Below are 86,466 nucleotides of genomic sequence, written 5' to 3'. Positions count from 1 at the left end.
TGCGCTTCTCAGCGCTCCCTTGCTGGTGCCTTCTCAAAGATTGACTGCGGTTTCCGCAATCCTTCTCTTCTTCTTGGGCTTGCTATTTGGTTTTCAAAGACCGAGCCGCTTGTTTCATCCGCGACTTCCTGCTACCTTGCTGCCGCCTTCTACTTCTTTCCGGCGTCAGCGGGGCGCCTCTTCTATTTCATCTTCGCGCTCCCTGTCAACCACCCAGTTTCGCTTTTCTTCTCTGCTGCTTCCCGAAGTCCTCAGCGCCGCCCAGTGGCTTCCGCTGCTTCTTTCGGGAGGGCGCGGCTTCTATCACCACCGCGCCCCGGATCAACCTATTTGGTTGGCTCCGTCTTTTTTCCTGCGTCCGCCCCGGTGGGTTACCGCGATCACCGTTTCGGCCAGGGGGCGCGGCTTTTATCACCGCCGCGTCCCAGGTCAACAACCTTCGTCGACCATTTACTTCCCCCGTCCGTTCGCCGTCAGGTGCCGGGGCACCAAGGCGTCGAGCAGGGGTCCAGTTAGTACCTCGTCACCTGTCGTCCGTCAAATACCGGATGATCGGTCCGCAGGATTTATCCACCGAACCGCATTTCGTGAACCCCCGACGCCCCAGGAAGGCTTCCTCGGCATCAGGGGTCGGCCCTCCGCCCGTCCTCCGACGTTGGGGGCGAGGCCAGCGTCCCGAACAACCAGTCCGAGAGCGGAACGGTGATGTTGAAGTTCCAGCGACCCATCTTCGAGGGGTCGTGGTGCGCCTGGTGGTGCCTGCGAAGCCAGCCCAGCGGCCGGAGTCGGGCCAGTCGGTGCTCGGGCGGCAGGTGGTGGCAGAAGTGGAGCCACTCGTAAGAGAGGTAGTAGCCCACCGTCGACGCCACGAAGAGCCAGCCCACGTTCCGCGTCGACACCAGGAAGGTGAGCACTCCCAGCGGCGCGGCGACAGCTCCCAGGAAGAAGAGGAGCAGCACCGGCGGGAAGAGCACCATCTTCACATCCCGGGAGGACTCGTAGGCCAGGGCGTCGTGGGTGAAGAAGCGGTGGTGTTGCTCGGTATGCCGCTGGAAGAGCAGCCCCAACCCCCTCCTCTTGTGGTGCATGGGACCCCGGTGCCCCAGGAACTCCACCACGTTCCCCAGCAGGAAGACCCCGGGAACCGTCAGCCACTCCCAGGGACGCACCGCCTCTACTCGAGAGAGCGCCAGGAGGATGACGCCCAGCGAGCCCAGACTCGTGAAGGCGAAGTGCGCCCGGCCAGAGTAGCGGGGACCGACATGCTCACCGCGGTACTTCTCGCGGAAGGCCGTCACCCGCTCGGGAATGGTGCCAGGCGCCACGTTCCCTCCCGAGCCGCTCAGCTGTCCTTCTGCCGAGCCTTCGTCTTCTGAAGCTTCTTCATCTTGTCCAGGATGAGCGTGCGCTTCAGCCCGGAGAGGTGGTCCACGAAGACGTGGCCATCCAGGTGGTCGATTTCGTGCTGGAGGACGTGCGCCAGGCGCCCTTCCGCCTCCACCTCGTGCCACTCCCCCGTCCTGTCCTGGTAGCGGACCTTGACCCGGTGGAACCGCGGGCACTTCTCCCACTCACGCGGGACGGAGAGGCAGCCCTCCTCCAACGTGACGTTCTCCTTCCGCTCCAGGATTTGTGGGTTGACGATTTCGAAGGACGTCCCGTCCTCACGCCCCACCAGGGCCACGCGCAGCGACACGCCCACCTGATTGGCGGCGATGCCGATGCCTTCGGCTTCCTTCATGGATTCGGCCATCTCCTCCAGGAGCGTCTGGAGCGAGGGACCGAAGTCCGTCACGGGCTTCGTGGGCGAGGTGAGGACCTTGTGCGGCCAGATGACGATGTCGCGAGCCATGGGGCGCAATTTGCCATGTGCCCCCCACCCGGTGCCACGCCGGAAGGCTCCAGAGGAGGTCTTCGCCACCTCGGCCGTCCCCTCCCGAAAACTCCCGGGACGCCCCAGCATGGGCGAGCACAGGTCTGGTAGACCTTCCCGCATGAATCCGCACTCCCAGCTCATCGTCGACTTCTACTCGGCGTTCCAGCGCCGTGACTCGAAGGCCATGAACGCCTGCTACCACCCGGACGTGGAGTTCTCCGACTCCGTCTTCATTGGCCTGCGCCACGGGAGCACCACCGCCATGTGGACCATGCTCTGCGAGCGCGGCAAGGACCTGCAGGTCACCTACCGCGACGTCCAGGCCGATGACCGCACCGGTCGCGCCCACTGGGATGCCCTCTACACCTTCGCCACCACCGGCCGGAAAGTCCTCAACCGCATCGACGCGGAGTTCGAGTTCCGCGACGGGAAGATTGTCCGCCACCAAGACCGCTTCGACTTCTGGACCTGGTCTCGTCAGGCACTCGGGCCCACGGGGCTCGTCCTCGGCTGGACGCCCTTCCTCCGGAACAAGGTCCGCACCCAGGCCCGACGCACCCTGGACAAGTACATGCGCGACCACAACCTCACGGGCCCCTGACCCTCTACCGGAGCGCGCTCCCTCCCATTCCTCGAACGGCGGCTCCTGCTCGCAGCGGTTTCACGTCAGGTGCCACCCAGGAAGCTCGTGCCTCGGCCGAGTCCAGCGTCTCCTTCTGGTAGTGCCTCGCCAACAGCTTCGCGTCGGCCAGCTCCGGGGTCGTCTCCAACAGTGCCTCCAGGGACGCGCTCCCGGGTGACGCCTCCATCGCCCCCTGGACGAGCTCCGCCCAGCCCCGGGTCAGCGTCTCGTGATACTTGCCCGCCGCCCCGAGCGTTGTGGCGTAGCGGCGGATGAGGTCGCGCAGCCGCGCCAGTCCCGCCTCGAAGCCTTCCGCGCGCAGGCACAGCCAGGCCAGCCGCAGGTGCTCCCGGTGACGGAACCGCTCTCCCGGATAGGTGGCCGCCTCCACCGCCGCGAGAAAGTCCGCGTCCCCCAGGTCACCTCCTTCCACGCTCACGGTTTCACCTTCGGCTTCGACTTGCGCTCCGGGCGGGCCACATGGTCCACCTCGGCGAGCGCCTCAAGCCCCGTCGTCAGGCCCTCCACATCCTCGTCGCCCAGCCGCTCCAGCACCGCGGCCTCCAGGACTTCCAGCCGGCGGTGGACCCGCGTGGCCAACGCCCGGCCCGCTCCCGTCAGCAATACCTGGAACGAGCGACGGTCCTCGGGCCTCGCCTCCCGCTTCACCAGACGCTTCGCTTCCAACCGGTCCATGTAGCTGGTCAGTGTGGATCGCTTGTGCGCGAAGGCCGCGTGCAGCTCGCTCAGCGAGGTGTCCCCCGCTTCCAACAAGTACGCCAAGAGGTGGGCCTCCCCCTGCGAGAGCCCCAAGGGAGGCTCGACCGCCTCCAGGAACAGGCCGATGCGGTGGGTGGCCCGGTGCACTTCCAGGACGAATCGGAGCCTCTTCATGGCGCTTCTCTAACAACCGCTCCGTTTTCGGAATCTCCGAAAACGAAATGAATCGTCCGACAGCCAACCCGTGCCCAGCCCCCCACCCGATGCTCTATCCTCCAGGAATGCTCCCCGAGAACGCGCCCGTGGACCTCCTGGACCTCTGGCTCCTGGAGGCAGCCCTGGAGCTGCCGACGCCCCTTCAGCTGCTCGTGTCGCCGGACCCCGCGGGCTCACTCAACATGCGCGATGACCCTCGCTTCTCCCACGAGGAGCTGTGCGAGCGCCTGGCCGGACTCGCCGAGCGGGACCTCATCCGCATCCACGAACACCCGGACGGCATGGAGGAGCTCTTCACCCCCGAGGCGATTTCCCAGGCCATCCTCCAGCCCCGTCCCCGCTCCATCCAGGTCTATGAACTCACGCCCTCGGGAGGTGCGCTCTGGGAGACCCAGGCCCGGCCCGACTGGAGCCGCTACGTCAACGCCGGCGAGGAGCCCAGCGCCAACGACGCCCCGGAGTCGTGGGTCATCGAAGCCGTGAGTCTCGACATCGCCGAGGCGGAGTTTCGCTTCCACGAGGAGCTCGGCGATGGAAACCGCCCCGTTCCCGAGTCGAAGCGCGGCGAGGCGCTCACTCCCTGGAACGTGACGTACTGGAAGACGCTGCCGCGCGGCTATCGCCTCCACTACACCAGCGTCCCCCAGCCACCCGACCCGGTCCGCACCGCCGCCTCGCGCCGCCGAGAGCCCTGGTACACCCCCGTCCGACTGTGACGAAGGGTGGACCCTTGCCTCTCATGGGGCTCAACCCGGCACTCTCGACGCACGCGAGGGCGCGGGCGGCTCAGGGCGCGGGGGCCTTAGCGCCAGCTTCCTTCGACGGCTCGGCCCGGTACACGTAGAGCGTGTAGTTCGAGCCCGTCGCATAGCCAGGCAGCTTCCCGGGGTTGAACACACTGGTGCTCGACACCGTGCCGCCCGCGTAGCCGCTCGGCATCTCCACCAGCTTCAGCGCACACCCCGCCAGCACGAGCCCCGCCACCGGCACGTCGTTGCTCACCAGCGTGCACGTCCCAGAGGCCGTGAAGCTCCCTTCCGGCAGATTGAAACGCATGTGCGCCGGTATCTGCTGCCCCGCCGGAAAGCGCGTGTCGGTGATTCGCAGGCACGCCGTCGCCGACCCCACGCTCTTCTCGCCCCGGCTCACCCACTTGCCGTCGCGCTCGCGGCTCTTCGGCACGTAGATGCTCGCGCCCAGCTTCACCGTCGTCTCGAACGGCGCCGCCGCGCACACCGCCGCGTCCGGGGGCTTCGTCGGGTCCTCCTGCGTGCGGAACTGGTAGACCTCCTCCGCCGCTCGCGCCTCGGGGACTCCCGCCAGCATCACCCACGCACCCAGCACCACCGCACCACCGTGCCACCGCGACATAGGTTCCTCCTCTTGAGAGTCCTGGAGCCCGCACGCATCCGGGGCCCTGCCCGCCGACAGCTTCTGCCCGTTGGCCCATGAGCCCCTGGCGCGCACGGCCCCTCCGTACCGCGCGCGCCTGGAGGCCGCTGCTACTGCCAGGACAGCGTGTACTCGGCGTCGAGCGGCCCCGTCTTCTTGCCGCTCACGTGCACCTGCGTTCCGCCCATCGCCTCGATGACCGCCTGGAGCACACCCTCGTGATAGGCCGGCGTCATGAAGTCGCGCTTCATCGTGAAGACGCCACTCGTATCGCTCGTCCACGTCACGCCGCGCTCACCGTAGCTCACCGCCGCTCGATAGCCCGAGTGCAGGTTGCCCAGCATCCGCTTCGGGCTGTTCCCGGCCAATAACAGCAGCGTCTTGCCCGCCGCCGAGGACAGGAAGTCCGACGTCGCCTGCACGCCCATCCTCCGCAACGCCGGGTCGAACCCACCCAGCTGTGGCCCCATCACCTGCGCCGCCGTGAAAGACAGCCGCAGGAACGCCGCCACCGGGTAGTTGAAGAAATCGACGTACTTCTTTTCTCCCGCGACGGCGAGGCACTGCTGTACCGCGCTTTCGCCACCAAGCACCTTCACCGCGCCAAGCACGCCATTGAAAAACAATCCGCGCGCGGTGTCTTCGCGCGTCGCCAACGAGACTCGCTCCTCCAGCTCGCGCGCGAGGTGGGGCTCGAGCACGTCCGACTTCTGCTTCATGTCTGTCATCAAACGGTGTCTCCACGGGGGGAAGGAGGCACTCGAAGTTTACAGCCGAATCAACTGCGCGCCGTAGTGGATATTCGCTCCAACGGCCGCCACCAACACAATGTCCCCCGCACCCAGTCGAACGCGACCCGCCTCCAGGTCCTCCGCCAGCAGGATGAGCATCCCCGCCGCCGACGTATTTCCATACAAGTCAACATTGCAAGCGACAGTCTCGGGCGAAAGCCCCGCGCGCGTCACGAAGGCATCCATCACCCGCTTGTTGGGTTGGTGAAAGTAGTACCGCTTCACCTCACCCTTCAGCTCGGGTCTGGGATTCAACACCGTGTCCAGGCACTTCTGCATGTACTCCGGATAGCTGCGCGCCACGCGAAACCCATCCACCACGAAGGCCATGTCCGCCGGACGCGACCGCCCTGGCTGGTAGGGAAGCTTCAACACCCCGCCCCCCTTGCGGATGACCAGGTCCCCATGCGCGTTGCCCGAGAAGGAGGCGAGGATGCCCGCCCCCGCCGGCGCGTCCTGCTTCGTCTGGAGCACCACCGCGCCCGCCCCGTCCCCGAACACGTACATGGAGAGGTAGCCCTGGAGCGTCTTGGCCCGACCCGGCCCCGGAGGCAGCTCGTCCAGGTACACCTCCCGGTTCACCAGCGGCGACGTGAAGGCCGAGGCCACCACCGCCACCGTGCGGAAGCGGCCCCCGTCCATCATCTTCTTCACCAGGTCCAACACGTACGTCGTGCCACCACACCCGTCATCCACCACCAACGCGAAGGCGTCCTCACGCAGCCCCAGCCGGTGGTGCAGCTGCATGGCGTCATGGTTGAAGTGCGGCGCGTCCGGCGTACACGTGACGACGAAGAGCGCGTCCAGCTCCCCCGCCTCCACGCCCGCGCCCGTCAGCGCCTTGCGCAGCGCCACCTCGCACATGTCCGTGTTCGTCGCGGGGTAGATGTGGCCGTCATCCTCCGGAGGAGGCACCGCGCGTCCCGTCGCCTCGTCGATGTCCCAGAGGAAGCGCCGCTCACGAATGCCCAGCTTCTCCTCGATGCGCTCCGCGGGCCACCCAGGGATGGCCCGGGCGATGCGCGCATTGCTCACCCGACGCGATGGAACGAAAGCCCCGGCTCCGACGACACAGACATTGGGTGTCATTTCATGGCCTCGTCTTTTCACCGCCACGCCGGATGGGAGGGATTCCCTGGCCTGTTCTGTCGAGCAGGATTCACGCCAGAAACGAAGCCCTTGAAATGACGGTGCACCGCGTCGGAAGCAGCTTCAGTCTTGAAGCTTCTTGCGCACATCCGACTCAGCAATCCCACGGATTTACTGAGAGGAGGCCCGTGCTTCAAAAATGAAGCGTTTCGCACCAAATCCGAAGCAAGCCCGGCGATACATTTACTTTCCGTGCGCGGATGCTCCACTCAAAGCGAGCGGTGACCTCAGGGAAACCCCTGTATTGCAAGTGATTGCGTACTCTGAGTGCCGAGACATCCTGGACCCACCCCACTGCTACGCGCGTGGAGGTCTCCTGATTTCCAGACCGAGCCGGAAGCCGTCCGCATCCAGGAGGTCGGGTGCTTCCCGGCGCAGGCAGGCCCATGCCAGTCTCCGTCGACCGAAAGGCGTCGGAACCCACCGCCTCGTCGCGACGCATGTCCCGAGCGAGGCCCGACGAATGGGACGTGCCCTCGTTCAAGTCCTATCCCCGTCGCTGGCAGCCCCTCCTCCGGCTCGTGCTCTTCACCGCGACCTATGCGCTCGGCGTGCGGCTGGGCGCGGTGCTGGCCTTCCCTCCCGAGTTGGTCTCCGCCATGTGGCCCCCCAGCGGCGTGGCGCTCGTGGGGCTCCTGCTCACGCGACACCGGGAGTGGCCGCTGCTCGCCCTCGCCGCCATCCTCGTGGAGCCGCTCGTCGTCGGCGACTCCCACGGACCCATCACCTCCACCAGCTTCGTCATCGCCGCCGGCAACCTGCTCGAGGCCATGGTCGGCGCCGTGCTCCTGCGGCGACTGGTGCGACTCCACCCGGCGATGGACCGCGTGCGGGACGTGCTGGGACTGGTGGGACTGGCCGCCCTCGGTAGCACGCTCATCAGCGCGACCCTGGGCATGGGGATGATGCTGTCGGATCTGCGCCTGGCCCCCAGTGACTTCTGGCCCTCGTGGCGGGTGTTCTGGGTGGGCAACGCCATGGGCGTGCTGCTGGTGGCGCCCCTGCTGCTCACCTGGCTCTCACGGGGACTCGACGGGTGGAACCGGCAACGACGGCTGGAGCTGGCGGCCCTGCTGCTGCTGCTCGGCGTGACCACCCAGTGGGTGTTCAGCATGCCGCCCACCGCCGCGCCTCCCGCCACCTTCCACCCCGTCACCTACCTGTCCTTCCCCTTCCTGCTCTGGGCCGCCCTGCGCTTCGAGGCCCGGGGCACCACCATGGCCACCGCGGTGATGTCCTCGCTCGCCCTCTGGCACACTGCCCACGGCAACGGCCCCTTCGCCCAGTTCGCCTGGCACAACGACAGCCTCACCTTCCTCCAGTCCTTCCTCGCCGTGGCCAGCGTGTCCGGACTGCTCCTCGCCAGCGCCCTCAGCGAGCGCCGTCGCGCCCAGGAAGAAGTGAGCCACCTCAACCAGGAGCTGCGCCAGTCCCTGCAGACGCTCGCCGCCACCCAGGCCACCCTCGTGCGACGCGAGCGCATGGCCGCCCTCGGAGAGCTGAGCGCCACCGTGGCCCACGAGGTTCGCAATCCCCTGGGCGCCATCTCCAACGCGCTCGCCGCCATCCGCCGACTCGCGCCCCAGACGGCCCATGGGCCCGCGGGCACCTTGCTGGTCATCATGGATGAGGAAGTCCAGCGCCTGGACCTCATCGTCAACGACCTGCTCGACTTCACCCGCCCCATGGAGCCACGACTGAGGACCCAGGCGCTCGGCCCCGTGGTGGAGGGCGCCTTGAGTGCCTCACTGCGCTCGGGGCCCTCGGGCATCAACGTCTCACGGACCCTGGACGAGCCGCTGCCGCCCATCGACCTGGATGCCCACCTGCTCCACGTCGCCCTCACCAACCTGTTCACCAATGCCGTGCAGGCCATGCCCTCGGGCGGCAGCCTCGTCACTCGCATCGAGCCGGAGACGCGCTCCGGGACTCTTCACGCCCGGCTCACCATCTCCGACACCGGGCACGGGATTGCTCCCGAGGTCCAACAGCGCATCTTCGAGCCCTTCTTCACCACTCGAGCCAGTGGCACCGGACTGGGGCTCGCCATCGTCCGCCGCATCGTCGATGGACACCATGGAGAGGTCACCGTCGACAGCGCCGTCGGACAGGGCACCACCTTCACCGTGTGGCTCCCGTGCGCCAGTGCGACCCAGGCCGCGGCCTGAGTGAGTGGCGGTCCACGTTGTCGTCGTGAGACCAGGCCACCGGGGCGCACCGCGCCTGCTCGACGGCCCTGCGCACGGCGCGGACGTCCTCACGCCTCCGTACCCCTGCTTGCGGGCCGGTCCGGACACCGTGTTTCGCACGGTGTCCGTGTCCCGCCTCACGAGCGCCCGTGACAGGGCGCCCGTCATGCCACTTCAGAACGGGATGTTGTCGTCATCGCTCGGCGGCGGAACGTCATCCTGGTAGCCGCCACCTCCACGGCTGCCGTAGCCGTCCCCGCCCCCACGATTGCCGTAGCCCTCATTGCCACCACCACCGCCACCACCCTGCTGCCGGGCCATCTCCGCCTCGATGGCGCTCAGCAACTGGCGCTCCTTGTCGTGCCAGCGCGACTTGCTCGGGTCGTTCAGCGAGCGGCGCGCGCCGTTCGCATAGAACTCGAGGTCCTGCATGCTCGCGCCCGCGACCGGCGCGCCCTTGCTGCGGCCGTAGTTCGGGAAGACCATTCCGTCCCCGCCGCCGCCACCGCCGCCACTGGGCGCCGCCGCGCGACGAGGCGCCGCCGACGCCGCATCCGGCGTTCCGCCGATGGACAACTCGCCCATCCTCAGCGTGAAGCCTTCTTCATTCTTGAACGCCGTGCCGACTCGCACCTGTTCCACTCGCCCATCAGGGCGCCGCACCGCCACGGTGACTGGATAGCCTTGCTCACTCATGGCGCCCGAATCCCATCACGGGACCCTTACTGTCAACGGGAGCCCGCGCCCCGCTGTCCGCCATCCACACGCCCGCCTGGACGACGCTCTCCCGCCCCGAAGAACCAGGGGCTTCCCGGGGTGTTCGGCACACGCCGGCTCGCAGGGCAGGAGCGCGACACACCCATTCGCGTCCTCTCCCTTGCACCCGAGCACATCGCCTCACAGGGCGGCTCGCGGCTCAGGACGTCGGTGGGCCTGTCGGGCGTCGTGCTTGCGAGCACGCCTCCGCTCAGGCAGGGGGTGGACCGCCTCAGAACACGGCCGCGTCCCATGGACGGACGCGACCCGCGCGGCCTCGGCTCCGCTTGAGCCTGGGTGGACGCCTCAGGGCACGGCCGCGTCCCATGGACGGACGCGACCCGCACGGCCTCGGCTCCGCTTGAGCCTGGGTGGACGCCTCAGGGCACGGCCGCGTCACATGGACGGACGCGACCCGCGCGGCCTCGCCTCCGTCATTGTGGAACAGGCCCCACGGACCGGAAAAACTCACGGCCTGGATACACGCCTCGCGCAGCGGCCCTCCTCAGGGACACTCGAACGGGGCGGCGGGCTCCCTCACTTCAGGAGCCCACCTCGAATGGACAGCGAGTGGAGCGCGAGCCTTCCGCGACTCCCCTCAGCTACGCCATCCTGCCCTTCTTGCCACGCGCCGCCGTCTTCGACCGGGACGCGCCACGCTTCGCGGCCACCGGCTGGGCCTCCTGCAGCGCCTTGCTCGCCGCACGACCGCGCGGCAGCTTCACGTCCTGCACCGACTGCGGCCGGGCGTCATCCACCCACGCCGTCGGACGACGGTCCGTGCGCATCAGCAACCGCAACTTCTGGTAGTGCGCCGAGCAATACCCCTTCGAACGGCTGGGGCGCTTGCACCCGATGATGGCGCACGAACGCGAGCCATCCGCCGTCTTCGCTCCACGCGCCACCGCAACCGGCGCCTTCGCCGCCGCAGCTCGCGTCGCCACCAGCGGCAACTCCACCTGCGCCGTGGGACGACGTCCCGGCTTGCCACGCTTCACCGCCGGCGCCGGCAACACCGCCGCCTGCCGCGTCGTCGCCGCGGGACGCACTCCCGCCAGCGCACCCAACCGGCTGGTCAGCGGCGCCAGGCGGAACGTCACTGAACGCAGCATGTCCAGGGCCTCAAGGCCCTCCTCCAACCGATTCACCGCCTGCTGCAAAGGCACTAGCTGGGACTGCAGCTCGCGCCGGAACATCTCTCCAAGCTCGTTCGCAATGGACATGTGACGGGAGGATATACGCCGTCCTGGGTTATCGGCGGGAAATCCGCTGCACGACGCGCGCCAACGGTCATCCCCCGAGCGATTTTCAGCCCCAACCCCCTCCCCAGGGTCCTGCTCCGAGCAGAAGTCTCAGACCCGGGGGCCATCCTGAAACAGACGTATCAGCCTGGAACATGAGGCGACGGCACCGTCTCCACCACCGGCTTGGGCATCACCGAGGCCTGGGTCTCCACCGTCACGGGGCGCTCGGACAGCAGGGCGGTCGCCGTCGGGCACGAGCGCACCATCGAGGAGAGCGCCCACACAAACAACAACGTGACGACGAACGGGTGACCCACGACGGATGCCTCCAAGCACTCGGATTCCCACCAAGAACGCGACCCACCGCATTCCTTGGCCTTGCTGGGATACGAACGAGACCAGGTAAAGGGTCTGACGTGCCCCGGAGGGAGGGACAGCGGCCCGCCGAGCAGCCCCCTCCCAGGGATGGACCCGAGCCCCCGCGGCGACGTCGTGGATGTTAAAGGAGCCGGGACATGACTCCGGCCCCTCCTTCCGTCCGCTTCCGAGGCACCGATTCCTACCTGACCCACGAGGGCCTCCAGGCCGCCGTCAACTGTGCCCTCACCCTCCAGCGCCCCCTGCTGGTGAAGGGCGAGCCGGGCACCGGCAAGACGCTGCTGGCGGAGGCCATCGCCCAGGCCCTGGGCCACAAGCTGCTCACCTGGCACGTGAAGAGCACCACCCGCGCGCAGGACGGCCTGTACGTCTACGACACCGTGCAGCGCCTGTATGACTCGCGCTTCGGCGACGGCGACGTGCGAGACATCCGCCGATACATCCGCATGGGCCCCCTGGGCGAGGCGTTCTCCGCCCCCGAGCGCGTCGTGTTGCTCATCGACGAGGTCGACAAGGCGGACCTCGAGTTCCCCAACGACCTGCTCCACGAGTTGGACCGGATGCGCTTCCGCGTCACCGAGACGAACGACGAGGTGGCCGCGAAACACCGCCCCATCGTCGTGATTACGTCCAACAACGAGAAGGAGCTGCCGGACGCGTTCCTGCGCCGCTGCGTGTTCCACTTCATCGACTTCCCCGACGCGGAGCTGATGCGCCGCATCGTCGACGTGCACCACCCGGGGCTCGACGCCGCGCTCACCGACCAGGTCCTCAAGGTCTTCTACGAGCTGCGCGGCTTCACCCGCCTGCGCAAGCGCCCCTCCACCAGCGAGCTCATCGACTGGATTGCCGTGCTCAAGGCCCAGGGCATCAACGACTTGAAGCTGGACGAGAACCTGCCGTTCCTCGGCGCCCTGCTGAAGAAGGAGCAGGACCTGGTCTCCGTGGCCGAGGCCTTCGGACGCGGTCGGCGCTCACGGGCCTGAAAGCCATGTTCCTGCCATTCTTCTACGAGCTGCGGCGACGGGGCGTGAAGGTGGGCGCGCAGGAGGCGCTCGCCCTGGCGGGAGCCCTGAAGGCGGGCCTCCATGACAGCAGCCTCGACGGCTTCTACCACGTGGCGCGCGCGCTCCTGGTCCACTCGGAGACGCAGCTCGACTCGTTCGACCAGGCGTTCCTCTCCCACTTCCAGGGCGTGGAGACCGCGGGCCTGGAGCTGACGCAGGAGCTGATGTCCTGGCTGGAAGAGGCGCGCGAGCGGCCCCAGCTGACGCCCGAGGAGATGGCGCTCCTGGAGGCGCTGGACCCCGAGGAGATTCGTCGCCTGTTCGAGGAGCGCCTTCGCGAACAGAAGGAACGCCACGACGGCGGCAACCGGTGGATTGGCACCGGCGGCACGTCACCGTTCGGCAACAACGGCTTCTCGCGCGGCGGCATGCGCGTGGGGGGCAAGGCCGGCGGCAAGCAGGGCATGGCGATGATGCAGGCGGGGGCACGCAAGTACGCGGGGTATCGCGACGACCTGGTGCTCGACACGCGGCAGATGGCCGTGGCGCTGCGCAAGCTGCGCGCGTTCGCTCGAGACGGAGCGCCGGACGAGCTGGACATCGACGAGAGCATCTCCGCCACCGCTCGCAACGCGGGCGAGCTGGAGGTGGTGACGCGGCCTCCGCGCAGGCCCAACACCCGCGTGGTGCTGGCCATGGACGTGGGCGGCTCCATGGACCCTTACGCCGCGGTGATGAGCCGGCTGTTCTCCGTCGCGAGCCAGGCCACGCACTTCAAGGAATTGCGAACGTATTACTTTCACAACTGCGTCTACGGAAAGCTCTACGCCACGCCCCAGCTCACCGGCGGCATGACGGTGCCGGAGCTGGTGGCGCAGGTGGGACGGCACCACAAGCTCGTCCTGGTGGGCGATGCGTCCATGGCGCCGTACGAGTTGGCCATCCGCACGGACGCCGAGGGGCGCTACAAGGCGGACGGACAGGAAGGGCTGACGTGGCTGATGCAGTTGGCCCAGCACTTCGAGCGCAACGTGTGGCTCAACCCGGAGCCGATGGGCTCGTGGCGCTCGGGCTCCATCGCGATGATTGCCCAGGTGTTCCCCATGTTCTCCCTCACCGTGGAGGGGCTGGGTGAGGCGGTGGCCCACCTGACTCGCGGACGCACCGTGAAGGGCGCGGCGGCGCGGCGCTGAAGTCGCTCGCCTCCCCCCTCCGGGGCGGGGAATTCCAGGGGCCCGTGGACTGAAGGACTGCGGGCAGCCAGGGGCGCTCGTTTCGTGCGGCGCCCCGGCGTCAGTTACGGCATGGTGCGCCGCGCGTGAGCCCGGAGCACGAGGACCTTATGACGACCGACAATCAGCAGGACGTGCTGAGCATCAACACCATCCGCACCCTGGCCATGGATGCGGTACAGCAAGCCCACTCGGGCCACCCGGGGGCTCCCATGTCCCTGGCCCCCGTCGCCTACCAGCTCTGGCAGCAAGAGCTCCGGTATGACCCGTCCCACCCCATCTGGCCGGACCGCGACAGGTTCATCCTCTCCAACGGCCACGCGTCCATGCTGCTGTACGCGCTGCTCCACCTGGCCGGCGTCAAGCGCGTCACCCGCGACTACAAGGTCGAGGAGGCCCTGAGCGTCTCGCTCGAGGACATCCAGAAGTTCCGCCAGCTGGACTCCGCCACCCCCGGCCACCCCGAGTACCGGTGGACCAGCGGCGTGGAGACCACCACGGGGCCCCTGGGCCAGGGCGTGGCCAACAGCGTGGGCATGGCCATCGCCAGCCGCTGGCTCGCCGGCCACTTCAACAAGCCCGGCTTCGAGATGTTCTCCCATGACGTCTACGCCATCTGCGGCGACGGCGACCTCATGGAAGGCGTCGCGTCCGAGGCCGCGTCCATCGCCGGCCACCTCCAGCTGCCCAACCTCTGCTGGCTCTACGACTCCAACCACATCTCCATCGACGGCAGCACCGACCTGGCCTTCACCGAGGACGTGGGCCGCCGCTTCGAGGGCTACGGCTGGCGCGTGCTGCGCGTGCCGGACGCCAACGATTTGACCGTCCTGGGCGAGGCCCTCCACGCCTTCAAGACGCTGCGGGGCAAGCCCACCCTCATCATCGTCACCACCCAGATTGCCTACGGCGCCCCCAAGCTCCAGGGGTCGTCCAAGGCCCACGGCGAGCCGCTCGGCGACGAGGAGATCAAGGGCACCAAGCGCAACTATGGCTGGCCCGAGGATGCCAAGTTCCTGGTCCCCGAGGGCGTGCGCGAGCGCTTCCAGGACCGCATGGGCGCCCGCGGCAAGAAGCTGCGCGAGGAGTGGGATGCGCGCTTCGTCGAGTACCAGAAGCAGTTCCCCGAGCTGGCCGACGAGCTGACGCGCATGCAGCGCCGTGAAGCGCCCAAGGGCTGGGACTCCGAGCTGCCGACGTTCCCCACCGACGCCAAGGGCATGGCCACCCGCGAGTCCAGCGGCAAGGTGCTCAACGCCGTCGCGAAGAACTACCCGTGGCTGGTGGGCGGCTCGGCCGACCTCAACCCGTCCACGAAGACGTACATCACCGGCTCCGAGTCCATGAAGCCCGGCGAGCACGCCGGCCGCAACATCCACTTCGGCGTGCGCGAGCACGCGATGGGCTCCATCGTCAACGGCCTGTGCCTGAGCAAGGTGCGCGGCTACGGCGCCACGTTCCTCATCTTCAGTGAGTACGAGCGCCCCGCCATCCGCCTGTCCTCGCTGATGGAGCTGCCCGCGCTGCACATCTTCACCCACGACTCCATCGGCCTGGGCGAGGACGGCCCCACGCACCAGCCCGTGGAGCAGCTCGCCAGCCTGCGCGCCATCCCCGGCCTCATCGTGCTGCGTCCCGCCGACGCCAACGAAGTCGTCGAGGCGTGGCGGGTCATCGGCCAGCAGAAGAGCCACCCCGTCGTCCTCGTCCTCACCCGCCAGGCCGTGCCCACCGTGGACCGCAGCAAGTACGGCGCGGCCTCCGGGGTCGCCAAGGGCGGCTACGTGCTGGCGGACGCGGAGGGCGGCAAGCCGGAGGTGGTGCTCATCGGCACCGGCAGCGAGGTGTCCCTGTGCCTGGACGCCCACGACAAGCTCACGGCCGAGGGCATCAAGTCCCGCGTCGTCAGCCTGCCCTCGTGGGAGCTGTTCGAGAGCCAGTCCCAGGAGTACCGGGACAGCGTGCTGCCTCCCACCGTGCGCGCGCGCGTCGCGGTGGAGAAGGGCGCGGCCTTCGGCTGGGAGCGCTGGGTCGGCTTCCAGGGTGGCATCGTCGCCATGCGCAGCTTCGGCGCGTCCGCCCCCATCAAGGCGCTCCAGCAGAAGTTCGGCTTCACCGTCGACAACGTGGTGAAGGTGGCCAAGGACACGCTGGCCAAGGCCAAGGCGTAGTCACCGTCACCCGCGCGCCCGACGCGCGACGCTGAAAAGACGAGGGCCCCGGACCATCCCCCAACGGTCCGGGGCCCTTCTTGCTTCAGTCCTCGCCACTGTCCTTCCAAAAGAAAGGGACTCGGGCCATCCCCCAACAGCCCGAGCACCCGATGCCCCTCTTAAAGAGAGGCTCCGCATCAAGAAAAGGCCCCCGACTCATCCCCCAACAAATCGGGGAGCCCGAACAGCCACTCCCGTTGCCGCACGAGAGCCGCGTTGCTCAAATCATCGTGGGTTCACGGGAGCCCCTTGCCCGACTCGAAGCCCCCCGGCTCCGGTCGCTCCCACGTCCCACCCAAAAGTCCGCACCCCTTCGCCCCCCGTCCCCGCCTCACCCTGGTGCGGTCGTCGTGCCACGGTGCCGCTGACTCCCTGACTTCATTGCATCGTGCATGCCGAGCCTCGCTACACGCACTCGCGCCGCGGCTCCCGGCGCCGACCCCTCCACCCCGGCCGTACACCCCGGGCCTCCCTCGGGCTGGTGCCTGGCTTGTGCCTCGACAGGTCCAGGTGGCGAGTCACTCCACCTGGACCCTTCAAGGTTTGAATCAGGCGGTGATGAAGCGCGGGGGCGGGCGCACCACGCTGAGCTGCTCCATCTCCTTCACCATCTTCTGGAAGTCGGAGTTCGCGATGCCCGTCTCGCCCTTGGCCAGCGACTGGGTGGCGTACTTCTCGTAGGTGTCCACCACCTTGCGCGCGTCCGGGCTGAGGCGGTCGTAGTTCTGGCGCGCCCACTTCTGGAGGTCCGCGTACTCCAGCCCTGCGGCCTGGCCGTCGAGGTCACCGGCGCCCTTGCTGATGGCGTTGGTCAGGTCCTTGGCGGAGATCTTCCCGTTCTTCCCATCCAGCGTCTCCAGCGCGGTGCGCATGGACGCGTCGTGGAAGGTCTTGTGCTGCGAGGCGTCCTTCACCATCGCGTCGAAGCCCTGCTTGTCCAGGCCCTTGGGGCCCGCCGTCTTCGAGTGCTTCTCGTACGTCTCCATCACCTTCTGCGCCTCGGGCGTCAGCCGGTCCTTGTTCTTCGCCGCCCACTTCTGGAACTCGGCCAGCTCCTTGGTGGAGTTGCCGTCCGCGTCGCCCGCGCCCTGCTTGATGGCGCCGAGCAGGTCCTCACCGGAGATGGGCCCGTTCTCCTTGTCCAGCTTCGCCAGCGAGTCGCGAGCGCTCACGTCGCCCACGCTCTTGAAGTCCTTCATCATCTTGGACCACTCGGTGGAGCTCAGGTCCTTGTCGCCCGTGGCCATCGCCTTGGTCGCGTGCTTCTCGAACTTGCCCATCACTTCCTTGGCCTCGGGAGACAGCTTGTCGCCGTTCTTCTTGGCCCAGTCCTGGAAGGCCTTCAGCTCGTCCGCGGTGTTGTTGTCCGCGTCCTTCGTGCCGCTGCGGATGGCCTTCGCCATGTCATCGCCGGAGATGGGCTTGGGCAGCTTGTCCAGGCCCGCGAGCGCCTTCTCCGCGCCCTTGTCGCCCACGCCCTTCATGTCATTGATCATCTTCCGCCAGTCGCCGTCCTGGTGGCCGTTGGCCTTCCTCTCCGCGGCGAACTTGGAGAAGCGGTCCATCACCTGCTTCGCCTCGGGCGTGAGGCGGTCCTGGTTCTTCTCCGCCCACTCCGCGAACGCGCGGTACTCGCCCTTCGCCGCCTGGCCGTCGTGGTCACCCGTGCCGCGCTGGATGGCCTTGGTGAGCTGGTCCGCGGTGATGGGGCCCTTCGTCTGGTCCAGCTTGTTCGTCTCGCTCAGCGCGCCCAGGTCCAGCGGGCTCCACTCGTTCGGCAGCGGCTTGGACGGGAAGCACCCACCCTTGTCGAAGCTGTCGCCACCCGGACGGCCCGCCTGCTGGTGCGGCGCGTGGTGCTTCATCATGTGGCGCAGGTCCTTCAACAGCTGGTGCTCCTTGACCAGCGCGCGCTCCAGCTTGCCCTCCAGCTTCTCGAGCTTCGACTCGGTGCGAGCCAGGGTCTTCTGAGCGGAGTTGAAGGAGGTGGCGACGGACATTTGGTTTCTCCGAAGTAAGTCGTTGTGAGCACCCCTATTGCTCGCGGCGTGCCACACATCTCCTCCGGTTGCCCACCTTCACTTCTGACCTATATTCAAGGAGTTAGGCGGCACCAACCCGTCCACAAGGGGTGGTGACAACTGTCACCACCGATGACAGTCGTCACCAGGGGGAAGGCCCCCCAGGTGGTGACCAGAGTCACCGGATCCCCCGAAGTGGTGACTGGAGTCACCGGATCCCCCGAAGTGGTGACTGGAGTCACCGGATCCGCTTGCTCGCGGCTCGACGCGGCGCGCGCGCCGGCGAGGCCAGGGCCTTGCGCACGCGCTGCTTGCCCTGAGGCCGCTCGGCCACGAGCTCGAACCCCTGTTTTTCAAAGAACGGCACCGTGCCCGTGTACGCGGACGCATTGGATGTACGCGCGGACCCCTTGGGAGGTTTCACGGGATATCCCTCCACGGTGCGCGCGCCCCGCTGACGCATCACGTCCAGCGCGGCCTTCAGCAGCACCGTGGCGACGCCCTGGCCCCGGAAGTCCTTGTGGATGAAGAAGCAGGGCACGGACCAGACGTCGTCCGCGTCGTCACACCGGAGGCTCGGTGCGCGGTCCAGGCGCGGGAAGCTCCGGCGCGGCCCCAGCGTGAGCCAGCCCACGGGGTGTCCGTCCACGAAGGCCAGCAGGCCCTGGGCCTTGCCCTCGTCCACCAGCGCCTTCATCCGCTGCTTCGCGGGCGCGCCCTTCACGTCAGCGAAGCGCTCGCCTTCTTCCAGCCGCCAGAACATGCACCAGCAGCCCGCGCACGCGCCGTTCTTCCCGAACAGCGTCTCGAGCGCCGGCCACAGCTTCGGCGTCAGCTCCTGAATCTCGATGTCGAGGGACATGCGCGAGAAGGTAGTGGGCGCGAAGGCTCGCGGCACCCCTTCGTTACAGGCCGCCTCTCAGCTCCGTGTCGCTCCACAGCGCGCCCTCACGCTCGCGCAGCAGGAACGTGAGCCGGCCCTGATGGAAGCCTCGCACCGGGGCCTCGGGGTCGGGGAAGCCCACCGGCAGGCGCCAGTCCGGAGGCAGCGTGCCGCTCAGGGGGATGGACCGCTCGCGACGCAGCTCGCCCACCTCCAGGTCCGTGAGGGGACGCACCCGCGCCCAGGGCAGCAGGGCCCGTCCCTGTGAGCCCACGCGTGTCCCGGGCGCCGGGTCGCTCCACGGGCCTATCGCCGTGCGCCGCAGCGTGGAGAGATGCGCGCCACAACCGAGCGCACGCCCCACGTCCCTCGCGAGCGAGCGGACGTAGTAGCCCCCTCGGCAGGTCAGCGTCAGGCGACTGGTGCGCGGCAGTTCGTGCGAGAGCCACCGGGCCGAGTGCAGGTACACGCGCGAGGGCGGCAGCTCCACCACCTCGCCCCGGTGGGCCTTGCGATACGCGGGCTCGCCTCCCACCTTCTTCGCGCTCGTGGCCGGTGGCACCTGCTCGTGCCAGCCCACGAAGGGCGCGAGCGCGGCGTCGAGCAACCCGGGCGTCAGGCGTGACACGTCCCCCTGGAGCACGGGCTTGCCGTGCAGGTCTCCCGTGTCCGTCTCCGTGCCCCAGACCACGTCCGCTTCGTACGTCTTGGGCACCGCGTGCAGCAGCTCGAACAGCCGCGTGGTCTGCCCCACCAGCACCAGGAGCAGCCCTTCCGCGAACGGGTCCAACGTCCCACCGTGGCATATCGGCAGGCGCTTGCCCGGCACGGCCCGCGCCTCCTCCAGGAAGGACTGCACCACCGAGAAGCTCGTGGGACCCACCGGCTTGTGCACACTGTAGAGGCCCGGCGTCATGCGTGCTCCCGAAGGAGAACTCGCGTCATGGACTCCGCGACGTGCTCAACCACCCCGGTCCTCTTCTTCCTCTTCTTCTTCCTCGATGAAGTCAGAGGAATCGCCATCCAGGGCTCCCTCCACCTGCGTGGCTCCGTCCCGCTTCACCAGATACACGGGCGAACAGCGTGAGGCCTGCGCCACCGTGCGCGCCAGGGGCTCCGCGTGCGTCGTCACCCAGACCTGGCTGTCCCTCGCCGCCCTCAGCACGAGCCGCCCCAGAGGCTCCAACAGGTCCGGATGCAGGCTCGTCTCCGGCTCGTTCAACGCGAGGAGCGGCGGAGGGCGCGGACTCAAGAGCGCCGCCAGCAAGCAGAGGTAGCGCAACGTTCCATCGGACAGCTCGGTCGCGGCCATGGGCCGGCTCAACCCCGGCATGTGCATGAACAGACTGAAGCGCCCTTCACTGGACTGGACCTCCAGCCGAGCCCCCGGGAACGCATCGTCGATGCCCTGCTCCAGACCTCGCGTGTCGCCAATCTGGAGGATGGTCAGCAGCGCCGCCGCCAGGTCCGCGCCGTCATGCGCCAGCACCGGCGTCCTCACGCCCACGCGCGGATGCCGCATGGCCGCGTCCGGGTCCGTGCGGAAGTGGTGATAGAAACGCCACGCGGCGAACGTGCGCTGCACCTCCGACAAGCGCGGGAACCGGTGCGGCTCGCCCAGTTGGTCCAGCACCGACTCCGAGTTCCAGAGCTGCGTGGGAAACGTCACCCGCTTCCCGTCGGCATCCCGCATGAAGGCCGTGCGGTCCTTGCGCTCCATCAGCACCACCTTCCGCCCCCCGGACCAGGCCCACAGGTGCTCCGACTTCACCTCCGGGTCCAGCTTGAAGGGGTCCATGGAGCGCGGAAGGTGGGGGACGATGCCGCAGCTCAGCTCATACGCCAGCTCGCCCAGCTCCACCTGCACCGTCAGCCGCACCGGCTTCTTCGGGCCCCGCGAACCCGCCCACAGCACGCTCGGTGTGCCGCCCTCTTCCGCCAGGGTGCGCGCGAGCCTCCCCTCCGACGCCGCCACCAACAGGTACAGCGCGCGGTACAGGTTCGTCTTGCCACTGCCGTTGGCCCCGACAATGACATTCACCGGGCCCAGCTCCAGCGAGAGCTGACGCACCGAGCGGTATCCGGAAATCCGCAAGCGCTGGATGGGCATCGAGCACCCCACCCTAGCGCGCCCACCTCACACCGCAACGGTGCTCTGGAGGTCCGTCCCATCCGCGACGGACCCGGGCACTCCACCCGAGGGAGCACGCCACGTGGACGCGTGCCCCTCGGGTCCTTCAGCCGGCGCGACGACTACCGACGACGCAGCAGCTTCTCGTAGCTCCGGCTCAGCTTGCCCGCGGTGACAGCGGGCACGTGCACCGGCGCATCCGCCCACTCGGCCAGCCGCTCGAAGTAGAAGGTGCGCTGCGGCTCGGGCAGCGCGGTCAGCGTCCCGTAGAAGCCGATGCCCGCCGGGTCCACGATGCGGTACGAGTCATTCCTGGAGCTCACGCCGAAGGCCGAGGCACTCCACGGGCTCAGCGCGCCGTCGACGATGAGCACGCGCCGGGCATGCAGCCGCGTCCACAGCTCCAGCTTGAGCAGCGGCACCGGGTTGTAGACCTTCACCACGCCCGCGGGCGGCAGCGCCGTGGGCACCTGCCCGCCCGGGTAGCGCAGCAGCGGACGCAGCTCCAACTCCGGGAACAGCGGCGCGCCCAGCTCCGTGGCGCATTGGTAGCTCTCCGGCTCAATCGCGCTGTACAGCGACTGGTCTGAGAAGGTGTACGCGGGGCCCGCCACCAGGTCCACGAAGGCGAACAGCTCCTCGGCCGACACCGTGGGCTCCGGAATCGTGTCGCAGTCGTACGGCGCCAGCCCCATGTACTCCCAGAAGTTGAACGGCAGCCGCACCACGCTGAACTCAAACGCCTTGTCCACGCCCAGCATCTCGAAGGTGAAGCCCCACTCCACCTGCGCCGCCAGCAGCGGCGTCAGCTCCTCGCGCCGCTCCAGCGCCGCCCGCTGCACCGCCTTCAACCTGTCGCGGCACGTCGCGTCACCCACGGTGGCCAGGAAGTGCGGCGTGCGGACATCCTGCAACCCCAGGCTGTGCCGCTCCGCGTAGGGAATCGTTGCCTCCACGTCGTTCGGAAAGAAGTAGCGGTGAAGGAGGGCCGCCGTGCCGCCCCGGAACACACCCGTGGACAGCCAGCGCGCGCCGTAAATCGTCTTGAAGACCTCCACCACGCGGTGCGCGTCCGCCGCGGACTGCCAGACATCCAGGAGCTTCCAGTCACGCGAGGCCGGCGTCGACGTGCCGTAGAAGCGGTGCTCCACCGTCACCTGGTTGCCCTTCAAGAGGTCCACCGGCTCCGCGGCGATGGGCTCCGCGAAGATTTCCGCGCCCTCCGTGTCGATGACCATCGGCGCCGTCACCGAGCGGTGGAACAGCGTCATGCGCTGAAGGAACTTCTCACCCTCCGGATGGCGGTGGTCCGCGGGTTGCTCGAAGTCGAGCGTGAAGAAGCGAAAGTCATCAATCTGCTCGTCCCCCAGAATCGTGACGCCCGGGAGCGCCTCCAGCCGCGCGCGGATGTCATCGTCGATGGCTCGCGCCTCCGACAGCGTCTCTCCCGAAGGCGCGCCGTCGCGTCCCGCCTCCGACGTGTCGCCACAGGCCGCCAGCAGCGATACCGCCAGCGCCCCCACCACGCCTCGAAACCGATACGTCACTCCCCACATGTCCCGCTCCTCTCGATGAACAACGTCACTCGGGTTCAGTCAGGAACCAGCCCGGACATTCTCACAATTCGAGAATTATAGGCTACCCATGAAAATACACTCCGGGTGTGGAGCACCGAAGGACCTCGGGAGAGGTCCTCCGGCGGGACGGCGTGGCTACGGGGTGGGTGGCGTCTCCGGACGGCCCAGGATGAGGCCGCACGAGGGGGGCACGGCGAAGCCATTCCTGGCGGAGTCGACGGCATTCGTCGCGTTGGAGCCCAGGCCGATGGCGGCGAACGCGTTCCACATCCGGCAGACATCTTCCCCACCATGCAGGGTGGTGGCGGCGCTGATGATGCCGTCGCGTGTCTGGAGGAAGGTGGGGTTGCAGGCGGTGCGCTTCAGGCCCTCGGTGAAGTACAGCAGCATGCGCTGGTTCCCCGCGTTGCCCGTGGCGTCGTAGAGGTCCGTGCTGAAGCCCCACTGCGTCACCAGCGCCCAGTACACCTCCCACAGCGCCTGGGCGAACACGGAGCCCACGCCGTGCGGGACGGTCATCGTGTTGATGCTCTCGAAGGTCCAGGTGTTGACGAGCGCGGACGTGCTGTAGCGCTGGGTGCGAAGGCCCGGGCCGGTGATGGCCTGGTTCAGCACGTACGTCCCGATGCCACGTCCCTGCGGGCCGGTGTCCGACGCGCGCGCGGTGTAGACGAGCGCCAGGAAGTCGCTGAGGCCCTCGCCCGGCTGCTGCCGGTTGGTCAGGCACGACACGTTGCTGGGGCCGCCGACGAGGCGGTTGGAGATGCCGTGGCCGTACTCGTGGACGATGACGCCGCTGTCCAGGTCGCCATCCTTGTCCGGCGTGGGCGCCGTCCAGAGGTACATCTGCATGCGCGGGCGGAAGCCATCCGGAGGCGTGAGGAAGTTGGCGTTGTCGACGCCACCACTGTCCTGCGCCTCGGCGCGCACGTCGTCATTGCCGAGCCCGCCTCGGGCATGGTTGTTGACCTGGAAGTTGCCGGCCAGCTCGTCGAAGCCGTACTGGTACTGCACGTCGTGGACGAGGTTGTTCCAGTAGAAGAGGTTGGCGACCGCGGCGGCGAAGGACGTGCTCGGCGCGCCCGTCAGGTTGATGGCGAAGTCGCACGCCAGCCCGGCGCCGCAGTTCGGGTCGCTCGCGGGCGGCTGACCATTGTTGTCCCGGTCCTCGTAGGCGTGGACGTTGTTGCCGCGGGGGGCGAGGAACTCGGCGCCCGTGACTCCGTTGGTGTCATGCCAGCCGAAGGGCGAGGCCAGCGAGTGGGCGGGGTTGGTGACGAGCGTGCGCCCATCCGCGGGAGGAACCGGCGTGACGTGGTGCGGGCTCTCGGCGGGCCTCGGGTACACGCGGTACGAATCCCCCGCCACCCAGTCGAAGCGCGTCCAGACCTCGCCCGTGCCCGCGTCCACCGTCAAGTCAAAGGCGTGCCGGGCATCCAGCGTGTGGACCTGGAAGCGCCAGACCAGACGCGACTCTCCACGACGCAGCGGCAGCACCGCCAGCGACGCGTCGATGGGCTCGCTCGACAGCCCCCGCGCCTCCACGCGAGTGCGCCGCGTGGGACCGGGCTCGGCCTTCAGCTCGCGGGGCGCCGCGAATCCCTGGAGGCCCAGGTGCCGCGCCGCGCTCGCCACCGCGTCGGCCGCGCCAATCCGAGGCTCCACGCTGGAGAGCGTGGACTCCAGCGCGGGCTGGAAGTCGCTATGCACCGCGAGCACGCGCCCTTCCCGGTCCACGTTGACCTGGAGCTGCGCGTTGTAGACGGGCAGGTCCCGGTATCGCTGTCGCAGATACAAATGCGTGGCACCACTGAGGCGTGAGTAGACGCGGTCGGTCACCTCCAGGTTGGCCAGGTCGGACAGCTCCAGGCCCAGGGCCTCGCGATGTCGTTGGACGAAGTCCAGGCCCACCGCCAGCGCGTCTCCGCTCGCGGGACCCGAGAGCGCGCCCACCAGGTTGATGAGCGAGCGCACCCGCCCGTTGGACGCATCCACCTCCACGCGCAGCTCCGGCACGGACTGGCGCAGCGCCGCTTCCGCCGCCTGCTGCGTCGGCGCGAAGGTGAAGCGCGTCCGGGCGTTGTAGGAGAGGCGCGCGTCGTGGTGCCGCTCTCCCTGGGGCTCCGGCACCACGGCCAGGGCGAGGGGGGACAGCAGCGCCCCCGTGAGAGCTACCGCGTGGAAGAGGCAGCGTCGGGCGTGTCTTGGGGACATGTCGTGCTCCTGCGTCACGGACCACCCCGGGATGGGGCGTCACGCGGAACAAGGACACGGCCCGTCGACCTGACTCAACAGGGGGACCGGGCGAGACCATCGACTTCCGAGCGCGCGCTACGGCTCAATCGCCGCTGAGGTCGCTCCATTGGTCATCACGCGTCTCGGGTTTGCCCTTGGGGCGGAGGTGCGCGAAGGACAGTGTCATCTCCACGGCGAACTCGCGCTTCTCCGGCGGCTTGCCCAGGTAGATGTACTTGGTGCGGTTCGTGATGCAGGCATCCAACATCTTCACGGAGGTCACGGGGGTCACCTTCCCCTTGACGCCCTCCCCGTTCGCGTCGAACCGCGCCCGCAGCCGGAAAATCCGGGGGATGCCGCCGTCGCGGAGGATGGCCTCCCTGCCGCAGTAGTCGTAGTCGCGCAGGTGCTTGCCCAGCATGACCGCGCCCCACGCCTCATTCGTCTTGGGCAGCGGCGGGCGCTTGATGGGCTTCTCCACCATGGGCGGCAGCGGGGGCTGCGTCACGATGGGCGGGGGCTCCGGGGGCCGCGGAATGGGGGGCGGGGTGACCGTGGGAGGCGGCGGCCTGGGCCGCTCCGTCACGCGCGCGGGAATGGGCTCCGTCGCATACACCAGGAACGCCACGCCCACCCCGCCGAGCAACATGAAGACCGAGAAGATGCCCGCCACGACCATCGCGGCGTGATTCCGTTTGGCCGCCTCCTGCCGCGCGGAGGGAACTTCCTTCCACCCTGGCTGAAGGGGGATGCCGGTGGGTTTGGTCCTCTCCGCGCCGCAATGGGTGCAGAGAGGCTCGCGCTCCACCGCCTTGAGGAAGGGGGCGCCACAGTTCAGACATTTCGGACGGGGTCTGGCCACGGTCCGAAGTCTAGTCGCTCCGCCGACACCTGGGGCGACGACCTGCGCTCAAGTGGGCAAAAGTAGGCCTCACCGGGGCGCGCCCAGGGTCCGGAGGAAGAACAGGCCCACGTCGTCCTGGTAGTAGCGACCGGCGGCCCCCTGCGGAGAATGCGGCTCGCCGGGCATGATGAGCAGCTCGAAGTGCTTGCCCGCCCGGATGAGCGCGTCCGCCATCCGCATCGTCACGGAGAGCGTGGCGTTCACATCGCTGGTGCCGTGCATCAGCCGCAGGTGGCCCTTCAGCTTGCCCGCGAGCGGGAGGTTGTCACCCACCGCGTAGCCCTGGGGATTGGCGCTCGGCAGGTTGAGGTAGGGCTCGTTGATGATGGCCTCTTCCGTCAGCGCCCCCGGTGCCGCGGCATACCCCGCCTTGAAGAAGTCCGGCGCCGTCAGCATGCCGCGCAGCGCGAAGTAGCCGCCCCAGGAGTGGCCGTAGAGGCCCACCCGCTCCAGGTCCATCCACGGACGCGTGGACGCGGCCTGCTTCAACGCCGTCACGTAGTCGGGAATCTCCGTCTGGCCCACGCGGCCATAGTTCGCGTCCTGGAAGGCCTTGCTCCGCCCAGGTCCTCCGCGAGGGTCCACCAGCACCGTGACGAAGCCGAGCTGCGCCAGGCCGCTGGCGGTCAACGACATCGAGTTTCCGATGTAGCTCCATGGCAACAGATTGAAGAATGGGCCGCCGTAGATATAGGCGAGCACCGGGTAGCGCTTCGCGGGGTCGAAGTCGCGCGGCTTGTAGAGCACGCCGTGCAGGGGCGTGACGCCGTCGGCGGCCTTGACGATGAACGGCTCCGGGCGCACGTCACCGAGGGCCTCGACTTCACTCGCGTCCGCCGTGGTGAGGCGCACGCGCTTGCCGCCCTCCATGGATACCAGCTCCCGCAGCCGGGGCTGCGCGCGGGAGGACCACGCGTCCACGTAGTGCTGGCCCGAAGGCGACAGCGTGATTCGGTGCATCCCCGAGCCCGAGGACAGCCGCTTCAATGCGCCACCCTTCATGCTGCCCCGGTAGAAGAGCTGCTCGTACGGCGCGCCGCTTTCGGCCGAGGCCAGCACGTAGAGGGCGTCCCCCTGTTGCGCCACGCCCACCACTTCATGCACGGGGAAAGCGCCGCGCGTGAGCTGCCGCAGGAGCTTCCCCGCGCGGTCATAGGCATACACATGTCGCCAGCCATCGCGCTCCGACATCCAGAGGTAGCCACGTCCCCCCGGCAGCGCCGTCACCTGCTTCGCCCAGCCGCCTACCGCGAAGTCCAGGCCGGCGACGAAGGTCTCCGGACGCTCCTCGCGCAGCACGTGCCGACGCTGTCCCGTCCCCGGGGTCACCGCGGTGAGGTCCAGGCGCTTGGCGTCACGAGAGAGGTGGAGGCACAGCGCCTCCGTGCCCTCGGGGTTCCAGCCCGCGAAAAAGTCATACGTCTCGCCCTCCACGGGAGGAATGCGCGTCACGCGGCCCGTGGCCACCTCCACGACGTACAGCTCCGAGCGCGGCAGCGGCGTCCCCGTCTTCGCGTACGGCACCGTCGTCACCTTCTCCAGCACATCCGAGTAGTCCACCACGGGCACCTGATGCACGGCGCGCAGGTCGTCGCGCCACACCACCAGGAAGCGTCCATCCGGCGACCAGGGGCGCTCCGGAATCCGCCAGTCCAGGCGCTCCTCTCCCGCGCGCTCCACCACGGTGGCACCGTCCGCGCCCAGCACCGCGAAGCCGCCCCTGCGCTGCACCGCGAGCGCTCCTCCGCGCGGCGCGAGGAAGTGGTCCGGAGACAGCGTCAGCGCGGCCCGGTCCTCCGGCGACAACAACGTGACGCGGCCTCCCGTCAGCCCCAGGCCGAAGGTCTTCCCCTCCAGCCGGAAGACAATGCCCTGCTCATCCGGAGCGAGCGCGACGTCGAAGAAGCGAGGCGCCGTGACGGGCTTGCCCAGCAACGCCGAGAGCTGCTCGCGCAGCTGCGCACCCGACAGGAGCGGCTTCAGCTCCCCCGTCTTCGCGTGCGCCAGCACCCACGTCCCACCGTCCTTCCCCTCGCGGGACCAGAAGACCAGGCGGTCTCCGTCTCGCATCCACCTGGGCGGGACGAGGCTGTCGCGCAGGAGCTCCACCCGACGGTTGAACTGGTTCGCCAGGTCCAGCTTCGCCTGGACCTTCGCATCCGGCGTGGGTCCGGAAGCGACGGCGGAAGGTGACTCACCGTCGAGCGCCAGGACGGGAGCCCCCGTCAACGCCGTGAGCAGCAGACCCAGGGGAACGCAGGGGAATCGCATGCACCGATGGTAGGAAACGGCATTCTTCACCACCAATATATCTTTCGAGGCGCATTGAGACGGTTAACGTCTCGATATGGAATTCCGTCAGCTCCAGCTCTTCGTCGCGGTGGCGGAGGAGCTGCACTTCGGACGCGCCGCCGCGCGCATCGGCATGGCCCAGCCGCCGTTCAGTCAGCAGATTCGCCGGCTGGAGACCGAGCTGGGGGTCGAGCTGCTCACGCGCACCAGCCGCCGCGTGGCCCTCACCGCCGCCGGAGCTCGACTGCTGGAGGAGGCACGAGCGCTGCTGGCCCGACGGGGGGATGTCATCCACTCCGTGCAGCAGGCGGCGAGCGGCGAGACGGGCACGCTGCGCGTCGGCTTCGCCGCGTCGTCGGCCTTCGGCGTCCTGCCGGACATCGTGCTGCGCTTCCGCACGCGCTTCCCGAAAGTGAAGTTGGAACTGGATGACAGCGCGACCCTGAACGTCGGCGCCGCGCTCACCTCCGGGGAGCTGGACATCGCCATCATCCGGGCGCCCTTCCGTCACGAGGGGCTCACCGTCGAGCGCCTGCTCCGGGAGCGCTTCGTGCTCGCGCTGCCGGCACGGCACCCTCGCGCCCGTCAGCAGGTCGTCGCGCTGTCCTCGCTGGCGAGCGAACCCTTCGTGCTGTTCCCCCGCCACTCCGCGCCCGGCATGCATGACCTGGTGACGAGCATGTGCCTGGCCGCGGGCTTCTCTCCGAACATCCTCCAGGAAGCCAGCTCGTGGCCCTCCGTCGTCGGCATGGTGGAGGCGGGGCTGGGACTGACCATCGCTCCCGCGTCCTCCCAGGCCCTGTGCCCCAAGGGCGTCGTGTTCCGCCCCCTGAGCGGCGCTCCCGGCCACGCGGAGCTGGTGGTGGCCTTCCCCGGGCCTCGGCCCTCACCCGCCGCGCAGCACTTCCGCGTCCTCGCGCATGAAGCAGTGTCCCGCTCGGGCAGGGGCGCCTCGGACTGAAGCGGGGTTTGGGCCCCGCGGCCGTGGCTCCCCGCTCAGGACGGTGTGGGCTTCTTGCTCCGTCGCGCCTTCGTGCTCGCGGGTGGCTCCGAGTCGTTCGCCGCCACCTGCGGCCCCAGGTTGAACCAGAAGGGACAGAGCAACGGTGGCGCTCCTCCTGCTTCCGGCGGTGTCGACACCTCGCGCGGCCCTCGCCAGAGCGGACGCACTTCGCCACCCCGTCTGCTTCGTCTCGCTCGCGTCGCCATCAGCGGCACCGTCCACTGCACCGCCACCACGAATCCCCCATCCCGTTGAAGCGTGGGCACGACAATGCGCCTCGGGGAGCGGGCCTGAAGCGGCTCGCTCCCGACGATTCCCTCATCGGCGTCGGCATGCGCACGAACTACCGAGATGACAGTTTCCTGTCAATTCAAACGGGCAACAAAATACAGAACACCCGTTCAGCGCACTCCTGCCTCCATTCGCCTCCTCCATGCGGCAGGTGTCACACCATGCACGCGGCGAAAGAGGCGGATGAAGTGTGTGACGTCCGCGTAGCCCACACGGTCCGCGACGATGTCCACCCGCTCGTCCGTGTGACGCAGGCGGCTGCGCGCCTCGGCCATCCTGCACTCGAGAATCCACTCCCCCACCGAGCGCCCCGTCTCCTGCCGCACCACGGCGGCGACGTGCGGCGCCGAGCGCCCCAGCTCCCGCGCCACCTTCGCAAGCGACAGCGGCTCCAGGCAGTGGGTCTCGATGTACGTCAGGGCCCGACGACTCAGGCCCATCGAGGAGGACTCCGGCACGACGTCGGGGAACGCCATCCGCTCCAGCTCCACCAGCACCAGCCGGAGCAGCGAGAGGCTTGCCTCGTCACTGCCCCGCTCCTGTCGCGTCTGCTCCTCCTCCATCAGCCGCATCCACCGCAACAGGCGCCGACGCTGCACGGGCGTGGGCCGCAGCACCGGGTGACAGCCGCCGCGCACGCGCAGCAGCGGCCCCAGCCGTGACGCGCGCTCCTCCGCGTCCGAGGACAGCGCCTCCGGATAGAAGCCGAGCCCCATGCACTCCGCATCCGAGTGCTCGCGGCCATGCGCGTCTCCAGGCGGAATGAGGTGCACGTCCCCGGCGCGCAGCACCAGGTCGCCCGCGTGCCGCACCTTCGTCTCCCCGCGCAGCACCAGCATCACCACGGCGTACGAGTGCACCGTGGAGTGGGCCCGCGAGTGCTGCGCGGTCAGGGGCCGCTGCGGGCCCACCCAGGTGAGACGCCGCTTCTCCTCGAAGTCCCGCTGGATTGCGGGCCACGCGTGGCTGTGTCCTTCGATGGGTGCGGAGGCCATGGGGCCTTCGTAGCGCGGGGCTCGACCCGGCGTCACTTCGCGTGGCCCGCGCCCAGCGCCTCCATGTTGAGCTGGTGGTTCATCACGTAGGCGGACTGCGCACCGGCCGCCGCCGCTATCAGCGCGCCCTGCAAGCGCGTGGTGAGGTCTCCCGCCGCGGAGATGCCGGGCACGGAGGTCTGCTGCATCGGGTCCACCTTCACGAAGCCCATTTCGTCCAGCGCGAGCCCCAGCCCCTCCACCAGCGCCACATGCCGCTGCGGCGGTCGGGTGAAGATGTACTCCTGCCGCACGCGCGTCCCGTCCTCCAGCTCCACCGCCTCCAGCGCGTTCCCATCCGCGGACGCGATGAGGCGCCGCACCGGGCCCTCCACCAGTCGCACCTCGGCCCGCTGAAGCTGCGCGCGCCGCTCGGCCGACACCTGGAAGCCACCCAGGGTGTACAGCGTGACGTCCGCCGACCAGCCCTTCAGGAAGAGGGCGAAGTCCAGGTACAGCTCCGCCTCCGGGCCCGCGAACACACCCCAGGCCTTGTCCTGGATTTCCCAGCCGTGGCAGTAGGGACACTGGAAGACGGCCTTGCCCCACAGCTCGCGGTAGCCCGGCAGGTCCGGCAGTACGTCCACCATGCCCGTGGCCAGCAGCACGCGGCGGGACTCCACGACGACTCCGCCCTCCAGCGTCACGCGGAAGCGCGCGTCACCCAGGCGCTCGATGCCGCTCACCCGCACGTCGCGAATGTCGACGTCGTAGGGACGCAACTGCTCCCGGCCGATGGCGCGGAACTCCCGGGGGGGCGTGCCGTCGCGGGTGACGAAGCCCTGGATGTGCTCGGCCGCCGCGTTGCGGGGCGACCCCGCGTCGCACAGCAGCACCTTCTTGCGGCCACGGCCCAGCACCAGCGCGGCGCTCAGGCCCGCGGGGCCGCCGCCCACAATCACCACGTCCTTCGCGAGAATGTCGTTCATGGTGAAGAACTAAACGCCGGCGATTCCTCGCGGGAGAGCGGGGCTTCGGGCGGAATCGGCGCATCGGCGGGTGGGGGCAGCGGACCCGGGCGAGCAGGCGGACGCTCGACGAGGACGACCGGCCAGGTATGGCGCCCTTTGAGCAGGTGGGAACAGTCGGCACATGCCACGGGACGTGCGCCGTTGACCAAAAGTGCGAAGGGTCGGCTTCCCGAAGGGGAAGCAGCGTTCCTACACTGCGAGTCAGGGGCCTCAAGGCCGGAGTGCGGCTCCCCACCCAGGAGGTATGCGATGCAGCCCGCGCGTCTCGCGTTGACGGTCCTGCTCGCCTGCGCTGCGTCCGGCTGTTCCTCTTTGGAGGACGCTCCGTGGGACGGACGCTACACACCGCTCGAGGAGCGGGGCGACTGGATGGACTCAGGCCCCTTGTCCGTCTGTCACGTGCTGGAGGGTGCCGACGCGGCCTGTGGCAGCCTGGAGTCGTTCGACTTGTCCGGCTGCAAACGTCGCTCGCTGGAGGCCCTGGAGCGCGAGGGGGTGTACCGCAGCGAACTGCGCTTCGACGCGCGGGGCACGCAGGCGGCTCGGGCCGCCCCTTTCGGCGGAGGCTTCAAGCTGAGCTCCACGGGCGTCCCCGAGCAGGTCCTCGGAGCCACCGCCGTGGCCGGAGTGTGGGACGCGCGGACGTTCCTCGTCTCCAGCCAGTCTCCGGACGGACTGTTCACCTTCGCGGGCTGCAACGCGGTGGGCCCGCGCGCGCTGACGGGCTGCTTCTCGCGGTGTCGCGATGGCGTGTTGGTGGAGTCGGGGACCTTCCGCGCCGAGCGCGTGGCGCGCTTCAAGGGAGAGCACGAGGTCTCCGGCGGACTGAAGCTGGTCTCCGAGCGCTGGGTGGACCTGGGCATGCCCGTGGACGTGCAGGTCATCGGTGAGCATGCCTATGTCGTCTCTCAGAAGCGGGAGGGACAGCGTGGGGGGCTCACCGTCTTCGACGTGAGCCAACCCGAGGCGCCGGTGCGCGTGGCGCGGATGAGCCTTCCGGAGGACTCGGACTGGCGGGGCGCGACGTTCAAGGGCGGGGTGCTCTATGTCGCGAGCGCGAGCTCGGGCGTGGTGGTGCTCGACATCTCCCAGCCCTCCGCGCCGGTGTTCGTGCGCAGGGTGCCGGAGAAGCCTGTCAGCGTCGGGCTGGTGAGCGTGGATGGGGACAGGTTGTACGCGGTGGGGACGGAGCCCTCCGCGGGCACGCTGATGTTCGACATCTCCACGCCCTCCGAGCCCCGGCTGCTCCAGCACATCGTCTCCGGCTCACGCATCGCGGAGAACCCCTCGTCGCGAGGCCCGGTGAGCTACGAGGGCCGACTCTATGTGAATCACCTGCGTGACGGGCTGCAGGTGGTCGACGCGCGCTCGGGCGGAGGGGTCCAGTTGTTGGGGCGGTACACGTACCCGTATGCGAACAGCCGCGCGAGCGCGGTGGGCACGTTCGGCGGGCGCATCGTGGCGTTCGAGAGCAGCCTGGGCGTGGGGGCGCGGCTGCGCGCGCTGGATGTCAGCGAGCCGCGCAACATCGTGAAGATTGGCGAGTATGGCTTGCGCGGAGTCGTGTCACCGCGGGCGCTGGAGCTGCGCGGCTCGCGGCTGTACGTGACGTATCACCAGGAGGGGCTGCGCGTGCTGGACGTGAGCAATCCCACACAGCCGCGCGAGGTGGCGTACTTCAACAGCTTCAGAGAGACAGACCCGGGACGCGGGGACGCGCTGGAAGAGGGGGCCACGGGGCTCCAGGTGCCCGGAGATGGCTATGTGTATGTCGTGGATACGTCCCGTGGATTGCTGGTGCTGACGGAGCCGCCACAGTGAGATGTAGCGTCCACGAACGCGGAGTCATGCGTTCTCGCCAGCGTTTCCCTTGGCGGCATCTTTAAAAAGCTGCGTGAGCGAGTAGTCCAGCAGCGACTGGCGGGACTGCATGTAGCGGCGGGCGCGGAGGAAGGGCAACCACACGCGATGGCCCACGCGTACCTGGGACTCTTCCCTCTTCTGGCGCGGCACCCACGTCCCACCCAATCGCCGCACCAGCAGCTCACCCAGGTAGGCCCCTAGCGCCGGTGCGGTGTGCCCGTCGACGAGTTCGCGTTTGTACCGCTCGGGGAAATTCTCCCTCCAGAAGTAGAAGTCCAGGTCCGTGAGAGACTCGGGCGTCTCGTCCATGATGGACGGCACCTGGGTGTGGAGCGCCGCCACGAGTCCTTCGGACAGGACTCCGTAGTCAGCGAGGACACGCTCCGGATTCTCCACGTCCGAGGGAAGGGCGGCTGGGAGCCACTCCTCCGGCGATGGAGGCCGGAAGGCGTTGAGTTCGGCGATCTTCCGTTGCCGCTCGCCTATGGAGAACTCATCTGGCAGCCGCGAGAGGAACGGCGCCACGTCAGGGTGGAAGCGAGGCTCGACGGGTACGAATGCGGCACTGCGCTCTCTCAGCGTGCTCAGCACCGTGTCGAAGTCGAGGTCCGGCCGCAGGTGGACATGGGCACGGGCCTGGACGACCCGCGCTTCCTCACTGGCGAAATCGGCGGCGGTGGGCCACAGCACCAGGAGGACGGAGCCGTTGGGTAGCTCCTCCACGAGGTGCGCGGGAGTCGAGAGCATCCGCTCGCGACCCACCATCTCCACCAGCTTCGGTCCAAAGACATTCAGCCAGAACACCTCATAAATCGTGTCGAACCCATCCTTGCGCGAGGTCCTTCCATCACGACCGAAGTAGGGAGCCCCCGAGAGCTGTCGATCCGCCATGCCATGGGCCATGGCGTATGTGACCAGGACGTGCCGAGCCCAGGCTCGGACCATCTCAATGAACTCCTGGCAGCGCGCCGCCCCCGAAAAGAAAGAAAGCGGCTGGAGCGCCACCGAGATTTCCAGTTCGGCGGGCGAGGTTGTTCCGCCGAGGCTCAACGTCATATCCAGCGCTGGAGCCCGGGTACGATAAAGCCCGATGGATGTACTTCCGACGTCGCGCTCTTCCTCAAGCGACTTCGAGATGGCGGCGCGTGAGTATTTCCGCCGCCGCTTTCCTTCGACAACGTCCGGCATCCATTCGCCTGCATGCGCCTCGAGTGCATTCAGGAGGGGCTCCAACCGTGGCTCGAGCGCGGCGCGTTCGTCGATGGCTCCGTCGACCAGCAGTCGCAGACCGTCTTCCGCCCGCAGCTCATGGAACTCCAGGACCTTCATTGGAACCGCACCTCCACACCGGCGACCTCGCTCTCAGCTTTCCTCACGGAGCGCTCAAGTGCATCAAGTTCTCGAGGTTTGAACCTCCCTCCCTCGTAGACGACTCGAACCCTCTGAACCCGCGTTTTCTGTATGAGCCCGGGTCGGCGGATGGACAACGTCTCCCCGTAGTACCGGAATGCCTCACCAGCATCCTCAATCAACTGGGACTGGAGGGGCCTTTCCTTCAGCAATGAGAGGTCCCGGCTCTTGAAGCTGAACGTCTCCACGCGGGCCGTCGGGCCACCAGCGGGCCCCTCTTCGATGACGAGGACATCCACGAAGCGCAGGTCCGCCTTCGCCACGCCCACGTGCGTTTCGATGCGAGGCTTCTCGAAGTCCTTGAGCCACCGCCGCTGCGCCCGTGGCAGGGCCGCATCCGCCTCCAGGATGACGACCATGTCCCTCTCGAAGGCCAGGCCCCGGGCATACCGCTCGCGCACGAGCTGATAGCTGGACCACGGCAGCGGCCCCCTGGACGCGATGCCCTGCTCGATTTCCGCGGCCCTCTTCTCCAGGTAGGACAGGTAATCGAGCCAGAGCGGATGCACGTCGGCGCCAGGAGGCGCGGTTCTCAGGAGCGCCTCGCGATGCTTCTTCAGGGCAGCCACGTCCGTCGATAGCCGGGCGCCCCCAGCCTCGGCCTCCACCTGCCGGAACTTCGCCTCGGCCACCTCGGCGGGGATGCCGGCCGACTCGGGTGGCGGCGAGGGCCTGCCTCCGCTCTTCCCTGCTCCGCCCTTCGTTGGCGTGCCGCTCGGAGGCTCGCCATGCCGCACCGGCAACGTGGCCTGCGCTCGAGCCGGATCGCCGCGTGCCTCGTGAAGGGCCAGCGCGCCGGCCTCACCCCACTCCGCCACCAGGAGCGCCGCCTCCCGGCTCTGCTGGAAGTGGCGAGCCAACTCCCCCACGGAGCCCGCCCCCGCCCGCGCCTCCAACCTGTCGAGCACGGCCTTTAGCGCCTCTACGCGAGGCACTGTCGCATCGAGCCGTGACCTCTCCTTCCTGGCGAGGCCGGCTTCACGGAAGGCGCGCGCACCCGCTCCTCCTGAGTACAAGCCCACCATGAGGGCCGCGGGCGCCAACCGCCGCGTGGCCTCCTCGTACTCGCCCTTCGAGAGGGAGACCCCGCCTTGCACCGTCCCGGCCGCCAGGAAGTAGAAGCCCAGTGGCACGCCGAAGGTGAGGTGGTCAAAGGAGGCCAGGGCCACGTTGCCCGGTGCGAAGGCCCCCAGGTACTGCGCCTTCTCCACCTCCCAGTACGCCGCACGGTACGGGGGCGGTAGCTGCCGAGGCGGCAAGGAGGCCTCCACGCTTCGGCTTCCACCCACGAGGGGAATGGAGGAGGCGACATCATCCGTGGCCTTCCCCAACCCTCGCGCGAGGTCGCTGGCGAGGAAGCCCCTCTCCGGGAAGTCCTCCGGGTCGAGCCCCCTCGCCGACAACTCCGCATGGACGCTCGCCATGCCCCCCAGGGCGCGCTTCAGCAGCCTGTCCTCGGCCAGCAGGCGCAGCACGTCTCGCGCCTCATCGTCGAAGGTGGTGTGGAAGACGAAGAGAGCAAGGACTTCCGCCTGCCCTGGCCCGTACTTCTCGGCGGCGGTGGAGAGGAAGACGACGCGCTTCTTGAGAAGGACGCTGGCCGCTTCGGCTTCCAACGGGCCCAGGGCGCCCAGCCGGACGGCATTCCAGGCCGAGAGGGACTCCACCAGCCGGGGCATGTCCACCGTGCGCTGGAAGGCCAGGAAGGCCGCTGGAGTGAGGCACTCCAGGAAGGGCGCCAGCACTTCCTCATCCGTGGACAGGCGCGGCCAGCCCGAGGGCACGTCTCCGCAGGCGTCCATGAGGTCGACGATGGGCAGGGGCGACGTCTCACCTCCGTTGCGACCCGCGCCCGGGGTCGTCGCTGACGGAGCTCGACGGCGATGCAGCAGCGGCCCGACTTCGGCCGCGAGGTCGGAGGTGTCCTCGGGCGCGACGGCGTTGTTCCCCAGCGCCAACATGCGCGCCCGACCCGAGCGGGATTCAAGGGTGGCTCCAGAATCAGCCCGAGTGGGCAGCGAGGCACACCCCGCGATGAGGAGCACCAGGGCCAGCGCCAGACCGGCTCCGCCCCACGGCAGCCGCTCAGCGCTCACCATCCACCCCCACTCCCAAGGCCGCGAAGGCCCCTGGCCGAAGCGTCCCCTCCGGGGAGGGAAACAGCAGCGTGCCGCCCTGCCCCACCGCGAACAGCCGCCCTCCGAGAAAACGCCACCGGGCTTCCCCCGAGACGAGGTAGCGCGCGCCCGGCTGGCCCATGCCTGTCGCCAGTCCCCCCACGCCCAGACTCAAGTCCTGGTGGAAGAGGTGTGTCTCCACGCGCCCATCCACATCCACCCGTCCCCAGGTGAAGGCTTCCACGCCCAGGGAGACAAAGAGGTGTCGCCGCCGCATGCCATCCAGGCGCACCGCATCCCAGCCGAAAATCACCTCACCGTAGGCCGAAGCCCCCTCCGGAAAGGACGCCTCCGCCAGCGGCACCGAGGACGCGCCCGCCACCTGGAAGCGCGCCAGCTCGTGGTCCGGGCCGAAGGCGCCCTGCCGAAAGCCTCCGCGCTGAAGGCGCCCCTCCAGGCGCGCTCGCACGTCCAGCATCGGCGACACCGCCTCCATTCCCAGGCCCGCCACCGCGCCCCACGCGCCGCCTTCACCGGGACGCCCGCCCCAACCTCCCAGCAGGTGCAACTCCAGGCCCGTGTCCCTGCTCCGACGCCGCATCACCACGGCGGTACCGTCCAGGTGCGCCAGCGTCAGGGGTTTCGAGGTGCCTCCCCCCTTCCCCCAGTCATGCGCCGCCGACAGCGCCAGCGTGTAGCGCCCGGAAACAGGCGGGCGGCCGAAGAGGACATGCTGCATGTCCAGGGCGACTTCCGCCCCCATCAGACGAGCGCCCAGCAGGTCCGAAACGAAAGCCTCCGCGTATACCGGCCCCAGCGTCCCCGTCCCCACCACTCCGGCCGGGTGATAGTCGGGGTTGGCTCGGTTGCTGTAGCGCCGCACCAGGTGCCCCGACAGCAGGGAGTAGCCTTCCAGCATCCCCACCCACACGGAGTCGGGTGTGTCACCGCCCACCGAGAAGAGGCGCACCACCTGGCCCCAATCGGACAGCGTGTCCCAGTCCTCCTTCCTCACGAAGCCCGCCCCTTCGCCGCCACCCCACAGCCGCAGCCGCACCGGGGCTCCGAGGTTGAGACGAAACGACTCGCCCTTGTCGAAGACAAACCCGGGCTCCACCTGCACGAAGCCTTCGTCGCTGCCCGCGCCTCTTCGAGGGAGCAAGGTCCACGTCGTGGCCTCCATGCGCAGCGCGTTCGTCCACCGCGATATCGAGTCGGGTGCGGGCGGTGGCATGGACTCCTCCTCGGGCTGAGCCTCCGCGCCCCCGCTGGAAGACTCGGGCGTCAGGGCCTGCTCCAGCTCGCGAATGGCGGCTTCCCTTTGCTCCCAGTGCCCAGGGGCGACCTCCTCCTCGGCCCACCCCACCCCGGGTAGCAGCAGCGGCAACACGACGGCCCAACTCCGACGCGCGAACATCGACGCCTCCCATGAACGCCCCGGCTGGGGATGGAGAAGGGCAGAGGTTCCCAGCCCGGTCCGACACGCTGGGGCCGTGAGGAACGAGCCCGTGGTGTGCCCAGGTCCTGTTCCAGGGCCTGGGGTGCCCACGGGAGGGAAAAACGCGACAGGAATGCGCCACCTGCTCCGAGAGGGCCTCTTCCCCTTGGAGAGCCCATCCCCCACGTCCCCCCAGGAGAACCCCCACCATGTCTTGGTACGACAGCGTTCGACGTCAGGCCCCCGTGGTCGCACAGCCCCTGAAGACCGAGCCCCCGGCCCCGCCTCCGCCACAGGAACCCCCGCCAGGCCCCGTGCAAGGTCCGACCGGGATGCCCACGCGCGACGAGTTCGTGACCGCGCCAGGGAAGGGGCCCAACATCCTCCCGATGGATGTGCCCCCGCTCGCGCAACAGCATGCGCAGCAGGTGTCGGACGCATACCGCACGGGAGGCGCGAAGGCGGCCACCACGAAGTTGCAAGAGCTGGTGCAGGCGCAACCGGCACTGGACACGGCGTATGTGAATGGACTCATTCGCATGACGCAGCCCACGCTTCAGCAGGTGGGAGTGGAGCTGGGCGTCCGGGTCAGCAAGGACAAGGATGACAGCAAGAAGAACGGCATCACCCGCGACAGCCTGAATGCGCTGGCGGCGGTGGCGGAGCGAGCGGGGCCGGAGGGGCAGAAGGCCCTGGGCAAGGCGCTGGCCGATGGCCTCCCCAACAGCAATCAGCTCAACCAGTTCGACGATGTGCTGCAGGACATGAAGACCCAGAACCCCATTGGCGCGGTCTTGCTAGGCGGGGCGACCCTCACCGAGCTTCAGGCGTCCGGCAAGGACAAGGCCGCGAAGGAGCTCCAGAAGGAGCACAAGCCGCTGGACTATCAGGGGCAATGGAAACCAGGCCAGAAGCTCTCCGAGGCCAACAACGCCCACTCAACGAACACGCAGCATGACTTCAACAAGGCCGTGAAGGAGGGGAAGAACTGGGTCGAGGGGGATCTCCAGATGAAGAAAGACGGCGGCATGGAGATGAACCATGACGACCCCCCCCCCAAGCTCTCCTTTCAGGAATGGCTCGCGAAAGGAAAGGCGCTGGGGGTGGGCGTGAAGGTAGACGTCAAGTTCGATGCCTTCAAGGATGACCCGGCAAAGAAGGAAGCCGCCGTGAAGGAGATGGTGAAGCAGGTCGTGGACTCCGGCATCCCGGGCGAGCGGTTGATGTTCAGCGTGAACCCGACCGAGGCGAGGTGGATTCGGGAGGCCCTGGGCGACAAGCTCCCCAATGCCACCATGGGTGTCAACGCTCCTGACGGCGCGCTGACGAGCGAGACCGCGGCTGCGATGCAACAACACATCACCGACAATGCCCCGAGGCCGGTGTCGTTCATCACGAGATACAAGGACATCAAGGACGCCTCTCCGGAGGTCATCCAGGCCTTGAAGAATGGAAAGGCAACCGTCTCTGTCTGGAACGACCCGGGGGACATGTCACCGTTGATTGAACAGGCCGATGACGTGGTCAGTGAGACGAAGAAGCTGAAGGACCGCGGAGTGGATGGGATGATTGACATCCGGGAGAGCACACTTCTGGCGTTCACCGGCGGCAAGTTCAAGGATGCAGCCGGCGACGTGAAGGACTCCGTGGTCAGTGGTTTCAAGAGCACCGTCTCCTTCGGGAGGTGGAAGTAGACGTCGCGACCTGGGCGCGGGTGCCCCAAGGCCTGGTTCTCGGGCCTTGGCGTGGGGACGGAATCAGAGACTCTGGAGGAAAGCTCGCAGCGAGTCGAAGGCGGTATGGGCGGGGTCGATACCCTGCGGATGCTGAAGCACCTGATAGAAGCGCAGGGGTGACGACAGCATCGCGAGGTACGCGTTGAGCCAGCCCTTGTCTTTGAGCGCCTGAGTTGATTGAGGCGCGCCAGCACAGGTCACCAGCGCATCCACACAGCGCGCCAGTTCCTGGTTCCGAACAGCCTGCTTGCAGAGCTTCTCGATGCTGCCGGGCTGATGCCCGTCCGGCGTGAGGAAGACGCCCAGTTTGCGCGGCTGGCCTTCGAACGTGCCGTGAACGGGCACATCCAAGCCCCCTCCCAACGCCACCATCGTCCGCCGAGCGAGGTCGTATGCACTCGCCGGGTCATCCTCCACGTCGAGCAACACTCCGACACTACGCGCATGCATGAAGCTCGGGTCGAGGGACGCCAGCTTCGCCAGATTTGGGAGGTCCTCACGCCCCTGCGCCTGCCAGCCCACTAGCCCTGCCCAAGTCGACGCACCCGCAACCGCCTCGCAGACCCGAAGCTCGTCACTCCCTTCGGCAAGTAGCAAGCCAAACGGCTGCGTCTTAAAGGGGGGATTTGGACGACGGCTCATCCGCGAATCTCCACACCCATCCGCGCGGCGGCCTCGACGAGATTCCGATCATAGACAACAGCCTTTGTCTCGCGCTCTTGCTTGTCGAGCCGGATGACACGCAACCCCTCATCCCCGCGCTCACCAAAGGCTCGGCATGCGGCCTGGACACATTCCTCAGAGTGAGTCGTCGCGAAGATTTGTGCTCCACGGACAAGCGACACCTCCGCTATCCAGCTCCAAAGAGAGCCCATCGTGCTGTGGTGGAGACCATTTTCGACTTCATCAATGCAGAGCACTGGGTGTTCCTGTGATGAGAGTGCCACTGCAAGTTCAAAACTTCGCTTCGCACCTTCCCCCATCATACTGAGGGGGAGCAGTCCTTCATGCTCCAACTGAACAAAGACCACCGCACGCTCACCAGACGGGGCGAGCAACTCGATTCCCGTAACACGGTCGTTAATAAGGCGAAGGAGCCCAATCACTGAGTCCCCTCGTCCCTGTTGTTTCAGCTTCGACAATGCTCGGATGTCAAGCGCAGTGATTGACGGGCTGGGTGCAATCCAGAATCGTCCTTCGCTTGGAGTCAATTGCGCTGGAAATTGAAGACTCGTGCCATTCGAGCTGATGGACCTTGTCTCCGTCTCCTGGCGTGTAATGCGCCATTCCAACTCCCATGCCTTCCTCGCTGTCTGTGAGTCCCCAGTATCAACTGGGAACTCCATCGGAGGGAGGGGAGACTTGTTCATCGTTAGCTTTACGTGCTCACCACGCTTATCAGTCCCCTCTACGCTGAATCCGCGTGCAGCATCCATTCTTCGAAAGATGGGGAGCCAGAAATCATCGAAATCCACCATCTTTGCTTCGGGGTGCCGTGCCGACTGCCTCGCCACCATCACAAAGCCGGCATCCTCGGGCACCCACAACAGCTCCAGCGCCTCCATCAGCGCCGTCTTCCCGCTGTCGTTCCTCCCGATGATGAGGTTCACGCGGCCCAGTCCCTCGACCTGGAGCCGTTCGATGCCTCGGAAGTTCTCAACGGTCGCGGACGTCAACATGCCTGGACTTCTAGCAGACCCGCCGCCCCCGCTCACACCTCGATGCGGTTGCGCCCGTTCGACTTCGCGCGGGTCAGCCGCGCATCCGCCGCGCGCAGCAGCTCCTCCATCGTCGCCCCGTCTCCGGGCGCCTCGGCGATGCCGCCGCTCACCGTAATCCCGAAGGACTCGCCCCCGTCGCCGTCGAAGGTCATCTCCGCCACCTCCGCCAGCGTCCGCGACAGAATCGCCTTCGCGCGCTCCTTCGTCTCCCCCAACAACCCCACCACGAACTCCTCCCCGCCCCACCGCCCTCGCACGTCCTCCCTCCGGAAGCGCGCCCCCAACAACCGCCCCAGCCGCGTCAGCACCCTGTCCCCCGCCAGGTGCCCATACCGGTCATTCACCCGCTTGAAGTGGTCCACATCCAGGAAACACAACGCCAACGGGCGCTGCTGACGCTGAGCCTCCGACAGCCTCGCCCTCAGCCCCTCGATGAACGGCCGCCTCAACAACAACCCCGTCAACGCATCCCGCTCCGCCCGCTCCCGCGACAGCCGCGCCCGCTCCAGCCGCGCCTGCACCCTCGCCCTCAACTCCTCCTTCAACACCGGCTTGGAGATGTAGTCGTCCGCCCCCGCCTGGAACGCCGCCAGCCGGAACTCCAACCCCAGGTGCGCCGTAATCAACAACACCGGCAACTCCTGCCACGCCGGCGTCGACCGCAGGATGCGACACAAATCAAACCCGCTCGGCCCCGGCATCTGCACGTCCAACAACAACAGGTCCGGCCGATGCTCCGCCAACGCCTCCATCAACTGGTGCGCATCCCCCAACCCCACCACTTCAACCTGCTCGCTCGCCAGCGAGTGCACCAACGCCGCAATCGCCTCCGGGTCGTCGTCCACCACCAACACCCGCGCCCGCTCCGGCCGCCGCGCCGCCACCATCCGCTCCGCCGCCGCCGCGAAGTCCTGCGCCGTGAAGGGCCTCGGCAGGAACAACGACGCCCCCGCATGCGCCGCCGCCACCCGGTCCTCCAACCCTCCCGCCGCCTCCGTGAAACCCAAGGGCAATGAACCCAGGCCCTCCACCGACCGCAACTGATGCGCCGCCTGGATGCCCCCCATCTCCCCACCCAGATGCATGTGGATGAGCACCCCATCCACCCACTGCTTGCGAGCCACCGCCACCGCCTCACTCGCCGTCCGCGCCGGCAACACCCGCACCACGTGCGCACGCCCCAACCGCTCCGCCTCCGCCAACACCCGCGCGTCCTCGTCCACCACCAACAACACACCCTCCGTCGGCAACACCGCCGCGGGGCCCTCCTTGCGCGCGGACTTCACCGGCACCGACGCCGTCCTCGCCAGCTCCCGGAACGCCGCGTCCACCACGCCCCAGTCCAACCGCGAGACGTCCTTCGCCGACCGCAGCACGTCCTCAAGCCGCCCCGCCGACAGGCTCACCTCCGTGAACCCATAGCTGCCCGCCGTCCCATGCAGCTTGTGCACGACGAGCGTCGCCTCCTCCAACACCTCCCGCCGCCCCACCCGCGCCTCACCCAGCAGCACCTCCAGCCCCCCCACCTTGTCCTTCAGCCGCGAGCCGTACTCCTGATTCAACGCCACCAGGCTCGCCGCCAGCTCGTCGCGCACCAGGTCCACGTCCGCCAACGCCCGAAGCCCCGGCGGCGCGGGCGGCAACGCCTTGGTGAAGAGCTGATTCACCCAGAGGTACAGCTCCTCCGGCCGGTAGGGCTTGTGGATGATGCGCGCCACCCGCAACTGCCGCGTGAGCAGCTCGTGGCTCTTCAAGTCCTTCCAGAACGCCGAGGCGAACAACACCGGCAGGTCCGGCTGCGTCTTGCGCAGCTCCCGGATGAAGTCCGCCCCCGTCACCCCCGGCAACAACCCGTCCACAATCGCCGCGTCCACCGGCATCTTCGCCAGCAACGTGCGCGCCTCCGCCGCCGTGCGCGCCGACTCCACCCGGAACCCCTTCTCCCGCAGGAACGCACAGACCAGCGTCTGCAAGTCCTTGTCGTCCTCGAGGAACAGGAGCGTCTTGGCGTCGTTCATGACACAGCCCTTTTCTCCGGGCCGCCGTCCTTGTGGGACAGCAGCTCATGAAGCAGCTCGCGCACGGAGGCCACCAGCTCCTCCTCCGACGAGCGCGCCTTGCTCAGATGCCGCGTAATCCCCAGCGTCAACTGCCGCTGGTCCGCGCGCGACAAGTCCCTGCCCGTGAAGACGATGAGCGGCGTGGCCCGCCCCCGCCCCTGTCTCAAGATATCCACCACCTCGAACCCATCCAGCCCCGGCAACCCCACGTCCAACACGATGAGGTCCGGCGGCGTCTCGCGCGCCAACGCCACCGCGCTCTCCCCATCCGCCGCCTCGAACACCTGCACCGTCCCCAGCCGCTCCAGCCGCGCGCAAATCACCCGCCGCGTGGCCACGTCGTCGTCCACCACCAACACCCGCGCCTGCCCCGGTCGCCGCATGGCGTGCCTCAGCGCACTGAGCAGCCGCGACTCCTCCAAGGGCTGCGACATCCAGTCCACCCACAGCGGCGTCCCCACCCCCTCGCCCTCCGCCGAGCGTCCCGACACCGCCAGCACCGGCAGCTCGTGCGTGCGCGGCTGCTCGCGCAGGCTCCGCACCCAGTCCAACGCCTGCCCATCCGGCATCTGCGTGTCCAGCACCACCGCGTCCGGCGGCGTCTCCTCCAGCACCTTCGCCGCCTCGGCGAGGCTCGCGGCCCGCACCACCCGGTAACCCTCTTGCGACAGCAACCCACGCAACAACGCGGACAACTCCGTGTCCGCCGTGGCCACCAGCACGTTGTACCGGGAGGAGTCCTTCACCGACGCGCCCACCACCGGATGCGAGCCCGACACCGAGCGCGCCGCGTCCAGCGTGAAGGTGAACGTGGAGCCCGTCCCGAGTGCGCTCTCCACCTCGATGCTCCCGCCATGCTGGTTCACGATGGCCTGGGAGATGGCCAGCCCCAGCCCCGTACCGCCCTTGGAGCGCGTGTCCGAGCCGTCGAGCTGATGGAAGCGCGCGAACAACTGCCCCCGCTGCACCTCGGGGATGCCCGGCCCCCGGTCCACGACGCTGAAGCGCACCCGGCCTGGCGCCTCCAGTCGCACGTGCACCGCGACCTCCGCCCCGCGCGGGGAGAACTTCACCGCGTTGGACACCAGGTTCGTCAGCACCTGGATGAGCCTGTCCCTGTCCCCCTTCACCCGGGGCGCATCTTCCACCACCGCGCGCAGCGCCACCCCCGCCGCGTCCGCCACGCCGCGCAGGCCGCTGAACGTCGCATCCACCAGCTCAGGCCCCTCCAGCGGCGCCAGCTTCAGCTCCAGCTTGCCCGCCTCCATCTTCTCCAGGTCCAGGATGTCGTTGATGAGGCGGATGAGGCGCTCGGTGTTCGAGCGGGCGATGCGCACCATGTCCAGCGCCTGCTCCGGCAGTTCCCCGACGATGCCGCCCTCCAGCAGCCCCAGCGAACCCCGGATGGACGTCAGCGGCGTGCGCAGCTCGTGGCTCACCGTGGAGACGAACTCGTTCTTCATCCGCTCCACCTCCTTGCGCTCGGTGATGTCGCGCACGAAGGCGGTGAAGCGCGCCGGGCCCTCTCCCGGCACCCGCGCCAGCGTCAGCTCCGCGGGGAACATGCTCCCGTCCGCGCGCAGGCACGGCGACTCCAACCGCGTGGCGTTGCCCGACGCCTCGCGCAGCGCCGCCGCCACGTCCTCGCGCTTGCCGGCCGGCAGGGACGCGGGCAGCGCCAGCGCCAGGAAGTCCCGCCCCACCGCCTCTGACGCCTTCAGCCGGAAGACGCGCTCCGCCGTGGGGTTCAACTCCAACAGCCGCCCCGCCTCATCCACCAGCAGGATGCCGTCCGGCGCCGCCTCCAGGATGGCCGCCTTGCGCGCCTCCGTGGTGCGCTGCTCCTCGCCCGCCAGCAGCAGCGCCTGGCCGCGCTCCTCCACCCGCTTCTCCAGGACTTCGTTGAGCGTGGCCAGCTCACCCGACGCGCGCGACAGCCGCACCAGCACCACCACCACGTACGCGCCCAGCACCAGCGACACCGCGAAGAAGACGACACGCGAGCGCTCGTTGCTCAGCTGCGCCCGCTCATGCAGTTGGAGGAACGTGGTGACCAGCCGCTCGGCCTGCGCGCTGGCGGAGCGCTCCAACAGCGCCTGCACCGCCACGTCCGCTTCGCGCCGCTCCCCTCGCGCCTGCGCCTGCCGCGAGCGGACGAGCAGCGCCCGGTTGTCCTCCAGCGCGCGCAGGTACGCCTCCAGCGAGGCCGCCATCACCCGCCGCTCCTCCTCGGAGAGGAAGGACGGGACGTCGCGCAGCGTCTCGGCGCGAGCCTTCAGCGCCTCGAAGGCGGAGCCCTCCGAGCCATGCAGCTCCGGCAGCCCCAGCCGCGCGCGCAGCACGTCCTGCTCCAGCTCCGCGCTGGCGAGGCGGAGCTGCTGCAGCCGCGTGCGATATCCGTCGCTCTCCGCCATCCCCCACGGACGGCCCACCACGAACAGGGCGCACAGCGTGAGCAGCGCCCCCACCGCCAGCGCCACCGAGCGCTTGGACAGGCGGGAGCCCCTCATTCCGGCACCAGCTTGCGAATCTCCTTGGGCAGCGTCATCGGGTCGAACGGCTTGCCGATGACCCCCACCGCACCCAGCTCCAGGTAGCGGGCCACCTCCTGCTTCTGCACCTTCGCCGTCATGAAGATGATGGGCGTGCGCGACGTCGCGTCCTGCTCGCGCAGCTTGTTGAACGTGGTGGGCCCGTCCATGCCGGGCATCATCACGTCCAGCAGGATGAGGTCGGGCTGCTCCGCCGCGGCCTTTGTCAGCGCCTCGTTCCCCGACGCGGCCAGCACCGTGTCCCACCCCCCCACCCGGCTCAGACTCAGCTTGCCGATGGCGCGGATGTCCTCCTCATCGTCCACCAGCATCACCTTGCGCAGCGTCGTCACGGGCGGGCCTCCTGGAATGAATGACGGTGGTACCGCACGTGAGAAGTGCGGGGGACTGGACGTCCGTCCAAGGCCCTGACGGATGACGGCCCGGCCAGGATTCAACACCCGGCCCCACCGCATTCCCAGCCCCGCGCCGCGGGCTGCCTAGCCGGTGGCCTTGCGACGGCGCACCGCGCGCACGGGCTTCGCCGGCGCCACGGGCGGCATCACCGCGACGACGGCGTTGACCACGCGCGACACCGCCCGGAGCTGGGACGGCTCCAGCTCCCGCAGCTTGCGAGTCATCCGGCGCAGCTCCAGTGGGTCTTCCCGCTCAGGCTTCCGGGAGGCCACCGGCGTGAGCGAGGCACCGCCCCGTCCCACACCCAGCAGCGTATCCGAGGAGACCTGGAGGACGTCACACAGCCGCTTGAGCGTTTGGGTACGGGGCAACATTCGCCCCCGCTCCAGCCGACTGTAGACCTCCATGGCCATGCCCACGCGCTCGGCCACGTCGCTCTGGGTCAGGCCCAATCGCAGGCGGGCGACGCGAGCCGCTCCTCCCAGGATGGCCGCGAGCTTGTGGTCGACGGGCTCACGCATGATGGCCGGGAGCGTCGCACGGCCGCTCCCTGGCGCAAGTTTCCCGTCCCCCCGGCGCGGAAGCACCTTCCCGCTCGGGGCTCAGCGGCGCAGCAACCCCAGCGCGCCGTGGACGAGCTGGACCACGGCCCGGAGTTCGTCCGGCCCCAACGCGCGCAGCGCCCTCACCAGCCGACGCAGGGCGGGCGGGTCCTCGGAGCGCGTCGCCACGGAGGGGCCGGGCGCCACCGGCAGGCCCTCCGCCAATCCCAGCAGCGCGTTCGCGTCCATGCGCAATACCAGACACAACCGCCGCAGCGTGGTGACGCTGGGCAGCACCCGCCCCCGCTCCATGCGGCTGTAGACCTCCATCGCGATGCCCACCCGTTCGGCCACGTCCGCCTGGGTGAGCCCCAGCCGGGCCCGCGCCGCCCTCGCCGCCGCGCCCACGGTGATGGCCAGTTCCTGGTTCATCGTCCTCGCGCCTCTCTTCGAGTCTCCCTACCACGTCACCTGTCCTGAACCCTACCCCACACGGCAGGAGACTACCCGAAAAGGCGTCCGCCGTGCTAATGACCTCCAAGGTCCAATCCATAGGCCACACATGCACCTCCCGTTTCGAATCCACCGTCTGGAGCTCAACCTTGAAGGTCCTTCGCTCCGCGCACCTCACGCGGGTCGGTCCAGCCAGGGGAGGACGGGGCGATGAGCGACCTCGAATCGACGCACCCGTTGCTGCTGCAGCCCTTTGAAGAGCTGGGCGCCCTGCGCATCATCCGGAGGCTGGCCACCGGCGGTTATGGGGCCATCTTCCTGGCGGAAACCCAGACGCGCGGCACGGTGGCGCTGAAGTTCGCGCTGGAGGGCCCCTCCGAGAACGACGAGGCCCGGGTGGACGCGCGCACCCAGCGAGAGGCCCGGCTGCTGATGCACCTGGACCATCCCAACGTGGTGGAGCTGCTCGGCTACCTGCGGTGGCCGGACCTGCACCGCGGCTACCTCTACCTCATCATGGACTACGTGGAGGGCCCCACCCTGTCGCGGTGGGCGTCCAGCCCCCAGGCCACGCCGCGCCGGGCCACGGAGGTGTTCGCCTCGCTGGCCCTCACGCTGGACGCCATCCACCGCGCGGGCGTCGTCCACCGAGACCTCAAGGGCAGCAACATCATCGTCCGCGCCTCGGATGGTCAGCCGGTGCTGGTGGACTTCGGCTCGGGGGACCATGCGTGCGCGCCGTCGCTGACGGAGGACCGGCTGCCTCCGGGCACGCCCAGCTATCGCAGCCCGGAGGCGCTGCGCTTCTGGCTGGGGCCTCGCATCCCGGGCTCGCGCTATCGCTTCGTGCCCACCGATGACCTGTACTCCCTGGGCCTGGTCTTCCATGAGGTGCTGACGGGCGTCTTCCCCTACCGCGCCCACCTGCCGCCCTCCGCGCTGCTGGCCAGCATCGAGTCCGCCGAACTCAAGCCGCCCTCCGGCCTCAACCCGCGCGTCCCTCCGGTGCTGGATGCCATCGTGCTGCGCCTGTTGAGCAAGTACGGCGCGGGCCGCTACCCCACGGGCGCGGAGCTGTGTGGGGCGCTGAGCGCGGCGCTGGAGCAGGCGGACAGCTCCTGGGACGAGCCGCTGTTTCCGCCCCGCCCTCCCCACGAGGCCGTCACCGAGGAGGACGAGGCGCTCTTCGACGGAGACGAGGAGGCGCGGGAGTTTCGCCAGTGGATGCGCCGGGAGGACAGGCCGGGGGCGGGCTCGGACTCGGGTCCTCCGGGCACACCTCCCACGGAGCCCGCGGCCCCGACGTCCGTCCCCTGGCGGTCCTGGCTGCGCAGGCGGATGCACGTCCTGAGCGGCGCGCTGCGGCCCTGGCGCAAGCGGGACGACTGAGGCGCTCCCCCGCCTCTTTGGCATCCAACTCCAGAGGTCTATCGACTGTCAGTCAACCTCTGACATTCCACTTGGGTTGCCTTTCGTGTTACCTCAGGCATCCTGTAGCAGTCCCACCACTTCCCAGGTTCAAAGGCAGGCCATGACGACGCCCGACACGACGACGGAGGATCTTCCCGGAGGACCGCGCCGGCCCCGGGTGCTGTTCAACGTGGGCGGCACGGTGTTCGAGTTCGTCCGCAAGCTGGAGGTCCGCTCCACCGGAGAGCTGTTGATGCTGGCCCGCCGTCGCTACCGGGGCGGGCAGAGCGGGCTCGTGGTGGTGAAGCGGCTGCGCAGCCCGGCCACCTTCGTGGAGCGGCGCCGGCTGGTGGAGGAGGTGAGCCTGACGTTCCGCTTCAAGCACCCCAACATCGCGCAGGTGCACCAGATGAAGCTGTACCGGGGGGCGCCCCACGTCGTCATGGAGTACGTGGAGGGGCGCTCGCTGGACACGCTGCTGAACCTGACGGCGATGCGGCGCAGGCCGGTGTCGGCGCCGCTGGCCGCGTTCGTGGTGGCGGAGGTGGCGGACGCGCTCCACCACGCGCATGGCGCGGTGGATGACTGGAACCGGCCGCTGGGCATCGTCCATCGCGATGTGAGCCCGCGCAACATCCGCGTGGGGACCCATGGGGATGTGAAGCTGACGAACTTCACCGTGGCCGCGTCGCGACTGGAGGGACGCGAGGAGACGAGCCGCCCGCTGGTGAAGGGCGACATCGCGTATGCGTCACCGGAGGCCCTGGTGCGGGCGCCGGTGGATGCGCGCTCGGACATCTTCTCGCTGGGGTTGGTGTTGCTGGAGCTGCTCACGGGGCGGCACCCGCTGGCGGTGGAGGACACGGCGCCCCCGCCGCTGCCCGAGGGGCTCGAATTGGAGGCGCAGGGCCCCACGTGGATGCCGGTGGAGGAAGTGGCCGCGCGGATGCAGAGCCTGGAGCCGGAGCAGGTGGCGCGGCTCGTGGAGGATGTGCCGGAGGGACTGGCGGCGGTGGTGCTGCGCGCGCTGCGCAGGGAGCCTGCGGAGCGGTTCCAGACGGCGGATGAGATGGGCGGGGTGCTGCGTGGGTGGCTGAGCATCCATGCGCCGGGGCAGGGGCGGCACGCGACGGCCGAGGAGGTGGCCCGCGTGGCGATGGAGGCGACGAGCCGGCGCAATCAGGCGGAGCTGCTCGAGGGCGGCCTGCATCCGGAGGACCTGACGGCGGAGGAGGCGTCCGTGTCACTGGAGCCGGGTGTGGCGGCTTCGGTGCCGCCCTCCGGGCCCGAGGAGGTCGATGCCGCTGGAGCGCTGGCGGAGGAGGCGGCGCGGGTGTTCGGCGTGCCGGGGCTTCGGGGCGTGACTCGCTCGTTCGCGGAGGAGGCGGACGGGCGGCGGGACTCCCGCACGGACGACATGACCGATGACTCTTCGCACGAGGAAGGCAGCTCGGACCTCGCCTCTCGCGATGACGACAGTTCCGACGATGCCTCGCGCGACGACGACAGTTCCGAGCAGTGAGCCCTCGCGCGACGACACTTCTGAGCAGTGCGCACTCGCGCGCGGGCACTTCCGACGATGCCTCGCGCGACGACGACTCTTCCGAGCAGTGAGCCCTCGCGCTCCACTCCGCAGGTGACCTATCGGCTGGACCTCCGTGGTCCAGCCCGTTCACCCGCTAAGACAGCCCTCCCGTGAAGAACAGCAGCGCCGCCATGAAGGCGAGGAACGCCACTACGACACCCAGCACGCGCCATTTGGAGATGGGCGTCTCTCCGAACACGAGCTCCGCATCCTGTCCGTGCACCAGCACCCGGTACGGATTGCCGCGATAGCGATAGGCCAGCACATACACAGGCAGCGCCCACCGCGTGGTGCGCAGACTGGAGAGCGCCACCGCCACATGGACATTCCGGAAGCGGCTCCCGGGGATGTCTCCGCTCTCCTGGACATGCTCCCTCGCGAGCCGCTCCACCGCCGCCAGCACCGTCTTCCGCGCTCCCGAGCGCGTCGCCTCGAAGCGCTCGACACTGGCCTCCTCCGGCCCGCGCCCCTCGTTCTCCGCCAGCTCGAACCGATAGCGCGGCGTCAGCGTGTCGCACTCGCTCACCTTCAGCCCTCGCGACGCCGGCACCAGGATGTTGGTGAAATCCAGGCGCGTGCGTCCCGCATGCGGCGCCCAATCCGAGCGCCGCGCCCCCGCGTCCGAGTCCGCCGTCCAGCTCACCGCCACACCCGCCTGGAACACCCACGCCGGCCACCACAGCGGACGCATCGACTCCAGCGACGCCTCCTTCGCCAGGCCCGACGGCCGGAAGAACGCCTTGTGCCCCAGGAAGCGCCCCAGCGCCTCACTCGCGGCCTTCGGGTCCACGGTGAAGGGCAACCACCCCTGCGCCTGGTCCACCGGGTCCACCGTCATCTCCACATGCGTCACCGCGCCGCAGTAGGCACACCGTGGCGCCCGCGCCTCCACGGAGTACTCCACCGCGGCCCCACAGCTCTCGCAGCGCACCACCCGCGCCCGCTCGCGCGTCGCCACCGCTCGCTCCGGAGGCGGCGTCGCCAGTCCACAGATGGGACAGCGCAGGTCCTCCGCCTCCAGCTCGCACGCGCATCGCTCACACGCTGCCACCCTCGCGGCCTCGCTCATCCGACGCCTCCCCCCACGTACAGCACGACCCCCAACACCAGCAGGATTCCCACCAGCACCGCGGCCAATACCTTCCACGTCGAGAGAGGCGCCTTCCCATGCACCTCCCCCGTCTGCCCGTTCACGAGCACTCGCAGGGGCTCCTCCCCTTCCGCGTAGCGCACGGGCAACACCCAGACGGGCAACAGACACACGTCCAGCGACTCCCAATCCAACCGCGTGTCGTGGCTCACATCCCGGTGCGTGTCCCCCGGCATCAGCGCCCCGAGCCTGTTCAACATCAGCTCGCCCACCTCCTGGCGCGCGCCCTCCAGACAAGCGTCCCTCGTCAGCGAGGGCTCCTCCGCCACCCACCCGGACACGAGCGCCGGCGTGTAGCGGGCCAGCGCGCGAAAGTCGAAGGGCTCCAGCGCCTCCAGCTCCTCGTTGCGCAAGCCATTCGACGCAGTGACGAGCACGTCCGCCACGTAGCCCTCCAGCTCACCCTGCAAGGGCCGCCACTCCGTGCGCGTCACCGTGCGCGTGCGCGTCACCGTCTTCCCGTTCTCCGTCGTCGTGTAGCTCTCCCGCTCCTGGTAGTGCTCGCCGATGGTCGCCTGGAAGCTCGACTTCGCCAGCGCGCTGTAGAGGAACGCGGGCACGTAGAGGCCATGCACGTCCCCCGGCTCCGCGCTCCGGATGCCGTTGCGGGTGAAGCGACTGCGCGAGCGCAACCACCGGGACACCTTCTCCCGCGCCGCCGCGTGCGTCAGCGCGAAGCCAAGCGCGAAGGCGGGCTCCGGCACCCCGGGCCGCGGCGGCCGCTCCACCACGGACGGCGCCGCGCAGTAGGGACACCGCGTGGTGCGCAGCGACGGCTCCAACACCAACAGGGCCCCACAGGACTGGCACCCCAGGTGGAGCCGAGGCTCCGTCAACGTCGCGGTCGGCTCGTCACGCCTCTCGGGCATCGGCACCCTCCTCTTCCTTCAAGGGGAGCGCGCTCCTCGCGCCTGCTCGCCTGCCCCCCGGACTCCGGCCCGGAACGATAGCCGGGTTGCGGTACGCATTCCCCGTCACGACCGTATCCAGGCGGAGGATTCCACCATGGCGCAGGACAAGCGACGACAGCCCGCTCCCCAACCCGCCGAGGACTACTACGGGCGCCCCACCGGGCCCCGCCACCAGGACGCGCCAGGGGAGGACTCGGCGCCTGACCGCGACACTCCGGACAAGGACCGGCGCGCCCAACCCATGGACCCGACCGAGAGGACCCCGGGCGCCATCCTCGACGACATCCCGGACGGTGACGGCCCTCGCAGCGACGCCGGCACCAACCCGCTCCCCGACCTCTACTGGACCGCCTTCCCCGGCAGCCTGGAGGAAGAGAAGGACTGACGTCTGGGCCAGCCCTCACCGCGACGGCCCTACGTGCGCGGTGAGGCCCCTGTTTTCAATCACTCACGCCAGCAACGGAATGTCAGCCCCCCTCTGTACTGTGTGCTCATTCGCCAGCATCCAGGGGGAGGAACTCCATGGCGGAAGTCCGTGAGCTGCCGCGTGTGTCCGTGAACAAGCTGGGTGAGTACCTCATCGCGACCCCCGCTCGTCGCAAGCGCATCATCTACGACCAGAAGCATCCACCCGAGCAGCAGTACCTGCGCTATCCCGAGGCGTCTCACGCGATTACCGACTTCCTCTGTCGTGATTTGGACCCCGCCATCCTCCGCGACCACCAGCGCCGCTTCGCGTGCAGCGTGCCGCAGTCGGAGTTCGAGGCGCAGCGGCTTCACCTCTGTTCCGAGGCGCTGGAGCGCTTCGCGGACGTGGTGCCGTGGCTCGGTCTGGAGGACACCATCGTCAGCGCCGTGGGCGCCGAGCCGCCTGTCCTGGAGATGGCGGGCGTCACCATCAGCGTGCGCCCCGAGGTCATCCTCCAGCGCATGGACCGCCACGGCAACCCGCGCGTGGGGTTGATGAAGCTCTACTTCTCCAAGCACCACCCGCTGGATGAGCGCTCGGGGCAGTACATCGGGACGATGTTGCAGCGCTTCGCGGAGCAGCACCTGTGCCAACTGGGTCCGTCGGACCACCGCATGGTGCAGGTGGTGGATGTGTTCGCGGGCACCATCTTCACCGCGCCTCGAGCGCACATCCGCCGGCTCACGGACGTGGTGCTCGCCTGTGAGGAGATCGCCGAGCGCTGGGCGGTCCACTGACGCCGTCGTGAAGACAGACATGCTCCGGGCCGTCTGACTTTCAGGACGCGCGCGGGCCCGAGGGGCTGGGGCGAGTGCTCGTCCGGAGCCCGGGAGGGCCGACGAGCGATGACGCAAGGCGCCTTCCGGTGTGACAATGCGAGCGCGTCGCGCTGTGTCATGCGCTGGTGAGCTGGAACATTTCAGTGTCTCCGCGTGGGCGCTGAGACACGGTGCAGCGTGAAACACGAGACACTTCCCGCGCTCCGTGGCGAGACCTAGGCTGACGTCGCCGGCCGGTTTCGGCGGCCGGCTTCACACCTCGACGGGAGATGCATCATGAAGAGCCACAAGGTGAAGACCCTGAAGGAGCTGTTCGTGAAGGACCTCGCTCGCATCCACGGAGGCGATGGAGCGGCGACGTCCACCTCCTCCACCGAGACGCAGAGCACGGCGCCCCAGGTCTCCACCACGCAGGCCTGTTGCGAGGAGAAGAACGACCCCTGCTGCTGAGAGCGGTCGCCCTTCGTGTCGCTGTACCGGCGCGTGTCCTCATCCGAGGGCACGCGTTTTTCGTTGCGGGGTGTCGGGTTCGAGGCGGGGTGGATGTTCGCTCGTGGGCGCTCGCGGCGGCGGGGCTGCCAGGGAGCGAACAGTCCTCGCCCTTGGGGCACCTGGGTTGGTTGGTGGGGACCGGGGGCATCTCCAGCCTTCGCGGCATGGCGCATCGAAGCTTGGACAACGGCAAGGGTGAGACGCTGGGGCCTTCTCGGCCTGGACTGGGGACGGAGCCGGTTCGGGCAGCCGATGCGGCGCCTCCTGGCTCGCGGGAGCGGGGCGAGTCGGATGTGTCGGGCTGGAACCCGGCGCGGGACGAGTCGCCCTCCGTGCGCGAGGGACGCTTCTACCGGGGCGCCTCGCAGCGCATGGCGCAGCCTCGGACCGATGTGGAGGACCGGGGCGGCGCGGCCTGGGCGAGTGGAGGGGTGCGGGGTGGGCCGTACGGGCGCGATGACCGCGACGACCGCTATGCCACGGGCATCGGGCCACGGCCGCTGATGGGGGAACACGACCGGGAGCTGGCGCCCCAGCCCGCGGAGTACCGCGCATGGGACCGCACCGGGTACGGCGGCCAGGCGTGGGATGATGAGGACCGGGCCCGGCGTGAAGCGCGCTCCCGCGGAGAGTTGAGCGAGCGCTCGGGTAGGGAGCCGCTGGTGGAGAGCGGCGAGGACCGCGCGTGGAGGGAGGAACAGGCACGTCGGGAGCGCGGTGGCTTCGAGGACCGCTCGCGAAGGGAGCCGCGAACGCAGCGGGAGCTCAGCCCGCCCGAGGACTATTCGTCGAGGGATGTGACACCGGACCAGGATTTCCGCTTCGAGGCTCGCTCGCGCAGGAGCACTCCGTCGCGCGAGGAGACTGCCGCTCCCGAGGTTCGCTCGCGGAGGGAAGTCTCGCCGGGCGAGGAGTTCAGCTTCGATGCTCGTTCGCGCGGAAGCACTCCATCACGCGAGGAGCCTGTCGCTCCCGAGGTGCGCTCGCGGAGGGAAGTCTCGCCGGGTGAGGAGTTCAACTTCGAGGCCCGTCCACGGAGGGCTCCGTCCGATGAGCGTTCGCGTCAGGACGAGCGACAGCGTGAAGAGCGCACGCGCGCCGCCGACCACATTCGCGAGGACCGCAGCCAGGACTTCCGAGCGTCGCCTCTGGCCGAGACCGAGCGGAGGAGGTGGCAACGCGAGCCGTTGACCGCTCGCGAGGTGATGACTCGCAACGTGCGCACCGCGCGACGTGACAGCTCGCTGCGCGAGGTCGCTCGGCTGATGAAGGAAGAGGACTGTGGCGTCATCCCCATCGTCAACGAGCACGGCCGACTCGAAGGCATCGTCACCGACAGGGACATCGCCATCCAGGCCTTCTCGGGTGGACAACCCCCCGAGCAACTGCGCGCCTCGGATGTGATGACCGATGACGTCCCGGCCGCCACACCCGACGAGACGCTTCACACCCTCGTCGACATCATGGCCCGCGAACAGATTCGCCGTGTCCCCGTCGTCGAACGCGATGACCGCCTCATCGGCATCGTCACCATGGGTGACATCGCGAAACACGCCGACGCCGACGAAGCGCTTCAGCGCGCACTGGAGCGCATCTCCTCGCGTCGCTCCTTCTGGTCCCGACTGCGCTGACCTCCGCTCGCCTCGTCATGACGACATGAGGCGACGCAGGTCCTCATCCCTGAGCCACCACGCGCTCGTGACGGGAATGACGTAGAACCCCTTCTCAGCCAACGTGAGCAAGGCAGGCGGCACCCAGCCGTAGATGATGCCGCCCATCTCTCCTGTTTCCTGGTGCGCGAACCACGTGTCCCAACCGGGAACGTCGTAGTCGTCCAGGAAGCCATTCGAGGGTGCCGTCGCGGCGCCACAGATGTCGGTGCTGAAGTCGGTCGCGAACACCCATCCACCGGCAAGATCTCCGAGCGGAGGCAGCGGCATGTTCATCCGCGCCAGTGCCTCACGACGTCTCTCGGTGATGAAGCCCACCGCCTCCCTGGGGACATCCGGAGTCTTGAGCACCAGGTCCAGAAAGGTGTCTCCATCATGGCCGCAGACCGGCGGCATCAGCTCCGCAGTGCGCGTCGTGTCCCCTGCCCGAGCCGCCTCGGCACGAGGCAGGCACCACGCGATGGTCTCCGCCAGACGCAGCTTGAAGTCGGTCGGCAGCACGCCGTTCAGGTTCACCGGCACCGTCGTGTACTTCGTCCACGGCGCCCCCTCGGGGCGAGGCAGCAACCCCGTGAAGAGCTCCGACTGTCCCCGCTTGAAGTCGCTCGACATCGATCCCTTCATGTCCACCTGGCGGACAATGCTCTCTGACCACGGCGGCAACTCCTCTTCGGGCAGCGGACCCAACCACGCCCAGGCCTTGTCCAGAAGCCGCTTGAAGTCGCTCGACATCCCTCCATCTTCAGTCACGCCCGCGCCCATGCTCAAGCCGGCGCCCGGAGGAAGTCGATGCAGCTGACGCCGACTCGGGGAGTACAAGAAGAACCCCGCGTAGGAGGGACACCCATCCTCCAGCACTCGCACTCGTCGCCCCTGTTCCAGGAGCGACGTCACCCGCGCCTCAAAGACATCCGCGAGCCCCACGCCCGCCAGCGCCGCGTCCACCATCAATCCCTGGTCATTCAGCGACAACCGCCCGTCCGCCTCGACGAGCACCTCCTCAGCGTCCCGCTCGAACTCCCAGCGGGAGTACTGGCCGCTCGCGAACCGGATGCACGGCAGGCCCCGCAAGTCTCACGGCGTCCGAGGCACCGCGTGGCGCGAGCTCGCCCGCCCGGTCCACGGATGGCTTCGGAGAGAGCGCTCGGGGATGGGGATGACCATCCTCGTACCGGCAGGCCCGCCGCGATGGTGGCGGCGGGCCCGGTGGGACCTCACGGGGTGTAGAGCTGGACGGTGTTGAGCAGATTTCCACCGCCCTCGACGTCCGTGCCGCCAATCACCAGCACCTCTCCCGTGCCCAAGCGCGTGGCGGTATGGCCCACCCGAGAGGTCGACATGCTTCCGGCCTGTGTCCAGCGTCCCGCCGGACTGTCCAGGATGAACAACTCCGCCGTGCCGTGAGCCGCGGTCTCGGGCGCGTTGGAAAATCCCCCGGCGACCAACACCTTGTCCCCCGCCAGGGGGGTGGCCGTGTGGCCAAAGCGTGGCACCGACATGCTGCTCGCGCTGGACCACGTGCTCTGAGTTGGGTCGAAGAGCACCGCGGTGTTGCCGACCTTGGAGCCAGCGACCAACAGCTTTCCTGACGTCAGCAAGGTCGCCGTGTGTCCCTGTCGTCCGACGCCCAGTACCGACCGCTGGATGGGCTGCCATCCTCCATCCGGGAGGTAGGTCTCGGTGGAATTCTCGGCCCCGACATTGTTGTAGCCGCCGACCGCCAGAGCGACCCCATTCACCAGGCTCACGGTCAGCGTGTTACGGCCGACCGCCAGCGTCCCCGCATCCACCCAGGTTCCCGCTGCGCCGGCCGTCGGGGTGTAGAGCGCCGTGGTGAGCAGTCCGCCACCCGCGTTCTCTCCCCCTCCGACCACCAGGACCTGGCCCGAGGGCAGCAAGACAGCGGCATGCGCCGAGCGTTTGCCCGTGGGTATCGTCCCCGCGGACGACCAGGTCTTGGTGCTCGGATCGTAGATTTCGGCACTGGCCAAATCGTTACCAGGGGCTTGGCTTCCACCCACCACCAAGACCCTGTCATCCGAAAGCAGGGTCGCGGTGTGGTCCATGCGAGGCGTCGTCAGAGGGCCCACCACAGTCCATGCGCCGGTGGACGGCTCATACAGCCCCGCCGTGTCGGTGGTCGAGTCAGCTGCCACGCGCCCACCCACCACCAACACACCGCCACCTTCCAGCAGCGTCGCGGTATGACCGGAGCGAGACACCGGGAGGGACTGAAGAGACGACCAGCCCGTCGGCCTGGGGCCTCCAGCATCGCCTGCGTCACCAGCATCACCCGCGTCACCTGCATCGCCCGCGTCACCGGCATCACCCGCGTCACCGGCATCACCCGCGTCACCCGCGTCACCGGCATCGCCCGCGTCGTCGTCGCAGATCCCCGGGTTCTCCCGGCACCACTTGTTCGTCGCGCCATCCACGTCGATGCACGACGCGATGCCAAGCAACCCCGCCGCCACCAGCGCCGCCATCATGATGCGCATCAGCGACCTCACGGCCACCTCCCGGTAACGAAGGCGGACGTGCCATCCGTCCCCACCGTCAGCGCCAGCGGGCCCGGCTCCGGTGCCCCCAGCAGGTACATCCCCGTCGCCACGCCCAGGCCCACCGCCCCACCCACCCACAGCCCCACGCCCACCGACTGCAGCGACCGCGTCCGCGAAGCCACCGCGCGCGCATCCTTCTCCGTACGGATGTCCTCGGACGGCTCATCCAGCTTCCCCTGCTCCTTCGACGCCAGGAACCACATCACCCCGCCCCCCACCGCCAACACCCCACCCACGACGGCAGGCATCCACGCCCGCTCTCGCAGCGAGGAGCCCTCCGTGGCCACCTCCGCCACCGGTGCGGGAGACCCCACGGGAGCGCGCACCACCGGCTGCGGGGACGCAGGGACGTCCATCTTCAACGCGTCCGGGCGCTCACCGCGCGACGCCAGCTCCTTCAACACCTTCTGCCGCACCGCCTCGAAGCGCTTGCGCAGCTTCGGCGACACCGTCAGCGGCAGCTTCGCGTCTGGATTCAGGAAGAGGGCCGCCTGAAAGGCCGCGTCCGACTCCTCCTGCCGCCCCTGACTCAGCTCCGCCAACGTGACTCCCTCATAGAGAGACACCGCCACGTCGTCCTCGGGGCCCTTCGACACCTTCTTCGCGCGAGCGATCTGCTCCAGCGCCCGCTCATACGCCAGGTCCTCGATGAGCCGGTTGATGGACAGCAGGTAGCGCCGCACGTCGGGGGAGATCTCCGCCCGCGCACGCAATGGCAACACCAGAAGCCCGAGCCACAAGCCCCACACCCAGGCCCCACTTCGCCAGGACAGCCTCGGACAAAACCGGTTGGTCGGCATGGATTCCATTTTCCCGGGAGATCCATGCTCGATTTGTCCATGGGGTACAAGAGGCCCCACTCGCTCTCGGCGCGAGCGAAAACGTCAAGGGCCTCGTGAGTCCCCACACTCGTGGAAACCCGCGAGGCCCTCCGGTGCAAACCCTCTCACCGACAGAGAGAAGGTCGCCCACCGAGCGTCACTGCACGCCCGTCACCACCACCGCGTCTGGCGTCTCCGTCACGGTGAACTTCTTCAACGGCAGCACCGCGGGGCCCTGTGTCACCTCGCCCTTCGCCGTGAAGATGGAGTTGTGGCAGAAGCAGATGAGGTCCTGCTCCGCCGGCCGCGAGGTCACCTCACAGGCCTGGTGCGTACACAGCCCGTCCACCGCGGACAGCGAGCCGTCCGCCAGCCGGAAGACGAAGATGCGCTTGCCGTAGCCGCCCGGGACACCCTCCACCACGCTGCCGTTGTCCCGCAGGGTGGGGAACTCGGCGAAAGGCAGGCGCACCTCGCCGCCCACCGCCGACGGGAAGCCATCTTCGCCGGCGCGCAGGTCGATGCTCAGCACCTGCGTCCCCGCGTTGTACTTCGAGGCGAACTTGCGCAGCCCCACCGTGGCCGGCCGCTGCGTCACCGAGCCATCCGCCGGATTGAACTTCGACAAATGGCACGGGCAGACGACCTCCCGGCCGTCGAACCCCAGCGGGCAGGCCGCGTGCGTGCAGAGCGACGACAACACGGAGTAGTCGTCCCGCGCCGCGTGCGTCACGAGCAGCGGCGTGTCCTCGCCCGCCACTCGCACGGTGATGGCCCCGCCCACGCGCTCCAGGTCCGGATAGCGCGACACCAACAGGTCCACCGTGCCCGCGTCACTGGCCGACACGTCCGTCACCGGCGCGGGGTCGATGTCCGGCGCGCAGCCCGGCAGCGCCGTCGCCGCCGCACCCGCCGCGCCCGTGCCGAGGATGCCCTTCAAGAAACCTCTTCGCGACGTGCTCACTTGCTCTCCACCTCGAACACCAGCTTGGGCTCCAGCACGAGCTCGTCGTCCACCTTCACCATCAGCAGCGAGGGACGCTCAATCTTGTAGGACTCCAGGCTGACGGTGAACGAGCCATCCGTCGTCACCTCCGTGGCCGACTTGAACAGCACCGTCACCGGCACCTCCACCTTCTGCTTCACCCCGTGGAAGTCGAGCTGCCCCTTGAGCGTCACCGGCACCTTCGTCGGGAACGTCGTGGGCACCGTCACCCCCGTGGCCGCGCCCTTGAACTCGACGGTGGGGTACTTGGCCACCTCCGTCACTTCCTGCATGTGGATGTCGCGGTTCTGGTTCTCCGAGTCGAAGTCCTTCACGTTGGCGACCACCATCACCTGCAGCGTGCCGTCCGCTTTCAGGTTCGCCTTGCCGGCGATGGGCTTCGCCGTGCCGACGACCTTGTGCGCCGGGTGATTGAGTCGGTACGTGAGGGTGCTGGCGTCCTTCTTCAGCGCATACGCCTTCGCCGTGCCCTGGGCCAGGGCAGGCAGGGAGACAAGCAGGGTGGTGAGCAGCGCCAGTCGTCGAACAGTCATGTCCATCTCCAGAAAATCAATGTCAGCCCACCCGATGCCCAACGGCACGCGGGCGAAAAGATTCAGAAGAACAGCGTGAAGATACCGGCCGACACCGCGCCCAGGGTGGTGAAGCCAACGACCTGGTGCGCGGTGGCGAGGTCCGTCTCCGACAGCCGCCCATACCGGTCCGTCGCCATGATGCCGAGGATGATTTGCGCCACCATCGCCGCCGTCGCGATGGACATGAAGATTTTGTGGAAGGTGATGGTGTCCCACTGGAACTCCTCCTTCTCCAGGGGCTTGGGGGCCAACAGGCCCAAGAGGCCCACGGAGGCGAAGACGACGGAGGTGCCCACGGCGAAGCCGCGGTGCAGACCCAGCAGGTTGCGGTCATCACCGCCACCGCGGAACGAGTCGTTGAACTGGAGCTGGCCAAGCACCGTCGTGGTGACGAGCCCCGCGGCCAGCGCGAACCCCAGCCCCTGGTGCAGCTTGAGCATGGTGCGGCGGCGGTCGAGGCGCGCTTGCAGCTCCGGGTCCACCTTGGCCGCGCCCGCCAGCTCGTCAGGCTCCAGCAGGTCGAAGTCCAGCGAAGGGTCCTCCGCCGCGGGCTGCTGTTCGGCGGGCGCTTCCGTCTTGGGTGCGTCCTTGGGTGGCGGCGACTTCTGTTGGGCGCGAGCGGTGGTGGTGGACAACAAGGACAGGATGACGAGGACGGCGGCGAAACGGTTCATCAGTGGGTATCCGTGAGGGCGCGTGGCAGGTGGCCGAGGCGGACGGGGCTTCAGGGTGTGCCGGGCGTCCTGCTTCCATCATGCCGACGTGACTCACGAAGAACCCGGAACCGATTGCAAAGTCGCCGCAACAGGGACCGGCCAGGGGTTTCGTGGACGCGATGCCAGAAGGCGGAGGCGACCGGAGACAGCCTGCTTGGGAGACCCGAACGAAACCTCCGTGCCAGTGATGACCTCGGAGGAGTGACTCCAAGGTCCAGGCGGGACGGTAGCGCCACACTCCGCGTAGCGGAAGCCGCTTGAGGGGCGGGGCCGTCTGTCCGACAGCCACCTTCCTCCGGGCTCGGGGTCGGAAGCCGGCGGCTGGTGTGTTCACTGGCCGCGCGGAGGACTGACTGCCGCAGGACACTCATCCCGCCGGGGCCGGAAATCCGGCCTGGGATGCGTTTCAGTGCATGGAGCTCGCGGCGTCACCTGCGCCGTCGGGCAGCGCGCATGGAGAAGCATTCGTCCATCAGCCTCCGCTTGCCACCACCCGACGAAGGACAGGGTCCGGGGGGGGATTTGCTGGCAGAAAGCCGCCGGGCCCGTGCCAGCGCCGAACTCGCGCGCGCGCGCATGCGCAGCCTCCAGTCCCTCACGCTGGCCCTCTCCGCCGCCCTCACCCCCGAGGACGTCGCCCGCGCCGTCGTCGTGGAGGCCGTGCGCACCCTGGAGGCGCAGACCGGGGGGTTGTATCTATTGAACGCGGCGGGCACGTCCCTGGAGATGGTCCACAGCGTGCGCTGCCCCCCCGCGGTGGAGGCCGCCTTCACCCACGTCCCCGTGGGCGCCCCCCACGTCCCGGTGGCCGTGGCCGTGCGAGACCGGGCCCCGCTGTGGATAACGGACCTGACCTCCATGGCCGTGCGCTTCCCGGAGGCCGCCGAGGCCGCCCGCCCCGAGAGTGGTGACGTGTCCATCGCCTGCCTCCCGCTCTTCTCCAGGGACAGGACGGTGGGCTGTCTGGCCTTCATCTGGGGACGCGCGCACGACTTCGACACGGAGGAGCGCGCCTTCATCGACATGCTGGCGCAGCAGGCCACCATGGCCCTGGAGCGGGCCCGGCTGCTCGCGGCCGAGCGCGGTCAGGTGGAGCGCGTGGGGCTGCTCCAGCACGCCACCGCGGTGCTCGCCACCTCGTTGGACCTGGGCCACACCCTGCGCGGCGTGGCCCTGGGACTGGTGCCGACGCTGGGCGACTTCTGCATCATCGACGTGCTCGGGCCGGACCACGAGGTGCGCCGCACCTTCCACGCCGCCACGCCGGAGTGCGCGGGCCTGCTCGCCGCCAGCCGCTGGCACCCGCCCGAGCGCCCGGGCACGCCCATCTGCGCGCTCGCCAGCGGCCTTCCCGCCTTCCACCCCGACATCGACGCGGCCTGGGTGGAGGCCACCGCGTGCGGCCCCGAGCAGCTGTCCCTGCTGCGCGCCCTCTCCCCCACCTCCTGGCTGTCCGTGCCCCTGGAGACGCCCGAGGGCGTGCTGGGCGCGCTGACCCTGGGCCACTGTCTGTCCGGCCGCCACCACACCGAGGAGGACCTGGCGCTCGCGGTGGAGCTGGCCCGCCGCGCCAGCGCCGCCGTGCAGAACGCGCACCTCTTCCACCAGACGCAGCAGGCGCTGCAGTTGCGCGACGAGTTCCTCGCCATCGCCAGCCACGAGCTGAACACGCCGCTGACGGCCCTCAAGCTCCAGCTCTCGCGACTGCGGCGGATGTCCTCGGACGGGGACGTGCGCGAACGCACCACGTCGGCCGTGCAGCAGGTGGACCGGCTGGGGCGGCTGGTGCGCGAGCTGCTGGAGGTGGCCCACCTGTCCGAGGGCCGCCTGCACCTCACGCCAGAGCCGGTGGACCTGGTGGACGTGTGCCGCGAGGTGATGGCGCGCTTCACCGAGGAGCGCGAGCGGGCGGGTGCCTCCCTCTTCCTGCACGCCTCCAACGCCGTCCCCGGGCGGTGGGACCACTCCCGCGTGGATGGAATGGTGACGCACCTGCTGTCCAACGCCCTGAAGTACGGCCTGGGGCGGCCCGTGGAGGTGGAGGTGTCCTGCATCCCCGGAGACCTGGCGCGGCTGGTGGTGCGGGACAGGGGCATCGGCATTCCGGCCGAGCAGCTCGCGCACCTCTTCCAGCGCTTCGGCCGCGCGGTGCCGCTGCGGCACTACGGCGGCTTCGGCCTGGGGCTGTGGTTCTCCCGGCAGGTGGTGGAGGCCCATGGCGGGCACATCCACCTGGAGAGCTCGCCGGGGCTGGGCACCACCGTCACGGTGGAGCTGCCCCGGACGCCCGAGTCAGCCTGACGGAGTCATGCCGGCGTGGTGGCGGGGACCTCCGAGCGTCGCGCGGTTCCGTGCGCCAGCTCCGTGCCCAGGGCGTGCGGGTCGTAGTACGCGTAGAAGCGGCGGATGTGCTCTCCGTCCCATTCGAGGATGGAGACGCCCTCGTAGGCCACGGCCGCGCCGTTGTGCGCGGTGCCCTGGGACTCCCATTCGAGCGCCACCCTGTCGCCGGCCTCAATCATGTTGCGGAAGGTGGACTTCACCTGGCGCAGCGTGCCCTTGTACTCGCGCCAGAACTGACGCGCGCCCTCCTTGCCGGAGAAGACCCGCGACGAGGCCACGTTGCTCACGCGCGCATCGTCGCTGAAGAGCTCGATGAGGCCCTCCAGGTCGCCGCTCTCCTCCAGTCTCGACAGTGCCTCCACGAACCGCTCCGCTCGCTCCGTCGCCATCCGCTGCCTCACTCGAATTGAATGGGGGACTTCCGCAAAAAAGGGTGCGCATGCGGCGTCCGAGGTGCCCTGCTTCCAGCCTCCTCCCTTGCCCGGCGGGCGGGCGCCGGGGTGGCCGGCCGCACCTGCCGCTCACGCGCCCTGGGCACGCGTCCACTCCTCGCGGTTCCAGCCGTTACGGACATAGCGCTCGCGCTTCGACTCCGGCAGCGCGTCCCAGGACTGGCCCCGTCCCAGCTCTGGAGGCTCGTCGAAGAGGCCCACGTGCTGGCGGTCCACGGCCTCCTTCGCGCGCTGGGCCGTCAGCCCCTTCATGTCGAAGCCCAGCCGCACTTCCGCCTTGTTCCCCGCCTCCTCCACCTGGGCGAAGACACCCCCTCCGAACCGCGCTTCCTTCAGGTTGAGCGTCGTGTAGCTCCCGGCGAGCTTGCCCACGCCGAGCGAGACCTTCAGCTCTCCGTCCGAGACCTGGCTCACCTTGACGAGCCCCAAATCGAGCTTCATCTCCGACTGGAATCCGCCCTTCGTGTCCTGCGTGACCTTCAGGCCCACCGGCCCGCCCTTCAGCTCCACCCCGCTCAAGCCCTTCAGGTCCACCTTGCCGCGCGAGTCGACCTGCGCCTCGCCCCCCAGCTTGAGGTTGCCCTGGGTCAGCTCCGCCTTGCCCTTCAGCGCGAGGGTGCCGCCCGTGCGCTCTCCGAGGAGCGCTCGCTGGCGGGCATTGATGGCCTGATAGACCCAGTTGGTGGAGGTCGGCGCGCCCACCGCCAGCCGCCACTGCTTCGCATACGCCTCCCTCTCGGGGTCCCTCCGGTCCAGGCCCAGCACCGAGTCGGGCAGTCGCGCGTCCCGAGGCGCCCCGAGCTTGCGCAGCTCGGGCAGGCCCGGCGCGTCCTCCACCGCCTGCGCGTAGCGCCCCAGGTACGCCGCGTGGGCCGCGTGGAACGCCCTCCCCGCCGCGACGGCGTGCTCGCTCACGGCGTGCCTGAGGGACTCCGGCAACGCGGCGTCATTGCGGAGGAACTCCGGCTTGCCCGGGTAGCCCAGGGGCCCCGACGCGGGCTCTCCCGCGAGTCGCTGGAGGACCCCCTTCGCCTCGGCCTGCTTCAGGAAGGACTCGCGGGCGCCGGGGTCCTGCTCCGTGAGGAACGTCTTCAGGAGCCCCTCACGCTCCATCCAGTCCAGCGTCGCCCGGTACGCCGCGGGCGGGAGCTGTCCGAGCAACGTGTGCACCGTCTTCACGTCGGTGTCGCTGACGGCCCAGTCCCCGAGGCCGCGCGTCAGCCGCGCCTGGAGTTCCGACGAGACGTCCGAGGGGACCTCCGCGCTGGGGGCGCGCAGCCTTCCGCCCAGGGCCGCCAGCGCTCCGGCCGACACCGTCGGGCCCGCGACTCCAGGCGACGGCTCCGCGCCTCGGGGGGACGCTCGACCGGAGGGGCCATCGTAGGCGCTCACCTCGTTGCGAGCTTGCGCGGTCGGCGTGCGTGGGAGTGACGGCGTGGGGACCGCGTCGGCGAGGGTGTCGAGGGGAAGGGACGTGCCGCCTGAGGCGTCGATTCGGGACATGGGGTTCTCTCCGGAAGGAACCGCCGGCCCCACTGCATCCGACACACCAACCCCGTGCTCCGAGACGCGCGGACGCGTACTCCAGCACGGGGCATCGCGAGTCGCGGACGCGGAATCTCCCGAGGCGGACGTGCCCTTGCGAGCCGTCCGCCCGCGTCACGCCCGGGGTTGGTAGGGCGCCGAGTCCGGCGGCAGCTCCAGGGAGAAGGTCGTCCCGGCGGCATCCTCGCTCTCCACGATGACCTTGCCGCCGTGGGCCTGGGCACAGCCCCACACCAGGGTCAGCCCCAGCCCCCAACCTTTCGCGAGCCCCGCTTGCGCGGAGCGCGACCGCGAGAAGGGCTTGAAGAGCTGCTCCTGTTCGGCGCGAGGAATCATCCGGCCCACGTTGTGGACGGACGCGCGCGCGCCCTGCTCGGTCCTCGAGACGGTGAGGGTGACGGGTGCGTCGGACGCGCCATACTTCACCGCGTTGGTGGCCAGGTTCCAGAGGGCGCGGCGCAGCTCGTCCGCGTTCCAGTTGCCCCGGACCTGCTCCGTCGCCTCGAGCAGGAAGCGCTCGCCATGAGCGGTGCTCAGCTCCTCGATGACCTCGCGAGCGATGCCATCCAGGTCGCAAGGCGAAAGCTGGAGCGCGATGCGCTGGCCCGCTCGGATGCGGTTCGCGTCGAGCAGGTCCGTCACCATCCGGTCCGTGCGCGCGATGTTCTGGTCGATGCGCCGGGCCAGCTCCCGCCGCTCATCCAGCATCTCCGGGCGCCGGAGGATGAGCTGTGCGCCGACCCTCGCCGCGGACAGCGGCCCCCGCAGGTCGTGAGCCAGGACGGAGACGAAGCGCTCTCGCAGCTCACGCTCGGACTGGAGCGCCGCCACCTTCGCGCGCAGGTCCGAGTAGAGCTTCGCGTTGTCCAGGTGGACCGTCAGTTGCTCTCCCAGCGACTCGAGCCGTCGTCGCTCCCGGGCCGTGAAGTCGCGAGCCGTCGAGATGCCGACGCACATGACGCCTATCAGGGCATGATGCGTGGCCAGCCGAAGCCCGAGCAGCGCCTGGACATCGCTCCGACGAAGGTCTTCGTTCACCTCGAGCGTGGTGGCCTCGGCGTCCTCCGGGGAGAGGCCCGGGTCGTCCACCGACTCGGAGACCTGCGCGGCGAGAGGCATGGCTTCCAGCGCGGGGACGTATCTCGCCAGGGCCTCCTTCGCGACTCCCGCGGAGGCCACCATGATGAGTTTGCGTTGCTCCGTCTCGTTCAGGAGCAGCAGCGCACCCTGGGCACCCAGGGCCTCCATCACCAGCTCGAGGACTTCCGTCAGGCGCTCTCGCAACGAGGCCGCCTCCACCTCGAGCGCCTCGCTGGCCACCTTCTGGATGAGCCGCAGGTAGCGCTTCTCCGTCTGCTCGTCGTCCTGCAGGTGCTCGCTGAAGAGTTCGATGACGGCCGCCGAGGCGCCATGCAGCTCGCTGAAGAGCTGCTCGACTTCCGCGACATCCGGCCGCTCTTCTCGCGGAGCCGTGGCCCACATCATGGAGATGCACCGCCCCAGGAGCGCGAACTCCTCGACGACCTCCGCCACGTGGAACCCCTGGCGAAGCCGCGCGGCCACGTGGCTCTCCACGTGTTTTCGTCGGGTCGCGGTGGGGGAGCCCAACGGCTCGCCGCTGGAAAGCGAGGCCAGGTAGGTCGGCATGATGTTCTTGAGCTCGGGCTCATCCAGCCCACGGGCGGAAGCGGCACGGGTCGCCTTCGCGGTCCACAGGCGGACGATGTCGTCCTGGTGCTCGCGAATGATATCCGCGACGCGCCTCATGATGAGTCCCCGTCGTTTCGAAGCATGCATGCCACACCACCTCTCATCTCCCAGGAGATGTGCCCGCTGGCTCGCCTTGGGGGAGTGAGTGGGGAGGAAGGCGGGCCGTCGGCTTCCTGCCTACCGGTGTGAGCATCCCCGAGTCTTGCTCGACGTACCTCGAGACGAGCGCACGGTGAGAGGCCGTGTGCCCTGCTCCACGAGCGAGCCCCACGACTCCAGGACGAGCGGAGCGCGCACCTTGCCTCTTCAATGCCTACCTTCAACATGTCCATCCCCATCCCTTCAAGCTGACCTTCCCCGCGAAGCGCGCGGTGGGCCGCCGAGGTCCCGCCATGCGCTCGTACACCGTCGATATTCCCGCCCACCTCCATCCTGCGTACTGGCGGCTGCCGAACGAGGTCCGCATGACTGTCGCCCTGCATCTGGTCACCCTCGCGGAGCAGGCTCCGATGACACACGACTCCAACGACGGCGGACCGACCCGGAGCGACATCGGAGGACTGAACGCAGGACACCACCACCTGCTGCTCGGCGGGCTGTGGTTCTCCTACTGCATCAGTCCTCAGGAGAATCTGTTGCGTCTGCTGGATTTTGGCGATGCGAAGATGACGTCACGCTCGACTCCCGCGAGCACGCGCTCCCACTGGCGTTACCACCTGCCGGACCAGGACGTATGGACGAATGAGGGTGGCGCCAACCGAGCCACTGTCCAGCCACCCGACTTCGCGCGGGAATGAACCCTCAATGTCTGTTTCGGGACAGGTCTGACAGGGGAGTGACACGACCCGAGGTTGACCCTGCATGGTCTACCTATTCTTCGCGTCACACTGGACGCTGAGCGTGCTCTTCCAGAGCCTCTTCCAGCACCGCTACGCCGCGCATCGCATGTACACGATGCGGCCTCGCACCGAGCGCGCCCTCCACCTCTGCACCGCGCTGGTGCAGGGCTCCAGCTACCTGGACCCGCGCGCCTACGCCATCCTCCACCGCGAGCACCACGCCTACGCGGACACCGAGAAGGACCCCCACTCGCCCGCGCACCAGAAGAATCCGCTGCGGATGATGTTCCGGACGGCCCAGCGCTACGCGGGCCTGCTCACCGGGCGCATCCAGCCGGAGGCTCGCTTCCTCGGGGGCTATCCCGAGTGGCCCGCGCTCGAGAAGGTCTTCAACAGCTGGCCCGCGCGACTGGGCTTCGGCGCGCTCTACACGCTGTTCTATCGGCGCTTCGCCACGCGACGGTGGCACTGGGCGCTCCTGCCCGCGCACTTCGTGATGGGGCCGGTGCACGGCGCCATCGTCAACTGGTGCGGACACCGCTACGGCTATCGCAACTTCGCGAGCCGGGACGCGTCACGCAACACGCTGCCCATGGACGTGGTGTGCATGGGCGAGCTGTTCCAGAACAACCACCATGCCCGGCCCGCGAGCCCTGACTTCGCCGCGCGACGCTTCGAGCTGGACCCCACATGGCAGGTGATGCGGCTGTTGTCCCGACTGAAGCTCATCCGGCTCGCTCGCGTCCCCACGGAGGATGCACACGTGACGCCCGTGCACCTTCGGGAACGACTCACTGAGCCGAGCTTCGCAGTCGGGTCTTGAGCTCATCGGCCGCGTCCGTGTCGCGCAGCACGACGAGCGTCTGCACGTAGTACGCGAGCGCCCACAGGTTCTCCTCGGGGATGGCGCCCTTCCACGTGGGCATCGCCGCACCCCCCACGCCCGAGGAGATGACGCGGTAGAGGTCCTCGCGCTGGCGCTCGGCCGTGTACGTGGAGCCGTCCACCGTGTCTCCCACCGGCCACACCGTGCGCAGCGGCTGGAAGAGGAAGTCTGGAGGCAGCACCTTCTCCGTCTTCGTGGGCTCGCCCTTCGCGTCCACCGCCACCGGGTGGTCCGACTCCCTGGCCAGGGCGGTGTAGGGGTCCATCCTGGACAGGTCCACGTCGCGGCCCAGCGCCTTCTTCAGCAGCGCGGCCAGCTCCGAGCGGGGAAGGTACGCGACATGGCAGCTCGAGCAGCCCGCGTTCCCCGCGCCCGAGACGTGGTAGGCGACCCGGCCTCGCTCGATGGCCTCCGCGTCTCGGCCCCGCCACGGGTCGGTCGACACGGCCAGGGGCTTGCCGGGGACTTCTTCCTTCCAGCGCGGGCTGAAGGTCTTCACGTATTGCAGCACCGCGTCCAGGTCCGCGTCGGGCACGTCCCACGCGAACATCGGCGTGCCGTGCAGGCCGCGACGCAGCGTGCGCTTCAGCGCATCGTCCGTGGGCAGCTCGCCAACCGCGACGCCGCCGAACTTGAAGAGGCCCTGCCGGAAGCTGCGAGGCACGGGCCTCATCCCACGCCCCGCGGGCCCTTGTCCGTCACCGAGTTCTCCGTGACAGGACGCGCAGTAGTACGTGTACACCGAGTGCCCGCGAGTGAGCGTCTCCGCCGGGATGACTCGGCCGTCCGCGAGCTTCAGGGGCTCGAAGCTGGGGGCACTCTTCGAGCGACAGCCCGTGAGCACGAGCGGCAACAACACCGTCAGGGCGCGAAGGGTGTTCACACGGAACGTTCCGCGAGGAGTCATGGGAGGTACACCGCCACGAAGAGGAGCACCCACATCGCCGTCACGAAGTGCCAGCCCAGCACGTGACGGCGAAAGGAGGCTCGCACGTCCGCGCCGCGCGTGTGGCGCCAGCAGACGAGGAAGAGATTGAAAGTCACCACGAGCACATGCAGCGCATGCAGCGCCGTGAGTCCGTGGAACGCGGATGCGGAGACTCCGCCCTCGGGGATGCGCACATGCTCGGTCCACCAGGCCTGATGCGTCCACATCGCCTGGAGCGCGAGGAAGCCCAGCCCCAGGAGCAGGGCACACCTCGCGGGCCACGGTGACTCGCGCCGACGGAGGCCCAGGTGGAGCACGGCGCTCCCCACGAGCAGCAGGAGCCCCGTGAGACCCAGTCCCAACAGGGACACGGGGAGCGTGGGCCACGGTTCGCGCATCCGATACCAGCCCACCGCGAAGGCGAGCGAGGCGAAGAACATCGTCCACGCGGCGAGCCCCAGCACCGTGCCGAGCCACGCGGTTCCCTCCGCGTTCGCGTTCTCCGTGCGGGCGTCGTTCGCGGCAGTCAGCGGCGTCATGCCGAGAGGTTGAGACATCGAGGGCGGAGTGGAATCGGCGCGCGTCTCCGATTCGGAGGAGCGGGGCTGATCCACCGCCGGCTTGCGCTCCGCGCTCATGTCGCGCACCTGGGGGCTCGTGCAGGGTTCGACATGTGCCCGGCTGGACTCCGTCCGCGCTCGCTCATGTCACACTCCTCACGGTGGACACCGTGGCCAGTGCTTCTTCACCGGCGCCCTCTCGGGCCACACCTGGCAGGACTTCCGCCTGTCCAATCCAGTCGCGCCCCAGTTGCTCCAGCACCTCCGGCTGCGACAGCGCATGCGGCCCGCGCAGCACCACGGGGACCTGGGTGAAGTTGCCTTCACCGGGCGGGCTCGATGCACACGTCCACTCGAGCGTTCCCACCTGCCACGGGTTCGCTTCCGCGGCTCGCCCTCGACGCAACGTCCACACCAGGTTCACCACGAACACCCCCTGCGCGGCGCCCAGCAGGAACGCGCACACCGTCGTCCACTGGTTCAACGGCAACAGGTGCTTCAGGTACGTGTACTGGTACGGGTCATACAGCCGCCGCAGTTGCCCCGCGTAGCCCGCCGCGAGTTGTCCGCCGAACACGCCGAGGAACAGCACCGCGCTCGACAGCACATGCACCTTCGCGAGTCCCTCGTGCAGCGCGCGGCCGAACATCTTCGGGAACCAGAAGTAGAGGCCCGCGAAGAGGCCCAGGAAGCTCGCGGCTCCCATCGTCAGGTGGAAGTGCCCCACCACCCACAGCGTCCCGTGCAACGGCACGTCCGTGGCCACCGCGCCCAGCGCGAGCCCCGTGATTCCGCCCAGTCCGAACACCACCATCGTCGCCAGCGCCGCGAGCATCGGCGACGTCAGCCGCACGCTGCCTCGCCACAGCGTCATCAGCCAGTTGAGGAACATCACCTCGGCCGGCAGGGAGATGAGCAGCGTCAGCACCATGAACGTGCGGCCCAGCAATGGAGACATGCCACTGGTGAAGAGGTGGTGCGCGTAGACGAGTCCACTCAGCGCGGACACCGTCCCCATGGCCCCCGCCGTCAGTCGATAGCCATGCGCGGGCTTGCGACTGAAGAACGCCACCAGGTCCCCCACCATGCCCCACGCGGGCAGGATGAGGATGTAGACCTCCGGATGGCCGAACAGCCAGAAGAGGTGCTGGTACACCACCGGGTCTCCACCACCACCCACCGCCGCCGCGCCCGCGATGAAGAACTGCGTGCCCAGCAACCGGTCCATCAACAGCAACATTGTTGCAGCGGCCAGCACCGGCACGAACACCACGTTCAACACCGAGGCGAAGAACAGTCCCCACACCGTCAGGGGCAGTCGGCCCCACGTCATCCCCGGCGCTCGGCACCGCGCCACCGTGACGACGAAGTTCAAGCCGTACGTGAAGGCCGAAATCCCCGCGCACAACACCGCCACCGTCACCAGCGTCTGCCCCAATCCGGGCGTGAAGGCCGACGTCGACAGCGGTGGGTACGCCGTCCAGCCCGCGCTCGCCGGCCCGAGCCGCACCGCGAACGATGCCAGCACCAACACGCCCCCGAGCGCGTACACCCAGTAGCCCAGCGCCGAGAGTCGCGGAAAGGCGAGCCCTCGTGCACCGATGGCCAGCGGCAACACGAAGTGCCCCAGTGCGCCGAAGAGCAACGGCGTCACCGCGAAGAAGATCATCACCAGGCCGTGCATCGTGAAGACGGCCGTGTACGTGGGAGGCGTCAACGCGCCGTGGGACTCAGGCAGTGCCCACGCGAGCCCAGGCACCGGGCGCCCCGGCCAGGCCCACTGCCAGCGGATGGCCAGCGCCAGCAGTCCTCCGAGCAACAGGAAGCCCAGCCCGCTCCACAGGTAGCGCCGCGCCACGTCCTTGTGGTCGAGCGAGAGAAGACTCACGGCGCCTTCCACTCCCAGCCCCAGTGGGCCGCGCTGTCATCCGCGTCGTATGCCTGCACGGCCTGCCTTCCTGCTTCGCGCAGCCATGCGGCATACGCCTCCGCGGACAGGGCTCGCAGCTCGCCGCGCATGCGGTAGTGACTGGTGCCGCAGTGCTGATAGCAGGCCACTTCCCAGGCACCCTCGCGCGCGGCACGGAACCAGGTCTGATTCACGCGCCCCGGAATCGCATCCAGCTTCACCCGGAAGTTCGGCAGAGAGAAGCCGTGCACCACATCCGTGGAGACCAGCTGCACCCAGACAGGGACTCCCGCTGGCACGCGCAGGTCATTCCACGTCACCACGTCGTCCGGTGTGTTGAAGCGGCCATCTTCGCCCGCGTAGCGCGCCTCCCAGGACCACTGGTGGGCGTTGATTTCAATCCGCACCGTGCGCGGGTCCTTCGCGGGGACGTCGAGGTTCCACAGCACGTCCCGCAGATAGCCCTCCGAGCCCACCAGCAGCGCGCCGTCCACCACCAGGAACGTGCTCAGCGCCAGGCCGAGCACCCACGCGCGAGAGCGCTTCGTGCCTCCGTCCGAGGCTGCTCGCTTCGAGCCTCGGAAGCGCCACACCGCCACCACCATCCACCCGAGCGCGAGGGCGGCCATGCCCGCCTCGAAGCGATGACTCCAACCCAGCAGTGCATCGATGCGATGCCCGTCGACACTCGCGTCCTCGGGGGGCGCCAGCGTCCTCGCGCTCGTGGGCGTGTCCGACGATGGCTGGGATTTCTCCTCGACGGACGTGCTCACGCGCCATCCTCCCGGCCCGCGCGCCGCACCGCCCACAGCCCCACGCCCACCACCAGGAAGGGCGTGAGCATCAACCCGACGACCAGGAGCGCGGAGCGCACCGCGGACTCGGGCTCGCGCAGGGAGCACGTCGCACAGGCGAGCACGTCCAGGGGCATGAGGACCAGGAGGAGCCCGGCGAGCGACAAGGTCCCGCGCATCGTTCCCGCAGGGCAGCGGAACACAGTGCCTGGCGCCTGGATGGGGAGTTCGACTGATTCGCTCACGCGCATCGCTCGCGATGAAAGAACGGATGCGCCTCGTCGCCCCGAGGTGGAGCTCTCTATGGGAATCGCCGCGGCTGCTCCGACTGGATACATGCGCGCTCGAAGCTCTCGACTCGGAAGGAGGGACACGGCGTCGTCGAGTAGCTTGCTCCCACGCAGCCCTCGCTCCGGAACGTGGGACGGGGCGCCATTGAGTGACATGCGCCCATCCGTCCCTCGCTCCGGAACGTGGGACGCGGCACCATCGAGTGACATGCGCCCATCCATTTCTCGCTCAGGATGGCAGGACACGGCGGCGTCGCGTGCCATGCGCCCCGTCATCCCTCGCCCCGGAAGATGGGACGCGGCTCGTCGACTCGGAGTGGAGCGCTCTCGCCAGTCATCACCGCTCTCCCGGCTAGCACGCTGCCCCTGAGGCCTCAAGCCACGGACCCGTCCGCGTTCCCCGGGCCCGCCTGCCCTCGGGGCGGCCTGCTGCCGGCTACACCTCGCGAGTAGGCAGGTTGACCCCTTGCCCTCCGACGCGCTTGTGCCCTCCCAGTCCTTTCGTTAGGTCCGGGCCATGTCCGCCGACTCCCCTCTCGCGCTCCCCCCGGCCCGTCTCACGCAACGCCCCGGCTTCTGGGCCGGCCTCGCCGTTGTCGCCCTGGGACTCGCCTCGGTCGCCGCCGTCAACCTGATGCGCGCGGGCAACGAACCCCTGCCCCAGCTGGGCGCCCTGCCGGACTTCACCTTCACCCGCCAGGACGGCAAGCCCTTCGGCAACGCCCAGCTCAAGGGCCACCCCTTCATCGCCAACTTCATCTTCACCCGCTGCCCCACCGTGTGCCCGGCCTTCACCCGGAAGATGGCCCAGGTGCAGACGAGCACCGACTCCTTCGGCCCGAACCTCCAGCTCGTCTCCTTCTCCGTCGACCCGAAGTACGACACGCCCGAGCGCCTCGCCGAATACGGCCAGCTCCATGGCGCCAACTTCGCCCGCTGGAGCTTCCTCACCGGCGACTACGACGTGCTCAAGGACACCATCGTCCAGGGCTTCAAGGTCAGCATGGGCCGTGAGGCCGGCGCCGCCGAGGACGACCTGCTCTCCATCTTCCACGGTACCCACTTCGTCCTCGTCGACTCGCGCGGAGAGATTCGCGGCTACTACGACAGCGCCGACAGCGACTCGACCGACCGGCTCCTGCGCGACGTGAAGCGCCTCGCCCGCGAAGAGGGCTGACCCGCACCGAAACCCGGGCCGGGATGATCCACAGGGCGCGCCACACCCCTTCCCAGGAACTTCTCGCGGCAGCGCTACACCGCTTCGCACGGGCGTGATCCACTGCCTTAGAAGCCGAGAAAAAAGCCCTCAAGAATCCGTACTGCCAGTATGGATTTCGCCTCAGGGGCGAGGATCACAACTGGGTACCCATTCACCCAGGTTTGGTGCCCGACCACGCGAACTGAGGGACTGCTTCGCCGTAACGAGGAGCATCCACTGAGCCTGGCTCGCTCCAAGCGACTGAAATGCGGGCTCCTTCCCCGAAGGGAAGAGCCGCGCAGAGGCGGACTCACTCCATCGTCGCCAGAACTGGCCCGAACCTTCCAGAACGGAAGCCCGTCCCGGGCAGGGCCTGTTGAAGCCCTGGCCCTGTGAGAAGCCAGGCCTCAGCCCCCCTCACCTGTCGCTCCGACGAGAACCACCGCTCCAGCCACAAGTGCCTGGGCAAGCCGAAGGGCCAACCCCGCTCTCGCGGAAGACCAGCCCCGATGCCCATTCATCCTGGCTGGTAGGGGGCCCAACCTCCCGTGCAAAGCCAAAGGGCCACCCCCGCCTTCACGGAAGACCGGCCCTCCGTGCCCACCTCGTCGCTTGGGGACACGAGTCCTCCCGTCCCCCGCAAAGCCGAAGGGCCGGCCCCGCTCTCACGGAAGGCCAGCCCTCGGTGCTCATTCATCTCGACAGGGGACACCCAACCTCCGTACCCCGCAAAGCCGGAGGGCCGACCCCACTCTCGCGGAAGGCCAGCCCTCGGTGCTCATTCATCTCGCCAGGGGGCACCCAGCCTCCCGTCCCCCACAAAGCCGAAGGGCCGACCCCGCTCTCACGGAAGGCCAGCCCTCAATGCTCATCCCTCTCGCCGGGAGACACCCAGCCTCCCGTACCCCGCAAAGCCGAAGGGCCGACCCCGCTCTCGCGGAAGGCCGGCCCTCGGGCTTGCCACATCTTCGCGCCAGGGGCGCGAGGCCTTACTCGATGAAGGAGGCGTGGCGCTGCGCGATGATGTTCTGCACGTTCTGCTGGCCGAGGACGTTGTCCGTCCACGCGCCCACCTTCTCGGCGCCGGCGCGAACCTGCTCGGCGACCTTGGTCACGTCCTCGATCTTCGAGGTGGCCTTCGCCAGCGCGCCGATGCCGCCGATGGGGCCCTCGCCGACCAGCGACGTCACGCCCTGCTTCAGCAGGCCGTCCACCACCGGGGCCAGGAACTTGCCCACGTAGGGGATCTTGTTGATCTGCTCGCTGATCTTGTTGGTGATGGGCTCGATGATTTCCGAGGCCGGCTTCTTCAGGAAGCCCAGCAGCTTCTCACCAAACTTCGCGATGCCACCGGCGAGGCCGCCGACCTTCTCCGCCGCGCTGCCAATGCCCTTGAGGACGTCCTTGAACAGCTTCGCGGGATTCAGATTGAACAGGCCCATGGTGACACCTCAGAGTTCGCGGGGGACGCGGAAGTTTGGGAGAGAGAAGACTCACAGTGATTCTCGACAGAGCGGCTGAATAGTTTCCGCCAGAATTTCCGTCGGATTTTCTTCCGCTTTCCAGCCCAGGGGGCCGGACCTCAGGCCCGGCCGCCACCGCCCCGCTTGATCTGATCCAACATCGCCTGCCGCGCCGCGGCGTCCTGGGTCCCCGTGGAGGGGGCCGACGGCGTCGACGGCGGCAACGGAGCGTCCGGCGCGCCCAGCGAGGGCTTCCCGCCCGCGGCCTTCTGCTCGAACTTGGAGTTGTCGAAGTCCGGAGCCGACCCGGGCAGCTCGCCTTTCATCCCTCGGATGAGGAGGTCCGCGGCCTCGTCGGACGTCAGCGGGGTGATGCCGTTCTTCTTCAGCTCCTCGTCCGGGACGATGTTCAGCTCCGGGTCGAGGTCCTTGTCCTGCGCGTACTTGAGGACCAGCTCCACGTAGTCCTCGAGCTTCATGTTCACGGCCGCGGCGATCTTCTTGGTGTCCGCGTCGCTCATCAGCTCGGCGCGAACCACCTCGATGGGCCGCTTGAGCCCGCGCTTGGGCTTGGGGGAAGCATTCTCCTGAGACATGTGATGCTCCGACGAAGAAAGGACGTGGGCGAAACTCTAGCCCAGTTTTCCTCGTTCACACATTCTCGCCCCCCGGGGCCCCCTGGAGCCCCTCGAGCGCGCGCTGATACGTCTCCAGGTCCGCCTCCGAGAAGAGCACCACTGTCACCTTCTCAAGATGTGACAGTCGGGCCAGGGCGGCCTGGATTTCCCGGAGGGCCACGGGAGCGGCCTTCTCGATGGGAAAGCCGTAGATGCCCGTGGAGATGGAAGGGAAGGCCACCGAGCGCAGCCCCAGCTCCGACACCCGGGCGAAGACGCTCTTGTAGCACCGGGCCAGCGTGGCCTCTTCGCCATGGGTGCCGCCGCGCCAGACGGGGCCGACGGTGTGGATGACGTGTCGGGCGGGCAGGCGGTAGCCCCGCGTCACCTTCGCCTGTCCGGTGGGGCAGCCGTGCAGGAGCCGGCACTCGGCCACCAGCTCCGGACCGGCCGCGCGGTGGATGGCGCCATCCACGCCTCCGCCGCCCAACAGTGAGCTGTTGGCCGCGTTGACGATGGCGTCCGCGTCGACTCGGGTGATGTCTCCTCGGATGAGCTCCAGCGACATGGGGTCTCCTCGCGTCTTCGAGTGGGCCGGGCGCCGACGGGCCCTCGCGCCTCGACTGACGACGGCGCGAGGGGACAAAGGCCCCTCGCGCGAGAAGCGCGCACTCGCGCCCTTCAGCGAGGCGACAGGTTGCGGGACGCCGGCTTGCGCGAGCTGGAGACCGGCTTGCGCGCCTTGGGGAGCGTGCGAGTCACCGAGCCGGGGCGACGGGCCTCCGCGGCCTCGCGCTCCGACTCCGCGACGGCCTTCGCAGCGGCGGCCTTCAGCGCGAGCTGCTCCGACTGGAGCGCCCAGCGCCGCCGCAGCAGCTCCCGCATGCCGTCCTTCTGCAGGTCCACCTGCGCCTGGTGCAGGCGGTAGTGCAGATCCTCCCGCAGCGTGCCGCGAGAGAGCGCCGCGTCCGCCGCGCCCGACACCCCCACCACCACCTTGGGCCGCTCCTCCTGCATCTGCAGGCAGCGCAGGATGAGCCCCTGCGCGTCGCGCCCGAGTTTGGCGGCATCGGGGATGAACAACACGCCGTTACGCTGGCGAAGCGCCGCGGCCAGGTCCGTGGCCTGTCGCACCTCCACGAGCTCCACGTCGAAGTTGCGCGCGGCCTCCTGGGCCCAGCTGCGGCGCTCCTCCTCCGTGCCGCCATGGATGATGAGCGAGGCACGATTGCAGACGAGCTCTTCTTCTCGGTAACCACTGAGCGTCACCGGCAAACCCCCTGCTGTGATGCGTGGTGCGGGGATTCTAGCGCCCCATCGGGTCTCCCGTTCAACGGGCCACGTGTCCTGACAGGTGGGGCTCGAAGCGACCCACCTGAAAACCCTTTCATGTGTACCTGGGTGACTGCTGTCTCAAACGTGTCACGTGCCGGGCACCACCATGACGGGCCGGCGGCAGCGCGCCACCAGCTCCCGAGCCACCGCGCCGGGCAGCGCGTCCGGCTCCCGCGAGGGCTCCCCCGACGTCCCCAGGCAGACCAGGTCCACGCCCTCGCGCTCGGTGGCCTGGCAGATGGCCTGCGCGATGTCCTCGCCCGTCACGCCCTCCACGCTCCAGCGCAGCGTCTGGGCGCCCTCGTCGCGAGGCACCAGCTCCCACAGCCGTCGCAGCATCACCTCGCGCTCGCGAGGAGGCTCCGGCAGCACGCCGTAGTGGTCCATGAAGCCCCCCGTCTCGCCCAGGCGCTTGCGGTGCACGTGCAGCAGGTGCACCCGGCCGCCCGGCCCCACCAGGGAGCGGGCCTGGGCGATGGCGCGCTCGGACGCGTCGGAGAAGTCCACCGGCACCAGCACGCTGCGCGGCGGCAGCGCATGCCGGGGCTCGCGCAGCACGTCCGGCACGCACACCACGGCCTGCTCCGCGTTGCGCAGCACCCCGGCCGACACCGAGCCGTGCCACAGCCGCTTCACCGCGCCGCGCGCGCGCATGCCCACCACGACGAGGTCCGCGCCGCGAGAGAGCGCCACGTGCAGCAGGTGGTCCGCCGGCCTGCCGAAGCCCGGCTCCAGCACCACCTCCACGCCGCCCTCTCCCAGCAAGTCCCCCACCTGCTCACGCACCTCGCGCAGCAGCACCGTCTCCACCGCCGGGTCCAACGCCTCCATGTCCCGCGCCTGGGGCTCCAGCAGGTCCACGTGGACGGGGGTGTGGATGCCCAACCGGTCGCGCTCCTCCAGCGGCGAGCACACGTAGGTGGCCAGCACGTCGCACGGCCCCACCCGGCGCAGCTCGCGCAGGAAAGCCACGGCGGCGTCGGCGGTGGGGGACAGTGGATCCACGCCCACCACGACGAGCAGGCGCCGCCGTCCTCGCAGCCAGTCCACCAGCGCGTCCGCGCGGCGCACCGACAGCACCGGGCCGCAGCCACGTCGCGCCAGCCGCTCCGGCAGCGACGCGCGCCTCCAGGCCGACGTGCGCCAGCCCTCCGCCGCGGCCACCACCCAGCGCGAGTGCTGGCACTCCTCGTCCGCGAGCACCGCGTCCGTGTCCGAGCGCACCCGGCAGCTCACCCGGCCCGGGGGGAGCTCCAATCGCTCCGCCTGCGCCTCCAGGTGCCGCTGGGCCTCCAGGCGCGTGGCCTCCGTCAGCGGCTCGCCGTCGATGACGCCCACGAGCAGGAGCGGCTCTCCCAGCCGGGCCGCCAGGGCCGCGGCGACCTCCACTTCCCGGGACTCCCGCGCCATCAGCGGGCTCGCACAGACGATGGCCATGGCCGCCCTCCTCGCGGGGATGGCCTGGATGTCCATCCCCTCCAGGACAGATGCGCACGACGCCGCCAGGCGGGGGGCCCCTCCGTCATGCCAGCCCGCCCGGAGGCCCATCGGTCGCCGGGCCCGAAGGCACACGGCCGCACGTCAGGACGGCTACTTCACCGGCTCCGGCCGGGGGTGTCCGTCGTGGTTGGTGTGGTCCTGCTCCTCGCGGCTGCCACCCCGGTCGTCGCTCTTGCCGAACGTCGCGATGAACACCTGGGTGCCGTTGCTGGTGTACCGGTAGTGCCGCCCCCACGGGTCCAGCGGCAGCGCGGGCAGGTACTTGGGCACCAGCAGGGGCTCCAGGTCCGCTTCTTCCGGCAGCTCGTTGCCGTCCGCGTGGAAGCGCGACAGCGCGTCCTCCAGCACGCCGATGTCCTGGTGGATCCGCTCCGCGTACACCGCCTTCGAGCGCGTCAGCGCCCCCACCAGCACCGCGCAGATGAGGGCGAGGGCGAACACCAGCCCCACCCACAGCACGGGTGAGCGACGGGAGGGCGGAGGGCGGTCGTCAGCGGACGGATTCATGCCCCCCACCCTACCGCCAGAGGGGGCCTGGGGTGCGGAAGACTTCACGCGGGCCTAAAGCGCGCGGAATAGCGGCACCGGCTGCTGCTTACCCTTCAGGCGGACAGGGGGCAGGTCCTCGAAGGCCGTCTCGTTGGCGTCCACCAGCTCCCGGGTGCGCTCGCCCACGAGGATTTCCCCCGGGCCCGCGAGCGCGCACAGCCGCGCGGCCACATTCACCGCGTCTCCGATGCAGGTGTACTCGGAGCGCACGGTGCTGCCGATGTTGCCGGCGACGACGACGCCCGAGTTGATGCCCACGCCCAGCTCCAGCACCAGCGGGTGGCCCTCGCGGCCGTTGGCGGCCCACTCGGCCTCCGCCTCCACGCGCAGGTCCGTCATCGCGTCCATCATCATCTTCGCGCACTGGAGCGCGCGCAGCGCGTCGTCCGTGCGAGCCACCGGGGCGCCGAACACCGCCATCAGCCCGTCGCCGAGGAACTTGTCCAGCGTGCCCCCGCACGTGAGCACCGCGTCGGACAGCCGGCCCAGCACCTGGTTGAGCACGCCGACGACCTGCTCGGGAGGCAGGCTCTCCGCCAGCCCGGTGAAGTTGCGGATGTCCGCGAACAACACCGTCACTTCGCGCTTCTCGCCGGTGAGCACCACCGCGTCCGCGCTCTTGAGGATTTCGTCCACCACCGCCGCGGACGTGTAGCGGGCGAACAGCTTGCGCATCCGCTCCGTCTCACCAGTGCGGCGCACCACGCTCTCGATTCGCGCCGCCAGTTCGTCCATGGACGCGGACTTGTTGACGTAGTCGTCGGCGCCCGCGCGCAGGCCGCGCACGCGCTCCGCCTCGCGGTCATTCGCGGTGAGGATGATGACGGGCAGGCCCCGCGTGGGGCCCTCCTTGAGTCGGCGGCACAGCTCCACGCCATCCAGGCCCGGCATCTCCAAATCGCTCAGGACGATGGCGGGCTGAAGCCGGCTCATGCCCTCCAGCCCCTCGAACGGGTCCTGGAAGCAGAGGACCTCGTAGCCCAGGGCGACCAGGCCCTCCTGCACGAAGGCACACGCCAGCGGGCTGTCGTCCACGACGACGACGCGGCGGCGCCCGTCGATGAAGGGCCGCGGATTCTCCTGCCGGCCCGCGATGCGGTTCTGCAAGCCGAGCGCCTCGTAGATTTGCTTGTACGTGCAGTGCCCCAGCTCCACGAGGATTTCGCCCAGCTTGCGCCCGTCGCGGCGCTGACGGGCGAGCGCTTCCTCGAGCTGCGCGAGCGTCACGTACTTGAGCCCCACCAGCAGCTCGCCCAGGGCGGGCTGCGAGGGCCCCTTGTCGTGGTGCAGACCCAACGCCTCTCCCAGCGCGTCCTGAATCTGCTCCCGGGTGACGTAGCCGAGGGAGATGAGCGCCTCGCCCACGCGCTGGCCAGTGAGCGCCTGGAGGGCCAGGGCTTCCTGCACCTGCACGGGCGTGACGATACCCAGCTTGAGCAGCAGGTCACCAAAGAGGGGGGATGCGCTCATGGGGGCCACCTCGGCGTCCGGTGGAGCCTTGGACGCGGCCGACAGCGTATCCCACCTCCCGACGCTCCGGGAGGACTCCACCCCGAGGACGAGCCGAGGCGCCCGAGACCCGCCCACCTCACCGCCGGGGGGCGGGCCGGGCGGGCTTGCGGACGGGGGGAGGCGGGATGATGAACTCCACGCGGCGGTTGGCCGTGCGTCCAAGCGACGTCCCGCTGGACTCGAGCGGCCTGTCCGCCCCGAGCCCCTGCGCCTCCAATCGCTCCGTCGGGACGCCCTTCCCCTCCAGGTAGGCCACCACGGCCTCCGCGCGGGCCTGCGTCATCGCGCGTCCGGTGGTCGCGTCATCCCAGGCGTCGGTGTGCCCCTCCACGATGACGCGCGTCAGCTCCGGGTGCGCGAGCAGCACCCGGGCCACGTTGTCCAGGAGCGCGTGCGAGCTCGCCTGGAGCTTCGCCGTCTGACTCTCGAAGCCGATGCGCTCCAGCAGCTCCAGCCTGTCCCGCTGGAGGCTGACGCGCTGCTTGTCCTGGGCGGGGCAGCCCTGGTTCGTCGCCGGGCCGTACACCGTGGGGCAGTTGTCCCGATGGTCCGCGAGGCTGTCACCGTCCCTGTCCCGCTCGGGACACCCGCGCAGGTGGGGGACGCCCTCGTCGCGAGGACAGGCGTCATCCTCGTCCGGGACACCATCGCCGTCCTCGTCCTGCTCCGGACAGCCCTGCCGCTCCACCGGGCCGGGCTCCTCGGGACACACGTCGGCGTCGCCCTCCACGCCATCGCGGTCCGGGTCGACGATGGGGCAGCCCTTGCGCTCCAGCGGGCCGGCCTCGCGGGGACACGCGTCCTTGGTGTCCTCCACGCCGTCGTCGTCGACGTCCCGGGCGGGACAGCCCTCCCGGAACGCGGGGCCCGCATGGCGTGGGCACTTGTCCACGGAGTCGTCCAGGCCGTCACCGTCGGTGTCCTTGCTGGGACAGCCGCGCGTGGAGGCGGGGCCGGGGAGGAGCGGGCACGCATCCCCGGCATCGGACACACCATCACCGTCGCCGTCGGGAGCAGGCCGCGCCTGGGGCGCATGGCCACATCCGGAAGCGAGCGCCCCACCCAGCAGGAGGAGCAGGACTCCGCCGCGCAAAACACGCATCATCACGAAGGGCACCAGAGCGCACGGGGCCGAGCGCTGTCCAGGTGATGTGTCTGGTGGACGGGCCACGCGCTCACGTCGGCAAGGTGTCGGACAGGGGAAGCTCCACGGTGAAGATGGAGCCCTTGCCGGGCTGACTCTGGACGCGGATGCCTCCGCCGTGGGCCTCGACGATGCGCTTGGTAATCCAGAGCCCCAGGCCCAGGCCCTTGAAGTGCTGCGCGGACTCCGAGCGCTCGAAGCGCTCGAAGATGCGCTCCTGGTCCTCCTGCGCCACGCCGATGCCCTCGTCCTGGACGACCAGCTCCGCCACCGCTCCGCGCGGCTCCACCCGCACCGTCACCGGCCGCCCCGCGCCATACTTCGCCGCGTTGGACAACAGGTTCACCAGCACCTGCTCCAGCCGCAACTTGTCCCACTGCCCCACTACGGCGTCGTCCGCCAGCATGCGCACCTCGCTGCCCGCGCGCACCAGCTCCTCGGACATCCGCGACACCAGTTCGCGCGTCAGCGCCGCCAGGTCCACCTCCTCGAGGTTGAGGGACAGCCGGCCCGCGCTGATGCGCGACACGTCCAGCAGGTCGTCGATGAGCAACCCCAGCCGCTGGCCCGCGCGTGCCGCCTTCTCCGCGCGCTCCGCCAGCCCGCTGGCCGCCATCGCGTCCTTCGCCATGCGCGCCAGCAGGTGAATCTGGAGCTGCAACGCGTTGAGCGGCGATTTCAGCTCGTGACCCGCCACTGACAGCAGCTCGTCGCGAGCCTTCACCGCCTGGGTGGCCGCGCCATACAGCCGCGCATCCTCGATGGCCAGGGCGGCCCGCGCGGCCAGGCTCTCCAACAGCGCGCGCTCCTCCGCGGTGTACTCGCGCCCGCGCGCCTCGCGGATGACGCCGAGCGTGCCCAGCACCCGGCCCCGCGCGCCCAAAGGAACGATGATGAGGCTCTGCGGCCCGTAGCGCTCCAGGAAGGTGACACCCTCCGGCGAGCGGTCCCCCTGCAGCTCCTCCGCGCTCAGTCGGGGCACGAAGAGCGTCTGCCCCGTGGCCACCACCCGGCCCGACAGCCCTTCGCCCACGCGCGCCGGGTTCATCCGCAGCGACGACTCCAGCACGCCGCGCGCGACGGGGTCCGGGTGGTGCGCCGCCACCAGCTCCAACTGCTCCCCTTCCTCCGCGAGCAGTTGCAGGACGCACCCGCCGCCCAGCGCCTCGGACACCTTGCTCGCCAGCACGTCCAGCACCGTGGGCAGGTCCAACCCCGCCTCGGCGATGAGCTGGCTGACCTGCACCAGCACATGCAGCCGCGCGGCGCTGCGCCGGCTCTCCTCCTCCGCCGCGCGCGCGTCGCGAAACAACCGCGCGTTGTCCATGGCCATCGCCGCGCGCCGGGTGAGCTCCTCCGCGAGCGACAGGTCCGTCGCGTCGAAGGGCGCCCGCCCCGCGTCCCGCACGAAGGTCAGCGCGCCGAGCGTGCGCTGCCGGGCCACCAGCGGCGTGAGGATGAGCGAGCTGATGCTCCACGTCGACGCGCCGTCCACCTCGGAGACCGCGCGCGTCTTGCGGGTCTCCATGCGGGATTGCCCGCTGGCCAGCACCCGCGCCAGCGTGGAGGGCTGCCCCGAGTCGAGCGGGAAGCTCGTCAGCTCCAGCACCCGCTGCGCCTTCTCCGGGCTCGCGTGCAACACCGCCAGCCGCCGCACCACGCCCTCTTCGTACGAGTCCACCGAGCACCCGTCCGCGAAGTGGCCCAGCGCCAGCCGCGCCACGCCGGCCACCGTGTCCTCCCAGCCCAGCGAGCCGGACACCAGCGCGCTCGCGTCCGCCAGCAGGCTCAGCCGCGCGCCCAGCGCCTCCGCCTCCAGTCGCGCGGTGTGCTCGCGCTCGTACAGCCGCGCGCGCTCCAGCGCCTGACCACACTGCCGCGACAGCCCGATGATGGACTCGCGCTCCAGCGCGGTGAAGTCCTTCTCCCGCTCGAAGCCGAAGGCCAGCGTGCCGAATACCCGCCCCTCGACGAACAGCGGCGCCAGCGCCAGCGCGCGCAGCGGCCCTTCTTCCATCAACGCCGCGAGCCTCGGGTAGCGGGCCTGAATCGCCGCCAGCGTCTCCAGCCACACCGGCGCTTCGGCCAGCACCGCGTCGTACCCCGGCAGGTCCTCGCCGGTGCGGGGCAACACGCGCAAGGGCTCCAGGAGCCCGTCGGGCACGCCCACCGCCGCGATGAGCTCCGCGGACGCGCCGCCCTCCGGCGTCAGGTGCACCATGCCCGCCATCGCATCCACCGCCGGCAGGCCCAGGTCCAACACCACGTGGGCCACCTCCTCGCGGGTGAGCGTCTGGCCGAAGGCCTCCGTCACCGCCTGGAAGCGGCTCAGCCGCAGCACCTCCGCCTGCTCCACCTCCGCGCGCGCCCGAGCCACCTCCGCCCGCGTCCCCTCCACCGCCAGCTCCCGCTCCAGCGCCAGCCCCGCAAGGCGCGCGTACAGCCCGCAGCGCTGAAGGTCCTCCTCCGACGGCACGCGCCCCTGGCGCAGGACGGCGCACAACACGCCGACGACGCCCCGGTCCACGGAGGGCGACAGCGGCAGCGACACCAGCCCCACCGCGCCCAGCTTCCGCCGGGCCTCCGGCTCGCCCGCGAGCAGCACGTCCCGCTCCAGGTCCACCGACACGTACGTCAAGAGCGCCCCGTCGATGTCCCTCGGGCCGTTCAGCAGGCGCTGGCCACACACCTCCACCGCGTCAGCCGGCAGCGCGGGCGTGGCGAGCACGCGAGGGACGCTTTCGTCCTCTCTCCAACACATGAAGACGCCGGACGCGGAGAGGGCGGCCGCGGCCTCGCGCAGCAGCGCCTCCAGCACCGCCCGCACCGGCGGCGCCACCGACAGCCGCTCCCGGGGCCGCGTCACGCGGTCCGTCGCGGCCACCCGGTTGCTCTCGGGCACCTTCATGCCCACACGTCCCCCCGGTCTGGGCCCCATCGGGCCAACCGCGAAGCTCCAGTGTCCCATGTCCGCCAGGGCCGCGAAACCCGCGGACACCTGTCCCCAGGTACAAGAGACCTTGGCTTTCAGTGAGCGAACACATTGAAGAAGGCGAAGAAAATCTCGAGGACGATAAGCAGGACGATGACGGCCTCCAGCGTGTGGGAGCGGTCGATGTCCACGTCGCCCTTGAGCAGGCCATACGTCTGGGCGAGCAGTTGCTGCTTGCGCGTGACGGAGCCCTGCCAGGCGGAGATGCGCATGCGGCGCACCGCGCCCTCGTAGACCTTGGCCAGATAGAAGTCGCCGATGATTTTCAGGCTGTTGTCCACCCGCTCGATGAACTCGTTGAGGTCCACCAGCGTGGTGAGCGTCTGCCGCGTCAGCGTGC

Annotated in this window: 76 protein-coding genes (1 of these 76 cut by a window edge); 19 read left to right on the top strand and 57 right to left on the bottom strand. The window is 69.1% G+C overall.

All coding sequences use genetic code 11. The annotated features are described in order from the left end of the window. Window positions 1–623 precede the first annotated feature (623 nt). Window positions 624–1,325 (bottom strand): sterol desaturase family protein, encoded by a 702-nt coding sequence (locus HUA78_RS41010; RefSeq protein WP_174478680.1) that lies wholly within the window; start codon window positions 1,323–1,325, stop codon window positions 624–626. A gap of 17 nt (window positions 1,326–1,342) precedes the next feature. After that, on the bottom strand, window positions 1,343–1,852 hold the full coding sequence (gene def, locus HUA78_RS41005) for a peptide deformylase (protein ID WP_141647652.1): 510 nt from the start codon (window positions 1,850–1,852) through the stop codon (window positions 1,343–1,345). A 142-nt stretch (window positions 1,853–1,994) separates the two neighbouring features. Between def and HUA78_RS41000 the strand changes: the two genes are divergently transcribed. Next, window positions 1,995–2,477, top strand: coding sequence for a nuclear transport factor 2 family protein (locus tag HUA78_RS41000; RefSeq protein WP_141647653.1), 483 nt, complete (start codon window positions 1,995–1,997; stop codon window positions 2,475–2,477). A 4-nt stretch (window positions 2,478–2,481) separates the two neighbouring features. Here the strand turns inward: HUA78_RS41000 and HUA78_RS40995 are convergent, their stop codons facing one another. Both HUA78_RS40995 and HUA78_RS40990 read right to left on the bottom strand, forming a co-directional pair. Beyond that, entirely contained in the window at window positions 2,482–2,937 is a 456-nt protein-coding gene (locus HUA78_RS40995) for a hypothetical protein (protein ID WP_174464308.1), read from the bottom strand. Continuing rightward, the gene (locus HUA78_RS40990; protein ID WP_141647655.1) at window positions 2,934–3,392 is read right to left on the bottom strand and encodes a MarR family winged helix-turn-helix transcriptional regulator; all 459 of its coding nucleotides are present in this window, start codon (window positions 3,390–3,392) and stop codon (window positions 2,934–2,936) included. Before HUA78_RS40990 ends, HUA78_RS40995 begins: the two co-directional genes overlap by 4 nt. A 107-nt stretch (window positions 3,393–3,499) precedes the next feature. Here HUA78_RS40990 and HUA78_RS40985 point away from each other — a divergent pair, with 107 nt between their 5' ends. After that, complete coding sequence (locus tag HUA78_RS40985; RefSeq protein WP_254624173.1) at window positions 3,500–4,150, top strand: hypothetical protein; 651 nt, start codon at window positions 3,500–3,502, stop codon at window positions 4,148–4,150. A gap of 70 nt (window positions 4,151–4,220) precedes the next feature. Here HUA78_RS40985 and HUA78_RS40980 read toward each other — a convergent pair whose 3' ends face one another. From HUA78_RS40980 to HUA78_RS40970, 3 genes are all read right to left on the bottom strand, one after another. Further along, window positions 4,221–4,805, bottom strand: coding sequence for a hypothetical protein (locus HUA78_RS40980; RefSeq protein ID WP_254614891.1), 585 nt, complete (start codon window positions 4,803–4,805; stop codon window positions 4,221–4,223). A 131-nt stretch (window positions 4,806–4,936) separates the two neighbouring features. After that, window positions 4,937–5,554: a DUF2378 family protein gene (locus HUA78_RS40975; RefSeq protein ID WP_141647656.1), complete on the bottom strand. Its 618-nt coding sequence runs from the start codon at window positions 5,552–5,554 to the stop codon at window positions 4,937–4,939. A gap of 39 nt (window positions 5,555–5,593) precedes the next feature. Then, window positions 5,594–6,706: a 3-oxoacyl-ACP synthase III family protein gene (locus tag HUA78_RS40970; protein WP_174478679.1), complete on the bottom strand. Its 1,113-nt coding sequence runs from the start codon at window positions 6,704–6,706 to the stop codon at window positions 5,594–5,596. Between the two features lie 500 nt (window positions 6,707–7,206). Between HUA78_RS40970 and HUA78_RS40965 the strand changes: the two genes are divergently transcribed. After that, on the top strand, window positions 7,207–8,934 hold the full coding sequence (locus HUA78_RS40965; protein WP_174478678.1) for an MASE1 domain-containing protein: 1,728 nt from the start codon (window positions 7,207–7,209) through the stop codon (window positions 8,932–8,934). A 195-nt stretch (window positions 8,935–9,129) separates the two neighbouring features. Here the strand turns inward: HUA78_RS40965 and HUA78_RS40960 are convergent, their stop codons facing one another. The 3 genes from HUA78_RS40960 to HUA78_RS40950 all read right to left on the bottom strand — a co-directional run bounded on the left by HUA78_RS40960 (window position 9,130) and on the right by HUA78_RS40950 (window position 11,272). Further along, entirely contained in the window at window positions 9,130–9,651 is a 522-nt protein-coding gene (locus HUA78_RS40960) for a hypothetical protein (protein ID WP_174456220.1), read from the bottom strand. A 662-nt stretch (window positions 9,652–10,313) separates the two neighbouring features. Next, window positions 10,314–10,934 carry a vegetative protein gene (locus HUA78_RS40955; RefSeq protein ID WP_254624172.1) on the bottom strand — a complete coding sequence of 207 codons (621 nt, stop codon included), beginning with the start codon at window positions 10,932–10,934 and terminating at the stop codon, window positions 10,314–10,316. Window positions 10,935–11,095: 161 nt separating this feature from the next. Further along, a complete protein-coding gene (locus tag HUA78_RS40950) occupies window positions 11,096–11,272 on the bottom strand; it encodes a hypothetical protein (protein WP_174468586.1) in 177 nt (58 codons plus the stop codon). A 198-nt stretch (window positions 11,273–11,470) separates the two neighbouring features. On the opposite strand from HUA78_RS40950, the gene HUA78_RS40945 reads away from it, so the two are divergent. The 3 genes from HUA78_RS40945 (at window position 11,471) to tkt (ending at window position 15,743) form a co-directional block, all read left to right on the top strand. Next, entirely contained in the window at window positions 11,471–12,319 is an 849-nt protein-coding gene (locus HUA78_RS40945; RefSeq protein ID WP_141647660.1) for a MoxR family ATPase, read from the top strand. A 5-nt stretch (window positions 12,320–12,324) separates the two neighbouring features. After that, window positions 12,325–13,533, top strand: a complete 1,209-nt coding sequence (locus tag HUA78_RS40940) for a VWA domain-containing protein (RefSeq protein ID WP_174456217.1) — start codon at window positions 12,325–12,327, stop codon at window positions 13,531–13,533. Between the two features lie 149 nt (window positions 13,534–13,682). Further along, window positions 13,683–15,743 carry a transketolase gene (gene tkt, locus HUA78_RS40935; RefSeq protein ID WP_174478677.1) on the top strand — a complete coding sequence of 687 codons (2,061 nt, stop codon included), beginning with the start codon at window positions 13,683–13,685 and terminating at the stop codon, window positions 15,741–15,743. Between the two features lie 590 nt (window positions 15,744–16,333). Here tkt and HUA78_RS40930 read toward each other — a convergent pair. The 8 genes from HUA78_RS40930 to HUA78_RS40895 form a co-directional block, all read right to left on the bottom strand. Then, window positions 16,334–17,785, bottom strand: coding sequence for a hypothetical protein (locus tag HUA78_RS40930; protein WP_174468344.1), 1,452 nt, complete (start codon window positions 17,783–17,785; stop codon window positions 16,334–16,336). Window positions 17,786–18,044: 259 nt separating this feature from the next. After that, entirely contained in the window at window positions 18,045–18,668 is a 624-nt protein-coding gene (locus tag HUA78_RS40925; protein WP_141648926.1) for a GNAT family N-acetyltransferase, read from the bottom strand. Window positions 18,669–18,711: 43 nt separating this feature from the next. Then, window positions 18,712–19,605 carry a tRNA pseudouridine(55) synthase TruB gene (gene truB / locus HUA78_RS40920; protein ID WP_174478676.1) on the bottom strand — a complete coding sequence of 298 codons (894 nt, stop codon included), beginning with the start codon at window positions 19,603–19,605 and terminating at the stop codon, window positions 18,712–18,714. A 45-nt stretch (window positions 19,606–19,650) separates the two neighbouring features. After that, on the bottom strand, window positions 19,651–20,799 hold the full coding sequence (locus tag HUA78_RS40915; RefSeq protein WP_174478675.1) for an AAA family ATPase: 1,149 nt from the start codon (window positions 20,797–20,799) through the stop codon (window positions 19,651–19,653). 143 nt (window positions 20,800–20,942) lie between these two features. After that, on the bottom strand, window positions 20,943–22,376 hold the full coding sequence (locus HUA78_RS40910) for a S28 family serine protease (RefSeq protein ID WP_174478674.1): 1,434 nt from the start codon (window positions 22,374–22,376) through the stop codon (window positions 20,943–20,945). Between the two features lie 156 nt (window positions 22,377–22,532). Continuing rightward, window positions 22,533–24,611 carry a M36 family metallopeptidase gene (locus HUA78_RS40905; RefSeq protein WP_174478673.1) on the bottom strand — a complete coding sequence of 693 codons (2,079 nt, stop codon included), beginning with the start codon at window positions 24,609–24,611 and terminating at the stop codon, window positions 22,533–22,535. Between the two features lie 124 nt (window positions 24,612–24,735). Further along, window positions 24,736–25,494 (bottom strand): hypothetical protein, encoded by a 759-nt coding sequence (locus tag HUA78_RS40900; RefSeq protein WP_174478672.1) that lies wholly within the window; start codon window positions 25,492–25,494, stop codon window positions 24,736–24,738. A 69-nt stretch (window positions 25,495–25,563) separates the two neighbouring features. Beyond that, the gene (locus tag HUA78_RS40895) at window positions 25,564–27,807 is read right to left on the bottom strand and encodes a DPP IV N-terminal domain-containing protein (RefSeq protein ID WP_174478671.1); all 2,244 of its coding nucleotides are present in this window, start codon (window positions 27,805–27,807) and stop codon (window positions 25,564–25,566) included. A 76-nt stretch (window positions 27,808–27,883) separates the two neighbouring features. Between HUA78_RS40895 and HUA78_RS40890 the strand changes: the two genes are divergently transcribed. Next, window positions 27,884–28,789 (top strand): LysR family transcriptional regulator, encoded by a 906-nt coding sequence (locus HUA78_RS40890; protein ID WP_174478670.1) that lies wholly within the window; start codon window positions 27,884–27,886, stop codon window positions 28,787–28,789. A gap of 35 nt (window positions 28,790–28,824) precedes the next feature. On the opposite strand, the gene HUA78_RS40885 is transcribed toward HUA78_RS40890, so the two are convergent. The 3 genes from HUA78_RS40885 to HUA78_RS40875 form a co-directional block, all read right to left on the bottom strand. After that, window positions 28,825–29,097, bottom strand: a complete 273-nt coding sequence (locus HUA78_RS40885) for a hypothetical protein (RefSeq protein WP_141647901.1) — start codon at window positions 29,095–29,097, stop codon at window positions 28,825–28,827. 135 nt (window positions 29,098–29,232) lie between these two features. After that, window positions 29,233–30,117 carry an AraC family transcriptional regulator gene (locus HUA78_RS40880; RefSeq protein ID WP_174468244.1) on the bottom strand — a complete coding sequence of 295 codons (885 nt, stop codon included), beginning with the start codon at window positions 30,115–30,117 and terminating at the stop codon, window positions 29,233–29,235. 32 nt (window positions 30,118–30,149) lie between these two features. Then, complete coding sequence (locus tag HUA78_RS40875; RefSeq protein ID WP_174464294.1) at window positions 30,150–31,085, bottom strand: NAD(P)/FAD-dependent oxidoreductase; 936 nt, start codon at window positions 31,083–31,085, stop codon at window positions 30,150–30,152. A 291-nt stretch (window positions 31,086–31,376) separates the two neighbouring features. On the opposite strand from HUA78_RS40875, the gene HUA78_RS40870 reads away from it, so the two are divergent. Next, window positions 31,377–32,948 (top strand): LVIVD repeat-containing protein, encoded by a 1,572-nt coding sequence (locus tag HUA78_RS40870; protein ID WP_174464293.1) that lies wholly within the window; start codon window positions 31,377–31,379, stop codon window positions 32,946–32,948. 24 nt (window positions 32,949–32,972) lie between these two features. On the opposite strand, the gene HUA78_RS40865 is transcribed toward HUA78_RS40870, so the two are convergent. The 3 genes from HUA78_RS40865 to HUA78_RS40855 are packed head-to-tail and all read right to left on the bottom strand — an operon-like array spanning window position 32,973 to window position 37,934. Continuing rightward, window positions 32,973–34,319, bottom strand: a complete 1,347-nt coding sequence (locus HUA78_RS40865; protein WP_174478669.1) for a hypothetical protein — start codon at window positions 34,317–34,319, stop codon at window positions 32,973–32,975. Next, window positions 34,316–36,499 carry a hypothetical protein gene (locus tag HUA78_RS40860; RefSeq protein WP_217442786.1) on the bottom strand — a complete coding sequence of 728 codons (2,184 nt, stop codon included), beginning with the start codon at window positions 36,497–36,499 and terminating at the stop codon, window positions 34,316–34,318. The genes HUA78_RS40865 and HUA78_RS40860 overlap by 4 nt, the downstream gene beginning before the upstream one ends. Beyond that, a complete protein-coding gene (locus HUA78_RS40855; RefSeq protein ID WP_174478668.1) occupies window positions 36,486–37,934 on the bottom strand; it encodes a hypothetical protein in 1,449 nt (482 codons plus the stop codon). The genes HUA78_RS40860 and HUA78_RS40855 overlap by 14 nt, the downstream gene beginning before the upstream one ends. A gap of 353 nt (window positions 37,935–38,287) precedes the next feature. Here HUA78_RS40855 and HUA78_RS40850 point away from each other — a divergent pair, with 353 nt between their 5' ends. Further along, on the top strand, window positions 38,288–39,649 hold the full coding sequence (locus tag HUA78_RS40850; protein WP_174478667.1) for a hypothetical protein: 1,362 nt from the start codon (window positions 38,288–38,290) through the stop codon (window positions 39,647–39,649). A 63-nt stretch (window positions 39,650–39,712) separates the two neighbouring features. Here the strand turns inward: HUA78_RS40850 and HUA78_RS40845 are convergent, their stop codons facing one another. The 7 genes from HUA78_RS40845 to HUA78_RS40815 all read right to left on the bottom strand — a co-directional run bounded on the left by HUA78_RS40845 (window position 39,713) and on the right by HUA78_RS40815 (window position 47,394). Next, window positions 39,713–40,333: a DUF3226 domain-containing protein gene (locus HUA78_RS40845; RefSeq protein ID WP_174478666.1), complete on the bottom strand. Its 621-nt coding sequence runs from the start codon at window positions 40,331–40,333 to the stop codon at window positions 39,713–39,715. Beyond that, window positions 40,330–41,370 (bottom strand): ATP/GTP-binding protein, encoded by a 1,041-nt coding sequence (locus HUA78_RS40840; RefSeq protein WP_174478665.1) that lies wholly within the window; start codon window positions 41,368–41,370, stop codon window positions 40,330–40,332. Before HUA78_RS40840 ends, HUA78_RS40845 begins: the two co-directional genes overlap by 4 nt. 32 nt (window positions 41,371–41,402) lie before the next feature. Continuing rightward, window positions 41,403–43,430, bottom strand: coding sequence for a response regulator (locus HUA78_RS47370; RefSeq protein ID WP_174456198.1), 2,028 nt, complete (start codon window positions 43,428–43,430; stop codon window positions 41,403–41,405). Continuing rightward, window positions 43,427–45,982, bottom strand: coding sequence for a response regulator (locus HUA78_RS40830; RefSeq protein ID WP_174478664.1), 2,556 nt, complete (start codon window positions 45,980–45,982; stop codon window positions 43,427–43,429). The genes HUA78_RS47370 and HUA78_RS40830 overlap by 4 nt, the downstream gene beginning before the upstream one ends. Next, window positions 45,979–46,356 (bottom strand): response regulator, encoded by a 378-nt coding sequence (locus HUA78_RS40825; RefSeq protein WP_141647791.1) that lies wholly within the window; start codon window positions 46,354–46,356, stop codon window positions 45,979–45,981. The genes HUA78_RS40830 and HUA78_RS40825 overlap by 4 nt, the downstream gene beginning before the upstream one ends. Before the next feature lie 147 nt (window positions 46,357–46,503). Further along, window positions 46,504–46,941: a helix-turn-helix domain-containing protein gene (locus tag HUA78_RS40820; RefSeq protein ID WP_174456196.1), complete on the bottom strand. Its 438-nt coding sequence runs from the start codon at window positions 46,939–46,941 to the stop codon at window positions 46,504–46,506. Between the two features lie 81 nt (window positions 46,942–47,022). Next, complete coding sequence (locus HUA78_RS40815) at window positions 47,023–47,394, bottom strand: helix-turn-helix transcriptional regulator (protein ID WP_141647789.1); 372 nt, start codon at window positions 47,392–47,394, stop codon at window positions 47,023–47,025. 231 nt (window positions 47,395–47,625) lie between these two features. On the opposite strand from HUA78_RS40815, the gene HUA78_RS40810 reads away from it, so the two are divergent. After that, window positions 47,626–48,804 (top strand): serine/threonine-protein kinase, encoded by a 1,179-nt coding sequence (locus HUA78_RS40810; protein ID WP_174478663.1) that lies wholly within the window; start codon window positions 47,626–47,628, stop codon window positions 48,802–48,804. A 142-nt stretch (window positions 48,805–48,946) separates the two neighbouring features. Beyond that, window positions 48,947–50,347 carry a serine/threonine-protein kinase gene (locus HUA78_RS40805; protein WP_174478662.1) on the top strand — a complete coding sequence of 467 codons (1,401 nt, stop codon included), beginning with the start codon at window positions 48,947–48,949 and terminating at the stop codon, window positions 50,345–50,347. 157 nt (window positions 50,348–50,504) lie between these two features. Here HUA78_RS40805 and HUA78_RS40800 read toward each other — a convergent pair whose 3' ends face one another. Then, entirely contained in the window at window positions 50,505–51,479 is a 975-nt protein-coding gene (locus HUA78_RS40800) for a zinc ribbon domain-containing protein (RefSeq protein WP_174467651.1), read from the bottom strand. Then, window positions 51,476–52,429: a hypothetical protein gene (locus HUA78_RS40795; RefSeq protein ID WP_174464282.1), complete on the bottom strand. Its 954-nt coding sequence runs from the start codon at window positions 52,427–52,429 to the stop codon at window positions 51,476–51,478. The genes HUA78_RS40800 and HUA78_RS40795 overlap by 4 nt, the downstream gene beginning before the upstream one ends. A 136-nt stretch (window positions 52,430–52,565) precedes the next feature. Here HUA78_RS40795 and HUA78_RS40790 point away from each other — a divergent pair, with 136 nt between their 5' ends. The 4 genes from HUA78_RS40790 (at window position 52,566) to HUA78_RS40775 (ending at window position 55,842) form a co-directional block, all read left to right on the top strand. Continuing rightward, the gene (locus HUA78_RS40790) at window positions 52,566–52,856 is read left to right on the top strand and encodes a hypothetical protein (protein ID WP_174467653.1); all 291 of its coding nucleotides are present in this window, start codon (window positions 52,566–52,568) and stop codon (window positions 52,854–52,856) included. A gap of 137 nt (window positions 52,857–52,993) precedes the next feature. Next, entirely contained in the window at window positions 52,994–53,677 is a 684-nt protein-coding gene (locus tag HUA78_RS40785) for a hypothetical protein (protein WP_141647784.1), read from the top strand. A 318-nt stretch (window positions 53,678–53,995) separates the two neighbouring features. Further along, window positions 53,996–54,169 (top strand): hypothetical protein, encoded by a 174-nt coding sequence (locus tag HUA78_RS40780; RefSeq protein WP_174456191.1) that lies wholly within the window; start codon window positions 53,996–53,998, stop codon window positions 54,167–54,169. Window positions 54,170–54,258: 89 nt separating this feature from the next. Next, window positions 54,259–55,842, top strand: coding sequence for a CBS domain-containing protein (locus HUA78_RS40775; RefSeq protein WP_371745786.1), 1,584 nt, complete (start codon window positions 54,259–54,261; stop codon window positions 55,840–55,842). Window positions 55,843–55,857: 15 nt separating this feature from the next. Here HUA78_RS40775 and HUA78_RS46970 read toward each other — a convergent pair whose 3' ends face one another. The 6 genes from HUA78_RS46970 to HUA78_RS40740 all read right to left on the bottom strand — a co-directional run bounded on the left by HUA78_RS46970 (window position 55,858) and on the right by HUA78_RS40740 (window position 61,518). After that, on the bottom strand, window positions 55,858–56,952 hold the full coding sequence (locus HUA78_RS46970) for a LysR substrate-binding domain-containing protein (RefSeq protein WP_254624170.1): 1,095 nt from the start codon (window positions 56,950–56,952) through the stop codon (window positions 55,858–55,860). 143 nt (window positions 56,953–57,095) lie between these two features. Then, the gene (locus tag HUA78_RS40760) at window positions 57,096–58,391 is read right to left on the bottom strand and encodes a kelch repeat-containing protein (RefSeq protein WP_371745785.1); all 1,296 of its coding nucleotides are present in this window, start codon (window positions 58,389–58,391) and stop codon (window positions 57,096–57,098) included. Next, the gene (locus HUA78_RS40755; RefSeq protein ID WP_371745784.1) at window positions 58,388–59,191 is read right to left on the bottom strand and encodes a hypothetical protein; all 804 of its coding nucleotides are present in this window, start codon (window positions 59,189–59,191) and stop codon (window positions 58,388–58,390) included. Before HUA78_RS40755 ends, HUA78_RS40760 begins: the two co-directional genes overlap by 4 nt. Before the next feature lie 229 nt (window positions 59,192–59,420). Next, on the bottom strand, window positions 59,421–60,227 hold the full coding sequence (locus HUA78_RS40750; protein ID WP_174478661.1) for a Rieske 2Fe-2S domain-containing protein: 807 nt from the start codon (window positions 60,225–60,227) through the stop codon (window positions 59,421–59,423). Beyond that, complete coding sequence (locus HUA78_RS40745; RefSeq protein WP_174464275.1) at window positions 60,224–60,802, bottom strand: YceI family protein; 579 nt, start codon at window positions 60,800–60,802, stop codon at window positions 60,224–60,226. Before HUA78_RS40745 ends, HUA78_RS40750 begins: the two co-directional genes overlap by 4 nt. A 62-nt stretch (window positions 60,803–60,864) precedes the next feature. Continuing rightward, a complete protein-coding gene (locus tag HUA78_RS40740; protein ID WP_246137581.1) occupies window positions 60,865–61,518 on the bottom strand; it encodes a hypothetical protein in 654 nt (217 codons plus the stop codon). A 618-nt stretch (window positions 61,519–62,136) separates the two neighbouring features. Here HUA78_RS40740 and HUA78_RS40735 point away from each other — a divergent pair. Continuing rightward, entirely contained in the window at window positions 62,137–63,861 is a 1,725-nt protein-coding gene (locus tag HUA78_RS40735) for a GAF domain-containing sensor histidine kinase (protein ID WP_174464274.1), read from the top strand. 5 nt (window positions 63,862–63,866) lie between these two features. Here the strand turns inward: HUA78_RS40735 and HUA78_RS40730 are convergent, their stop codons facing one another. The 3 genes from HUA78_RS40730 to HUA78_RS40720 form a co-directional block, all read right to left on the bottom strand. After that, a complete protein-coding gene (locus HUA78_RS40730) occupies window positions 63,867–64,292 on the bottom strand; it encodes a nuclear transport factor 2 family protein (protein WP_141646645.1) in 426 nt (141 codons plus the stop codon). A gap of 132 nt (window positions 64,293–64,424) precedes the next feature. Beyond that, the gene (locus tag HUA78_RS40725) at window positions 64,425–65,858 is read right to left on the bottom strand and encodes a hypothetical protein (RefSeq protein ID WP_174478660.1); all 1,434 of its coding nucleotides are present in this window, start codon (window positions 65,856–65,858) and stop codon (window positions 64,425–64,427) included. A 156-nt stretch (window positions 65,859–66,014) separates the two neighbouring features. Next, a complete protein-coding gene (locus HUA78_RS40720) occupies window positions 66,015–67,667 on the bottom strand; it encodes a HAMP domain-containing sensor histidine kinase (protein WP_174464273.1) in 1,653 nt (550 codons plus the stop codon). A gap of 407 nt (window positions 67,668–68,074) precedes the next feature. Between HUA78_RS40720 and HUA78_RS40715 the strand changes: the two genes are divergently transcribed. Further along, entirely contained in the window at window positions 68,075–68,407 is a 333-nt protein-coding gene (locus HUA78_RS40715; RefSeq protein WP_174464272.1) for a hypothetical protein, read from the top strand. A gap of 64 nt (window positions 68,408–68,471) precedes the next feature. Then, window positions 68,472–69,272 (top strand): acyl-CoA desaturase, encoded by an 801-nt coding sequence (locus HUA78_RS40710; RefSeq protein WP_174464271.1) that lies wholly within the window; start codon window positions 68,472–68,474, stop codon window positions 69,270–69,272. On the opposite strand, the gene HUA78_RS40705 is transcribed toward HUA78_RS40710, so the two are convergent. The 5 genes from HUA78_RS40705 to HUA78_RS40685 form a co-directional block, all read right to left on the bottom strand. Next, on the bottom strand, window positions 69,241–70,242 hold the full coding sequence (locus HUA78_RS40705; protein ID WP_217442783.1) for a cytochrome c: 1,002 nt from the start codon (window positions 70,240–70,242) through the stop codon (window positions 69,241–69,243). The two genes, HUA78_RS40710 and HUA78_RS40705, sit on opposite strands and share 32 nt — an antisense overlap. After that, the gene (locus HUA78_RS40700; protein ID WP_174478659.1) at window positions 70,239–70,802 is read right to left on the bottom strand and encodes a cytochrome c oxidase subunit 3; all 564 of its coding nucleotides are present in this window, start codon (window positions 70,800–70,802) and stop codon (window positions 70,239–70,241) included. Before HUA78_RS40700 ends, HUA78_RS40705 begins: the two co-directional genes overlap by 4 nt. 163 nt (window positions 70,803–70,965) lie before the next feature. After that, window positions 70,966–72,711 carry a cbb3-type cytochrome c oxidase subunit I gene (locus HUA78_RS40695; RefSeq protein WP_174478658.1) on the bottom strand — a complete coding sequence of 582 codons (1,746 nt, stop codon included), beginning with the start codon at window positions 72,709–72,711 and terminating at the stop codon, window positions 70,966–70,968. After that, window positions 72,708–73,505 carry a cytochrome c oxidase subunit II gene (locus HUA78_RS40690; protein ID WP_371745783.1) on the bottom strand — a complete coding sequence of 266 codons (798 nt, stop codon included), beginning with the start codon at window positions 73,503–73,505 and terminating at the stop codon, window positions 72,708–72,710. The genes HUA78_RS40695 and HUA78_RS40690 overlap by 4 nt, the downstream gene beginning before the upstream one ends. Next, window positions 73,502–73,705 carry a hypothetical protein gene (locus HUA78_RS40685; RefSeq protein WP_217442782.1) on the bottom strand — a complete coding sequence of 68 codons (204 nt, stop codon included), beginning with the start codon at window positions 73,703–73,705 and terminating at the stop codon, window positions 73,502–73,504. Before HUA78_RS40685 ends, HUA78_RS40690 begins: the two co-directional genes overlap by 4 nt. A gap of 628 nt (window positions 73,706–74,333) precedes the next feature. Here HUA78_RS40685 and HUA78_RS40680 point away from each other — a divergent pair. After that, window positions 74,334–74,993: an SCO family protein gene (locus tag HUA78_RS40680; protein ID WP_174456180.1), complete on the top strand. Its 660-nt coding sequence runs from the start codon at window positions 74,334–74,336 to the stop codon at window positions 74,991–74,993. 1,010 nt (window positions 74,994–76,003) lie between these two features. Here HUA78_RS40680 and HUA78_RS40675 read toward each other — a convergent pair. The 10 genes from HUA78_RS40675 to HUA78_RS40630 all read right to left on the bottom strand — a co-directional run. Further along, the gene (locus tag HUA78_RS40675) at window positions 76,004–76,456 is read right to left on the bottom strand and encodes a hypothetical protein (protein ID WP_141646636.1); all 453 of its coding nucleotides are present in this window, start codon (window positions 76,454–76,456) and stop codon (window positions 76,004–76,006) included. 140 nt (window positions 76,457–76,596) lie between these two features. Next, a complete protein-coding gene (locus HUA78_RS40670) occupies window positions 76,597–77,073 on the bottom strand; it encodes a hypothetical protein (protein WP_141646635.1) in 477 nt (158 codons plus the stop codon). Between the two features lie 55 nt (window positions 77,074–77,128). Then, window positions 77,129–77,662, bottom strand: coding sequence for an O-acetyl-ADP-ribose deacetylase (locus HUA78_RS40665; protein WP_174456179.1), 534 nt, complete (start codon window positions 77,660–77,662; stop codon window positions 77,129–77,131). A 113-nt stretch (window positions 77,663–77,775) separates the two neighbouring features. Then, the gene (locus tag HUA78_RS40660) at window positions 77,776–78,363 is read right to left on the bottom strand and encodes a Fis family transcriptional regulator (RefSeq protein WP_141646633.1); all 588 of its coding nucleotides are present in this window, start codon (window positions 78,361–78,363) and stop codon (window positions 77,776–77,778) included. Between the two features lie 153 nt (window positions 78,364–78,516). Continuing rightward, window positions 78,517–79,866: a universal stress protein gene (locus HUA78_RS40655; protein ID WP_174478656.1), complete on the bottom strand. Its 1,350-nt coding sequence runs from the start codon at window positions 79,864–79,866 to the stop codon at window positions 78,517–78,519. A gap of 153 nt (window positions 79,867–80,019) precedes the next feature. Then, window positions 80,020–80,436 (bottom strand): type II secretion system protein GspG, encoded by a 417-nt coding sequence (locus tag HUA78_RS40650; RefSeq protein ID WP_141646631.1) that lies wholly within the window; start codon window positions 80,434–80,436, stop codon window positions 80,020–80,022. A gap of 54 nt (window positions 80,437–80,490) precedes the next feature. Further along, on the bottom strand, window positions 80,491–81,948 hold the full coding sequence (locus tag HUA78_RS40645; RefSeq protein WP_141646630.1) for an adenylate/guanylate cyclase domain-containing protein: 1,458 nt from the start codon (window positions 81,946–81,948) through the stop codon (window positions 80,491–80,493). A gap of 118 nt (window positions 81,949–82,066) precedes the next feature. Further along, on the bottom strand, window positions 82,067–83,095 hold the full coding sequence (locus HUA78_RS40640; protein ID WP_174478684.1) for an OmpA family protein: 1,029 nt from the start codon (window positions 83,093–83,095) through the stop codon (window positions 82,067–82,069). A 70-nt stretch (window positions 83,096–83,165) separates the two neighbouring features. Continuing rightward, the gene (locus HUA78_RS40635; protein ID WP_174478655.1) at window positions 83,166–86,042 is read right to left on the bottom strand and encodes a GAF domain-containing protein; all 2,877 of its coding nucleotides are present in this window, start codon (window positions 86,040–86,042) and stop codon (window positions 83,166–83,168) included. A 119-nt stretch (window positions 86,043–86,161) separates the two neighbouring features. Next, on the bottom strand, window positions 86,162–86,466 hold the final stretch of the coding sequence (locus tag HUA78_RS40630; RefSeq protein WP_174478654.1) for a hypothetical protein. The gene runs 817 nt beyond the window's last position; 305 of the gene's 1,122 nt are visible here — the last part of the coding sequence; its start codon lies off the right edge, out of view; it ends in the stop codon at window positions 86,162–86,164.

The sequence above is a fragment of the Myxococcus sp. CA033 genome, assembly GCF_013336625.1.
In the GTDB taxonomy this organism is placed as follows: Bacteria; Myxococcota; Myxococcia; order Myxococcales; family Myxococcaceae; genus Myxococcus; species Myxococcus llanfairpwllgwyngyllgogerychwyrndrobwllllantysiliogogogochensis.
The sequence above is the reverse complement of the archived record's forward strand: the minus strand, read 5'-3'. Positions and strand labels throughout refer to the sequence as shown.

Bases quoted from the DNA above. Each gene is read 5' to 3' on its own strand.
- def (WP_141647652.1), bottom strand. From the start codon at position 1,852: ATGGCTCGCGACATCGTCATCTGGCCGCACAAGGTCCTCACCTCGCCC.
- HUA78_RS41000 (WP_141647653.1), top strand. From the start codon at position 1,995: ATGAATCCGCACTCCCAGCTCATCGTCGACTTCTACTCGGCGTTCCAG.
- HUA78_RS40990 (WP_141647655.1), bottom strand. From the start codon at position 3,392: ATGAAGAGGCTCCGATTCGTCCTGGAAGTGCACCGGGCCACCCACCGC.
- HUA78_RS40985 (WP_254624173.1), top strand. From the start codon at position 3,500: ATGCTCCCCGAGAACGCGCCCGTGGACCTCCTGGACCTCTGGCTCCTG.
- HUA78_RS40980 (WP_254614891.1), bottom strand. From the start codon at position 4,805: ATGTCGCGGTGGCACGGTGGTGCGGTGGTGCTGGGTGCGTGGGTGATG.
- HUA78_RS40975 (WP_141647656.1), bottom strand. From the start codon at position 5,554: ATGACAGACATGAAGCAGAAGTCGGACGTGCTCGAGCCCCACCTCGCG.
- HUA78_RS40970 (WP_174478679.1), bottom strand. From the start codon at position 6,706: ATGACACCCAATGTCTGTGTCGTCGGAGCCGGGGCTTTCGTTCCATCG.
- HUA78_RS40965 (WP_174478678.1), top strand. From the start codon at position 7,207: ATGTCCCGAGCGAGGCCCGACGAATGGGACGTGCCCTCGTTCAAGTCC.
- HUA78_RS40960 (WP_174456220.1), bottom strand. From the start codon at position 9,651: ATGAGTGAGCAAGGCTATCCAGTCACCGTGGCGGTGCGGCGCCCTGAT.
- HUA78_RS40955 (WP_254624172.1), bottom strand. From the start codon at position 10,934: ATGTCCATTGCGAACGAGCTTGGAGAGATGTTCCGGCGCGAGCTGCAG.
- HUA78_RS40945 (WP_141647660.1), top strand. From the start codon at position 11,471: ATGACTCCGGCCCCTCCTTCCGTCCGCTTCCGAGGCACCGATTCCTAC.
- HUA78_RS40940 (WP_174456217.1), top strand. From the start codon at position 12,325: ATGTTCCTGCCATTCTTCTACGAGCTGCGGCGACGGGGCGTGAAGGTG.
- tkt (WP_174478677.1), top strand. From the start codon at position 13,683: ATGACGACCGACAATCAGCAGGACGTGCTGAGCATCAACACCATCCGC.
- HUA78_RS40930 (WP_174468344.1), bottom strand. From the start codon at position 17,785: ATGTCCGTCGCCACCTCCTTCAACTCCGCTCAGAAGACCCTGGCTCGC.
- HUA78_RS40925 (WP_141648926.1), bottom strand. From the start codon at position 18,668: ATGTCCCTCGACATCGAGATTCAGGAGCTGACGCCGAAGCTGTGGCCG.
- truB (WP_174478676.1), bottom strand. From the start codon at position 19,605: ATGACGCCGGGCCTCTACAGTGTGCACAAGCCGGTGGGTCCCACGAGC.
- HUA78_RS40915 (WP_174478675.1), bottom strand. From the start codon at position 20,799: ATGCCCATCCAGCGCTTGCGGATTTCCGGATACCGCTCGGTGCGTCAG.
- HUA78_RS40910 (WP_174478674.1), bottom strand. From the start codon at position 22,376: ATGTGGGGAGTGACGTATCGGTTTCGAGGCGTGGTGGGGGCGCTGGCG.
- HUA78_RS40905 (WP_174478673.1), bottom strand. From the start codon at position 24,611: ATGTCCCCAAGACACGCCCGACGCTGCCTCTTCCACGCGGTAGCTCTC.
- HUA78_RS40895 (WP_174478671.1), bottom strand. From the start codon at position 27,807: ATGCGATTCCCCTGCGTTCCCCTGGGTCTGCTGCTCACGGCGTTGACG.
- HUA78_RS40890 (WP_174478670.1), top strand. From the start codon at position 27,884: ATGGAATTCCGTCAGCTCCAGCTCTTCGTCGCGGTGGCGGAGGAGCTG.
- HUA78_RS40880 (WP_174468244.1), bottom strand. From the start codon at position 30,117: ATGGCCTCCGCACCCATCGAAGGACACAGCCACGCGTGGCCCGCAATC.
- HUA78_RS40875 (WP_174464294.1), bottom strand. From the start codon at position 31,085: ATGAACGACATTCTCGCGAAGGACGTGGTGATTGTGGGCGGCGGCCCC.
- HUA78_RS40870 (WP_174464293.1), top strand. From the start codon at position 31,377: ATGCAGCCCGCGCGTCTCGCGTTGACGGTCCTGCTCGCCTGCGCTGCG.
- HUA78_RS40865 (WP_174478669.1), bottom strand. From the start codon at position 34,319: ATGAAGGTCCTGGAGTTCCATGAGCTGCGGGCGGAAGACGGTCTGCGA.
- HUA78_RS40860 (WP_217442786.1), bottom strand. From the start codon at position 36,499: ATGGTGAGCGCTGAGCGGCTGCCGTGGGGCGGAGCCGGTCTGGCGCTG.
- HUA78_RS40855 (WP_174478668.1), bottom strand. From the start codon at position 37,934: ATGTTCGCGCGTCGGAGTTGGGCCGTCGTGTTGCCGCTGCTGCTACCC.
- HUA78_RS40850 (WP_174478667.1), top strand. From the start codon at position 38,288: ATGCCCACGCGCGACGAGTTCGTGACCGCGCCAGGGAAGGGGCCCAAC.
- HUA78_RS40845 (WP_174478666.1), bottom strand. From the start codon at position 40,333: ATGAGCCGTCGTCCAAATCCCCCCTTTAAGACGCAGCCGTTTGGCTTG.
- HUA78_RS40840 (WP_174478665.1), bottom strand. From the start codon at position 41,370: ATGTTGACGTCCGCGACCGTTGAGAACTTCCGAGGCATCGAACGGCTC.
- HUA78_RS47370 (WP_174456198.1), bottom strand. From the start codon at position 43,430: ATGAACGACGCCAAGACGCTCCTGTTCCTCGAGGACGACAAGGACTTG.
- HUA78_RS40830 (WP_174478664.1), bottom strand. From the start codon at position 45,982: ATGAGGGGCTCCCGCCTGTCCAAGCGCTCGGTGGCGCTGGCGGTGGGG.
- HUA78_RS40820 (WP_174456196.1), bottom strand. From the start codon at position 46,941: ATGCGTGAGCCCGTCGACCACAAGCTCGCGGCCATCCTGGGAGGAGCG.
- HUA78_RS40815 (WP_141647789.1), bottom strand. From the start codon at position 47,394: ATGAACCAGGAACTGGCCATCACCGTGGGCGCGGCGGCGAGGGCGGCG.
- HUA78_RS40810 (WP_174478663.1), top strand. From the start codon at position 47,626: ATGAGCGACCTCGAATCGACGCACCCGTTGCTGCTGCAGCCCTTTGAA.
- HUA78_RS40805 (WP_174478662.1), top strand. From the start codon at position 48,947: ATGACGACGCCCGACACGACGACGGAGGATCTTCCCGGAGGACCGCGC.
- HUA78_RS40800 (WP_174467651.1), bottom strand. From the start codon at position 51,479: ATGAGCGAGGCCGCGAGGGTGGCAGCGTGTGAGCGATGCGCGTGCGAG.
- HUA78_RS40795 (WP_174464282.1), bottom strand. From the start codon at position 52,429: ATGCCCGAGAGGCGTGACGAGCCGACCGCGACGTTGACGGAGCCTCGG.
- HUA78_RS40790 (WP_174467653.1), top strand. From the start codon at position 52,566: ATGGCGCAGGACAAGCGACGACAGCCCGCTCCCCAACCCGCCGAGGAC.
- HUA78_RS40785 (WP_141647784.1), top strand. From the start codon at position 52,994: ATGGCGGAAGTCCGTGAGCTGCCGCGTGTGTCCGTGAACAAGCTGGGT.
- HUA78_RS40780 (WP_174456191.1), top strand. From the start codon at position 53,996: ATGAAGAGCCACAAGGTGAAGACCCTGAAGGAGCTGTTCGTGAAGGAC.
- HUA78_RS40745 (WP_174464275.1), bottom strand. From the start codon at position 60,802: ATGACTGTTCGACGACTGGCGCTGCTCACCACCCTGCTTGTCTCCCTG.
- HUA78_RS40740 (WP_246137581.1), bottom strand. From the start codon at position 61,518: ATGAACCGTTTCGCCGCCGTCCTCGTCATCCTGTCCTTGTTGTCCACC.
- HUA78_RS40735 (WP_174464274.1), top strand. From the start codon at position 62,137: ATGCGCAGCCTCCAGTCCCTCACGCTGGCCCTCTCCGCCGCCCTCACC.
- HUA78_RS40730 (WP_141646645.1), bottom strand. From the start codon at position 64,292: ATGGCGACGGAGCGAGCGGAGCGGTTCGTGGAGGCACTGTCGAGACTG.
- HUA78_RS40725 (WP_174478660.1), bottom strand. From the start codon at position 65,858: ATGTCCCGAATCGACGCCTCAGGCGGCACGTCCCTTCCCCTCGACACC.
- HUA78_RS40720 (WP_174464273.1), bottom strand. From the start codon at position 67,667: ATGAGGCGCGTCGCGGATATCATTCGCGAGCACCAGGACGACATCGTC.
- HUA78_RS40715 (WP_174464272.1), top strand. From the start codon at position 68,075: ATGACTGTCGCCCTGCATCTGGTCACCCTCGCGGAGCAGGCTCCGATG.
- HUA78_RS40710 (WP_174464271.1), top strand. From the start codon at position 68,472: ATGGTCTACCTATTCTTCGCGTCACACTGGACGCTGAGCGTGCTCTTC.
- HUA78_RS40705 (WP_217442783.1), bottom strand. From the start codon at position 70,242: ATGACTCCTCGCGGAACGTTCCGTGTGAACACCCTTCGCGCCCTGACG.
- HUA78_RS40700 (WP_174478659.1), bottom strand. From the start codon at position 70,802: ATGACGCCGCTGACTGCCGCGAACGACGCCCGCACGGAGAACGCGAAC.
- HUA78_RS40685 (WP_217442782.1), bottom strand. From the start codon at position 73,705: ATGCGCGGGACCTTGTCGCTCGCCGGGCTCCTCCTGGTCCTCATGCCC.
- HUA78_RS40680 (WP_174456180.1), top strand. From the start codon at position 74,334: ATGTCCGCCGACTCCCCTCTCGCGCTCCCCCCGGCCCGTCTCACGCAA.
- HUA78_RS40675 (WP_141646636.1), bottom strand. From the start codon at position 76,456: ATGGGCCTGTTCAATCTGAATCCCGCGAAGCTGTTCAAGGACGTCCTC.
- HUA78_RS40670 (WP_141646635.1), bottom strand. From the start codon at position 77,073: ATGTCTCAGGAGAATGCTTCCCCCAAGCCCAAGCGCGGGCTCAAGCGG.
- HUA78_RS40665 (WP_174456179.1), bottom strand. From the start codon at position 77,662: ATGTCGCTGGAGCTCATCCGAGGAGACATCACCCGAGTCGACGCGGAC.
- HUA78_RS40655 (WP_174478656.1), bottom strand. From the start codon at position 79,866: ATGGCCATCGTCTGTGCGAGCCCGCTGATGGCGCGGGAGTCCCGGGAA.
- HUA78_RS40650 (WP_141646631.1), bottom strand. From the start codon at position 80,436: ATGAATCCGTCCGCTGACGACCGCCCTCCGCCCTCCCGTCGCTCACCC.
- HUA78_RS40645 (WP_141646630.1), bottom strand. From the start codon at position 81,948: ATGAGCGCATCCCCCCTCTTTGGTGACCTGCTGCTCAAGCTGGGTATC.
- HUA78_RS40640 (WP_174478684.1), bottom strand. From the start codon at position 83,095: ATGATGCGTGTTTTGCGCGGCGGAGTCCTGCTCCTCCTGCTGGGTGGG.
- HUA78_RS40635 (WP_174478655.1), bottom strand. From the start codon at position 86,042: ATGAAGGTGCCCGAGAGCAACCGGGTGGCCGCGACGGACCGCGTGACG.